The 115,343-nt window shown below is 34.9% G+C and carries 60 protein-coding genes and 1 pseudogene (2 of these 61 cut by a window edge); 17 read left to right on the forward strand and 44 right to left on the reverse strand.

What is annotated here, in order from left to right:
- From ACZ0AH_RS12715 to ACZ0AH_RS12765, 11 genes and pseudogenes are all read right to left on the reverse strand, one after another.
- Positions 1-480, reverse strand: a pseudogene (locus ACZ0AH_RS12715) (TonB-dependent receptor); it reaches 1,895 nt to the left of the window's first position.
- A gap of 72 nt (positions 481-552) precedes the next feature.
- Positions 553-2,178, reverse strand: a complete 1,626-nt coding sequence (locus ACZ0AH_RS12720) for an MBL fold metallo-hydrolase (protein ID WP_463476166.1) — start codon at positions 2,176-2,178, stop codon at positions 553-555.
- A gap of 42 nt (positions 2,179-2,220) precedes the next feature.
- Positions 2,221-6,807 (reverse strand): amino acid adenylation domain-containing protein, encoded by a 4,587-nt coding sequence (locus tag ACZ0AH_RS12725; RefSeq protein ID WP_463476167.1) that lies wholly within the window; start codon positions 6,805-6,807, stop codon positions 2,221-2,223.
- A gap of 90 nt (positions 6,808-6,897) precedes the next feature.
- Positions 6,898-9,960: a type I polyketide synthase gene (locus ACZ0AH_RS12730; protein ID WP_463476168.1), complete on the reverse strand. Its 3,063-nt coding sequence runs from the start codon at positions 9,958-9,960 to the stop codon at positions 6,898-6,900.
- Positions 9,961-9,980: 20 nt separating this feature from the next.
- Entirely contained in the window at positions 9,981-16,247 is a 6,267-nt protein-coding gene (locus tag ACZ0AH_RS12735) for an amino acid adenylation domain-containing protein (protein ID WP_463476169.1), read from the reverse strand.
- 735 nt (positions 16,248-16,982) lie between these two features.
- Complete coding sequence (locus tag ACZ0AH_RS12740) at positions 16,983-17,975, reverse strand: TauD/TfdA family dioxygenase (RefSeq protein WP_463476170.1); 993 nt, start codon at positions 17,973-17,975, stop codon at positions 16,983-16,985.
- 76 nt (positions 17,976-18,051) lie between these two features.
- Positions 18,052-22,833, reverse strand: a complete 4,782-nt coding sequence (locus ACZ0AH_RS12745; protein WP_463476171.1) for an amino acid adenylation domain-containing protein — start codon at positions 22,831-22,833, stop codon at positions 18,052-18,054.
- A 381-nt stretch (positions 22,834-23,214) separates the two neighbouring features.
- The gene (locus tag ACZ0AH_RS12750; RefSeq protein WP_463476172.1) at positions 23,215-24,477 is read right to left on the reverse strand and encodes a condensation domain-containing protein; all 1,263 of its coding nucleotides are present in this window, start codon (positions 24,475-24,477) and stop codon (positions 23,215-23,217) included.
- Positions 24,478-24,529: 52 nt separating this feature from the next.
- On the reverse strand, positions 24,530-35,629 hold the full coding sequence (locus tag ACZ0AH_RS12755) for a non-ribosomal peptide synthetase (RefSeq protein ID WP_463476173.1): 11,100 nt from the start codon (positions 35,627-35,629) through the stop codon (positions 24,530-24,532).
- Positions 35,630-35,719: 90 nt separating this feature from the next.
- Positions 35,720-35,857 carry a hypothetical protein gene (locus ACZ0AH_RS12760; protein WP_463476174.1) on the reverse strand — a complete coding sequence of 46 codons (138 nt, stop codon included), beginning with the start codon at positions 35,855-35,857 and terminating at the stop codon, positions 35,720-35,722.
- Between the two features lie 279 nt (positions 35,858-36,136).
- A complete protein-coding gene (locus tag ACZ0AH_RS12765; protein ID WP_463476175.1) occupies positions 36,137-36,823 on the reverse strand; it encodes a hypothetical protein in 687 nt (228 codons plus the stop codon).
- Between the two features lie 253 nt (positions 36,824-37,076).
- Here ACZ0AH_RS12765 and ACZ0AH_RS12770 point away from each other — a divergent pair, with 253 nt between their 5' ends.
- Complete coding sequence (locus tag ACZ0AH_RS12770) at positions 37,077-37,835, forward strand: response regulator transcription factor (RefSeq protein WP_463476176.1); 759 nt, start codon at positions 37,077-37,079, stop codon at positions 37,833-37,835.
- Positions 37,836-37,921: 86 nt separating this feature from the next.
- Here ACZ0AH_RS12770 and ACZ0AH_RS12775 read toward each other — a convergent pair whose 3' ends face one another.
- From ACZ0AH_RS12775 to ACZ0AH_RS12795, 5 genes are all read right to left on the reverse strand, one after another.
- On the reverse strand, positions 37,922-38,683 hold the full coding sequence (locus ACZ0AH_RS12775) for a ThiF family adenylyltransferase (RefSeq protein ID WP_463476177.1): 762 nt from the start codon (positions 38,681-38,683) through the stop codon (positions 37,922-37,924).
- Positions 38,684-39,346: 663 nt separating this feature from the next.
- Positions 39,347-45,757, reverse strand: a complete 6,411-nt coding sequence (locus ACZ0AH_RS12780) for an amino acid adenylation domain-containing protein (protein ID WP_463476178.1) — start codon at positions 45,755-45,757, stop codon at positions 39,347-39,349.
- 186 nt (positions 45,758-45,943) lie between these two features.
- On the reverse strand, positions 45,944-55,276 hold the full coding sequence (locus tag ACZ0AH_RS12785) for a non-ribosomal peptide synthetase (RefSeq protein WP_463476179.1): 9,333 nt from the start codon (positions 55,274-55,276) through the stop codon (positions 45,944-45,946).
- 108 nt (positions 55,277-55,384) lie between these two features.
- On the reverse strand, positions 55,385-55,918 hold the full coding sequence (locus ACZ0AH_RS12790) for a UpxY family transcription antiterminator (RefSeq protein ID WP_463476180.1): 534 nt from the start codon (positions 55,916-55,918) through the stop codon (positions 55,385-55,387).
- 204 nt (positions 55,919-56,122) lie between these two features.
- A complete protein-coding gene (locus ACZ0AH_RS12795) occupies positions 56,123-56,809 on the reverse strand; it encodes a hypothetical protein (RefSeq protein WP_463476181.1) in 687 nt (228 codons plus the stop codon).
- A gap of 253 nt (positions 56,810-57,062) precedes the next feature.
- Here ACZ0AH_RS12795 and ACZ0AH_RS12800 point away from each other — a divergent pair, with 253 nt between their 5' ends.
- A complete protein-coding gene (locus tag ACZ0AH_RS12800) occupies positions 57,063-57,821 on the forward strand; it encodes a response regulator transcription factor (protein ID WP_463476176.1) in 759 nt (252 codons plus the stop codon).
- A gap of 81 nt (positions 57,822-57,902) precedes the next feature.
- Entirely contained in the window at positions 57,903-58,880 is a 978-nt protein-coding gene (locus tag ACZ0AH_RS12805) for an alpha/beta fold hydrolase (protein ID WP_463476182.1), read from the forward strand.
- A gap of 90 nt (positions 58,881-58,970) precedes the next feature.
- Here ACZ0AH_RS12805 and ACZ0AH_RS12810 read toward each other — a convergent pair whose 3' ends face one another.
- From ACZ0AH_RS12810 to ACZ0AH_RS12845, 8 genes are all read right to left on the reverse strand, one after another.
- Positions 58,971-60,113, reverse strand: a complete 1,143-nt coding sequence (locus ACZ0AH_RS12810) for a tail fiber domain-containing protein (protein ID WP_463476183.1) — start codon at positions 60,111-60,113, stop codon at positions 58,971-58,973.
- Between the two features lie 87 nt (positions 60,114-60,200).
- Positions 60,201-60,434: a hypothetical protein gene (locus ACZ0AH_RS12815; RefSeq protein ID WP_463476184.1), complete on the reverse strand. Its 234-nt coding sequence runs from the start codon at positions 60,432-60,434 to the stop codon at positions 60,201-60,203.
- Positions 60,435-60,459: 25 nt separating this feature from the next.
- Positions 60,460-62,490 (reverse strand): hypothetical protein, encoded by a 2,031-nt coding sequence (locus ACZ0AH_RS12820; RefSeq protein WP_463476185.1) that lies wholly within the window; start codon positions 62,488-62,490, stop codon positions 60,460-60,462.
- 325 nt (positions 62,491-62,815) lie between these two features.
- Positions 62,816-64,327: a hypothetical protein gene (locus tag ACZ0AH_RS12825; RefSeq protein ID WP_463476186.1), complete on the reverse strand. Its 1,512-nt coding sequence runs from the start codon at positions 64,325-64,327 to the stop codon at positions 62,816-62,818.
- Positions 64,328-64,348: 21 nt separating this feature from the next.
- Positions 64,349-67,900, reverse strand: coding sequence for a hypothetical protein (locus ACZ0AH_RS12830; RefSeq protein WP_463476187.1), 3,552 nt, complete (start codon positions 67,898-67,900; stop codon positions 64,349-64,351).
- Positions 67,897-70,104, reverse strand: coding sequence for a hypothetical protein (locus ACZ0AH_RS12835; RefSeq protein ID WP_463476188.1), 2,208 nt, complete (start codon positions 70,102-70,104; stop codon positions 67,897-67,899). Before ACZ0AH_RS12835 ends, ACZ0AH_RS12830 begins: the two co-directional genes overlap by 4 nt.
- 20 nt (positions 70,105-70,124) lie before the next feature.
- A complete protein-coding gene (locus ACZ0AH_RS12840; RefSeq protein ID WP_463476189.1) occupies positions 70,125-73,391 on the reverse strand; it encodes a DUF6603 domain-containing protein in 3,267 nt (1,088 codons plus the stop codon).
- Positions 73,392-73,493: 102 nt separating this feature from the next.
- Positions 73,494-74,270 carry a hypothetical protein gene (locus ACZ0AH_RS12845; RefSeq protein ID WP_463476190.1) on the reverse strand — a complete coding sequence of 259 codons (777 nt, stop codon included), beginning with the start codon at positions 74,268-74,270 and terminating at the stop codon, positions 73,494-73,496.
- Positions 74,271-74,853: 583 nt separating this feature from the next.
- Between ACZ0AH_RS12845 and ACZ0AH_RS12850 the strand changes: the two genes are divergently transcribed.
- Both ACZ0AH_RS12850 and ACZ0AH_RS12855 read left to right on the forward strand, forming a co-directional pair.
- Positions 74,854-75,699, forward strand: coding sequence for an oxidoreductase (locus tag ACZ0AH_RS12850; RefSeq protein ID WP_463476191.1), 846 nt, complete (start codon positions 74,854-74,856; stop codon positions 75,697-75,699).
- 175 nt (positions 75,700-75,874) lie between these two features.
- A complete protein-coding gene (locus ACZ0AH_RS12855; RefSeq protein WP_463476192.1) occupies positions 75,875-77,482 on the forward strand; it encodes a class I SAM-dependent methyltransferase in 1,608 nt (535 codons plus the stop codon).
- Between the two features lie 370 nt (positions 77,483-77,852).
- Here ACZ0AH_RS12855 and ACZ0AH_RS12860 read toward each other — a convergent pair whose 3' ends face one another.
- Positions 77,853-80,795, reverse strand: a complete 2,943-nt coding sequence (locus ACZ0AH_RS12860; RefSeq protein ID WP_463476193.1) for an Ig-like domain-containing protein — start codon at positions 80,793-80,795, stop codon at positions 77,853-77,855.
- Between the two features lie 517 nt (positions 80,796-81,312).
- Between ACZ0AH_RS12860 and ACZ0AH_RS12865 the strand changes: the two genes are divergently transcribed.
- Entirely contained in the window at positions 81,313-82,188 is an 876-nt protein-coding gene (locus ACZ0AH_RS12865; RefSeq protein WP_463476194.1) for a cupin-like domain-containing protein, read from the forward strand.
- Between the two features lie 72 nt (positions 82,189-82,260).
- On the opposite strand, the gene ACZ0AH_RS12870 is transcribed toward ACZ0AH_RS12865, so the two are convergent.
- The 5 genes from ACZ0AH_RS12870 to ACZ0AH_RS12890 form a co-directional block, all read right to left on the reverse strand.
- A complete protein-coding gene (locus ACZ0AH_RS12870) occupies positions 82,261-83,427 on the reverse strand; it encodes a hypothetical protein (RefSeq protein ID WP_463476195.1) in 1,167 nt (388 codons plus the stop codon).
- Positions 83,428-83,820: 393 nt separating this feature from the next.
- On the reverse strand, positions 83,821-85,257 hold the full coding sequence (locus ACZ0AH_RS12875; RefSeq protein ID WP_463476196.1) for an FGGY-family carbohydrate kinase: 1,437 nt from the start codon (positions 85,255-85,257) through the stop codon (positions 83,821-83,823).
- Positions 85,258-85,268: 11 nt separating this feature from the next.
- Positions 85,269-86,045, reverse strand: a complete 777-nt coding sequence (locus ACZ0AH_RS12880; protein ID WP_463476197.1) for an SDR family oxidoreductase — start codon at positions 86,043-86,045, stop codon at positions 85,269-85,271.
- A gap of 205 nt (positions 86,046-86,250) precedes the next feature.
- The gene (locus ACZ0AH_RS12885) at positions 86,251-87,519 is read right to left on the reverse strand and encodes an MFS transporter (protein ID WP_463476198.1); all 1,269 of its coding nucleotides are present in this window, start codon (positions 87,517-87,519) and stop codon (positions 86,251-86,253) included.
- Positions 87,520-87,542: 23 nt separating this feature from the next.
- Positions 87,543-89,054 (reverse strand): FAD-binding oxidoreductase, encoded by a 1,512-nt coding sequence (locus ACZ0AH_RS12890; protein WP_463476199.1) that lies wholly within the window; start codon positions 89,052-89,054, stop codon positions 87,543-87,545.
- Positions 89,055-89,448: 394 nt separating this feature from the next.
- On the opposite strand from ACZ0AH_RS12890, the gene ACZ0AH_RS12895 reads away from it, so the two are divergent.
- Entirely contained in the window at positions 89,449-90,195 is a 747-nt protein-coding gene (locus tag ACZ0AH_RS12895; protein ID WP_463476200.1) for a MurR/RpiR family transcriptional regulator, read from the forward strand.
- 128 nt (positions 90,196-90,323) lie between these two features.
- Positions 90,324-90,593 carry a hypothetical protein gene (locus ACZ0AH_RS12900; protein ID WP_463476201.1) on the forward strand — a complete coding sequence of 90 codons (270 nt, stop codon included), beginning with the start codon at positions 90,324-90,326 and terminating at the stop codon, positions 90,591-90,593.
- Between the two features lie 125 nt (positions 90,594-90,718).
- Here the strand turns inward: ACZ0AH_RS12900 and ACZ0AH_RS12905 are convergent, their stop codons facing one another.
- Both ACZ0AH_RS12905 and ACZ0AH_RS12910 read right to left on the reverse strand, forming a co-directional pair.
- Entirely contained in the window at positions 90,719-91,168 is a 450-nt protein-coding gene (locus tag ACZ0AH_RS12905; RefSeq protein WP_463476202.1) for a hypothetical protein, read from the reverse strand.
- A 198-nt stretch (positions 91,169-91,366) separates the two neighbouring features.
- On the reverse strand, positions 91,367-92,104 hold the full coding sequence (locus tag ACZ0AH_RS12910) for a hypothetical protein (protein ID WP_463476203.1): 738 nt from the start codon (positions 92,102-92,104) through the stop codon (positions 91,367-91,369).
- Positions 92,105-92,354: 250 nt separating this feature from the next.
- On the opposite strand from ACZ0AH_RS12910, the gene ACZ0AH_RS12915 reads away from it, so the two are divergent.
- The 4 genes from ACZ0AH_RS12915 (at position 92,355) to ACZ0AH_RS12930 (ending at position 95,244) form a co-directional block, all read left to right on the forward strand.
- Complete coding sequence (locus ACZ0AH_RS12915; RefSeq protein ID WP_463476204.1) at positions 92,355-92,816, forward strand: hypothetical protein; 462 nt, start codon at positions 92,355-92,357, stop codon at positions 92,814-92,816.
- 52 nt (positions 92,817-92,868) lie between these two features.
- Complete coding sequence (locus ACZ0AH_RS12920) at positions 92,869-93,729, forward strand: AraC family transcriptional regulator (RefSeq protein ID WP_463476205.1); 861 nt, start codon at positions 92,869-92,871, stop codon at positions 93,727-93,729.
- An 80-nt stretch (positions 93,730-93,809) separates the two neighbouring features.
- On the forward strand, positions 93,810-94,616 hold the full coding sequence (locus ACZ0AH_RS12925) for an inositol monophosphatase family protein (RefSeq protein ID WP_463476206.1): 807 nt from the start codon (positions 93,810-93,812) through the stop codon (positions 94,614-94,616).
- A 1-nt stretch (position 94,617) separates the two neighbouring features.
- Positions 94,618-95,244, forward strand: coding sequence for an NAD(P)-dependent oxidoreductase (locus tag ACZ0AH_RS12930; protein WP_463476207.1), 627 nt, complete (start codon positions 94,618-94,620; stop codon positions 95,242-95,244).
- A gap of 92 nt (positions 95,245-95,336) precedes the next feature.
- Here the strand turns inward: ACZ0AH_RS12930 and ACZ0AH_RS12935 are convergent, their stop codons facing one another.
- The 5 genes from ACZ0AH_RS12935 to ACZ0AH_RS12955 all read right to left on the reverse strand — a co-directional run bounded on the left by ACZ0AH_RS12935 (position 95,337) and on the right by ACZ0AH_RS12955 (position 100,530).
- Positions 95,337-96,176 (reverse strand): DUF4249 domain-containing protein, encoded by an 840-nt coding sequence (locus ACZ0AH_RS12935; RefSeq protein WP_463476208.1) that lies wholly within the window; start codon positions 96,174-96,176, stop codon positions 95,337-95,339.
- 5 nt (positions 96,177-96,181) lie between these two features.
- Positions 96,182-98,797, reverse strand: coding sequence for a TonB-dependent receptor (locus ACZ0AH_RS12940; RefSeq protein WP_463476209.1), 2,616 nt, complete (start codon positions 98,795-98,797; stop codon positions 96,182-96,184).
- Between the two features lie 101 nt (positions 98,798-98,898).
- On the reverse strand, positions 98,899-99,768 hold the full coding sequence (locus tag ACZ0AH_RS12945; protein WP_463476210.1) for a FecR family protein: 870 nt from the start codon (positions 99,766-99,768) through the stop codon (positions 98,899-98,901).
- On the reverse strand, positions 99,753-99,959 hold the full coding sequence (locus ACZ0AH_RS12950; RefSeq protein ID WP_463476211.1) for a hypothetical protein: 207 nt from the start codon (positions 99,957-99,959) through the stop codon (positions 99,753-99,755). The genes ACZ0AH_RS12945 and ACZ0AH_RS12950 overlap by 16 nt, the downstream gene beginning before the upstream one ends.
- A 46-nt stretch (positions 99,960-100,005) precedes the next feature.
- Positions 100,006-100,530, reverse strand: coding sequence for an RNA polymerase sigma factor (locus ACZ0AH_RS12955; protein WP_463476212.1), 525 nt, complete (start codon positions 100,528-100,530; stop codon positions 100,006-100,008).
- Positions 100,531-100,795: 265 nt separating this feature from the next.
- Between ACZ0AH_RS12955 and ACZ0AH_RS12960 the strand changes: the two genes are divergently transcribed.
- Positions 100,796-101,377: a TetR/AcrR family transcriptional regulator gene (locus ACZ0AH_RS12960; RefSeq protein ID WP_463476213.1), complete on the forward strand. Its 582-nt coding sequence runs from the start codon at positions 100,796-100,798 to the stop codon at positions 101,375-101,377.
- Positions 101,378-101,429: 52 nt separating this feature from the next.
- Positions 101,430-101,918 (forward strand): acyl-CoA thioesterase, encoded by a 489-nt coding sequence (locus ACZ0AH_RS12965; RefSeq protein ID WP_463476214.1) that lies wholly within the window; start codon positions 101,430-101,432, stop codon positions 101,916-101,918.
- Between the two features lie 1,060 nt (positions 101,919-102,978).
- Here ACZ0AH_RS12965 and ACZ0AH_RS12970 read toward each other — a convergent pair.
- The 4 genes from ACZ0AH_RS12970 to ACZ0AH_RS12985 form a co-directional block, all read right to left on the reverse strand.
- Positions 102,979-104,373: an aldehyde dehydrogenase family protein gene (locus tag ACZ0AH_RS12970; protein ID WP_463476215.1), complete on the reverse strand. Its 1,395-nt coding sequence runs from the start codon at positions 104,371-104,373 to the stop codon at positions 102,979-102,981.
- A gap of 140 nt (positions 104,374-104,513) precedes the next feature.
- Positions 104,514-104,822: a putative quinol monooxygenase gene (locus ACZ0AH_RS12975; protein WP_463476216.1), complete on the reverse strand. Its 309-nt coding sequence runs from the start codon at positions 104,820-104,822 to the stop codon at positions 104,514-104,516.
- A 325-nt stretch (positions 104,823-105,147) separates the two neighbouring features.
- On the reverse strand, positions 105,148-105,951 hold the full coding sequence (locus ACZ0AH_RS12980) for a type 1 glutamine amidotransferase domain-containing protein (protein ID WP_463476217.1): 804 nt from the start codon (positions 105,949-105,951) through the stop codon (positions 105,148-105,150).
- A 127-nt stretch (positions 105,952-106,078) separates the two neighbouring features.
- Positions 106,079-106,648: a Crp/Fnr family transcriptional regulator gene (locus tag ACZ0AH_RS12985; RefSeq protein ID WP_463476218.1), complete on the reverse strand. Its 570-nt coding sequence runs from the start codon at positions 106,646-106,648 to the stop codon at positions 106,079-106,081.
- A gap of 157 nt (positions 106,649-106,805) precedes the next feature.
- Between ACZ0AH_RS12985 and ACZ0AH_RS12990 the strand changes: the two genes are divergently transcribed.
- Positions 106,806-108,263 carry an FAD-dependent oxidoreductase gene (locus ACZ0AH_RS12990; RefSeq protein WP_463476219.1) on the forward strand — a complete coding sequence of 486 codons (1,458 nt, stop codon included), beginning with the start codon at positions 106,806-106,808 and terminating at the stop codon, positions 108,261-108,263.
- Between the two features lie 33 nt (positions 108,264-108,296).
- On the opposite strand, the gene ACZ0AH_RS12995 is transcribed toward ACZ0AH_RS12990, so the two are convergent.
- From ACZ0AH_RS12995 to ACZ0AH_RS13005, 3 genes are all read right to left on the reverse strand, one after another.
- Positions 108,297-108,767 carry a response regulator gene (locus ACZ0AH_RS12995; protein ID WP_463476220.1) on the reverse strand — a complete coding sequence of 157 codons (471 nt, stop codon included), beginning with the start codon at positions 108,765-108,767 and terminating at the stop codon, positions 108,297-108,299.
- Positions 108,757-111,822 (reverse strand): PAS domain-containing protein, encoded by a 3,066-nt coding sequence (locus ACZ0AH_RS13000; protein WP_463476221.1) that lies wholly within the window; start codon positions 111,820-111,822, stop codon positions 108,757-108,759. Before ACZ0AH_RS13000 ends, ACZ0AH_RS12995 begins: the two co-directional genes overlap by 11 nt.
- Positions 111,823-112,190: 368 nt before the next feature.
- On the reverse strand, positions 112,191-113,825 hold the full coding sequence (locus ACZ0AH_RS13005) for an NADP-dependent glyceraldehyde-3-phosphate dehydrogenase (protein WP_463476222.1): 1,635 nt from the start codon (positions 113,823-113,825) through the stop codon (positions 112,191-112,193).
- Positions 113,826-114,283: 458 nt separating this feature from the next.
- Here ACZ0AH_RS13005 and ACZ0AH_RS13010 point away from each other — a divergent pair, with 458 nt between their 5' ends.
- Together ACZ0AH_RS13010 and ACZ0AH_RS13015 are read left to right on the forward strand one after the other, a co-directional pair.
- Complete coding sequence (locus tag ACZ0AH_RS13010) at positions 114,284-115,093, forward strand: mechanosensitive ion channel family protein (protein WP_463476223.1); 810 nt, start codon at positions 114,284-114,286, stop codon at positions 115,091-115,093.
- Positions 115,094-115,182: 89 nt separating this feature from the next.
- Positions 115,183-115,343, forward strand: the beginning of a protein-coding gene (locus tag ACZ0AH_RS13015) for an MFS transporter (RefSeq protein WP_463476224.1). It continues 1,246 nt past the right edge of the window; 161 of the gene's 1,407 nt are visible here — the first part of the coding sequence; its start codon is at positions 115,183-115,185; its stop codon lies beyond the right edge, outside the window.

The following is a 115,343-nucleotide window of genomic DNA, read 5'->3' on the forward strand; positions in this document are numbered from 1 at the left end:
TTCTACTCTTACGGCAGGAACATTATCCAAAACTTGTGTTGCAGATCCTCCTTTTGAGATTAAATCTTTGCCGACATCAAAAACTTTTTTATCGAGTTTTAAAGATACCTGAGAAGTTTCTGAGGTTACAACAACTTCATTAAGAGACGTTACATCCGATTTTAACCGAACGGTTCCAAGATTAATTTTTGGTTTGGAACCATCAATTGTTAATGGAATGATTGAAGGCTGAAAACCTATAAATTGAAATTCAACGGTGTATTTACCGGCTTTAATACCTTCAATGCTAAAGTCTCCCTTATCATTGGTGATCACAGTTTCTACAACCAATGACTCCTGCTTTAGGATTACAGAAGCATATCCTAACTTTTCGTTTGGATCCTCGGCAGAAAGTGTTCCGGATATTTGAGTCAAGGTCTGGGCGGATAGGGATGACATACATAGCAATATTAATGCATACAGGGATATATATTTTAACATGATAGCTTAATTAATTATTAACAGTTATTTGATTTGATATTAGGTCTTTACAATGATGATTCAATATTTACTTTATGCAAGGACAAGTTCATTTTTGTACTCAACAATTTTTTCTCCGAATAATCTTTCCGGCGTTATATTATTAGCTAAACAATATTCTAAAAGCTTGTTTGACTCTACAATCGGAATAGATTCGTCTGTGTATTTTATAGAGCTGATGTATTTAAGCCAAGGCTCCATACCCATAGCATATACAAAGACTTCGCTTGGTTTAAACACATCTACAAGTGCTTTTGCCTGTGCAAAATTACATCCGGCCAATCGTCTTGATTCGTCTTTGTCCCTTGCCAAATTCTCCGGCATTAATGGTCCGTATAACCAGGTTAATGGCGCTCCTTCACATTCCATACCTAAGAAAATAATGTTTATATCGCCCACAACTTTATGAATACGTTCGTATAATTTTGGAGATACATTGCAGGAATCTGCGGCAAAAAGCACTTTTAATCCGTCCTGATACGCAACGTGGTGACATAATTTACTACGCACATCAAGATCACAATGTTCGCCTACGAATGGTAATCCTGTGATGGAACAATCATCAAAATGGATCGTTTCCATTTCTCCCAGTTCTATGATGTTTTTAAAACCTATTCTTTCGAACATTAATTTAAGGTTTGGATCCTGAAGAAAACCGCCGTTACTTTTAGGAACAATGATGTTTTTAATCTTGCGTCTTAATCGCAATAAAGTTTCAAAAAGAATATGATCCTGATGATTGTGCGTTACCAAAACATAATCTATAGATTCAGGCAAATCATCATAAGAATATCTTGAAATATCAGACTCATAACCGTAACTAACTAAAGGATCGGCAAGTATTGTTGTGTTTTTGGTTTCGGTAAGAATACAAGCGTGTCCAAAATATCTTGTAAGTACGCCATCGCCAGAATATCTCTCGTATTTTTTAGCTTTTTCTGTTGTAAAAAAGGATTTAAATAACGGAATATCTTCGTCTTCGATTTCAAATATTTCGGCGATTTCCCTGAATGTTTTTGGATGATCTTCCATTTCGAATAATTGGTCAATCTTTTCACTTTTAAAAGGCAAATTGATTCTTAAAATATCATCTCCGGGTAATTTTGGCGTACTCAATACAAATGATCTTGAATCATCATCATGTACTAAAAATAAATTGAAACTCTGAAGCGATTCTTTATAAAATTCTGTTTCATATAACAACGATTCAAAAAAGCGGAAAGAAGGATTATTATTGATATCATAAACCAATTCTACAAGTCCTTGCAAACTCTCCGGAATTTTGTTGTATAAATCTGTAAGTGCATATCCTTTGGCTTCTTTTTTAAGAAGATCGTTAAGGGCGAATATATCTTCTCTAAATTCAAAAAGATTAGCACATTGCTCATTTGTATTGTCAATAAGTCCTTTGATTTCATCGACTCTTTTTCCGTCATAATCGATAAAAGGCCCGCCTAACATTTTTGGTGTTTTTACCGCTGCAGCGTGAATCATAGGATTTTGAACATACGATGTCATGATTTTCAAATGACGGTCTTTAATATTCATCGCAGCTGTTGCAGGCGAGATTAAGTGAGGCCAGGCGTACCAGTTGTCTACTAAAGGTTCTATGGCTAAATTTCTTTTAATGTATACTAAATCATTATTTTGTATTTCCATCTTTTTTAAATTTTCTGGTTATTTATTAAATATTATTGTTTTCTAGATTAATTCTTTTGAAAGTTGAAACAGGTATTTTTTAAGGTCAAAATCGTTAGAAAATGATGCATTGTATTGTTCCAAAGAGCAGGATATACTAACCTCAAAACCATTTGAATACACATTACAAACTAAATCGATACCTTCAGTAAAGTCGTTTTTGTAATAAATTGTTTTGTCTGCTGTAACCGGGGCTGCAAATTGTTTTTCTTTTTCATTATGAATAAAATTTACAAGCCCTCCTATTTCACTTTTTACCGAAACCCCGAACTTTTGTTTCAGGTCTTCGCAGATAATTTCATAAGGGATTTGCTGGTGCAAAAGCGCATCCATATAAGTACCGAATACTGTTTTTGCGTACGTTTCATTTCCTTTATCCGAAGATTTTAAAACCGGCAAAGGCAAAAAGTTATTGACAACGCCCAGTATTTTATGACTTTCTAAAATATCTGTTTTTAATTCGCGGGCTTTTACTAAAACCAGTTGCAATGCTTTATCACTGTGTTTGTTAAGCATTAATTGATGCAGTGCGATAAAAAATGCTGACGGCGTTAAACCTGCTGTGCCAATTATTTTCGAAAAATCTTTAAAGTCATCACCCGAGATCCAGCTTGTTTGCTGTACGCAATCCTGTAATCCAGTTAAATTGTTGTCTTTTTTATCTTTTGTGATAACATTTTTCAAGGTTTCCTGCCAGTAATTTCGATCAGCATTTCCTTCTGCCGATTGTAAAAAGGAGTCTTGCCAGACGGCGAAATCAAAATAGTTTACATAATTGGTTGCTACAGATTCTCCGTTAAAATACGCTCTCAGGTTTTTAAGCAAAATTGCATTTGTCGATGCATCTGTTACGGCGTGATGAATACTGATATATAAATAAGAATTTTGATTTTGAATTTTTTCATCCTGAATTAGAAGTACTCTGATCAAAGCTCCATCCATTACATCAAAAGGTTTTGAAAGTAAAGCTGTAAGCTGTTCTTCTATTATTGCTGATTCCTGATAAACATCGATTTTAACTTCTGATGCAGCTACAATACGCTGTTTTACAAGTTCATTTTCTTTATAAAATTGAGTTCTTAAAACCGGGAACATGTCTGTAAACGATTTCAACTTGTTTAAAAGTTCTTGTTTGGATGAAAATTTAGCTGTAACAATTGGACCAATAATACCTTGTGACATTGTTTTGCCCAGAATAAAAAGCTGGTTTGCCGTTACCTGAAAATCAGTAGCTGTATTGTTTTTTAAATACCCATTTTCAATATCACGATCTACGGCTATATCCAGTTGATTTTTAATTTCATCGTTCTTTTGTAAAAACGGAATCAAGTCTTCCAATTTAGGGTTCAGGATAATATCTCTTACACGAAGTGCGTAACCATTTTGTCTCAATTTCGAAAAGACTTGTATTGATTTTATAGAATCGCCTCCCAAACTGAAAAAATCATCTGTAATACCAATGTTTTCTATTCCCAGAACTTCTTCCCAAATCGAAACTAATTTCTTTTCTATTGCTGTTTTTGGCGCAACATATTCGTTTTTGATAAGATCTGCAGTATTCAAACCTGGCAGCATTTTTCTGTCTACTTTTCCGGTTGCGGTTAACGAAAACTTTTCGATTTGCACATAATAAGACGGCACCATATAATCCGGAAGAAACTTCTTCAAATTATCACGTAATTCTTTTTTGTCTAATGCTGCATCACTTGTGAAATAAGCGATTAAGGAGATATTTCCTTCTATGTTTTTGGCCTGAACTACTGCTCTTTCCACAAGAGAATTCGTTTCGATTACCGTTTCAATTTCGCCTAATTCTACACGATGTCCGTTTATTTTGATCTGGTCATCTTTTCGTCCGGCGCATTCTACCGTACCATCAGGAAGCCATCTTCCTAAATCTCCAGTTCTGTAGATTCTTCCTGCTCCAAACGGATTTTTTATGAATTTTTCTGCTGTTAATTCCGGACGGTTTAAATAACCGCGCGCTAATCCGTCGCCGCCAATGCAAATCTCGCCTACAACTCCTATTGGCTGCAACGCTAAAGAATCTGAAAGGATATAAATGCTTTCGTTGTGTAATGGTTTTCCAATGCTTAAACGATCGCTCTTTTTAATATCTAAACTGGTACTCCAGATTGTAGTTTCCGTTGGTCCGTAAACATTCACAATATCTACATTTTGATAAGATGAAATATTGTCAAAAATCTTTTTAGGAAAAGCTTCTCCGCCAATTAATAATTGTTTTACAGAAAGCAAATCAGTAATAGGTAAAAAATTAAAGATCTGGTTGAATCTTGAAGGTGTAATTTGTAAAACTTCTACTTTATTTTTGTTTAAGTTTTCTGCAAATAAATCCGGAAACATTAATTCTTCCAACGATAAAAACACCAGTTTTCTGCCGCTGCACAAAGTTCCGAATATTTCTAAAAATGAAATATCAAATACCACATTTGTTGTTCCGGCAATTACGTTATAATCCTTAAAACTTAAACCGTGATCTGTATTTTCTAAAAATGAAACGGCGTTTTTGTGCGTGATCATTACCCCTTTCGGATTCCCTGTAGATCCCGAAGTATAAATAACATAGATCAGATTATCTGCACCTAAATTTACTTCCGGAAGTTCACTTGAATACGAAGCAGAATTCGTTTTAAAATCTTCAATTAAATTTTCATCGATCGTAATTTTGCATTTACTGTCCTGGTTTAAATACGCAATTCTTTCTTCCGGATACGTAGGATCTATTGGCAAATAAGCGCCTCCGGTTTTTAATACGGCTAATAAGGATACGATCAGCCATTCGCTTCTTTCTAATTGTACGGCAAGTAAATCTTCTGTTTCAATTCTATATTCTGAAAGTAAATAATTTGCTAATTTATTTGATAAAACATCTAATTCTTTATATGTAAACTCTTTATTTTCAAATACTAAAGCGATATTATTTGGTGTAAGATTAACATTTTCCTGAAACAAATCTACTATCGTACTTTTTTGTGGATATGCTGCCTGAGTATCATTAAAATCAAATAATAATTGTTCTTTTTCTGCTCTGGACAAATAATCAATTTCCTGAATTGGCGCATCTGGATTAGAAACAATTTCTTCTGTTAATTGTCTAAAATGGGTCAATAATCCTGTCGCATATTCAGGTTCAAAAACATCTGTATTGTAGACCAGATTGCAGCATAAATGATCTCCTTCTTCAACAAAATTAATGTCTAAATCTGTTAATACAGAGGTTTCTCCTACTGGTTTTATGTTTTTAATCTGCGTTTCATCGACATCATAATGCTGACTGTTATCGATCGCATTCTGAAGCAAAATCATCACATCAAAAAGCGGAGATCTCGTCATGTCAATTTTATAATCAATCAGTTTTAATAAATGGTTGAAAGGATAAAACTGACAGTCTAAAGCATTTAAAGTATTTTCTTTTACAGTATCAAAAAAAGTATTGAAAGATTGCTCCGGATTAATTTGATTGCGCAACGGTATGGAGTTGATATAACAGCCAATCTGCTCTTTCAAATCAGCGTGATCACGGCCTGCAACCGCGGTTCCTACAATGATATCTGTGCTGTTTGTGTATTTATAAAAAAGTACATTCCAAACCGCCAGTAATCCCATAAAAAGGCTTCCTTTTTTATCCGAACAAAGTTTTTTAAAGCTCGCTGTCGTTTCTTTAGAAAGATGAATTTTAAGTGCAAACCCGCTTACGGTTCTCACAGCTGGTCTGGTTTTGCTGGTTGTAAAGTTAATTACCGGCAATTCTCCCGAAAATGTATCTTTAAAATACGCTTCCTGACTTTTAAAAAGTCCTTTCGAAAGCTGTTCATTTTGCCAGACTGCATAATCTTTATAATGGATATTTAATTCCGGACGATCATTTGGCACGGCAAATTCAAAAGAGGCGTAGAAGGCAAAAATGTCTTTAAATAATACATCAAGAGACCAGGAATCGCTAATTACGTGGTGAATATTGCAATAAAAGATGAATTCGCGATCGTCTAATTGAAACAAATTCACTCGTATTAAAGGACCGTTTCCAATATCAAAAGGCTTTTTTATATCGCCTTTTGTAATCGTTTGTATAATTTCTTTTGCTTTCTCTAAAGTTCTTAAGTCAAAAAAATCTATTTTAAAATTGATTGCATCTTTATCTAAAATATATTGTCTTATCTGACCTTCTTCATTGATTTTAAATACGGTACGCAATGATTCGTGTCTTTCTACAGTACTATAAATGGCACGTTTAAAATTCTCAATATTGATTTCCTGTTTCAGGTGAATCGAATTAGGAACCGCATAATTAAAGCCTTTTGAATCTGCATCTGTAAATATCGAAGACAGCATTCTAAGCTGGCTTGACGACACTTCGTAACTATTTTGTACCTCAACTCTTGGAATATTATTTTGTCCTTTTGAAGACGAATATTTTGTTAGATAAGAAACAATTTCCTCTTTATTTTCTTTGATTTTTGAGATCAAAACCTGATCTATAACATCATCTTTAAAACCAAGTTTAAGATTTGTGCCATCCAATGATATTGTAATATTATTTTCTTGTATTTCGTTTAATAATTCGACCATTGTATTTTGTTTTTGGGTTTACAAGACAGTTTGCCTACAAATAATATTTTGTTTTTTTTCCGCTTTAAGCGAAAAAGAAAATGCTGTTTTTTAGATTGTCATGACAGATTTATAACTGTTTTCTTCCTGAATATCTGCCAGTTTTAATCGGATATCGATTTCTGCAGCCAATTCTTTTATGGTAGATTTTTGATAAAACTCTTTGATTTTAATATCGATATCAAATCTTTTCTGAATCAGTTTTAGCATCGTAACTCCTTTTAGGGAATTGCCGCCTAAAGCAAAAAAGTCATCTAAAATCCCAACCTCATCTTTACTGAAAAAGGTTTGCCACATTTCGGCTAGTTTTTCTTCTGTTTCGTTTGTTGGCGCTACATAATTGAATAATGGTCCCGCGTTTTCGTCCAGATCTTCCTGAAATGCCTCATTATCATCAAAATGTTCTAAGGCAAAAGCTGTTGCTGTGGCTGGTTTATCGGCTCCTGAAAGGTTAAAAAGTTCAAAAGGATTTACTTTTACAGGAAGTTTTGTTTTATTAAATGCATAACCCGGCATTGAAATTCTCGAAGGTTTTTGCGCTCCGTAATACGTTTCCCAGTCGATATCCAGTCCGTTGATCCATAATTCTCCTATTTTTTTCAGAAGATGTTCCTGATCGTTTATTTCCTGTTTTGGATGTCTGATCAGATTTACGGCTGTATTATTTGAACCTGAATTGTGTTTTTGCTGTTGGAAAAGTGTCGTTAATGTATTTCCCGGGCCAACTTCTATAAAAATGGTATTCGAATCTTTTAATAATGTCGCTAATCCATCAGAAAATCTTACTGTATTACGCAAATGATCGATCCAGTATTGCAATGATTTCGCTTCTTCCGTAGTAATTAATTCTCCTGTAAGGTTTGATACGAAAGGAATTTTAAGATCTGAGAATTCAACTTTTTCTAATTCCTCTCTGAATTCTTCCAAAACCGAATCCATTAAAAAGGAATGTCCACCTAGTGAAATTTTCAATTTGGAACATGAAATTTCTTCTGTTTCAAATATTTCCATAAGTCCGTCAATCGCATCTTCCAAACCTGATAAAACACAAGATTCCGGAGAATTAACAACTGCCAGAGCGATGTTTTCGTTTAAATATGCTTTTACTTTTTCTTCAGAAAGAGAAACACTCAACATGCTTCCTTTACGGGATTTATTCATTAATAAGGCACGTTTTGCAACTAATCTGAGTCCGGTTTCAAAAGAGAAAACTTCGCTTAAACACGCGGCAACATATTCGCCTGTACTATGTCCGATTAATTTATCAGGATGAATGCCCCAATGCATCATTAATTTCGCTAAAGCGTATTCAAAAACAAATACGATTGGCTGTGTAAACTCATTTTTGTTGATATCAAAACTTTTTTCAAGATCTGTATTTTCTTTATACAGGATTTTTGAAACATCGACTCCTGTCAATTCTTTAATGATCGAAAAACCTTCGTCCATAAGCTTTTTAAAATATGGCTCATTTTCATAAAGATCTCTTCCCATGTTCAGGTATTGCGCGCCTGAACCGGTACACATAAAGACTATTTTGCGTTTTTGTTCCAGTTTTCCTGAAAAAACTGCTGTACTAAATGGATCTTTTAAAATCTCAAGTGCTTTTTCTTTAGAATCGCTTACTAAAAATCTGTTGTACTTAAACTGATTTCTTCCAACCTGAAGCGAATATGCCATATCCTTGAAATTATCGCTTTCGTTATTTTCAAGAAATGAAATTAATTTTTCCTGATATGCATTTAAGGATCCTGCAGATTGTGCCGAAAAACGCAATAATTTATACGATGAATCTTCTGTTGTTTTGTTTTTTACCGGAGCTTCTTCTAAAACCACGTGGGCATTATTGCCGCCAATTCCAAAACTGCTTACACCCGCTCTTAAAGGCTGATTGTTAACCGAATCCCATTTTGATAATTCGGTTTGCACTTTAAAAGGACCGGATTTAAAATTAATTTCCGGATTTGGGTTTTTAAAATGCAAGGATGGCAGCAGCATTTTATTTTTTAAGGATAATGTCGTCTTGATAAATCCTGTAATTCCTGCCGCAGCATCAAGATGCCCCATATTTGTTTTTACAGATCCTAAAGCACATTGATGATTGGTATTGTAACCAAAAGATTTATTAAGCGCTTCAACCTCAATAGGATCGCCAAGTTTTGTTCCGGTTCCGTGCGCTTCGATATACGTGATCGATTCCGGTGTAACATCTGCAATTTGATGTGCTTGTTTGATGCACTCATATTGTCCGTTTATACTTGGCGCTGTGTACCCCACTTTTCTGTTTCCGTCATTATTAACAACCGAAGATCTGATTACCGCATAAATTTGATCGTTGTCTTTAATGGCATCTTCAAATCTTTTTAAAACCACAACTCCTGCTCCTTCTCCGGAAACAATTCCTGATGAATCTTCGTCGAAAGCTTTGCAGTGACCGTCTTTAGAATTTGTCATTCCTTCCTGATACAAATGTCCTTTGTAAGGTTTTGAATATATTCTGACACCGCCGGCAACTGCCATAGAACATTCTCTCATAAGCAAAGAACGGCTCGCCTGGTGAATGCCGACTAAAGAACTTGAACAGGCAGTATCTACATAATAACTTGGCCCTCTCAGGTTTAAATTATAAGAGATCAATGTGCTTATGAAATTTTTATTAGAGATTTGATTCAGAAAAAATGAATTTACGTTATCATTATTCGAAATCATCGTATACGCTCTCCAATTCATATTATCCGAAGCCGACAAATAAAGTCCAATTTTGTCTTTATATGTTTTTGGATTATATCCTGCATCTTCCAGACCCAGCCAAACTTGTTCGTGCATCATACGAATTTGAGGATCCATAGACATGGCTTCTTGTTTTGTATATCCAAAAAAAGAATAATCGAAACTATTGGGATCTTCCAGAAAGGCTTGTGCTTTTATTAAACCTGGGTTTGCAAGCTCCTGCTCGCTCATTCCTACGGCTTTTAATTCTTCATCGGAATAAAAATGAACTAATTCGTCTCCGTTCTTCAAATGTTCCCAGAATTCATTAATAGTAGTCGATTTAGGATATCTGCCTGAAATTCCAACAATAGCAATATCTTTTTTTCTATTATTATTTTCCATCGTAATTATGTTAGGTGGTATTACATTAAGTTTATAAATTCATCAAAAGCTTCAGAGATATCTTCCGGTTCATCGATACTGTTTTCCTGCGGAAATTCGACTGTGTTTAAATACGCAACAAACTCCTCAACATTTGGATTTTCGAATAGCGAAACTACTCTGACATCTACACCCAATTGTTTATTGATTTCAGTCTGTATTTTGACGATTTTTATAGAGTTTGCGCCCAGATCAAAGAAATTATCGAGTATACTTATTCTGCTTGCTTCGATCTTTAACTCGTTTGCGATAATCTGTATGATTATTTTCTCTTTTTGAGTTTCTGGCGCTACGTATTCTTTTTCGCTGGTAATTTTAATTCCGTCTGCGTTTCCTAATTCTTTTTTATCAATTTTTCCGTTTATGGTAATCGGCAATTGTTTTAAAGCAATAAATGTTGAAGGAATGCTGTAATGCGGAATTATATTTTTAAGAAATGTTCTTAACTGCTCCAGCGATACTGTATCTGTTGTAACGATATACCCTATTAAACTTTTGATATTGAACTCATTTATATCTACTAGTACAACAGCTTCATTAATTTGATTATGCGTTAGTAAAGCTTGTTCTACTTCTCCAAGTTCTATTCGATATCCGGAAACTTTAACCTGATCGTCTTTTCGTCCCAAAAACTCGATATTACCATCCGGAAGCCATTTTCCGGTATCGCCGGTTTTATATAGACGTTCTCCTTTTTTATACGGATGTTCTATAAATTTTTCTGCGGTAAGTTCTGGTCGGTTTAAATATCCTTTGGCTAATCCGGCGCCTCCTACACATATTTCGCCGATAATTCCAACTGGCACAATTTTGTGATCCTTGTCCAGAATAAAAGTTTGCGTATTGGCAATTGGTTTCCCTATTGGGATATTTCCTGACGGAAGTTCTTCGCCTTTAAGCAAACCATACATTGCAGAACAAATACTGGTTTCTGTAGGACCGTAAGCGTTGTAATAATTGCCTAATTTCAGGTATTCTTTCACTTTATTGTAAACCGGAGGTTCTCCTGCTGTAATTAAAGTTTTAAGTCGGCTTACTGCTTTTAAATCCATCAGGCTCAAATAAGAAGGCGGAATCGTAGCGATATCAATTTCCTGCTCAACAATGTATTTTTCTAACATTTTAGGATCTTCTCTGTGTTCTTTATCGATTACACATAAACAAGCGCCGGATAAAAGAGCGGTAAAGATTTCTGATATTGAAGCATCAAATGAAAATGAAGCAAATTGTAACCCGTTGTTTTCAGCATTAATATCAAAAAGGTCAATTTGGGCAAAAATGGTGTTTACAATTCCTTTATGTTCAATCATTACACCTTTCGGATTTCCAGTTGAACCAGAAGTATAAATAATATAAGCTAAATCGTTGGGCGTAAGATTTACATCTTCAGATTTTTCATTATAAATTGATGGATTAAAATCATTTATATCGAATAAAACGCCGCTATAATCGTCCTGAACAGTTTGATCCGTAATTAGTAATTTAATCTTGGTATCTTCATAAATATAAGATTTGCGGGATTCAGGATATGCGGTATCTATCGGAATATAAACAGCACCGGCTTTCATGATTCCTAAAATAGCTATGATTACTGCAGCATCTCTTTCTAATTGTACGCCTATAAAATCTCCTTTTGCAACGTTATATTCATTTCGCAAACAATTGGCTAATTGGCTGGAAATAATATCCAGTTCCTGATAGGTATAATTTTGATTTTTGAATGATAATGCTTTATTGCCCGGAGTTTTTAAAACCTGAGAAGCAAACAAATCAACCAATGTTATATCGGTAGTATATGCTTCTGAATTTCCATTAAAATCAAACAGAAGTTCCTGTGTTTCTTCTTTAGAGATATACTCGATATCTTTTATTTTTTCATCCGGATTTTCTAAAACGATTTCCAATAGTTGTTTGTAATGTTTTATAATTCGGGATACTGATTCTTCCGAATAAATATCCGTGTTATAAGTAATGCTGAAGGACAAATAATCTCCTTGTTCCTGAAAAGCAATATCCATATCGAACTTAGAAACTTTATATCCTTTATTTTCGATTGCAGAAAAAGCGTTTGGATCAAGATTCGCATTTTCGGCAACATCTCTCATGTTCTGCAACATCAGCATGACATCAAATATGGCGCTTCTGCTGGTATCGTTTCGAATATCAAGATCGTCTACCAGAGAATCAAAAGGATACATTTGGTGCTCATAAGACAGGATTGTGTTTTCTTTTACAGTGTTGTAAAAAGACTCAAAGCTTTCCTCAGCCTGAATTGTATTTCGTAACGGAAGCGTATTGATATAAAAACCAATCTGATCGTTTAAATCTGCGTGGTCACGTCCGGCAATTGGCGTTCCGATAATAATATCATTTTCTGATGTGTATTTATGAAACAAGATATTCCAGACAGCCAATAATCCGATAAATAAACTACCGCCCTGATTTTGTCCGTATTTTTTAAGACGGTTCGTAATTTCCGGCGAAATGTAGGTTTTAAGGCTATTTCCGGTATAGGTTTTAATAGCCGGTCTCGCTTTTTGATACGGTAAATCTAAAGTAGGAAGTTCTCCCGCCAGGCTTTTTAACCAATAGTCTTTATGGCTGTTATTTTGTTCCTGCTGCAATTGATTTTGCTGCCATGCAGCATAATCCTTATACTGGATTTTTAATGCCGGCAATTCGCTTGGTTTGCCTTCTAAATAATACTCATATAAAGCAAATACATCTTTTGCAAGAATATCGATCGATGAACCATCGCAAATAATGTGGTGCATATTATAATAGAACACATAATCAGTAGCTGAAAGCTGTAAAATACTAACGCGTACTAATGGTCCGTTTTGCAGATCAAATGGCGCATAAGAATCTTCTTTTATGTACGAAGCTACATTTTCGTCCTGATGCAGATCTGAGCTGTAATCGATATAATTTACGGCGAAACCCAGTTCTTTGGTCGTTTTTATAACTTGTCTTACTTCTCCTTCGTTATTTACTTTAAATACGGTTCTTAAAGCTTCGTGTCTGTCTATGGCAGCTTCTATAGCTTTAGAAAAACACGCAACATCGTACGTTCCTTTTAAAGTTATTTGGGAAGGCATATTATAAACCGAAGTATTTCCGGTAATCTGACTTAAAACCCATAATCTGCGTTGTCCTGCCGAAGCCGGATAATCTGCCGCATCCTGAACTTTTTCTATCGAAGTATGTTTGGTTATTGCTGCATTTTTAATCAAATTGGCGTGTGCGCTTATTGTCGTGTTGGCAAATACTTCTTTTAAGCCCAGTTTTACATCAAACGCTTTATGATATTGATTAATAAGCTGGATTGCTTTCAGGCTGTGACCGCCTAATTCAAGAAAATCATCTTGAGTTCCTATGTTGTCTAATTGCAGAATTTCTTCCCAAATTGTGGTAATTTGTTTTTCAAAATCATTGGAAGGCGCAACATACGCAGCACGCGATAATGTTCCTGTATTTAACGTAAGCAAATATTTTTTATCGACTTTTCCGTTTACCGTTAACGGAATCGTATCTACAGTAATAATTACCGAAGGAATCATATATTCCGGCAATGTATGCGCCAGATATCTTTTTATTTCCTTTTGATCTTCTTTTTGAGAAGAAACGATATAAGCAACAAGCTCTTTTTTGTCCGCATTTCTGGCATCAACCAAAGCAACAGCCTGATTGATATTGTTGTGAAGTACAAGTTGTTCTTCTATTTCGCTTAATTCGATTCTATATCCTCTTATTTTGACCTGATCGTCTTTTCTTTCCTTGTAAATAATTTCTCCATTGTCCATCCATCTGGCTACATCTCCGGTTTTGTACGATGGCCCATTTTGTGTGGTAATAAATCGTTCGCTGTTAAGTTCTGGACGGTTTAAATATCCTTTTGCAACTCCGGCGCCAGAAATTATAATTTCTCCGTATCTTCCAATATCGCAAGGATTTCCCTGAGCATCTACAATAGAGATAACGGTATTGGCAATTGGTTTCCCAATACGAACCTGAGATTGCGTTGCCGTCATTTCCTGAATTATACAGCCAACTGTGGTTTCCGTTGGTCCGTATTCATTAATGATGCGGATGCTGCTATCGATATTCCACACGTTTTGCAATTGATTTTGCGTAAGCTGTTCGCCGCCGCAGATAATTATTTTTACGTTTGTTTTTTCGATCGTCAATTCTTTCAATAAAGAAAGATGCGACGGTGTTAATTTTAAAGTATCAATTTCAGGGTTTGTAAAACTTTCCGTTAGCAATTCATTAATAGGTTTTGCATCAGATCCTATCCATAATTTTTTGCCTCTTGTTAAACTTGTAAAAAGGGACGTAATCGTAAGATCAAACGAAACCGACGTAATTAATCCCCAATTTCCTGTTTCTGTATCGCCAAAATAATACTCATTTGACCATTGGATATAGTTTAAAAGATTGGCATTTGTGATCAGGCAGCCTTTAGGTTTTCCGGTAGATCCGGATGTATAAATGCAATACGCGATATCTTCCGGATATGTTTTGTTGAAAGTTGAAATATCCGCTTTTGTTTGAAATATGTCGCCTTTTGAAGGATCAAGAACAGTTACATTCGAAAATGCTTCATCTGCTGTAATCGCCGGTGTACTTACTAATATTTTACAAGAAGCATCTTCCAGAATAAATTGTATACGATCTTTTGGATAAGCGGTATCCATCGGAATATAATAGGCTCCGGCTTTCATAATTCCCAAAACACTAATTACAAAATCTGGTGAACGATCGAGTAAAACGGCAACAGGGTTTCCTTTTTGAATGCCACATTCGTGGATTAAATAATGTGCAAATTGATTTGATTTTTCGTCTAATTCCGAATACGAAATTGAAATATCATGATAAGATAATGCTGTATTTGTTGTTTGTAATAATACCTGTTGCTCAAAAATTGCTGTAACGGAATTAAAAAGTTCATAGTTTTTTAAGGTGTTATTTGAAGCATCTATAATATCCTGACCTGCCAAAATATTTTGATTTGTAAACGTCGCTTTAAGCTGTGCCGCAATTAAATTTATGGCTGTAGCCGAATATGAAGCCGAATCATAATACAAATCCAGTACTATTTTATCGCCATAATCTACTGCTGTTAGTTTTAGTCCGAAAACATCTGTAACGCTGTATAAATCTTTTATTTTTAAAGTATCAGACGAATCTTTTACTTCTAAAAATTCATATACATAGTTGAAAATTGTGGCATCGCTGACTGCTTTGTCGTGAATTCTGTTTACATAAAAATAATCCGACCACATTCCGATTTCTTCTACTGATTTTTGAAGAAATGCTGCAACTTCTTTTTCGGATAATCCTGCTAATTCTTTTACATGAATTGGAAGCGTTTTTGAAACTAATCCAAACGTGTTTTCTAATTCCGTATAATATCTTTTGTATGGAAGATATCCAAGTGTAAATGAATCTTCATCGAATCGTGACAAATAAGTCGCAAACTGAGATAAAACCAAATTTTCTACTGAAGAATCTTCCTGAACAGCTTTCGTTTTTAAATCGTTATACGCATCACCATCAATAACACAAACTGATTTTCTTTTTGGAACAAAAGCATTGTTTGTTTTGTTTTTAAAAGGCACAACATCTTTGGTTAAATCTATGCTGTAATTTTTCCAGAAATTAACGCCTTCTTCTTCCGGATCACTGAATAATTGCTGTTGCCAGGCCGAAAAATCCTGATATTCTACAACTTCTCTTTCTTCTTTTTCATACGAAGCTTCATCCAAAATCGCTTTTGAAAGTTCATTGCACAAAAAAGCAGTGCTGTAACTATCTGCCCAAAGCGCAAATAAACGTATTACCAATACTTGCTTTCCGTTTAAATCTTTAAGCAAACGAAAGCGAATAGCATCATTTTGCAAAGGATCATAATCATATCCTAAAGATTCCTGGGCAATTTTTGCAATATTAGTTTCATCCAGCGTCTGAACTGTGCGTTCGATTATTTCTGTTTCCTTCGCCTCAGATACCATTTGTAGTGGAAAAACAGCATTTGATGCGGCGCTCATTTTAAACAATAAGGTTTCATTTTTACGTATTACAAGTGCTAATCCGCGTTGTAACTTTTCTTTGGTTACATCACTTCCCAAATCAATAACAACCTGATTGTAATAATCCTGCATGTTTGCTCTGGCTACACTCCATAAGTTCATTTGATTGATCGATAGCTGATACGCTTCAACGTTATTTATGACTTCTTTTTCCATTATGATAGTATCTGATTAATTAGGTATTTTACTGTCCGGATATGGTTTGAACAGCATTCTGGTTTGGTCTGTATTAAAATAAATTTGTTGGGTAATCAATGCACATGGTATAATCCCTACGGGATATTTTATCAGGCGGAATTTTATATTTGCTACCAACATTTAAATCCTAACGGATTATCGTATTGGAAACTTTTGGTATTTGCTACCAGTATTTAAATCCTAACGGATTATCGTATTGGAACTTTTGTTATTACTACCAACATTTAAAATCCTAACAGATTTTCGTATTGGAACTTTTGTTATTTGCTGCCAATATTTAAATCCTAACGGATTAATCTTATTGGAATCTTTTGTTACGTAAATTCTAAAAGACTATCTCGTAGAGATTATATGTTGGTAGCAAAAAACAATTACAAAGCCCAATATTGTCCCGTAGGGACTACATCTGATAGACAAGGAATTAATCAATCCAATTTGTATAAACGGGATATTTTATCAGGCGGAATTCTATTTTGCTATGCCGAATAAATTCCTCGAAAAAGGCCAAAATCGAAGGTTTTGTCATTTCGACGAAGGAAAAATCTCCACAAGTAATTCCGTAACGAAAATCCAATCTTTGTCGAGCTTCTCACGGAGATTTCTCCTTCGTCGAAATGACAATATTGTGTTTATACTTTGCTGTTTTATGAAATAATTTTATTTCTAAAAACTTAACTTAATACACCCAACCGGTTAAAACAACGACGCTATAATTTGTCTGCTTCCTTCGTACGGGCTTCTTCCGTGGGACATCAGCATATTATCCAGGAATAATACATCACCTTTTTCCCAAGGAAATAAAACGGTTGCTTTTTGATACGCTGCTCTTATTTCTTCTATTTCTTCTTTAGAAATTTCGGTTCCGTCTCCAAAAAAAGTATTATTTGGAAGTTCGTCTTCGGTTTTAACCAAATCAAAAAATGAAGCTTCAAGAGCATATTTATTAAAGAAATAAGCGTGATTAAACCATATTTGATCTCCTGTATTCGGATGTTCCCAAATGGCTTTTTTATTCCATGTCAAAACTAAATTGGTGTCGCTTTTCCACTCATACGAAATTCCCTGTTCGTCGCAAGTAGCTTCTACGTCTTTTTTGTTTTCAGTCTGAAAAACTTCTTTCCACGATAAACCGTATGCTTCGTTGAGGTTTCTTACATATCTCACTCCTTTTTCCAGGAATTTATTTCTTGTTTTTTCGCTTAAAAACTGCAATACTTTTTTATTATCCGCTATTGGGGTTTCACCTTGTTTTTCGGTAGGAACGATACAGCAAAAAACAATATTACGAGGATGAACCGGCGCATAGGAGCTTTCGCTATGCATTTCGATATGATATTCCTTTGGATATGTTGTCGTGTGGTATACATTTTTACCAACCGCATATCTTGGCGATGATCTCAGGTTATATTCCAGCGGTGTATCGGCATATATTTTGCTGAAATCTTCAAATTTTTCGACCGTATTAATATGAAATCCTCTAAAAAGTAAAGCGCCGTATTGATTCACTTTTTCTTCAAATTCGGCTCTGTTTTGCGAAACCCAGTCGTTTAATTGCATGCCTACTGTTGCAGGTTTTACAACTAACGGAAATCCTAATTCTCCGGGTAAAACTGAATATTCAACAGTTGCTTTATTTGTTACCGTCTGAGCTTTGATATTTTTTAATTTTTGTATGCTATTTATCATGATTTTATTTTATTAAATACAGTTTTCAGGACTGTTGTTAGAAATATTTTTAAATACAAGATGCGTCTGAATTAGTCTATTTTTTAACCAGTTTAAATTTGTTGACATTCAGGTTTCGCAAGTTTTGTTTTGTTTCTTTCTGGAAATCGATATCACTTATTTTTTCCTGACTATTGTCTAACAATTGCGACAATAGATATTTGAAACTATTCATCAAACCTTTCATACAGCTCTGATTGTAAACATCTGTGTTGTAATTAATATCGAAATATAAATAGTTTCCGATTTCTTTGAAGTTAATCAGCATATCCAGTTTTGCCCCTCTTTCGTCCTGAACAATAATTTCATCTGTTTCGTCTTGCGTAAACTGAAATTTGCCGTTGTTTTCACCCGTATTATGATACGAAAGCATCACATCATACAGCGGATTACGGCTTGTATCGCCTTTTACTTTTAAGTCATCCAGTAAATTGTCAAAAGGATACATTTGATGTTTCGTGCTTTCGAACATTACATCTCTTACTTTTTCGAATGTCTGATCAAAATTTTCTTCGGAATTCATGGTGTTGCGAATCACCATATTGTTGAAATAAAGTCCAATTTGGTTTTCAAGATCAACGTGATCTCTTCCGGCAATTGGCGATCCTATCAGGATATCTTTTTGGTTGGTATATCTGTAGAATAAAATATTCCAAACCGTTAATACGCCCGTAAATAGGGTTCCTTTATTGGCTTTGCAATACGCTGCAAGTCGGCTTGTATCTGTGTCCGAAATTAAGGTTCTTAAAGTCTGACCGTTATTTGTTTTTACTTTAGGTCTTAATTTCTGACTCGGTAAGTCTAATAAAGCTCTGTCACCGGAAAGTGTCTGCAGCCAATATTGTTTATGATTGTCAAAAGCACCGTTTTCTAATTGCTGAATTTGCCATGCAGCAAAATCCTTGTATTGAATACCCAATGCCGGAAGCGAAGCCGTACTATTGTTTTTATACGCATTATAGAAAGCCAAAACATCACGTTTTAAGATGTTTTTGGAAACACCGTCACCAATAATATGGTGCATATTATAATAGAAGATATAATCCTTGTCTGAAACTTGCAACAATGCAATTCGCAACAACGGTCCTTCATCTAGGCGAAATGGCTGTAATGCATCTTGCGCCATATAAGCTGCTGCTGCGTTTTCGATATTTTCAGCGCCTCTAAAATCGTGTTCCTGAATTTTAAAATCAATTTCTGCAGCAGTGCGGATCCATTGTCTGACTTCTGAATTATCAGCGGCTTTAAATACGGTTCTTAATGTTTCATGACGTTCGATAACGGCGTTAATAGCTTGCTTTAAAAGCGGAATATCATATCCTTCCAAAACAAGATGCGCCGGCATGTTGTACGAAACATTACTTTCTTCTGACTGGCTTAAAACCCACATACGATATTGACCGCTCGAAAGTGCGTAATGATCCTGTTTTGCTACCGGTTCGATTTTTTCGATTTTAGTTTCAGCAGCGGCATCAAATAATAAAGTGCAATGCTCTTCGATTGTTTTATTGATGAATAAATCTCTTAGTTCTAATTTGATTCCGTATTCTTTATGATATCTCGTAATAAGTCTTGTAAGTTTAAGGCTGTGTCCGCCAAACTCAAAGAAATTATCCAAAACCCCAATGCGTTCCCTGTCCAGAATTTCTTTCCAGATCGTTACCAATTGCTCTTCGTTGCTGTTGCGCGGTGCAACATATCCGTTTGCATCTGTTCCTTGTGAGGCTACTTTTGGTAAAGCTTTTTTGTTCACTTTTCCGTTAGAAGTAAGCGGCATTTCATCAAGGGTGATGAATATGGTAGGGATCATATACTGCGGAAGGCTTTCTGAAAGATATTCTTTGAAATTATCTAATGTATATCCTTCTTTCAAAACCACATATCCTACCAATTCTTTGGTATAATATTGATCTTCGTTTACAATAACCGCTGCGTGATTGGCGTACGGGCAAACGTTTAAAGCAGCTTCTACTTCGCCAAGCTCGATTCTGAATCCTCTGATTTTGATTTGTTTATCGTTTCTTCCTAAATATTCAATATCTCCGCTAACAAGGCGTTTTGCAACGTCTCCGGTTTTATAAAGTCTTTCTTCAGGATTAAACGGATTGGTCATAAAACGTTCTTTCGAAAGTTCCGGACGGTTTAAATATCCTCTGGCAACTCCTGCTCCGGAAACGAATAATTCGCCGGCAACTCCCATCGGAACTAAATCAAAATTTTCATCGAGAATATAACAGCTCATGGTTGGAATTGGTTTTCCGATATCACTTACATTAAGGCTGATTTCGCGCGCTCCAATTTTTTTGAATGTTACGTGTACCGTAGTTTCTGTAATACCGTACATGTTGATCAGACTGCAATTTGGATATTGATTTGCCCATGGTTTAAGAACTCCGGGCGTCAGGGCTTCTCCTCCAAATATGACATAACGAACATCCAAAGGTTGATTTTTATCGGTTACTTCTTCCTGTAAAGCATTAAATGCAGAAGGTGTCTGGTTTAATACCGTTACTTTTTCATCGGATAATAATTGTGCAAATGCTTTGGTATCTTTTGCTACAAGTTCCGGAACAATTACTAATCTTCCGCCGTATAATAAGGCTCCGAATATTTCCCAAACCGAAAAATCAAAAGAATAAGAATGGAATACGCACCATACATCTTTTTCATTAAAATCATATAAAGGCTGATCTGTAAAGAAAAGTCTCACTACATTTTCGTGTTCGATCATAACTCCTTTTGGAACTCCTGTTGTTCCTGAAGTATAAATTACATAAGCCAGGTTTGATAATGGTAAATCTAACGCCAGGTTTGCAGTAGGATAATCCGAAAATAAAGTGTCGGCATCGTCTAAATTTATTTGCTGAATATGATCTTCTAATTTTACCGTTTCGCTGCTTTTTGTACTTACCAATACCATTTTTGAATCGATATCGTTCAGAATAAAATTGATACGATCAGCAGGATATTCGGGATCAATTGGCACGTATGCGCCTCCGGCTTTTAAGATTCCGAAGATTCCAACAATCATTTCAAAAGAACGATTGATACACATTCCCACCATACTTTCAGGACCTACGCCTTTTGCTGCTAAATATCCTGCTAACTGGTTTGCTTTTTCATTTAATACCTGATACGTCATTTGTTTTCCGTCAAGCGTCAAAGCAATCGCATTTGGAGTTACTGCGACTTTTTCTTCAAAAATGTCTACAATATTTTTATCAGATGGATATCCTACTTCAGAAGCATTGTATGTTTTTGTAAGCGCTTTTATTTCTTCTGCTTCAAGCATATTAAAATCGCCAATTGTAGTAAATTTTTCGTCTACCATTTCGCAGATTGCGGTTCTAAAATGCTCGGTAATCATTTGCACGAATGCCGCATCCATAATAGAACTGTTGAAGGTAAAATCGATAACAAGCTTGTCTTTTAATACCGGCTGAATGGAAAGCAAATAGTTGTTATTCTCTTTTACATTTACGCTTTCTATCTCTAAAACAGGTTTTTGTTTGCCATCGCCGCTTTTTGACGGATAGTTGGTAAAGGATAATAAAGAGTCGAAACAATCGCCTTTAATTTCATTCCATTGCTGGATTTTACTAAGCGATGTATGCTGAAAATTTCTTGCCGCTACAGCTGTTTTTTGAAGCATTCCTAAAAAATCTGCAATGGTCTGGCTGTTGTCTATTTTAGCCCTTAACGGAATTGTGTTGATATACAATCCTACTTTGCTGTCATAATTTAATTCTGCCGGACGTCCTGAAACTGTAACTCCGTACACAATATCTTTAAGACCTGTATATTTTGACAATAAAATTGCCCAGACGGCTTGTGTTAATGTATTTGGCGTAACATGATTTGATTTTGAGAAATCATTGATTTTTTGTGTTAACGGTCCATCAAAATCAATGGTAATACGTTCGTATTTTCCTTTTCCCTTATTGCGTTCATGCGAGGCTTTACAGAAAGGCAGCAAGGATGGCTCACTAAAATCCTGCATATAAGACTGCCAGAATTCTTTTTCTTCAAAAGCATCTATAGCTTTAATATGGTTGATAAAATCTTCGTATTTGTCTTCTTCCTGTGCTTCAAGTGCAGTGCCGTATATTAAGTTGGTGTAGGCTTTTATAACTTCCTGAATAATAACCTGTCCGGACCAGCCATCCCATAAAACGTGGTGTTTTGTCCAGATCATTTTAAAATCATTTTCACCAAACTTAGCAATCGTAATACGCATCAATGGCGGATTTGTAAAGCTGAAATCTTCAAATCGGTCTTCGTCTTTAAGTGTTTTGAATTTTACTGCTTTTTCTGCATCTGTGCTGTTTGTTAAATCAATGAAACGCAATGGAACTGCTACTTCTTTATTTACAAATTGAATGGGAATATTTACTTTATCATAAATAAATCCGGTTCTAAGGATCGTATGATTATTGATAACATATTGCCAGGCTTTTTTGAACAGTTCTATATTTAAATCAGAAGAAAAACTAACGTCAAATTGCGTGTGATACGTCGTGTTTTCTTTTGATCCGGTATTGTATAAATACGTGCTGTGAAACAAAATACCTTCCTGAACTGGGCTTAACCCATACATTGAAGAAATATTTTTTCTGTCTAGTTTAAAATCTTCTTTCTTTAAATAAGTAATAATATCTGCCTTATTTTCTTTGATAAAAGAAGTAATATCAGGGCGTTCTGTAATGGTTTTAATGTCTGAAGGTGTCAATTTTCCTTCTTTTCCTAATAAGATTAAATCCTGCCCATTAATTTTAAGCTGAAATCCAAGGCTGTTTAAGTTTTTAATGAATTTTTCCATGATTTTAAAAATATTTCCAGTAGTAGCGTAAGCACTCTTTAATGGTTAATTATTAATGGTTAATTGTAAATTGTGAATGGTTAATTTTAAACTGTTGACTGTAAACTATTGACTGCAAACCGTTTACTGTAATTAATTAAGTTGTTATGTGCCATTAGGCACTAAATATTGGTAGAACATTAGGTTAAAAGATCTGGAGCGTGCCGTAGGTACGCAACAAAACGATTTCTATTGCGTACCTACGGCACACTAAATCAACTTGTATTTCTGATTTTCTATCAATATTTAGTGCCTAACGGCATTTTTAACTTTGTGCATTTTAAATAAGTGAAATGCTTTTTTAGGTAGAAAATCTATATTTCTATGTGTTTAAAACAATTATCAGAATACTGCGATGCCTATTAAAGTATCTTCATGTTCTGTAGCTGTTTGAAGAATATCTTCTATACTTTCTAAGAAAGTTTTAATAGTCTCAGGCTTGAAATAGAGATTATTATAAGTCAGTATAAAATCAAATGTGGTTTCTTTTTCCTGTACCAAAAGATTAAGGTCATATTTTCCTAATCCCTGATTTTTGTATTCGAAAGGTTCATCCTGATTTTTTTCTCCATCATATTTATCATAGAGATATAAAACATCAAATAATGCCGTTCTGCTCATATCCTTTTTCGGATTGATTTCTACAACCAGTTTATCAAAAGGGATTTCTTTATTATTCGAAGCTGTTTCCCAGGTATTGGCTACAACTTCGCAAGCATCTGCAAGTGATATATTTTCTTCAAGAATAGATTGTAATACGACTAAGTTTTCTATCGCTCCAACAGTTGATTCGGTTAGATCGCTACGCATATTCATCAATGTTCCGATCACGATATCTGTAAGTCCTGAAAATTTAGCCAAAGCCATTTTATAAACCGCCAAAGTCACTATTTGTGATGTTGTGCCATTGATCGCAGCAAAAGATTGTAAACGGTCTTTGCTGAAAGAAAAAGCGCTTGTTGCGGCTTCGTAAACGTGAACCGGAATTCTTTCTGTATCTGTAGGAACATATAATACCTGAATGTTATCGAGTTTTTTTCTCCAATATGCAACAAGTGTTTCTGTTTCGAAAGGATCAACCGCCTGCTCCCATTCTGAAAATTCTTTGTATTGCATCGTAAATCCCAATGAAGCTTCCGGATTGTTTATAAAACTTAAAAAATCTTCTTCAATAATGCCAAGACTATAACGGTCTACAATTGCATGGTGAAAAATAAACAGGATTCTTGTATGGTTTTTCGTGCGTTCAAAAAAGGCTTTTACCAGTAATCCGTTTTCAAAATCAAAAGATACTTTGCGCAGTTCTTCCTGATTTTCCCTAAGATCAGCACTTTCGTTAAGAAGTTCGTTAATTGCAGTTTCTTCAGGATTAGTAATCAATTGAAAAATCTGATCGCCTTCTCTTATGATTTTGGTTCTCAAGATATCATGACGGTTGAGCAATTGTGTAAAAGCACGATAAATGGCTTCGGTACTCACCTCTTTTTCTATGGTTAAACTCAACGGAATATTGTGATAGACAGGTCCTCCTTCATAGAGGTAATCTCTTTCGAAATGATCTATAAACCACATTCTTTGCTGGTGATATGACACTGGTAATTTCATATAATTTATGGTATTTGGTAATTAATATTGTAAGATTTATAAACTCGAATACTTAGAATCTCAGCACATCTTCTGAATCTGTGACTTGTGATTCAAATAAAGCATCGAATTCTTTAAAGTCTAATGCGTCACTTAATCCAAAATCCGAAGGTGTAACTTCTCTGTCTTCTTTATGGATACAGTGTTCTATCAGCTGCGTTAAATTTTCTATGAATTTATTTGCCAGCTTTTTAACCGTTTCGGCACGGTATAATTCTTCAGAATAATCCCAGGAAATTCTAAGTTCATTGCCTACAATAATTGCTTTTACAATAAACTTTTCTTCTAATAATGCAGCAGGACTTATGTGTGCTCCGGAGTTTTCCGGTGCCGATGCAAAATTGGTAGTCTGGTTCAGTACATTATCGATCTGTCCCAAATAATTGAATACCACATCCCAGCCGCAATCTTTTAAGGAATGACGGATTTCTTTAAAAGAATGCAGATAACGCAGGCATCCATATCCCATTCCTTTAGTCGGAATTTTGCGTAATGCTTCTTTTACCGATTTAATAATATCACCTTCTTTTTTTGCTCCGTCCCTGGATAAAATCACCGGATATTTATTAGTAAACCATCCTGTAGTTCCGGCAAGATCAATGTCTGTGAATATATTTTCTCTTCCGTGGCCTTCAAAACCTAATGCGAGTCTTTGAGTATCAAAAACATCTTCAAAAGTCATTTGCAAGGCACTTAACATCAAATCATTAATTTCTGTGCTATAAGCGGCATTTGCTTCTTTTAATAAATAATTGGTGTACTCCTGATTCAGGATTCCTTCAAGGGTTTTCTTGGTTTCCCTGGTTGGTTTATTGGCTGAAAAATCAGTTGGAAGCGGCGTATATTCATAATTAATCTGCTGCCAATATTCTAATTGAGATTCAATTTCTTCAGTTTCTGCAAAGTTTTTCAACTTGTTGATCCAATCTCTGAACGAATTGTTTTTATTTTCTAAATAAAGCGCTTCATCAACGGTTTCTTCGGCTAATAGAGTTTCTAAATCATCGATGATAAATCTCCACGAAACACCATCAATTGCTAAGTGATGCGCTACCATAAAGAATCTGTTATATTCTTCAGAATCCGGTGTTTCAATAAGAACAAAACGGGTTAAATCGCCTTTTTCTATGTCAAAAGATTCCTGGTATTTCTCGCAAATTGCGGTAATGTTTTTTGCAATATCTTTTCCTTCTTCGATCGTTTCTGTTCTGTAAAGATTTACAGATTCTCCGTAAAACTGTTTCCATTCTTCTTGTTGCTGTACGATTTCTTTTGTGTATCTAAATCGAAGCGAATCGTGACGTTTGGCAATTAAGTCTACGGTTTTTTCTAATTTTTCTTTAGTAACTTTTTTATCTATGCTTAAAAGAATCGCCTGATTGAAATGTGATAATGCTTCTCCGCGTTCAAAAAACCAATGCTGAATTGGAGACAAAGGCACTTCGCCTTCTAAAAATCCCTGTTCGGCAGTATTTAGTTTTTTGCTGTTTTGATCTACAGCAACAGCCAATTCTGCAATCGTTTGATAATCAAACAAATCCTGAACCTGAATTTGATATCCTTTTTTCTTGGCTCGGCTTACTACCTGAATTACAATAATAGAATCACCTCCCAGTTCAAAGAAATTATCAGTTACTCCTATTTGCTCTACATTTAATAGATTTTGCCAGATCGTAACCAAAGTTTCTTCCACTTTCGTGCCTGGCGCAACATATTCGCGCTGGTTGCTGATTTCTGGGTCCGGCAACAGTTTTCTGTCTATTTTTCCGTTTGAAGTCAAAGGCATTTGGTCTAAAACAACATACGCCTGAGGAACCATATAATCCGGAAGAAGTCCTGAAAGGTAAGATTTCAAATCAGATTCTGAAAAATGGTCTTTCGTAACTACGTAGCTCACTAATCTTTTGATTCCTGCTGTATCTTCCTTAAATAAAACCTCGCTTTGGATAATACCGGAATATCCTTGTATTACGCGGCTGATTTCTTTTAATTCCACACGGTAACCACGAATTTTAACCTGATCGTCTACACGTCCTAAAAATTCTATTTCTCCCAATGCATTTCTGCGTACCAAATCTCCGGTTCTGTATAAAACCGAACTTCTTCCCGCAAACGGATTGGCGATAAATTTCTCTTTTGTTAAATCTTCTCGGTTTAAATATCCTTTTGAAATTCCAGCTCCGCCCAATAATAATTCTCCGGGAACGCCTAACGGACAAAGCGACATATCGCCACTTACAATAAAGGCTTCACTGTTTGAGAATAACTTCCCAACCGGAATCGTAACATAATCAAAATCAGGATTTACTTTATGTAATAATTTCCCAATTGTACTTTCGGTTGGACCATAATGGTTCACAATTGCTACATTTGGATCCTGCGCTGCAATGTCTTTTACAAATGAAATTGGCAATACATCGCCTCCAAATATGATGGTGCGTTTTGGCAATAATAATTCGGTATCGATGCGAAGTGCCTGCCAATGGCTTGGTACTATTTTGATGCAATCAATATCATGGGTTTTAAAATATGCCTGCAATTTTACGCCATCCATCAAGGTTTCTTTGCTGAATAAGTGTAAAGTTCCGCCGCTCAATAAAGAACCGTATAAAACCGTGTTTCCTAAATCGGCAGAAAGCGAAGACATTAATCCGAAGCTTTTATTTTCACTAATTGAAATTTTAGCGTCTAATCCTTCGTAATAATCTACCAGGTTTTTATGGCATACCTGAACTCCTTTTGGATGTCCGGTTGTTCCTGATGTATACACTACATAAGCGGTAGTTTCTTCAGTTGCTAATGTTGAAAAAGTAACGCCTTGCGGAATTTCTGATACATCTGAATATTGAATATCAATTGAAAACACCGGAACTGAAAATTCGATTACATCAAATAAACTGCTGGATTCTATAAGCAGGCATTTTACTTTTGCTTCTTCAAGCATGTATTGCTGACGCTCTTTTGGCAATGCAGGATCAATTGGCACATAACCTGCGCCTGATTTTAGAATTGATAAAATTCCCAAAAATGACCAATTTGAAGTATCCATCATGATACCGATCAAATCATTTTGCTTTAAGTCATAAGTTTGCTGGTAATAATAAGCCAATTTGGTTGAAGCCTCGTCCAATTCCTGATATGTCATACGGCTGTCATTATAAACAAACGCAACCGCGTCCGGAGTTTTTGATACCTGTTCTTCAAAAAGGGACAATACGGTTCCTTCTCCTTTTAAGGAATAATCAATTGTATTATAATCTGTTATTAGTTTTTGTTCTTCTTCTGCGTTAAGCATTGCCAGATTTCCTATTGATGAAGTGCTGTTTGTTAAAATAGTCGTTAACAGATTTTCGTAATGTGATCTTAATCCCGCTATTGTGTTAGAAGCAAATAAATCACTGCAATAGTTAAACGAAAATGAAATTCCTTCGGCGCTGTCTTCTGCAAAAATGGTCAAATCAAACTTCGAAATATCATGATCCATTGGCATGGATTCAATAGTAATATCGCTGAATTCGGCAACTTTAGCATCGGGATTATTATTTAAAACAAACAAAACCTGAAATAAGGAACTTCTGCTTTTGTCTCTAGTTTTCTCTACGCGGTCCACTACTTTTTCAAACGGAACTGCGATGTGATCGTAAGCCTCTAAAGTGGTTTGTTTAACCGATTTCAAAACATCTTCAAAAGATGGATTTCCCGATAAATCGCTTCGAAGCGCCAAGGTATTGACAAAGAAACCAATCATGGATTCCAATTCCTGCTGTGGGCGGTTGGCAACCGTAGTTCCGATACAAATATCGGACTGGCCGCTGTAACGGTACAACAATACTTTATAAACACTTAGCAATAACATGAATAAGGTTACGCCTTCTTCTTTGGCGTAAGCGCGCAAAGCTTCGCTTCGATCGTTGTCTAATTTAAAACTGATAAAATCCCCACGGCTGCTTTGAACCAATGGTCTTGGATAATCCGTAGGAAGTGCCGATGGTGCAACGCCTGATAATTTAGTTTCCCAGTAATCTAATTTGTCTGATAAATAAGCTCCTGTAATTTGGGAACGCTGCCAAACCGAATAATCGGTATATTGAAAATTAAGAACCGGTAAATCAGCTTCTGTTCCTGATTTATATGATGCATATAACGCTTTAAATTCATTGACAATAAGCGATGATGACCAGCCATCAGTAGCAATATGATGACGTACCAATACTAAAATGTGTTCAACATCTGAGATTTTAATAACTGTCGCACGAAGCATATAATCTTTAGAAAGATCAAAAGATTTGCTTACTTCTTTTGTTACGAACGCTTCGTAATTATCTACGGAAGAAAGAATAGTAAGTTCCCAATTATCCGAAGATTGAACTTCCTGATACGCAACTCCGTCTTTTTCTATATATACGGTACGAAGCGCTTCATGACGTTCCACAATTGTTTTTAAGGCTTTTGATAAATATGCTGTATTAAGATTTCCTTTTAGGTTTAATAATACAGGTACATGATAATGCTGGCTTCCTTTTAGTTTATCGATAAACCACAAACGTTCCTGTGCATACGACAATGGAATATCCGTTGGTAAATCTTGTTTGGTAATTAAAGGAAGTACCGAAGTATTATCCTGGCTTTCTATAAAAGTAGCTAAAGCCGAAATATTAGTATGATCGAATATGTCTGTAATTGTAACGGCAACATTCATGGCACTTTTAATAGCTGATAACAAACGAACTGCCAATAAAGAGTGACCGCCTAATTCGAAGAAATCATCTGTAACCCCAATTTGTTCCAGATTTAGTAAATCTTTCCAGATCGTAACCAAAGTTTCTTCTACTTTTGTGCCTGGCGCAACATATTCGCGCTGGTTGCTGATTTCTGGGTCCGGCAACAGTTTTCTGTCTATTTTTCCGTTTGAAGTCAAAGGCATTTGGTCTAAAACAACATATGCCTGAGGAACCATATAATCCGGAAGAAGTCCTGAAAGGTAAGATTTCAAATCAGATTCTGAAAAATGGTCTTCCGTAACTACGTAACTCACTAATCTTTTGATTCCTGCTGTATCTTCCTTAAATAAAACTTCGCTTTGTACAATCCCGGAATATCCTTGTATTACGCGGCTTATTTCTTTTAATTCTACTCGGTAACCGCGAATTTTAACCTGATCGTCTACACGTCCCAAAAATTCTATTTCTCCCAATGCATTTCTGCGTACCAAATCTCCGGTTCTGTATAAAACCGAACTTCTTCCCGCAAACGGATTGGCGATAAATTTCTCCTTTGTTAAATCTTCGCGGTTTAAATATCCTTTTGAAATTCCTGCTCCGCCCAATAATAATTCCCCTGGAACGCCTAACGGGCAAAGCGACATATCGCTGCTTACAATAAAGGCTTCGCTGTTTGAGAATAATTTTCCAACCGGAATCGTAACATAATCAAAATCAGGTTCTACTTTATGTAATAATTTCCCAATCGTACTTTCGGTTGGACCGTAATGGTTTACAATTGCTACATTTGGATCCTGCGCTGCAATGTCTTTTACAAATGAAATTGGCAATACATCGCCTCCAAATATGATGGTGCGTTTTGGCAATAATAATTCGGTATCGATGCGAAGTGCCTGCCAGTGGCTTGGTACTATTTTGATGCAATGAATATCATGGGTTTTAAAATATGCCTGTAATTTTACGCCATCCATCAAGGTTTCTTTGCTGAATAAGTGTAAAGTTCCGCCGCTCAATAAAGAACCGTATAAAACCGTATTTCCTAAATCCGCAGAAAGCGAAGACATTAATCCGAAGCTTTTATTGCTGCTAATTGAAATTTTAGCGTCTAATCCTTCATAATAATCTACCAGGTTTTTATGGCTAACCTGAACGCCTTTTGGATGTCCGGTTGTTCCTGATGTATACACTACATAAGCGGTAGTTTCTTCAGTTGCTAATGTTGAAAAAGGAACGCCTTGCGGAATTTCTGCTACATCTGAATATTGAATGTCAATAGAAAACACCGGAACTGAAAATTCGATTACATCAAATAAACTGCTGGATTCTATAAGCAGACATTTTACTTTTGCTTCTTCCAACATATATTGCTGACGCTCTTTTGGCAATGCAGGATCAATTGGCACATAACCTGCGCCTGATTTTAAAATGGATAAAATTCCAAGAAATGACCAATTTGAAGTATCCATCATGATACCGATTAAATCATTTTGCTTTAAATCATAAGTTTGCTGGTAATAATAAGCCAATTTGGTTGAAGCTTCATCCAATTCCTGATACGTCATACGGCTGTCATTATAGACAAACGCAACTGCATCCGGAGTTTTTGATACCTGTTCTTCAAAAAGGGATAAAACCGTTCCTTCTCCTTTTAAGGAATAATCAATTGTATTATAGTCTGTTATTAGTTTTTGTTCTTCTTCTGCATTAAGCATCGCCAGATTTCCTATTGATGAAGAACTGTTTGTTAAAATAGTCGTTAACAGATTTTCGTAATGTGATCTTAATCCCGCTATTGTGTTAGAAGCAAATAAATCACTGCAATAGTTAAACGAAAATGAAATTCCCTCGGCGCTGTCTTCTGCAAAAATGGTCAAATCAAACTTCGAAATATCATGATCCATTGGCATGGATTCAATAGTAATGTCACTGAATTCGGCAACTTTAGCATCCGGATTATTATTTAAAACAAACAAAACCTGAAATAAGGAACTTCTGCTTTTGTCTCTAGTTTTCTCTACGCGGTCCACTACTTTTTCAAACGGAACTGCGATGTGATCGTAAGCCTCTAAAGTGGTTTGTTTAATCGATTTCAAAACATCTTCAAAAGACGGATTTCCCGATAAATCGCTGCGAAGTGCCAAGGTATTGACAAAGAAACCAATCATGGATTCCAATTCCTGCTGTGGGCGATTGGCAACCGTAGTCCCAATGCAAATATCGGACTGGCCGCTGTAACGGTATAACAAAACTTTATAAACACTTAACAATAACATGAATAAAGTCACGCCTTCTTCTTTGGCGTAAGCGCGCAAAGCTTCGCTTCGATCGTTGTCTAATTTAAAACTGATAAAATCCCCACGGCTGCTTTGAACCAATGGTCTTGGATAATCCGTAGGAAGTGCCGATGGTGAAACACCTGATAATTTATTTTCCCAGTAATTTAATTTGTCTGATAAATAAGTTCCTGTAATTTGGGAACGCTGCCAAACCGAATAATCGGTATATTGAAAATTAAGAACCGGTAAATCAGCTTCTGTTCCTGATTTATATGACGCATATAACGCTTTAAATTCATTCACAATAAGTGATGATGACCAGCCATCTGTAGCAATATGATGACGCACCAATACTAAAATATGTTCAACATCTGAGATTTTGATTACCGTGGCACGAAGCATATAATCTTTAGAAAGATCAAAAGATTTGCTGACTTCTTTTGTTACGAATGCTTCATAATTATCTACGGAAGAAAGAATAGTAAGTTCCCAATTATCTGAAGATTTTACTTGCTGATACGCAACTCCGTCTTTTTCTATATATACGGTACGAAGCGCTTCATGACGTTCCACAATTGTTTTTAAGGCTTTTGAAAGAAACTCTGTGTTTAGATTTCCTTTTAGGTTTAATAAAGTTGGCATATGATAATGCTCGCTTCCTTTTAGTTTATCGATAAACCACAAACGTTCCTGTGCATACGACAACGGAATATCCGCTGGTAAATCTTGTTTGGTAATTAAAGGAATTACGGCAGTATTATCTTGTGTTTTGATGAATAAAGCCAAATCTGAAATTGTTGGATTACTAAATACATTTGTAATCGTAATGGCAACATTCATGGTATTTTTTATGGCAGAAATCAATCGGATTGCTAATAAGGAATGACCGCCAAGATCAAAGAAATTATCCGTTACGCCAACTTGTTCTACATTTAGTAAATTTTGCCAGATGGTAACTAATTTTTCCTCTAAATCTGTACTTGGGGCAACATATTCATATTCTCTGTTAAAAACAGGATCCGGTAATGCTTTTCTATTCACTTTTCCGCTTGATGTCAGTGGCATTTCATCTAGTTCGACCATAATTCCGGGAATCATATACGCCGGAATATGTTCTTTTAAGTATGCAATAACATTGTCTTTTGTCTGACCTTCATTAAGGACGATATACGCCACTAATTCATTTACTCCGTAAGCATCTTCTCTGGCAATAACAACTCCCTGATGTATTGACGGACAACTGTTTATAACTGTATCTAATTCACCTAATTCAATTCTGTAACCTCTTATTTTTACCTGGCTGTCTTCTCTTCCCAGATATTCGATATTTCCATCCTGAAGCCATTTTGCATTGTCTCCGGTTCTGTATAATTTTCCTTCTCCAAAAGGATTATTTACAAATCTAAAAGCATTAAGTTCAGGAAGATTGATATATCCTCTGGCAACCTGAATTCCGCCTAAATATAATTCTCCGGTAACGCCTTTTGGCTGAATATTCATATCCTCATCCAGAATATAAATCTGGGTATTTGCAACCGGAGCACCAATTGGCACGCGTTTTAAATCTGTTGCTTTAAAAGGCACAATCCAGCTTGTTACGTCGATTGCAGCTTCTGTTGGCCCGTATAAATTACTTAAAATAACCTCAGGCAATACTTTTTGAAAATCTTCTGCCTGACTTATTTTCAAAGCTTCTCCGCTACAAACCACATTTTTTAAACTCGTACATCTCGAAACACCTTCATTCAATAAAAATGTGCTTAACATAGAAGGCACAAAATGAATCATTGTAACCTGATGAATCGCAATTAATTCTGTTAGATAATCCGTATCCTTATGCCCTTCCGGTTTCGGAATTACCAATTTACAGCCTGTTATCAGCGGAAGGAAAAACTCCCATACGGAAACATCAAAACAAAAAGTAGTTTTCTGAATTAATACATCTTTATTTGTCAAATTATAGTATTCTCTTGCCCATAATAAACGGTTCACAATCCCGCGCTGCTCGTTTACAACTCCTTTCGGATTTCCTGTAGATCCGGAAGTATAAATGACATATGCCGCGTTTGAAGGCGCTATATCTACATTAAGATTCGCTTTTGACTGATTTGAAAATAAGGTGTCAAATGCATCAAGATTAAGTGTTGTAACAGATTCCGGAAAAGTAACGACATTTAAACTATTGGTATGTGTAAGTACAACCGCTGCGTTTGTGTCTTCGATCATAAAATCGATTCTTTCACCTGGATATTGCGGATCAATTGGCACATAAGCACCGCCGGATTTCATAATTCCCAACATCCCAATAACCATTTCGAAAGAACGTTCCATACAAAGTCCAACCAAAGATTCTGTTGTAACTCCTATATTGCGTAAATAATGGGCAACCTGATTTGCTTTTTCATTCAAAACTGCATACGTCATTTCGGCTCCTTCATAAGCAAGAGCGATTCCGTTTGGATTATTAACAACCTGTGATTCAATTAAATCTATTAGTGTAATATCTGTAGGATAATCGGTTTGTGTAGCATTAAAATCCTGTAGCAATTCCTTTTCTTCAGTTTTACTGATGTATGTTAATTTGCCTATCGGAGTTTCCGGCTGCGCCAATACACCTTCTAAAATTTGTTTATAATGTCCCAATAATCCTTCGATCATATGGTTTTCATAGACTTCTGTATTATACGTAATATCCAAAATCAGATTTCCTCCTGCTTCCTGAAAATTAAGTTCCAGATCAAATTTTGAAACTGTTTCTCCTAAATCAAGAATGGTATCTGTTTTTGATGCTGATAATTCTGCAGAATCATTATTACCAGTGTTTTGAAGAATTAACATCACATCAAATACACTGCTTCTCCCTGCATCTCTTTTGATATTTAAGTTTTCTATTAAACTATCAAAAGGATACATTTGATGATTAAACGATTCCAAAGTCTGCTCTTTGATTCGTTTGTAGATTGTTGTAAAATTTTCCTCAGAATTTACCGTATTACGCAAAGCCAGCGTATTGATATAAAAACCAATCTGATCTGCCAAATCTGCGTGATCACGGCCTGCAACAGGACTTCCTATAATAATATCTGTATCTGCGGTATATTTATGAAAAAGAATATTGATCGTCGTCAATAAACTTATAAAAGTACTGCTGTTGTTTTCTTGCGTAAAACGCTGAAGTAATGCTGTTGTTTCGTTAGAAATATAGGTTCTTAAACTACGGCCTCTGTGTGTTTTTACAGAAGGTCGGCGTTTTTCTGAAGGAAGATCCAATACAGGTAATTCTCCCGAAAGATTTTCTAACCAATACGCTTTATCTTTTGTTGCTGTAATTGTTTTTGCTTGTAACGATTGCCAGTTTGCATAATCTTTATATTGAATAGCAAGAGGCGCAAGTTCAGCATTTGTACCGTTTACAAAGGATTCATAAAATGTAAATACATCTTTTGACAATACATTCATAGACCATCCATCGCTTATAATATGATGCATATTATAATAGAAAACATAAGTCTCATCATCAATTTGTAATAAGCTTACGCGGAATAAAGGTCCGTTTTCCAGATCAAATGGCACAAAAGAATCTTCTGTAATATAATGAGCAATACTAGCTTTTTCATCGCTATCATTTCTGAAATCAAGATACGTTAGCTTAAAATCTACAGCGGTTTCCGACTGTATATATTGTCTTACATCACCATTTTCATCCATTTTGAATGTGGTGCGCAAAATTTCATGACGATTTATAGTTGCTCTGATCGCTTTTTGAAAACTATCAATATCATAATTGCCTTTTAGCGTCATATGCATAGGCATATTATATACGACAGAACCTCCGTCAAACTGACTTAAAGTCCATAGACGGCGCTGTCCTGCAGACAATTCATAACTTTCTGATGCCGGAACAGGCAAAATCACCTCAAAGTTAGATTCCAAATTGCTTTTACTGCTTTTAAGTAAGGCAATAAGGCGATCCTTATTTGTTGAAATATTGATTTTATCTTCTTCTGTAAGAGCTGCTGTATTTCCTACTACTCTCAAATTTTCTGCTGTGTCATCCAGGAAAATTTGTACTTCTTTATTGGATAAACCCGTAATTATTGACTTGATATCTTTCATCGTAAATGTTTTCTTAAATGCTGGAAATTTGAATTAATAACTATATGATTTGTTTAAAAAGGATTTGTTTTGAAAATGAAAACCTAAAAATTATGCCTGGGCAAAAGAGTTTCCGTTGGGATTACGCAAATAAGACAAAGGAATTATTGCTGCTATATTCTCGCGTACCGAATTTATTCTTACACTAATGATGTGCTTCTTATCGATTGTAAATACTTTTATTTCCATAATTTTAAGTTTTTTTGAACACCGGATATAGCTGCGCTGTAACCAGTCACATGGTTAATTTTTTTAAGAAATGTTTTTGGGTAACTTAATTTTTGAAATGCTTTTACTTAAAAAGTAAACTGGCGGATAATTTTGATGTAATTCTCAGAAGAAATATATTTTACACATTTGAAAATTTAATTCTCGTTCTGAGCTCAATCGAAAATCAGGAAATTAAAACTCAACAACCTGACTTCCTTTTTACTGGAGTAAACTTACAATACAGCAGCAGATATCTTACTACACCAAAGTGTAGTTATTTGATTCTGTGTTAAATACTACCTTATTGGGTAGTTTATAATTTTGACCTGAAATTCCCAAAGCTTCCTTTGGTGCAACCAAATTTTTGTTCTCATTATAGAAATCGATCAGTCCGCTATAAGACATGCTTACCGGAATCGTTTCTGATCCTAAATATTCAATAGATTTACCAACCACTTTTGCTTTGATGCCCATTAATTGCAACACACGAAGCAGTTTGGCATCGATTTCTGCAAAAGCAATATTGTCTTTGTGGGCACAAACCGGTCCAATAGCACAAACCAGTAATTTTTTAAGAAGGTTGATATCACGAACGCCTTTTTTGATGGCAAAACGTCCAATGTGCCAGATTTCATTGATATCATTTCCATCGGTACAGAAAAAAGGATTGATCCCAAACATTTTCTGGATGGGAAGCGTGCTTATGAAATCCCATTTCAACAAACGGATCGTGCCTATCAATTCGCCAAGATCACTTTTGAAAGCGAAAATTTTTGAATGCTCCAAAAATCCCATTTCCTCGCGGTAAACTGAATCGATATCTTTTTGATACGTAGCTGAGATTTTATTTTCATGGTGGTTGCAATTTTCTGTCACAACGAATTTTGACATGTTGAAAATCTCATTTTGGCTTACTGCAGATCGGTGGTTGTTTTTGGATATCATAGCGTTTTATTTTTACCAAAACTATCACCAGAATTTACGCCTAATATTACACAAAATGCTAGTTTTCAGAATTATAGCCAAATACTACCCTTTAGTGTAGGTAAGAAAAAGCTTAATTGTTAAAAAAATACCCATTATAAAGCATATTTGATGTTAATGTTGAATTGACGTTAAATTCGTATAGAAATAAAAAAAATTTAACAGCATATCTCCAATTTTTCCTATATTCACAGCGTATTAAAAAAATAGTGATATGGTAATTGAAAACGACTTTTTTTCCTCTAACAATACGGTTCAAAAAATTTCTGAGGACGAAACACTTAAACTTGCAAATTATCTCGAACTGGTAAAGGCATTTGCGAGAACCACCTACAGCAGTATCTACATTATAGATTACGAAAAAAAAGGGTTTGAATATGTGTCTGAAAATCCATTATTTCTCTGCGATCATACGGCGCAGGAAGTTCAGGAACTCGGCTATGCCTTTTATTTTAAATACGTCGTAAAAGAGGATTTGGATCTGCTTTTGAAGATCAATACCATAGGATTTGATTTTTACCAGAATATCCCTGTTGAGGAGCGGATTCACCATACGATTTCATATGACTTTCGTTTAAGAAACCCCAGCGGGAAGACTTTTTTGGTAAACCAGAAACTGACTCCCGTTTTTTTGACCAATGACGGTAAAATCTGGAAATCGATCTGTATTATTTCACTTTCCTCGGAACTGCAGTCCGGGAACATCAAAATCTATAAAAAAGGGGAAAACAAGATCTTCAGCTATGATCTCGAAGGCGATTTCTGGAAGACGCTGAAAAAAATAGAACTTACCAGCCGCGAAAAAGAAGTTTTGCAGTATTCCATACGCGGATTTACCATCGCCAATATGGCCGAAAGTATGTTTGTTTCTGCAGATACGATCAAATTTCACAAAAGAAAACTTTTTACAAAACTGGGCGTAGGAAATATTGCCGAAGCAATTGCGTATGCAACGAGCAATAAATTGATTTAGTAAAATCAATTAGATATTATTCCTAACACATAAAAACATAGTTTTTATAAGTAAAAAATCTATGTTTTTATGTGTTAGAGGAAAATTTAATCCAGTTCGTCTATAATGGATGACAAATAGAATTCAGGGAATTTTTTAAACTTTTTGCCTGTAGCTATGTTGTAAAGCAAATGCGTACATACGGCAGCTACCGACCATGATGCTATAGACAATTGTGGTGGTGGCAAATGTTCTTTTTCATTTCTATATTTTTCGATAATACCATCGATCCAACTTTGCGGATTTCCCCAAAATCTCATATAACTCGAAGCATATTCTACCATTGTTACTTCATTAAATTGCTCGTCAGGATTTGCTAATGCATTCAATAACAAACCATCTTTGGCGATTACGGTAACCAGGCTTCCCCACCCTATATTATAAGGATGCAAAATTGGAATATCCAGTTTTTGGCATGCTGTATCGAATATCAACGGAACCGGAGACGAAAAATCCAGTGCATTAATTGCAGCTTTATGACCTTTAATATGATCGCCTACATTTTCAACAGTCAGGAAAAAATCAAGACAATTGATTTCTGCATTTTTATTGATTGATTTCAATCGTCTGGCGATAGCATCTACTTTGTTTGTATCGACATCATCTTCAGTATAATTCTGTCTGTTTAAATTAGACCGTTCTACCTGATCACCATCTACAATGGTAATTTTTTCAAAGCCAAAACGCAGCGCACATTCAGCAATCACGCTGCCAATACCACTTCCCGCTAACAAAATTGGAAAGTTTTTTATTATCTCTTGCTCTTCTTCAGTGAGATAAAGTCTATTTCTTGAATAACGATCTTCCATAAGTAGTTTTTAATCAAAAGTAAACATAAACAGTTGGTATTTCTTTACCCAAAAGGGTAGTTTTTATCGGTTTAAACCGCAGAATCATTACGGGAAACCACATTTTGAAATGTATTTTTTCGGCTTGTAATTTAAACTAAATGAAAAAAAGTGATATTAAAAAATGATTTGCAATGTTTTACTATAAAAAATAATATTTATCGTTATAAATTACAATATTTGATTCTGAAAATCACGTCATTTTGCCAAAAATAAAATAAATTAACAAAATCTATAAAACAAAAAAACAGTTACAGGAATGCTCCCGTAACTGTTTAATTTTAGGTTATTTGACTGATAATTTCTAAGCTGTTAATGGTATTGGTGAATAAATCTCTCGCTGTTCCGAAATTTCGGGAACGAAGTTGTAACGTTTTTTTTGTTTCACGCAGATTTGGCAGATTGAGCAGATTACAAAACTGAATAAAAAGTTACGCAGATTTATAATAAAACCGTAATCAATTTAAATCTGCTCAATCTGCCAAATCTGCGTGAAAATTTAATTTTAAAACTTTGACAAAAAAATATTTTTTAATCTCTCAGAGATGCCAAGTTGCAAATTAATAACATTACGCTTCGGGATTATTTGTTAAATACAACCTTTACAAAGGTCAGTTTTCTGTTTTAAAAAACCAATTCTTCGCCAACAACAGAAGAAATCAACTGCTGATTGTTTATAATTCGCACCGATTCTATGTAGTGCGCCAAATAAGTAATAGTAGGTTCAGAATACAATTCCTTAAGTTCAATTTTGATATTGAATTCTTTCTGAATTTTAGAAATCACCTGAATTGCTTTTAAACTGTGTCCGCCAAGTGCAAAGAAACTATCCTCGACACCTATTTTATCTTTTTGAAGCACTTCTTCCCATATTGTGACAAGCTTTTTCTCGAGATCATTTGTCGGAGCAACATATTTTGCTGCTTCACTAAATTGTATGTCGTTTGTATCGGGAAGTGCTTTTAAATCTACTTTTCCGTTTGCCGTTAATGGCATGACATCCAGATAAATAAAATAAGTTGGCACCATATAATCTGCTAATGTCCTGTTTAATTTCTTTTTAAGGATACTGCGCTGTATTACTGTTTCAGAAACAATATAAGCCGTTATGTATTTTTCGTTTTGAATTTCTTTTATAACCACAACCGCTTCTTTTATTCCGTCTATTTCCTGAAGGGCAATTTCTATTTCGCCCAGTTCAATGCGATATCCCCTTAGTTTAACCTGATTGTCTGCACGACCCATAAACTGGACATTTCCGTCAGGAAGCCACTTCGCCAGATCGCCGGTTTTATACAGTTTTCCTTTCGTTACCAACGGATGCGTTATAAATTTTTCCTGAGTTAAAACAGGACTGTTCAAATAACCTCTGGCAAGACTCGCTCCGGCCAAACACAATTCGCCTGTAACTCCCGGAGGTACTAGATTTCCGTTTTTATCGAGAATAAAAATCTGTACGTTTCCTACCGGTTTTCCTATAGGTACTAATCCGGTGGTTTCCTGAGTTACTTTATAATAGGTACTTACGACCGTATTTTCTGTTGGTCCGTAATTATTATAAATTTCAAGCTGCTCGTGAATATCGGTTACGATAAGTGCTTCGCCTCCTACCAAAAGTTTTAAAGGCTGTTTTAATGCTACACTATTTTGTATCATATCCTTATACAATACCGTTGGTAAAAAGGCCTGCGTAATTTTATGCGTATTGAAAAAAGTGACCAATTCATCTGTTTTTAAACGAATTTCTTCCGGAATAGGATATACGCAACCTCCTCCTAATAATGTCGGAAACAATTCCCAGGTAGAAGCATCAAAACCTATACTTGCATATAAGGTACATTTGCTGTTTGCCGCAAGATCATATGTTTTTTGATGCCAATGACACAAATTGCTTAATGATTTGTGCTCGATCATAACCCCTTTTGGTTTTCCGGTAGATCCTGATGTATATATAACGTAAGCCATATTAGACGATTGCAATGCGACATCTTTGTAATTTGATACGATTGTCTCCTTTTTAAACTTTTTTATAAAAGTATCATCGATCGTCAGGACACATTTGCTGTCGCTTTGTATGTATGCAATACGATCTGCAGGATAATTGGGATCGATAGGCACATATGCAGCACCGCTTTTAAGTATGGCAAGCAGTGCAATTACATACCATTCGCTTTTTTCTAATTTTACACATATAAGATCTTCGGGATTTATGTCCTGCGTATCTCTTATATACTGTGACATGTCATTTGACAATGAATCTAATTGCGCATATGTAATTTCTGTTTCTCCATAAACTATTGCCAAAGCAGCTGGCGTTTTTGCTGCTTGCTGTTGAAATAATGTTACAATTGTTGCTTCTTTCGGATATTCAATCTTATAATCATTAAAGGTATTAATCAACTGAAATCCCTCTTCTTTTGAGAGATATTCAAGATCATTAATTACCTGATTTGGATGTTCTAAAATCGTATTCCACAATTGTTTATAATGGTTCATAAGCCCTTGTATCATAACCTCATCATAAACATTGGTGTTGTAGGTTATATCAAATAATAAACAATTCCCTATTTCTTCAAAACTTAATTCCAGATCAAATTTTGCAACAGCTTCTCCTCTATTTTCAATCGAAATAATAGTTTCTTTTGGAATAAAATTTTCCGGTTTATCGGCTGTTTCATTCTGTAAAGAAAGTATAACGTCAAAAACGGCATTTCGCGATGTTTGATGCTGAATATTTAAGTCGTCTATCAACTGATCAAAAGGATACATTTGGTGGTTGTATGCTTTTAAGGTTTGTTCTTTTATTTTGTTATAAAAAGAGACAAAAGACAATTCCGGACTAACTTCGTTTCTAAGTGCAATTGTATTGACATAAAACCCAATCTGGTCCAGAAGATCGATATGATTTCTTCCTGCAATTGGCGTTCCCACAATTATATCAGATTCGCCGGTATACTTATGAAATAATATATTCCAGGCCGTAAGCAGCGCTATAAATAAACTTCCGCCATGTTCGTGGGTAATTCCCTTTATTGCTGTGGTTTGTTCTGCCGAAAAATAAGTTCTAAAACGCTGTCCTTGTGAAGTTTTTACCGTTGGCCTCATTTTTTGAGAAGGCAAATCCAGCACCGGCAAAGTGCCTTTAAGATGTTCTTTCCAAAACTCTTTTTCTAACTGACTTGAAGCTTCCTGCAATTGCAATTCCTGCCAGCTTGCATAGTCTTTGTATTGAATTTTAAGCGGTTTTAACGAAACTGCTGTATTGTTTTTAAAAGCATCATAAAAAGCAAATACATCTTTGGATAAAACTTCCATCGACCAGCCATCACTTATAATATGATGCATGCTGTAATGAAACGCATATTTTTGATCTTCCAACTGAAATAATGAAGCTCTTACCAAAGGACCTTGCGCTAAATCAAACGGACGAAGTTTATCTTCTTTCCAATAGTTTTCTATTTGAAGTTCTTTATCATTTTCATGCTGAATATTTAGAAAAGGAATATCAAGTTTAAATACATCAGCAGCGATAATGTGCTGACGAAGTTCGCCTGAATGATCTACTTTAAAAACGGTGCGTAAGATCTCATGACGTTTTATTGTGGCATCAATCGCTTGTTTAAGAATGTTGATATCATAATCGCCCTTTAGAATGGTATGAAATGACATGTTATACATCGCCGATCCAGATTCCAATTGACTTAATGTCCATAATCTTTTCTGACCTGCAGAAAGTGCATAACTTGTATTCGTTTCAATAACCGGTATTGCCTGATATTCAGAATAATTGCTTTCTTCGATAAGGGGAACATGTTCTTTTAATATTGGATGTAAAAAAATAGCTTCTAAATTAAGTTTAACTTTGAAAGCACTGCGATATTCTTCTATTAATCGGGCTACTTTAAGACTATTTCCGCCTAATTCGAAAAAATTATCTGTAATACCAATTTTTTCCAATCCAAATATATTTTGCCAAATAACAACAAGCTTTTCTTCAATTTCATTAGAAGGCGCTATATATTCCAGTTGAATAATATCATTGGTATTTACCGGAGGCAACGCTTTTTTATCAATTTTTCCATTCGGCGTAAGCGGTAACTCATCCAGAAAAACGTAATAAGTCGGTAACATATATTCCGGTAATTCACGTTTTAATGACAATCGAAGTTCTTGTTTGTCTATAACTTCCGAACTAACCAAATAACTGACAATTACATCATCGCCATTTATCGTTGAAGCTACAACTACGCATTGATCAATACCATTTTGGGATTCCAAAACATGTTCAATTTCGCCAAGTTCTACACGATGTCCCCTGATTTTTACCTGACTGTCTTTTCTGCCTATGCAAAGTACATTTCCGTCCGGCAGCCATTTGCCTAAATCTCCGGTTCTGTATAATTTTCCGTTTTCACTGAAAGGATTTTCGATGAATTTTTCTGCCGTTAATTCCGGCTGGTATAAATAACCTCTTGATAATCCGTCACCTGAAATGCAGATTTCACCAATTACGCCAACTGGCTGTAAAGCCAAATCATCTGAAAGGATATAAAACTGCGTATTGTCTATGGCTTTCCCCACAGGAACCGAACTTTCGTACGCTCCTTCAACGCGGTAATAACTGCTATAAGTCGTATCTTCTGATGGTCCGTATAAATTTCTAAGCGCAATTCCCGAATCTTTGAAATGATTGGCAATACTTACCGGAAAAGCTTCTCCCGCAAGGTTTATTCCAACAGCATTTTCAAAAGAAATTCCTTTGTCAATAAGCGTATGAATAACGGAAGGAACGGTATTGATTAATACATTTTTATCATTATCCAAATAATCGGCTATTGATAATCCGTTATTTAAAAGCCTGATTTTTTTTCCGATGCTTAACGGATAGAAAAATTCATATACCGATAAATCAAAACAATGGGAAGTTACGGCATATAACATATCAAAATTGGTATCGCTAAATTCCCTTTGCGACCAATGCAGCATATAAGCAGCATTTTTATGCGTGATCATAACGCCTTTTGGTTTCCCTGTAGATCCCGAAGTATAAATGATATACGCCAGATTATCCGAATTAAAAGCTACCTGCGGAAGTGATTTCGAAATAGACTCTGATTTTCTAAAAGCATTTATAACCGTTTCGTCTATTGTTACTTTGCATTTACTGTCGTTTTCAATGTATTCCACACGCTGTGCAGGATAATTAGGATCGATAGGCACATAAGCGCATCCGGCTTTTAGAACGGCTAATAATGAAATCAGAAGCCATTCGGTTCTATCTAATTTTACGCCAACTAAATCTTCTGTATCCAAACTGTAATTGCTCAATAAATAATGAGAAAGTTCATTTGATATTTCATTCAGTTCTTTATAAGTGAATTTTTTAGTATCGGTTATGAGTGCTATATTTTCGGGAGTTTTTTCCGCCTGAGCGACAAATAAACCTACCATTGTCATATCGGGATATTCGACTGTTGTATCGTTAAAATCATATAATAATTGCGATTGCTCTGCAACGCCTAAATAATTAATCGTGGCTACTTTTTGATCCGGATTTTGGATTGCTTCTGCTAAAAAGGTATCAAAATGTGAAGCCAGGCGTTCAACAAAATCCAACTCATAAATATCGGTGTTGTATTCGATATGTAATGCTAATTGTCCTTGTTTTTCGGAAAAAATAAAGCTTAAATCAAACTTGCTGAATGACTTTTTCAGATGTTGATATGGCGAAATTTCAATTCCGTTTAAGGTTAAACCTTCAGAAACCAATAATTCTTCCTGATTTTGAAAAACAACCAAAGCATCAAATAAAACGGATCTGCTTAAATCTCTTTTTATATTCAGTTCTTCAACCAAACTATCAAAAGGATATTCCTGATGCGAATAAGCGTTTAATAAGGTTTCTTTTTGTGTTGCCAATAAGGCTTCAAAAGTGGCTGTTTCTCCAAAATTGGTTCGAATCGCTAACGTATTTAGATATAATCCAACCTGATTTTCTAAATCACTATTTTCTCTTCCTGCAACGGGCGTACCTAAAATAATATCCCTGTTATTGGTATATCTGGAAAGTAATCCGTTGATTCCTGCCATTAAAAGCATAAAAAGTGTCACTCCATTTTGTTGTGCATATGCATTCAGTTGTGCTGTATTTGCTTTAGAAAATGAATATTCTAATCCGGAACCATTATAGGTTTTAAGTTTTGGTCTTGTTTTATTAGACGGTAATTCGAGAATAGGCAGATTTCCGGAAAAGGTATTTAACCAAAATGTTTTTGCTTTTTCCAAAACAGATTGTCTGGCTTCGCTATTTTGCCATTCTGAATAATCTTTATACTGAATCGTCAAATCCGGCAATACAACTTCCTGTCCTGTAGACAGTCCGTTATAAATCGCCATAAATTCTTTGCTTAATACGCCCATAGACCAGCCATCGCCAATAATATGGTGCATATTTAGCATCAGAATATTTCTGTCTGGCGATACTTTTACAATATCACCTATAAAAAGTGGTCCTTTTTCTAAATCAAAAGCATGTTTTTGAATTGTTTCTGCGTGATTTATCAAGATTTGCTCACTAGCATTATTTAAATCTGCAAGCTGTAAAGCTCCCGTATATTGGGCAACAGGAACTATATATTGGCCTAATTTTCCTTGTTTATCTTCTTTAAAAACGGTTCGCAGACTCTCATGTCGGTTTGTTAAGATGTTAAAGGTTTTGGCTAATTTATCAAAATCCAATACGCCTTTAAATTCTATTGCTTCAAATATATTATAGGCAGAATTACCGGTTTCAAACTGGCTTAATGTCCACAATCGATGTTGGGACGAAGTAAGTCCATAATACTCTTTGGTTGCTGCTTTAGGAATAGATTCTGAAGAAGAAAGCAGTGCGATAAGTTCCTTTTTCTGCGCTTTAATAGCATCAATAATTTCTGGAGTCAAAGCACCTTTTGGCGCATTAATCTTAAGGTTTCCGTTTTCTATCTGAATACCGATTTTTAAGGACTGTAGCGTATGTATTAAATTTTCTATCACAATATGATTTTTTAAGTGAATTTGAAATGTCTTTATAGTTTTTAGAATTGTAATATGATTACGATTCTGCTGGATAACAAGGGAAGTATTTAAAATGAATGCATGTATAGTGCAAAAAAACATGGCTATATAAATATAGCCATGCTCAAAAAAAACCAACCAACTTCAATAAAAAGTAAAATAAAATTATATCATTATCTCATCAAGATCATCAGCTGTTTCCAGCGCCAATTGATTTTGAAAAGCTATAAAATTTAGTTTTTTTGAAACTCCAATTATCTCCTGGGTTTCGTATAAATCCTGAATGGAGAATCGGGTGTCAAAAGTTCTGTTTATTCTGTTTATCAAAACAGTAGCTTTAAGACTATTTCCGCCTAATTCGAAAAAATTATCTGTAATACCAATTTTTTCTAATCCCAGAATGTCCTGCCAAATAGCAGCTAATTGTTCTTCTATTTCATTAGAAGGCACTATATATTCCAGTTGAATAACATCTTCTGTACGTACCGGAGGCAACGATTTTTTATCGATTTTTCCATTCGGCGTAAGCGGTAATTCATCCAGAAATACATAATAAGTAGGCAGCATATATTCCGGCAATTCACGTTTTAAGGACAATCGAAGTTCTTGTTTGTCTATAACTTCCGAACTAACCAAATAACTTACAATTACATTATCGCCATTTATCGTTGAAGCTACAACTACGCATTGGTCAATACCGTTTTGGGATTCCAAAACATGTTCAATTTCGCCAAGTTCTACACGATGTCCCCTGATTTTTACCTGACTGTCTTTTCTGCCTATGCAAAGTACATTTCCGTCCGGCAGCCATTTTCCTAAATCTCCCGTTCTGTATAATTTTCCGTTTTCACTAAAAGGATTTTCAATGAATTTTTCTGCTGTTAATTCGGGCTGGTATAAATAACCTCTTGATAATCCGTCACCAGAAATACAGATTTCACCAATTACGCCAACAGGCTGTAGAGCCAAGTCGTCTGAAAGGATATAAAACTGCGTATTATCTATGGCTTTCCCAACAGGAACCGAACTTTCGTACGCTCCTTCAACGCGGTAATAACTGCTATAAGTCGTATCTTCTGATGGTCCGTATAAATTTCTAAGCGCAATTCCGGAACCGTTAAAATAATTGGCAATACTTACCGGAAAAGCTTCTCCGGCGAGGTTTATTCCAACAGCATTTTCAAAAGAAATTCCTTTGTCAATAAGCGTATGGATTACCGAAGGAACAGTATTTATTAGTACATTTTTATCATTGTCTAAATAATCGGCTATGGATAATCCGTTATTTAAAAGCCTGATTTGTTTTCCGATGCTTAACGGATAGAAAAATTCATATACCGATAAATCAAAACAATGAGAAGTTACGGCATACAACATATCAAAATTAGTATCGCTAAATTCCCTTTGCGACCAATGCAGCATATAAGCAGCATTTTTATGCGTGATCATAACGCCTTTTGGTTTTCCTGTAGATCCCGAAGTATAAATAATATACGCCAGATTATCCGAATTGAAAGAAACCTTTGGAAGTGATTTCGAAATAGACTCTGATTTTCTAAAAGTATTTATAACGGATTCATCTATTGTTACTTTGCATTTACTGTCGTTTTCAATGTATTCCACACGCTGTGCCGGATAATTAGGATCTATAGGCACATAAGCGCATCCCGCTTTTAGAACGGCTAATAATGAAATTAGAAGCCATTCGGTTCTATCTAATTTTACGCCAATTAAATCTTCTGTATCCAAACTGTAATTACTCAATAAATAATGAGAAAGTTCATTTGATATTTCGTTCAGTTCTTTATAAGTGAATTTTTTAGTATCGGTTATGAGTGCTATATTTTCGGGAGTTTTTTCCGCCTGAGCGACAAATAAACCTACCATTGTCGTCTCGGGATATTCGACCGTTGTATCATTAAAATCATATAACAATTGCGATTGTTCTGCAACGCCTAAATAATTAATCGTGGCTACTTTTTGATCCGGATTTTGGATTGCTTCTGCTAAAAAGATCTCAAAATGTGACGCCAGGCGTTCAACAAAATCCAACTCATAAATATCGGTGTTGTATTCGATATGTAACGCTAATTGTCCTTGTTTTTCGGAAAAAATAAAGCTTAAATCAAATTGACTCACTTTTCTTTCATATCCGTTATAGGGTTTTAAAGTCAGACCTTCTATTTCTAAAGTATCCGATGCAAATAAATCCTGCTGGTTTTGCAATACAACCAGAACATCAAAAAGAGCAGATCGGCTTGTATCCCGGCCTAAGCCCAATTCTTCTACCAAATTATCAAGCGGATATTCCTGATGCGAATAGGCGTTTAATAAGGTTTCTTTTTGTGTTGCCAATAACGCTTCAAAAGTCGCTGTTTCTTCAAAAGTGGTGCGTATTGCCAGCGTATTTAAATAAAGACCAATTTGATTTTCTAAATCACCGTGTTCTCTTCCGGCGATTGGCGTACCTAAAATAATATCCCTGTTGTTGGTGTATCTCGAAAGTAATCCGTTGATTCCCGCCATTAAAATCATAAAGAGGGTTGCGTTTTGCTTTTCTGAAAACAATTTCAGATTTGCACTTGCTTCTTTTGAGAATTCATAGGTAACCGAATCGCCGTTATAGGTTTTGACTTTTGGTCTGGTTTTATGGGTTGGAAGTTCCAATACCGGCAAATCTCCGCTAAATACATTCAGCCAATATTCCTCTGCTATTTTTAATTTAGAAGTTTGATTTTCGCTTCTCATCCAGGAAGCATAATCTTTATATTGTATTGTAAGTTCCGGTAAATCGACGTTTTTATCATGAACCAGACTATCATAAATCGTGATTAATTCTTTGGTTAAAATCCCCATTGACCAGCCATCGCTGATTATATGATGTATATTAAAAAGCAATACATGTTTGTTTTCTGATAATTTTACGAGATCTAAACGAACCAAAGGCGCTTCTCCTAAATCAAATTGATGTTTATAGCTTTTGATAATTCTGTTTTCTAAAACTGTTTGCTGATCTTCAGCTTGGCTATAATCAAAACACTCTATTTTAAAATCAATTTCCGAAGCATCGACAACAAACTGACGCACTTCTCCTTCATCATTTCGTTTAAAAAATGTTCTTAAGATTTCGTGTCTGGCAATAACCGTTTGAAAGGCATTTGTTAAGTTTTCAACATCCACAATTCCTTGCAGTTCAAACGACCCCGGAATATTATAAGCTTCATTTCCGCCTTCGAACTGACTTAAAATCCATAAGCGATGCTGAGACGATGTCAAAATATAATTTTCCTGATTTTCTATTTTAGGAATAGCGGTAAAATCTGCAGTTTCTAATTTGGAAATAATCCCCGAAATTGTTGGGTTTAAAAACACATCTTTTACGCTGATTTGATAGCCTAAACGGTTGATCTTATTGGTTAATAAAATAACTTTTAAACTATGTCCGCCTAATTCATAAAAATTGTCTGTTACTCCAATGGTTTTTATTCCTAAAATTTCTTCCCATATCACTGCTAATTCTTTTTCTAAAGCTGTTGTTGGAGCTACATGTTTTTGCTGAACAAGATCATTTAAACCAACAGGCGGCAATCCTTTTTTATCTACTTTACCATGAGATGTTAACGGAATCGATTCTAGTTGTACATAATAACCCGGCAGCATATAATCCGGCAAATTATTGCTTAATGCTGAACGAAGTTCTTGTTTGTCTAGCGTTTTTTCTCCAACTAAATAGGCCACAATTACCTGATCGTTCTCAATATTTTGTACCGCCACAACGCATTGGCTGATGTTTTCCTGAGCTGATATGGCGTGTTCGATTTCGCCCAATTCTATACGATGTCCTCTTACTTTTACCTGATCGTCCTTACGTCCGGAAAATTCGATAGTTCCATCTGAAAGCCATCTTCCTAAATCGCCTGTTTTGTATAATTTAGCGCCCTCTTTGAATGGATTAGCAACAAATTTTTCGGCTGTTAAATCCTCATTGTTTAAATATCCTCTCGAAAGTCCGTCACCTGAAATGCATATTTCTCCAAAAACGCCAATTGGTTTAAGTTCAAGATCGTCTGATAAAATATACAATTCTGAATTCTTCAATGGTCTTCCGATAGAAACAAAATTTCTTTCAAAATGATTTTTATTCACTTTAGACATTGTCGCACTTATCGTGGCTTCTGTAGGTCCGTATTTATTGTAGAAATCAGCAATCTTAATCATTTTTTGAGCCAGACTTTTTGGACAGATTTCTCCGGCTGCAACCACTCTTTTTAATGATTTGCATAACGAAAGATTATTTAAATACGATAAATATCCAGGCGTTGCATGCAGGTGCGTTATGGCATATTCCTGCAGCACATTTACAAAATCAACAGGATCAATAATGCGCTCTTTTGATACGCCAATAAGCGTTGCTCCGTTTAACAAAGCCAAAAAGATTTGTTCCATAGAAGCATCAAAAGCGTTGTTTGAAAATTGTATGACACGTTCTGAATGATCAAATCCAAATACTTTTGTCTGGTTTGCAATATAATTTACCAAACTATGGTGTTCAATCATTACGCCTTTTGGTTTTCCTGTTGACCCTGAAGTATATATAACATACATCAGATTATTTGGTGCAAGGCAAATTTCAGGCAATGTAATCTCGTAATCATCCTGATTCGTGATAAAATCCATTATCAGATTATCGTCAATTACAACTTTACAATTACTGTCTTGTTCGATGTAAGTGATTCTTTGTTGCGGATAACCAGGATCAATTGGCACATATGCGCCTCCGGTTTTTAATACGGCTAATAATGCGATATAAATCCACTCGCTGCGATCTAATTTTACGGTTATTAAATCTTCAATTTTAATATCGAAGTTGCTTATTAAATAATGTGCGAATTGATTCGAAATACCACTCAATTCTTTATAAGTCAAACTTCTGTTTTCGAATACCAAAGCAATAGCATCCGGCGTTTTTGAAGCTTGTTCCTCAAACACACTTACGGCTGTTTTATCTAACGGAATATCTCCTTTTTTTGGATTAAAATCATGCAGAATAATCGCTTTTTCAGATTCGGCTATGTAATCAAATGAGGCTAAAGATTGTGCAGGGTTTTCAACAAGTGCGTCCAGAACTTTTAGATATACTTTTAAAATGCGGTCCATAGTTGCAGGCTTAAAAATAGCTGCATTATAATCCCATTCAACCGAAATTCTTCTGTCCGGTTTGTTTTCTGTTAAATAATCGGTTTGTTCATACACTGTATTTACAACCACGCTTATATCAAAACGAGATGCTTTATTATGTCCTTTCAAAATTTCGATATCGGCGTCAAGCAGCGACATCGTTTGTATGGGAACATTCACAAAACTAAACATGTATTGAAATAACGGATGCTGGTGTAAACCTCTTTCGGGATTTATTCTTTCGACTACTTTCCCAAATGGTGTATCATCATAAGCATACGAATCCAGACAGGTTTCTTTGACTTCGTGAAGAACATCTATGAGGGAATTATCGCTGCTAAATGTTGTTCGTAAAGCGATTGTGTTTACAATCATTCCCAAAACTTCCTGAAATTCTTTGTAACGGCGGTTTGCAACGGCAGTTCCAACGCAAACATCGGTTTGATTGCTAAATTTATATAAGGCAATTTTAAAAGCTGTAAGCATGGTAATAAACAACGAAACATCTTGTTTTTCAGAAAAATGTCGCAATTTTTCAGAGAAATCCAATGAAAAAATATGTTCGATAGTCCCTCCTTTTTTTATGGATGTTTCCGGTCTTTCATAATCTAAAGGCACTAAAACTTCATTTGAAAAACCTTCGAATTTGTTTTCCCAAAAATCTAATTTCTCACTTAGAACGCTGTCGCTAAAGTTGTTTTTTTCCCAATAGGCATAATCTTTAAAGGTAACTTTGGGTTTCTTTACCTCAAAAACCGGGTTTGTTTTTAATTCGTTGTAGATATCTACAAAATCCCTGAATAAAATTCCCTGAGTCCATCCGTCTAAAATTAAATGATGTTCACAGAATATAAGAACACTTTCCTGGTCTGAAAATTTTAATAATTCTACTCTAAAAAGCGGTCCTTGTTCTATATCAAAAGCATTGCCTTCTACTCTTTCCAGACAATCTGAAATTACTTTTTCTTTTCTCTCTTCTCTGATACCTGTATAATCGATAACCGGAATGGTATACGAATATGGAGCCAATATTTTTTGAAATGGTTTACCGTTGTGATTTACAAAAACGGTTCTCAAAATCTCATGTTTATCTATCAGTTTAGAAAACGTTTCTTCGAGCGTAGCAACGGCTACAGAACCGGTTAATTTCATCGCTCTTGATACATGATAAGATGTATCGGTATGGTCTAACTGATTTAGAAACCACAATCTGTCCTGCGAAAAAGACAACGGATATAATTCCTGATTTGGAGCTATAATATTCTGGATTTTTTTCTTGCCCAATGTAGGCACTAACTCGCTTATTTCTTTAATTGTGGGAGATTTATAGAAATCTCTTAACGGTAATTCAATTCCTTTTTGATCTCTTAAACTGCTAATAAACTGATTTGCTAATAAAGAATGTCCGCCTAATTCAAAAAAACTAACCGTAACATCAACATTATCAAGTTTTAATAATTCCTGCCAGATTGCGGCAATTTCTTTTTCCTGATCTGTTGTTGGCAATTGAACAACTTCGTTAATGTTTATGGTTTTGGGTTCCGGTAAACTTTTTATATCAATTTTACCATTTGAAATTAACGGAATTGCATCAATAATTACAAAATGCGTTGGAATCATAAATTCCGGTAAACAGCTTTTTAAATCAATTACTAATGACGAAATATTGATAAAAGATTCATTTGCCACTAAATAAGCAATTAAAATAGGCATTCCGCCAACTTCGTTTATACATACATAACTATCTACAACGTAAGCATTTACTTTTTGAATGGCTTGTTCTATTTCTCCTACTTCAATACGATATCCTTTATAACTTAACTGGCTGTCTTTTCTGCCATAAAAAATTAAGTTATTGTCGATTGTCCATTTTCCTAAATCTCCGGTTTTATAGATACGTTCGCCGTTTATGTTTACAAAAGCATTATCTGTTAATTCTTTTTTATTGAGATAAGAAACTGCCAGACCAATACCGGAAAGTCCAATTTCTCCAATCGCACCTTTTGGCAATATTTTGGTTCCATCCAAAAGATAAACGCCTCGGTTTGTAATTGGTTTTCCTATCGGAAACACAGTATCCTCTTTATCAACCTTATAATAGGTTGCACAAACCGTACTTTCTGTAGGTCCGTATGTATTATAAACATCAAAAGTGTCTAAAAGCTGATCTACCTGATGCGGTTTTAACGTATCTCCTCCGCTAATAAGTGTTTTAAAACTTAAATCGTAGTTTTTGTAATTATCATTAAGATATTGCAAAACAAAAGGATTTGTACTTAATAAGGTCACGCCAAATTGCTCACAATCTTTAAATAATTCATTAAAATCTTTTGTATCAGAAGCAATTACCAGGTTTCCTCCAACGGATAAAACAGGAAAAATCTCTTCTACAGATGTATCAAAAGCAGTAGAAGCCTGCTGCAAAACAATATCTTTTTCGGTAAGGTTAAAATAAGCACCAAATGTCAGGATATAATCATATAAAGATCTGTGATTGATAACCACACCTTTAGGATCTCCAGTTGAACCGGAAGTGTAAATAATATACGCTTCATCTTCTGGCTGGAGCGTTACGGGATTATAGTTTTCTAATAAAATGTCGTCTTTGAGAATAATATCGATATTGCATTCTTTTTCTGCTGAAACAGAATGAGAAAACGAATCTGTTAAGATAAAATCTAATGCAGCATCTTTTATAATATAGTGCTTTCTTTCGTCCGGATAGGCATTGTCAATTGGCACATAAACAGCGCCTGTTTTTAATGCGGCAAGAATACCAACGATACTTTTCTCTGATCTGGAAAGCATTACGCCTACTTTATCGCCTTTTTTAACACCTTGAATTTGTAAATATGAAGCTATTTTGTTTGCTGAGGTTTCAAGAGTTTCATAAGTTAAAAAATTACCTTGATAAGAAACCGCTTTTTTTGCAGCATAATTTATTACCGATGTATTCCAAAGATTCAAAAATGTTTCTTCCGGTCTTTGAATGGCAGGTCCGTTTGAGATTATTTCGATTTCCTGTAATTGCGCTTTACTCGCAATTTGAATCTCGGAAATAACCGTATTTTTTGTTTCTTTTAATTGCGTTAATACTTTTATAAAAGAAGCTATAAGCTGATTGGCTTCAAATTTTGAAATATATCTTTCGTTGATATCAAACCTAAAACTAATTTGCCCGTTTATATCTTCAAAAACATGTATCGAAACCGGATCTTCCTCGCTATCATTTGATAAGGGATGAATGGTTGCTTTATTTCCCGCAAATTCAGATTCGTATTGCATGCGCTCATACGACAATCGTACATCATACAATTTTGAAGTTGCCTGCGGAAGATTTCGCAATATATCCGCCTGCTGAAAACGCTGATGTCTGTAGCAGGTAAAAAGTGTGCTTTTAATTTCGTTTATAAAATCACCTAAAGTTGAGGTGGTTTCTAACGTCAGTTTTAAAGGCAATAAACTCAGAAATGGCCCCAAAGTACGTTTTTCAACGGCGCTTTTTCGGTTTAAAACCGGCATTCCCAGATTCACTTCTTTTCTGTTGTAATATTTTGATAATACTATGGAAAAACATCCTATTAATAAATGGAAAATCCCCATTCTTTCTGTTTTTGCAAACTCCCATAAGGCTTCATTTTCAAGTTCTGTAAGTGCTATTTCTATATTGCAGTGACCTGTTGCTTTATTTGTGCCCGTATATATTAAGGAAGGCAGATCGTTATAACGCTCTAACCAAAAGTTTTTATCTGCCAAAAAATCATCCGAAGCTCTGTATTCGTTGTCTAACGCTATAAAAGATTCGTATGATATTGTATTTTTTTCGATACACAAATCATCATATACAACGTCTGTCGATAATTGTTCGTAAATTCTGTTGACTTTGTTGTACAGCAACTGAAACGAAAAACCATCGGATATAATATGATGCAATTTTGAATACCAGATATACGATTCAGGCGCTACTTTTATCAGCCACATTTTATAAAGCTGTTTATCGTTCTCGATATCAAACGGAATTATAAAATCTTCCGCAATCCTTTGAATCGCTTTTGAGGCATCTGATTCTTCGATATACGTTAAAGCCAAATCTCTATCGGCTTCCTGAAGTGTATATACAGGAAAACCGCTCTTTTCTTCAAAAACAAAAGAAAAAATGGTATTCTCTTTAATCAGAATATCAAATGCTGTTTTAAAACGTTCAACATCAATGCTTCCGTTAATAAATGCGTAGCCGCCAATGTTATATTTTGGAGACTCATTTTCGAGTATCTGATCCAACCAGATATATTTTTGCACGCTTGTGACATTATTTTTCATCAGTCTGCTTTTTATAATTTAAACACATAGCGTTGCTAAACAATCCACTATGCTGTTTTTGATATTTTTTTTTGAAATGATTTTTTTTGAAAAGGGAAAACCTAAAAACTATGCGTTCGCAAAAGTGTTTCCGTTAGGATTCGATAAATAAGACAAAGGAACAATTGCCGATATATTCTGGCGTAACGAACTTAAACGTACACTAATTCTGTGTTGATTATCGATTCTAAACACTTCGCATTCCAGACCTGATAATTCGCCGTATTCGATGGTATGTTTATCGCCAATTCTTGGAAGTTCCTGGCCAATCTGAACATCGGTTATATCTTTTCCGTCGACAAGAAGTTTTATTTGTTGGATTTCTTTTTCTGAAACCCTTCCGTATTCACCTCCAAAAGACAAATAAGAACAGCCGCTGTCTACGGTTAAAACATCATGGAAATCCTTATTTGATCTGATATTTACAAACACATAACTCGGAAATAACGGAATTTGGATTTTTTTGGTCCTGTCGCTCCATTTGCGTATGCTTGTAGCCATAGGAAGAAAAGCCTCTAAGTTCTTTTCCATTAATTCTTTATAAACTTTACTTTCATGTCTGTACTTTACGTAAAGAACATGCCAACCTTCTTTTCTTTCCATAATTTCAAGTTTTTTTGAGTGCCGGATATAGCTGCGCTGTAACCAGTCACATGGTTATTTTTTTTTTAAGAGATGTTTTTGGATAATTTAATTTTTGAAATGCTTTTACTTAAAAGGAAACCTGACGGATAATTTTGATATGCGAAAGGAAAATGCATTTCCTTTTTACTGGAGTAAACTTACAATACAGCAGCAGATGTCTTACTACACCAAAGTGTAGTTATTTGATTCTGTGTTAAATACTACCTTATTGGGTAGTTTATAATTTTGACCTGAAATTCCCAAAGCTTCCTTTGGTGCAACCAAATTCTTGTTCTCATTATAAAAATCGATCAGTCCGCTATAAGACATGCTTACCGGAATGGTTTCTGATCCTAAATATTCAATAGATTTACCAACCACTTTTGCTTTGATGCCCATTAATTGCAACACACGAAGCAGTTTGGCATCGATTTCTGCAAAAGCAATATTGTCTTTGTGGGCACAAACCGGTCCAATAGCACAAACCAGTAATTTTTTAAGAAGGTTGATATCACGAACGCCTTTTTTGATGGCAAAACGTCCAATGTGCCAGATTTCATTGATATCATTTCCATCGGTACAGAAAAAAGGATTGATCCCAAACATTTTCTGGATGGGAAGCGTGCTTATGAAATCCCATTTCAACAAACGGATCGTGCCTATCAATTCGCCAAGATCACTTTTGAAAGCGAAAATTTTTGAATGCTCCAAAAATCCCATTTCTTCTTTATAAACTGAATCGATATCTTTTTGATACGTAGCTGAGATTTTATTTTCATGGTGGTTGCAATTTTCTGTCACAACGAATTTTGACATGTTGAAAATCTCATTTTGGCTTACTGCAGATCGGTGGTTGTTTTTGGATATCATAGCGTTTTATTTTTACCAAAACTATCACCAGAATTTACGCCTAATATTACACAAAATGCTAGTTTTCAGAATTATAGACAAATACTACCCTTTAGTGTAGGTAAGAAAAAGCTTAATTGTTAAAAAAATACCCATTATAAAGCATATTTGATGTTAATGTTGAATTGACGTTAAATTCGTATAGAAATAAAAAATATTTAACAGCATATCTCCAATTTTTCCTATATTCACAGCGTATTAAAAAAATAGTGATATGGTAATTGAAAACGACTTTTTTTCCTCTAACAATACGGTTCAAAAAATTTCTGAGGACGAAACACTTAAACTTGCAAATTATCTCGAACTGGTAAAGGCATTTGCGAGAACCACCTACAGCAGTATCTACATTATAGATTACGAAAAAAAAGGGTTTGAATATGTGTCTGAAAATCCGCTGTTTCTATGCGACCATACGGCGCAGGAAGTTCAGGAACTCGGCTATGCCTTTTATTTTAAATACGTCGTAAAAGAGGATTTGGATCTGCTTTTGAAGATCAACACCATAGGATTTGATTTTTACCAGAATATCCCTGTTGAGGAGCGGATTCACCATACGATTTCATATGACTTTCGTTTAAGGAACCCCAGCGGGAAGACTTTTTTGGTAAACCAGAAACTGACTCCCGTTTTTTTGACCAATGACGGTAAAATCTGGAAATCGATCTGTATTATTTCACTTTCCTCAGAACTCCAGTCCGGGAACATCAAAATCTATAAAAAAGGGGAAAACAAAATCTTCAGCTATGACCTGGAAGGTGATTTCTGGAAGACGCTGAAAAAAATAGAACTTACCAGCCGCGAAAAAGAAGTTTTGCAGTATTCCATACGCGGATTTACCATCGCCAATATGGCCGAAAGCATGTTTGTTTCTGCAGATACGATCAAATTTCACAAAAGAAAACTCTTTACAAAACTGGGCGTAGGAAATATTGCCGAAGCAATTGCGTATGCAACGAGCAATAAATTGATTTAGCAGAAAACTAATAATTTACTGTATTTAAGCATTTTAACATCCATAAAAAGCTGTGCATAATTTTGCATGGACAAAAAATCTATGATAAAAACACATCCATTATTAGTTGTATCAATCCTTTTATTTTCACTTTATGGATGCCATATCCCAAATAACAAAAAATTGAATCACGGAACTGTTTCAGTCAAAATTGACACTCTTTTGACACCTGAAATTGGCGGAATTAAACAAGCCATTCAAATTAAAACAGACGACTCGAATAAACCTATATTGCTCTTTTTAAGTGGTGGTCCCGGAAGTTCGATGATGAGTAATAATGCTCCTTATACGAACCTTTTAAAGGATAAATTTACGATTGTGCAATGGGATCAAAGAGATGTCGAAAAAACATTAGCGTTAAATCCTTCGCCAATTCAGCCGTCTGTCGGGCAAATGGAAAAAGATACTTATCAGGTTATAAAATTCATTACAAAGGAGTTAAAGCAGAAAAAAATATATTTATTAGGCAGTTCCTGGGGAAATGTTTTAGGCTTTTATATTGTTCAGAAACATCCTGAATTATTGCATTCTTATTTTGCTGTAAATCCTGTAATCAGCCAATTGGAAAGTGAAAAAGAATTGCTGCAGACTTTGAAGATTTATTTTAAAGATAATGATCTTGCCACTGCTGAATTAGCGAGCGTAAATATTCCTTTTACGACAGACAATGATGTATTTTATTTAAGAAAATGGCTTTTTTATAAAGATGGCAATAAAAAGGCAACCAGTAATGCTTTCAAAATAGATTTTCTTAAATGGTCAAAAACCTGGACACCAGTCTGGAATGAAGTTATGAAAATCGATTTGCCAAAAACTTTAAAAAAGGTTGATTGCCCTGTTTACTTTTTCGTTGGAAAAAACGATATTCAAACCTCATCTAAAATCACAAAAGAATATTTCATGGCATTAAAAGCGCCAAAGAAGGACTTATTTTTATTTGAAAATTCCGGACATCAAATTCATCAGGATGAACCTGAAAAGTTTCAAAACACCATAATCAAAATCGTAAATAACGATTAAATTCGAGAAGTAAAATTATTTTATAATCATAAAAAAACCGGTAAATTGACTTTACCGGCTTTAAATACTATTCTAAAAATACCTGTTAATTTATTCGTTTTCTGCAACTGCAGGAAGCAATAACGCTTCGATTTTTTGCAGGCGTTTTTGTGTTTGCGCCTCACTCTTTTTTAATTCTTGTATGGTACTAACAGAAGCTGCATCTTTAGCTTCTAATATTTCAATACGTTTTAGCAAAGCCTGAGTTGCACTTACATTAAGCATCGAAATTGCCTCATAATCTACAGTACGAAAATCGTTTACCTGTTTTCCGTAAACAAAAACATCTCCTTCTTTTTCGCAGTTTACTTTGATTTTTCCTTTGCCTATTTCGAGTACATCAACTATTATTTGTTCTTTGCTAAAAACAAGTTTTATTTTGTCGCCCGCAATAAGATCTTTTGTATTAAGGTCTATCCAGCCCTTATTAATCGCACTTAATTGATAAATATTAGGGATCACATCAGTCAGATTTTTATTAACTGCAGCTGGATATACTTTTTCTACCTGTTGTGCGATTACTTTTTTATAAAGCTGGTTTCCTTTTGCAATTGTATCGATCATTTTATAATTTGTAATTTCAATTTTCGATAAAATTTTAAGGTCATTCTCATTGTTGCTTACCCCTATTATATTTTTTATACGCTGATCAGAAAAAGCGTTAAACTCTGTTGCTGCAACCCTGTCTGAAGCATATATAGAACATGGGGATATGCCCGCATACTGTCCTGTTATAGCAACATTTGCTTTTTTTGTCAAATAAGAATAAGCTAATTCTGTACTTACACTTCCAAATACAACCAATTTTGCCTGTGACGGATCTTCAGTTCCTATCCCTACATTACCATCTCCTCTTATCATAAAAGGCTGGTAATTACCACCTATATCCCTTACCTTAAAATAAGTGCTTTTTATAGCATTTTCTCTTGTACTAAATGACTTTACATTTACTGTCATACCATTAATAGGACTAGTACTTGCTGCAGCTTCAGTAGTAATAGTGCCATCACCCAGTACTGTAAAAGGCTCACTCTTTTTATCTAAATCTCTTATCTTAAAAAAGGCACTCTTTTTAGCATTTTCAGAGGTGCTAAAACCAGCAACATCTACTAATAATGCATCAACCGGATTTGGAGTAACCGCAATATCGACATGAATGTTGCCGCCTACAATAAGTCTGTCGCTTTGAGGCAATTTCCCTATTCCAACATTTCCATCACCGCGTATCGTAAATGGCTGGCTAAATCCTGCTATATCTTTTACCTTAAAAAAAGTACTTCTTTAAGCATTTGTTATATTATTAAAAGCCTTAACATCTATTGTCATGGCATCAATTTGATCATTGCTGGCTGGTGCATCAATATGAATGTTACCGCCTACTATAAGCTTATCATTTTGAGGCTCTGTACCAATCCCAACATTTCCGTTTGAAAGAATTTTTAATGCGTCTTGTGCTTCCACCTGATGGGAAATTAAAATAATAAGAATCAGTACCAGTTTATATATTGTTTTCATTTTATAAATTTTTAAAATTATGAAGTTAAAATCCTGTTTTGCAAGTTAGTTGTGCACCTTTTGTAACAATGAATCCCGGTTTGAAGGAAATGCTTCCGCCTGAATTAAGAATGGTATTTACCGAAGCCGCTACGTTAAATCCTTCAACAATTATAGCATCAGAGGCTCTATAAGTGGTATCGGTATTTAAATCTGATCTATTAATAGTTGTTGTCTTTGCTGCAACGTTAAAAGGCGTTACACTAATTAAATTAGTGGCTGTTGCGGTATAAAGTGTACCGTCCGGGGCAAGAACTATATTTTTTCTCGGGTTTCCGAATTTACCATCAATATCAATTGAAAAAGTATCAGGGCTATTTACATCGTTTTTAAAACCCATTATTTTTTTTGGGGTATTATACGGATCGATAGCATAGATATTTGATGAAGCATCTGCAATCAATATGGATGCATTGTCTAAAACTGCTGATTTTTGAAAAACGTCTGCTTTATTGCCCGAAGCATTATATTTTGCCAAATCTCTATTATAAACAAAAAAAACATTTGACTGTGCATCAATAACAGGTTGCGAAATGCCTGTATTAACTGTGTTTCCTGCTGATATGTTTTGCGTTGTGATACTTTTAGTTTTTTCATCAACATCAAAAACAAAAAGTTTATTGCTGTTATCAAAACCGTCAAGCACAAAAACCCTCGAATTATTCTGAACAACCGGAGGCGGAATATTGTAATTTTCCCCATCAGCGTATCCTCCTAAAACATAGCCGGATGCAGCAATTAAACTTCCGTCAAGATTATCCAATACAACGAGTCGGCTCATTTTATTATTTTTGTCTACATTGATAAAAAAGGCCTTACTTTCGTCCGGACTGATAGAAACCGGACCATTTATCTCATTTGCCTTTTGTTCATATTTCCATCTTACTTTAAGTTCTGGAAATCCCGAAACCGCAAATATGCCTTTATCTGATGGTACATAAAGCATTCCGTCATATCCCAGAGTAATCTTATTATTTATTGTGGCACCAGCAATTGCATAAAACGGCCTGATTAACAAGCTATTTCCCTGATTATTCAGGTCCAGAATTGTTATATATCCTTTTTTGGATATATAGTACATCTTTCCTTTTTCATCGATTAGCGGACTGCATCTTGCTGCATCATCAACTGCTTTGCTCCATAGGACATTTCCTTTGGAATTGAGCTGTTTTACATAAAAAACCGAAGATCCTGAAGCTGCCTGTGTAAATACAACTGGCTGGTTTTTATAAATTAAAATACCTACATCCTGAATGTTTTCATTCGGGATATCCGGTAATTTTCTAGCTTGTGCTGAAGTCGCATACGTGTTAAATTTCCAGTCCAGAAGACTGTTGTGCTGCGCATTTGCAAATGGCTGTGCCCAGTCTTGCCTAAACGGATAAGAAGCTATTTCATACGTTACGATCAATTTAGGTTTCTTCGAAAAGTCAGCACTTTTTTCTGATGTTTCAGTAGAGAAAAATTTTGTATCCTTACTCTTGTTAGGAGAACGCGCTGCCAGCGAAAGAATACCGTCCGGCAAAAAATGAGGAACCAATTTTAATGAGTCGGAAATATTAAGTTTTGCCGTTACCGATTCTGAGCTTTGATTTACTACTGTAGTTCCAATAGCTTTAGGATTTTTTTTGATATCAGCCCAGTCTAATTTTGAATCAGTCAGGCTCGTTTCATTTCCCGTCCAATCATTATTGCCTTTTAAAATAGTTATCGTATGCACTGAAAAATTAGACTTTTCACCATTTGGCCTCACATACAATTTTAGATTTACTAACCCAACTTTTGCGCTGGTGGGCAGATTTTTAAAATCAAATTTAAAGAATGACTTCGTTGTTTCAGTTTTATTTGCATCTGCCGATATTCGCAGATCTTTATCGCTTTGGTCAGGTATGGCTTTATCTATTATCGGCTGCAAAACTGTAAATCTTGACTGCGAAAACAACATTTGTGATTGCACTGTCAGCAACAGAAAATAGGCAGTATAGATAAAACATTTCCTTTTAAGTATTGTACTCATAATGTATTGTTTTTAAATTTTGAAAACTACGTTAAGATTAAAGTATATTCACCTAGAACCGGTATCCAGTAAACTAATTCAGAATATGTAATTCCTTTATCTCCTTGATCGGTATGGACCATATACCACATGCATCCTTTAAAAAAACCGGTAATTATTTTTGAATCTCTATTTGTTGTCAAAACTTTCGGAATAGCAGAATCGACCACTTTGACACTATATTTACCGTCTTGCAGTATTATTTTATCAAAATATGTTGTCGTGGTATTTTTTGACTCATATCCTCCCAATAAATAAAAACCGGTACTTTCAATAGTATCTTTGCCTAAAAAAAGAGTCCGGAAGACAAATAAGAAGACAAATAAAATTCGTTAATGGCCAAAGGCTTTAGTTGTTCCCAATGATTTTTGTCCCATTTCCATATATCCGGAGTTTCACTGCCTCCTATTTCTGAAAAACCGCCGCCAATCAAAAGATTTTTCACGAAACCCAAATCATCTAACCCAACAGCAACACTGGCTAAACATCTTTTATCCCATGGCATTTTTGCAGGTTTATTCTTATTTTGATTTACACTTCCGTTTGCCTGAATATTTTCCCATACTTTTCCATCACCTGATACCCAAACATCATTTAATGCAGAACCCCATTCGTCAACGCCTCCTATTAGCCAGATTTTATCCTGATCTCCGTGAGGAAAAAGAGCGCAGGAATGCCCCATTCGTGATGACCACGGCAAATTATCTATAATTGATAACCTTGAACCAAAATCTGCATCTAAATTGACAATAGCAACTGACTTACTGGAATTCATCGCTTTTACAGAACTGCCTCCTATAAAAAATAAACGACCGTATAATTCCCCCGGGGCTTTCATGTGTAATAATGGAGAATCTGCAAAAGGCCTTAATTTTTCTTTTTCATTTTCTGAAAATTCAATTCTTGGCCAGTTTCCTGAAAAACCATCATTGGTGTAACTATATCCTATATGGTCCAGGGTTGTTTTTTCGTATTTAGTTGCTTTATTTTCTGTTATCAGCATTAAGCTAAATAAAGACGAAGAATCCTGACTTACACAAAAATTGGCAATAGTAAACGTATCATCGAAAGGATTAGAACTGCTGTAAAACCTGGATTCGTTTACAGCACGTACCAGTATTGTTTTGGTTATAGAAGCATTTCCCTGCTGTACTTCAAGCGTATACGTATGGTCACCATTTGAAATCTTTTGAATTTCATATTCGCCTTTTTTTGTTTCTAACTCCCTATTTCCTTCTCTTAAAATGAATTTGTCCCCTTTTATTGCCCACGATAACTTAACCGTTTTACCAACGGCTACAACAGTTTTATCAGACAAAAACGCCTTTATTTCAGGTTTTGCTTCTTCAGCAATAACTGTAAAATCAATATGATTTATCTCTTTAGGGTTTTTATCTTTTTTATTGTTGAAAGAAATACCAATATTTTGAGATAATCCATCGATCGTGCACTTTTTTGCTGTTATATTTACTATTAAATAAGCAAATTCATCAGCATAATACCTTGGAAAAATATAAGACCTCTTCCCCTTATTATTAGGATCATACAGAAGTTCACAAATTAATACCGGAAAAGTTTCATCTGTTGCACTCTTTAATTTTCCAAATAATTTACATTTTAGCGTACTCAATTCTTCATCTGCTGCGATAGCATCCATATTTTCTACAGAGAAAACACCCATTGGTATAATAGAATCTGTTGGATCATCTTCTGACGGAACTTTCGAAATCACTATTTTCAGTTCTAAAGGACTCCCATTGAGAACCGAATTACTACTGCCTGTTGTTACGTAACTCATATATTATTTTTTCAAATTATATTAATTATTTGTTTTCAAATTATTCAGTCTCAGCCATCCTTCATATACTTGCTGCTTTTTGAAACCTGAAATCTGTTTTGTTTTTCCTTCTGCTATATCTGCATCATTTTGCCAGGTTGTAACATCTGATTTATGCGTCCATTTCCAATCTGCATTTATACTTCCGGGAATCGGAATTCCGGGATCTGTTTTATCTGCAATGAATGGCGCAACCATAAAACTGATGTTTAATCCTGAAAGTAATTTGGCCGAATTATGATGGAATAATTCCACAAGCTTTGTTGGCAAAATTCCCGTTGATAAATGCACTCCTGACGAAGGATCCATTAATAAAGTCACTTTTATGGATTCCTGATTGAGTGCAATTTTTAATGTATTATCTTTTTTGAAAAATGATTCGCTTTTGCTGAATTTAAAATCCGGAGCTTTGATAGTGGTGTAAAAAGAATCGTTATCCGTATCTGTAAAATAACCGAGTAACCCGTCTTTTTCGAGTGTATAATTGCCTAAACTCAGCGGAAATTTTACGGTTTCGATATTTCCGGTATCTTCTTTTCCTGATTTATCCCAACGCTGATTAAAATAAGGAAGTCCCAAAGATTCTAATTTTATCGAACAGCGCACAACTGCTATCGGCTGTCCGCATAACAATGCTGCTGTATTATTCTGCAAGGCATTCCCGCCGGTTATGTTTAAATTTATCTTATAAGCCAGATCCATGATTCCTGTGGCTATACTTCCGTTATTGATGTTATCCAGTATCTTTTGTAATTGCGGATTATCTACAAGCTCTGGAATTGCATTTCTGCCCGGGAAAGGTCTTTTTAATAACTTAAGTCCTTTTTCTTTTGTGATATCTACAATAATCTGAAATATTATAACTTCATTTCCTGCTCCGTCATAAACCATGATACTATTATCCAAATAATTAGGAACAAGCCATCCTAAAATAGGACTGTCCATTTTTCCTGCATCCTGATAAATGATTTCGTCTTTGGCATTTAGCCAATTAAATTGTAATCTTGAAGGCTGTATTATTCTTGGAGGAAGCGGAATACTATTTTGATCACCTTTTTTTTCATCCCCACTTAATGTGATGGAACAAGTTACTTTTGAGTTTGCTTTATCAGTATCAATTATTACCCTTTTTGCCTGACCAAAAGCATCTACAATCGAAAGATTTTTTATTTTGAGTACGCCAGATCGTAACGGATTAAAAATATTGGCCTCTTTACCATTTTTATTTCCGGGATTACTCCCTAATAAATAACCGTCTTCGCCAATCCTATTCAATTCTTCCTGATCGATTAAATATTCGCTCTCAAAATTATAAATGGCGTCGCTGGTGTATTTAAAAGGCGGCAGCTGAATATCCGGTCTCTGCATCAATAAATATTTATGCAAACCGCTCAACGATTGTGCGATAAGATTCAATTCTCCATACTTATCAGCAATAGAATCCGGCACCATTCTTTTCAGGTTCGCAGAAACTGAATTTGAAAGCGGACTTATTCCCTGAATTGAAATATTTTGTCCTGTTCCTTTTACCGATTGATTTTTAAAATATAAACCATCTTCTAATTTCCATTTTGCTGTATTTTCGAGAACATCCATATTTTTTATGTCCGGATCGTGTGGCGTATATACCACATCCCAAACCATAAATAACGGCGTCCATGCCTGTTTCCATTTGGTTTTTGCAAATTCTTCAGGTAATACACCTTCATGTCCTACAGGATTTAACTGTGCTTCGATTACAGTCTTCGAAAATTCGATTATAATACTGCTATCCTTATCTTTTCCTTTTCCCTGTTGTGCCAGATTATAGGCTTCCAGAGCAATATCCAAGGCCAAAGAAGGATCCAGAAGCAACGTTTCATAGACCAGTTTCTTTATTTCATTAAACGGAATTTTTTCATTTTCCAATTTATTCACTTTCGAAACCGTAAAGGCTGTTGACAAAATATCGACAGGAATAAAAATAGCATTATAAGGAACTTTCAAAGGAAACTTCTTTACGATTTGATTTTCTACCCTGCAGTTAATTTCTTTATTGGCAGTTTGAAAAATAGGTTTATCTATATTTCCAACTCCGGTTCCGCAAAGCAATAAAACAGGATCATTTGGCTCCCAAAAACGATCTTCTAGTTTTTCTTTAAGTTCAAATTCGGGATCTGTACCGGACAATTCCTTATAGAGTTTTAAGTTATTGGTATGTCTTTTAATTTCTGTTACAGACAAATCTCTTTCTACTTTTGCCTCAACAATTTTGTCCAGTATTATTTTTCTGGAGTTTTCATAATCAAAACCCGGAACCTCATAATTATTAACGGTTTTGTTTGCTTCTTTATACCACAAAAAATAATATTCCTGCTGCAGGCTTAAAATTTCATATTCTTTACCATTTTTATCAATCTGCTCTTTATTAAGCTCTTTTAAATCTTTTAGAAGAGCAGGATTTTCAGGAAAATGAGGTCGTTCATCCTGTTTTTCTTCTAAATGTTTGTCACTTGCTTCAATTCTTGTAATTTCCCAAAATGAATTTCTATTTTTTGGAGAAAAACCCATTTTATGAATTTCTTTCTGAATGGATGCTAAACCCGGTTCATTTTCTTTATCCTCTAAAAGTTGGTATTGCAGCGCATTCAACAGTTCTTCTACTCCTGATTTTTCAATATTGTTGCTTTTTATGATTTGCGCACTCAATGATTCTATAGCCGTATTTCCGGCGTAAACCTGAACGGCTTCATCGGGAACACCACTTTTTAACTGGTCATTCCATTTAATGCTCATGATAGAAGAATGCAGCAGACAGGATTCAGGATATTCTCCGTCATATTTCCATTGCGTTTTAAACCATTCTAATTTCTTATTCTGATCAATTTGTTCTGCCGTTTTAGCTTCACCTTTAAAATTCAGCGGCGCAAGAGGATCTTGCTCAGGATCGCTATACCAGCCGTTTACAACATACGTTACCGTACAATCTGAATTGATATCTTTCATGTCATCATGAAAACCGAAAACATTTTTACAGCTTGGATAAAAAGAAGCAAAATAAGGATCTGCTGCCCCAACGCCTGTTAAAACGGGTTCAGTTATTTTATCCTCATAAGTATCAACCCATTCAAAAGCTTGTCCTAAATTTTTGAATGTAAGTTTATTATCTTTTAAAACAACCCAGTTAGGCGCCAGATTGTTACTTTGAAAATCATTATTTTCATCGCTTTTTATAATCCACATTCGCGAAGGCATATCTTTCGTTCCTTTATCGGTGCGAATGCGAACAATCATCCATCTGTTAGGAGCATACGGAAATTTAGTTTCGCCTTTTTCTGCTATAAACGAATGTTTCAGGGCTTTTGGCAAGGACCAATGCAGATGAATCCCTTTTTTCAGATTTAAGGAACGGCTGTTATTTGGCTGTAATACATTCCCCAAAATACTCTGAGTGTAATTCTCCCATTGCGGGCTTAAATTCATGCCATCATTTTTGTCATTGGGCAACGCCAAAGCCTCCATATACATGGGAACTAAAAGTTTAGAATTACTCATGATTTCTGAGTATTTACGTTAACCAAAATCGTTCTTTTTACCGGACTGTCTACCATTTGATACGCAAATTCAGCAGATGTAAAATATTTGCCTTTACTTTTACCTTCCGTATTCATCCATTTTTTTTCTGTTAATTTTTTCTGCATTACAGAGGCCAATCCAGCTATATCAATAATATTATCTTTTATAAGTTTGCTGTTTAATTCGGTATTTACATCGGCAGTACCGTCAATAATTTCCTGATTCGTGCCGTCTTCATTTTTTAAATTTTTCCTGTACCCTTTTTTATCTGTTTTAATTCCAAATTGCAATCCTTCATAAGGCTGTTTTACGGTAATTGTACTGATGTTTCCGTTAAAAATACCCAGAAAAATATCCGAATCAATTCTCTCAAAACGCAAGGCTGGAAGCAATTCTCCTCCTTCATTAAAAGCCTGGATTTCTATTCCTCTCCAACCCGAAATTAGATCCGACCGAAACAGAAAACCTGTAGTATTGAGCCTTCTTTCCTCCTTATTTTTATTTCCTTTTTTATTTCCATCCAAAATTTCTCCTGATTGTGGCGTGTAACCTTCTATAAATCCTCCGCTTACGGCCAAATCCAGCAGTGTTTCATTTTTATCTGTACGTCCAATACTTAAAGCGCCGTCCAGCAATGCTTCAATCCAGTTAGGATCTACATAAAAAAAGGAAATTGTTCCGGAATACTCTTCATTGTTTTTCTGATGCTTTTTTTCTAAAAAATATCCGTGTGGCACGAGATACGAAAACGGAACTCCGTTTAGTTTGTATAATTCTCCTAAAAAGTGTTTTACTTCCTTGGGAACAGCTGTTGATGGATCTTCTTCTTTTTCAGCAATAGTGGCTATTTTTACGTTATGCAAGGCGCCCAGATAATTGATTACTTTATCTTTCAGGTCTATTTTATTGGTATCTTCTAAAATGGTGCTAATCATATCTTTTCTTGATGTAGCGCTTTCAAGCTGAGATTGGGCAAGACGCCAATTGAGCATTGTTTTCGAAAATTCCTGATTTTGCAGCGCCAATATTCGCCCCAATTGCCACGCAGCTGCAAAAGAAATATCAAATAAACCAGTGGTTTTATCGTATCGTAAAGCAGCATCTGAAGAAGAAAACGAAATGCTTTTTGCCGTCACAGGAAACATTTTTGGTACAAAAGGACCGTGATACCAGGAAATTGTTTTGGCTCCTGTGCGCGTTAAATGTTCCAAAGGCGCATAACCCGACTCGAAATAAGGTACTAATTCAGCCGCTTCTTTCTGTCTCTCGATTTTCATGCTTTTTGTTTCGACTCCATTTATCAGTTCTAAAAAACTCGAACTGCCGGAGTCTGCAAAATTCCAACTGGCAAGTACAACAAGTCTGGCTTTATTTCCTGACGGAATTGTTTTAGCGGAATTTGTATCTTTTAAATAATCGGTATATCCTTCCAGAGAAACCAATATTGCGGTATGATTTTTTCCGTTTGCCGGTAAGCGATTGCCTACTATAACCGAAAAAACGCCTGAACCATTATCATTTATATCTGTAATTCCCTCTTTATCCTTATGTTCAATACTTACTTCTTTTGCATGCGCCAATAAGGAAAGGCTTTTTGTCGATGGAATATTTTTTTCGAATTGTTCTTTCGTGAGATCAATGGTAAAACAGCCATCAGTTGTTTTCTCCCAATCCATCAGCGTTAGTACATTTTTTGCTGGTGTTCCTGATTTATAAATTTCAGGTCTTATAATGCCGTCTGCAAGATTTGGCTGGATAACATTGCCAATCGTATTTTTATTAATTTGAAGATCTGTCATTTCTTCTTCGGTAAAAAGAAGTAATGCCATCCAGGGAACTGGCGGAGAATCCTGCGGATTACGTTTGTTTTCGGCTGTTTCTTCTCTTTGAAATACCGGAATTTTTCCGTCTAAAGTACGTTCCCACGGCAATGTTCTTCTTGTAAATACCATGTGTGGCAACGATTTTGAATAATTCCCTGATTTATTCGCAGGAGGAAAAACCGAATAAATATCGTTTGGACTTAAGCTAAATCTGGCTGCATCTACTCCAAAATCAAAGGTTTTTGTAATATCCTGAAGTTTTTTTTCATCTTTTATTACACGCTGATTTACTTGCGCTAAATATTTACCCGCAATCATCGGAGGCAAAAAACATTGCACTATTTTAGTATTCTCACTCATTTTAGTTGCTTGCTAAGATGTTATACGACATCTGTACTATATTGTGGTATCTGTCCTATCTCGCATATCACGGGAATTCCATTAAAATAATCGTTTTCATTTGTCATGTTTTTATGGATGTCTTTTTCGTCAATTTCGAAGAAACTTTCATCAAAACTGTCCTGAAGAAGAGAAAATATTTTTTCGCGTTTATCTCTTACCGTATTGTATGTTTTTTCAAGTATACCTTCAATTTTAACTTTATTTTTTTCATCATAATAGCCTAAAACTTCAGTAGCATGATAGGCTTCTCCTGATTTTGCCAGTTCAAATTTCCATTCAAAAGTTTGTCCGGAAGCATCAACTAATTGCGAAAAATCAAATGTCCTGATTTGTGAAACCTGAGGCAAAACGGGCGGCTGTAATACTAAACCGCTCAAAACATTGGTAATTACTTTTGATGTACCCGGATTCGAATTGTCTTTTTTAGATTCTTCCCCGCTCCACAAAGCTTCTGCGACACCTTTTCCTAAACAGGAAATTGACATAGCCATTTTAGAGTCATTCATCGAAATTTCAACATTCATTTCAAATGATACTGTTCCTGCTGTAAAACCACAAGGCGCAATTCCTATATTTTGTTCTCTTTTTTCATAGGTAGTATTACCAGTTTCAGATTTCATTAAAGTAGTTCCGGAAATTTCTTGTCCGTTGATTTTTAATGTGGAAACCGGAATAAAAGAATCAACCGTAATAGCCAGCTGAGAAGGGTTTATTACCGGAAATTTAGCTTCGCCTTTTACTTCAATAAGACCGTTACTGATGGTTATATTTGTGGGTTCCGGATTTGAAACCGGTTTTGCATTTGATTCTTTTTTATCTGAATTGCCAATATTCTTTTTCTGTGGAATAAAACCAATTGAAAACTCGTCCCAGGTGAGTTTTGCAGGTATTTTTTTAGAATGATCGCCAAACGGAATTGTGAATGAAAATATCGTCCAGTCTACATAAGCTTCTCCTGCAAACGGAGGTCCCCAAATATGCAGTTCTGCACTCATTTCGAAACTAAAATGAATCCGTACAAATAAGATTTTTATGGTTGCTTCGATTTTGACACGAATTCCAATATCAATATAATATTGATAAGGCGCCCACGAAATAAGCATATCTGCCCAAATCAGAATGGATGCTTTTACGATTGAGCTCGAAAAAAGCACTTCCCATTTTCCTCCCGCCATAATTGCTGATGACGTTAGGGCATAATACATTTCGCCTTTTATGGACAAGGAATTGCTTACTTTCCAGTTTAATGCCAATCGCGGTACGGTTGGATAATGTGCCGGTTTTATAAACTTAGGATGATATCCGCCAAGCGTAATCACAAAGTCACCTTCATGAGGTCCTTTCACCCAAGTGTAAAAAGCAAATCCACCGGATAATTTACACTCTTTTGAAAGCACATACGAATTAGGCGTAATCACCGCTTCGACCGATATAACATCGCTTCCCGGGCCAAAATGTGCCAAAACTGCCAATTCTATATATACAATGGGTTCCGGAGACATCGATTTTTCGGGCCAGCTTAATCGCGAAAGTCCGAGGATTGCAAATTCAAGCTGCGTTCCAAAATTAACCGTCAGCAAAACAAACGATTCGATAAGTTTAAACGAAGTAAATTTGATTCCCACAGCCAGCCAGTAATCCCCAATCGAGATTTCTATGGGTTTCAATCCATTTTTCATTTCTGTTTCCAGAGAAGCCAATATTGGTAATAACCCACTGTTTTTCTCCGGTTTCATGGCTAAAGCTACTAACGGAAAAAGAGCAACTTCATCTATAGAAGGTACATTTACTTTGCGGTTATATCCAAAACCTACGGCTATTCCGGTTACGAAAAAGAAGGCCGGACCACCAATTGGCCCATCAAATACGCCATAAATAAACAAAGAAGTTTTTCCGTTTACCTCGGCATAAGACCCAATGGCAGCAATCGTAAAACGACTTATTTTTATAATCGCCCCACCATTATAAACATCAATCGTTTTACCATCATGAATTGCTGTGCCATGCAGGAATGCTCCTGATATTTCTATTGGCGGTGATTTGTATGAAAGACCAATTCCTTCCAGATAGAAATCAGGCATATTGGGTGGCCATTGCAGTTTGAAACCAAGGCCAAAACCCATAAGCTGAAGTCCCATTCCGGCCATTTCCATAGAAGCATCGAGCAGTAAAACAACTTTACTGTCTTCGTAAGCAAAACCCAGTCGCTGAATCGTTACAGGACCTATTTTTTTATCTAATTTTTTCCATTTTGCTTTTGCTAATATCCCGCCGCCTAAAGGTGCTGCTGTAACACTTTCTTCTTTTTTTTCTTCCTTTTTTGGAGTTTCTTTATGTTCTTCGTTCTGACCACTATTAAGCGCATAATATTCCTCGACACCATTAATTTGCAGTTGGGTCGAAATATTAAATCCGGATACGATATCGACCGGAGGCAAACCTTTAAAAGCAGTAAATTCTGATTTATCAAATGATCCGCTTGCATATATCGCCAGTACTTCTTTAAACGCAAAAGCATTATCCTGAGAGATAATTGGCCCCGCCATAGGAAGGTCTTTTAAGTTTAAATCAAGTCCGGCGCCCATTCCGAAGAATAATCCTGATGTATCGCCTTCTTTTTTGTACAATAAAAAAGCTTTAAATTCTTTGAGAGTAAAAGAAAGATCAGGCATTTTTGCAACGGTTTCTTTTTCAAAGAATTTGGCTGCAATGATTTTTAAATCAATTTTTGTTTCTCCTGATTTTAAGTAATTAGCATATAAATACCAGGCATTTTCAATTTTGGTAAACTGCAACCCAAAATAATGTTCGCCCGTTTTAAGGGTCCCTCCAAAAGAAAAAGAGGTTTTTCCATCTTCCTTCTTATAATTAATAGCAATTCTTGCATCAAGCTGTCTATTATTTATATTGATTTTACAATCAAATTCAATAGTAAATTCAGAAGCATTCACGCCTCCTGTACCGTATGATACTGTAAAACGGTTAAATGCAACACTATTTAAGATTTCAGGAATTTCTTCCTCTTTATAAGCAGCTGTACAGGATTTAATAATATCTTTAATTGAAATACCATTCTCCTTTTCAGCTTTTAGGGAAGCATATAAATAAGATTCTTTTTTATCTTCTTTTGTAATTTTGGTTCTGTAACCAATGGCTATGTCCACAGAAATTGCCGCCAACGGATTTCCCAAATGGAATTCTGTTTGCCCTGTAATTTCTATTAAAAAAGGTTTTTTGTCTGACATAACTCGGAATTACTGATAAAGAAAATTGGCCATAAGCAGTATGTTGTTAAAGCATTTACAACATACTGTTTGCGGCTATCAATAATTTATATGATTACTTTATTAAGCTATTTTCTTTTTAGCGTTAGGCAAAGTTTTAACTGTATTATCTTCTTGTTCTTCTTCCTTTGCTTCTTCAAAAGTTAGTGGAGCATTTGTTACTCTAAAACCAACTTTTTTGATGGTAAAATTCCCAAATTTTATCTCGCTAGGTTTTCCTTCATCATCTTTTTCTTTTGATTCTACATCAAAATCAAAGGTATTTTGGGTGATGTTATAATAGAATTTTTTAAACACAATTTCAAAATTTTTGGGTTGGTCAGCTTCATCAGCACCTTCACTTTCAGGAAAAGCAACTTCTGCATCTTCATCTCCTGATTTATCCTTAATCCATCCTATCAACTCATTTAGTTTAATGCTTGATGGGTCACCTCCATCTACTGTATCACTAAAATCTATAATCCAGTCTGCTTTTTTATTTTGTGCTGATGGAATATTACCAACTCTTACACTTAATGAAACAGCATCTGGTTTCGTTTTTGAACCAATTGATAGTTTTCCATGAATACCAAAACTATATTTAGAAACGTCTAATAGTCCACTGATTGTTGCCTTAGTACCCACTTTTGTATATGTACCTCCAACTGCACGCGTAACTGCTTTTGCTCCTTCACTCCATGTAACCTGAATATTGTGTGTAACTTTCCAGCCATCCGGAACTACAGCATCACCAGTAATTTCTTCTGTATATCCTGTTTGACTGCTAAATTTTGTTAATTCAGCAGCTGCTAAACTATCTTTTAAGGTAAGATTTTTAATTTCTGTAATTTTTACTGCCATGATTTAAGATTTTTAAGGTTATTTTTTAAGGTCTATTAAATCTGGCTATTCAAAACAACTACTTATTCTTATTTTATCAGATGAATTTTTCTTTTCAAAAAGTTAAAATACAACTGAATATAAGGCATCGGAATTAACCCAGATTTTTTCGGAAAATTAGAAATAAAAAACAACGGGGTAAAGCGTATAAATACCTGTTTATCCTGATTTATTGCGCATTCATAATGGCTTATTTCTATTAAGTAAAACTTACTAAAAAGCATTACATCATACTGATATTGTTTTAAGAATCAATAACGTTATTTCGTTAATGTCAGCGATATTTAACTTCTTATTCTTCTTTAAATAAATAATAAAATACTTATAATCAACAACTTAAAACAAAGGCACGAATTTAGTCTGTAAGGTTTCATAACGATTTAAATAAGAAGTAATGAAGAAACAAACTCACTTTAAATCAAGTCTGAAACTATAATATCAATAGCAATAGTGTTATTTGATTCATAAATTTTCACGCTATGAAAAACCTTAATTATTGAAAAAGTACTCCAATAAAACAATGTATAATTTTAAAAAGTAAAACATGGAAAATCAAAACAAAACCTGGTTTATTACAGGAACTTCTCAAGGAATCGGACTTATTTTAGTCAAACAATTATTGTCGCAGGGATTTAATGTTGTGGGTACTGCCAGAAATGCAGCATCGCTTAAAGATGCAGTTGGCAGTACATCTGATCAGTTTTTGCCTTTACAGGTTAATTTAATTAGCGAAGAAAGTGTAAATCAGGCGGTTGCTGCAGCGATAGCACAATTTGGTTCTATAGATTATTTGGTAAATAATGCCGGTTATGGTTTAATTGGCGGCATCGAAGAAAGCTCTGACGCCGAAGTTCGTGCCAATTTTGATGTTAATGTATTTGGTTTGCTTAATGTAACCAGAGCGATATTGCCTCATATGCGAGCGGCAAAATTTGGACATATTATCAATCTTTCGTCTGTTTTTGGTTTAATTGCCGGAGCGGGCTGGGGAATTTATTGCGGAACTAAGTTTGCCGTTGAAGGTCTTTCTGAAGCACTTTCCCAAGAAGTTAAACCTTTCGGAATCCATGTAACGCTTATAGAACCCGGATATGTTCGCACAAATTTTTTAAACAGTACGTCGTTAATTGCAGCCGCGAATCCAATTCATGCTTATACAAGTATTCGTGATGGCGTGCACACACATCAAAACGATCTTCCGGGCAATCAATTGGGCGATCCTGAAAAAGTAGCAGATTTAATTATAAAAGTCACTCAAAATCCGGAACCACCGCTTCGTTTATTAACCGGATCTGATGCTTATGGATTTGCAAACTATAAAATTGATTCCTTAAAAACTGAAATTGAAGCCAATAAAGAACTTACTTTTTCTACAGATTTCAAATCATAATTTTGTGCTTACTATATCATAAATCTAAAAAGGCAAAATAATTACGTTTTGCCTTTTTTTATTTTTTCAGATTAAAAACAAATTCAACAATATCATTATTTTTCTAATGTGATGAAATTGATAGGTTCTCAGTTAAAAAAAATTACTATTTTTAGTAAACATTCAATCTTTTACTATGACCGATAAATCACAACTTCGAAGTTCTATTTTCAGACATCTTGACGGTTTAGCTGTTGCTCCCGTTGCAATTGCGCTCAGGAATAATGAGGTTTTAGAGTTTATCCTGAACAAAAAACAAGTACAATTAAAAGAACTTACAACTGCTTTTAAAGTAAATGAAGGTTATCTGAATGTTGGTTTGAGGATTTTGGCTTCTCAGGGATTTTTAGATTATGAAGTCAATAACCAGACACAGGAAATTACGATCGCTGTAAATGAAAAGACAGCAATAGCATTTTCATTGTTTCATCTTTATGAAGATGTAGTTGATTTGCTTCAGTTTTCGATTCAGTTTCATGCACGTCTTTTTGAAGATGCGCCTTTTGAAAAACTCAATGTTATTTTTGAAAAATACAAACAAAAATACGGACTTGAACCTTCTGATGATATTCTGACAAATAGTATTCAGGAACAGATTTTAAAACATATCGAAGGCTATTTGATTGGCCCAACAATAGTGCGTTTGGCAATGAAAGGCATGTTTCATAAATATTTTATGGAGACTTCTTTTAAACCGGAAGAATTTCATAAATCTCCTGAAAACTTCAAGAAAATATTAGACTTTTTCGTGCATCTTGGTTGGTTTCTGGAAAAAAACGGCAATTATCAATTTACAGAAATGGGTTTATTCTTTGCAAAAAGAGCAAGTGCTTATGGCGTTACCGTTTCTTATTTACCAACATTTGCCAGAATTGAAGAATTGATTTTTCGAGATCCGGCGGTTTTAAGAATGGTAGCCGATGGCGAAAACGAAATTCATGTTGATCGCGAAATGAATGTCTGGGGAAGCGGCGGTGCTCACGACACTTATTTTAAAGTGGTAGATGAGATTATTGTTAAACTTTTTAACCTCCCAATTGAAGAACAGCCAAAAGGAATTCTCGATATGGGCTGCGGTAACGGCGCTTTTTTGCAGCATATTTTTGAAGTAATCGATAGACAAACTTTAAGAGGAAAAATGCTCGATGAACATCCGTTGTTTCTGGTTGGTGCCGATTATAACCAAACTGCCCTAAAAGTAACCAGAGCTAATCTTATAAAAGCAGATATTTGGGCAAAGGTAATTTGGGGAGATATTGGACGTCCGGATGTATTATCGGATGATTTGAAAGAAAACTACAATATCGATCTGAAAGATTTGCTTAACGTAAGGACTTTTCTAGATCACAACAGAATTTGGACAGATCCCATACGCATCCATAACGACAGATTCAGTAAATCTACGGGCGCATTTGCCTACAGAGGAAAAAGAATCAGCAACAATCTGGTCGAAGATAATCTGCTGGAACATTTACAAAAATGGTCGCCATATGTTCGTAAATTTGGTTTGCTTCTGATTGAATTGCATACCATAAACCCTAAACTTGCTGCCAGTAATTTAGGCAAAACTCCCGCAACGGCTTATGACGCCACTCATGGTTTTTCGGACCAATATATTGTTGAAATAGATGTCTTTAATAGTGTTGCTGCAGAAGCCGGATTATTTCCGGACAAATCCATTTTTAAGCGATTCCCGGATGCTGATATCGCAACGGTAAGTATCAATTTATTAAAAGGTAATTAAATAAAAAATGCCAGATTTTTTGATCTGGCATTTTTGCTGTTTTTATTATTTAATTCAAGTTGCTAGTTAATTATGTGTAGTCCCTACGGGACAATATTTCTGCTTTTAATTATTGTTCCTACCAACATGTAATCTCTACGAGATATTTTATGATTTATTTATCAGCAAAAAAGTTTCCAATAAAATAATCCTTTAGGATTTAAATATTGGTAGTTGATACCAATATGGTAATCTCTACGAGATATTTTAGAATTATCTATCAGCAAAAAAAGTTTCCAATAAAATAATCCGTTAGGATTTAAATATTGGTAGCAAGATAGAAATCCACAGATAAAAATATCCCGTAGGGATTATACTTAGATTAGATCAATTATTTCACAATCAGTTTTTTAGAAACATTAAAATCATTAGAATGAATGGTAACAACGTATATTCCTGTTGCTAAATTATGATTGATTTTTGCAGAAGCATTAAGTTTATTTACCAAAACCTTTCTTCCGTTTATATCTGTAACCGTTACTGTTGCGATATCGCCCGCTTTTAATTCCGGCAAATCAATATTAAATTCGTTGTTTATTGACGGGTTTGGATAAACACTTACAGCAGCATTATTTTCGGCTATTACTTCAACTTCATTAATTTTCTTTGATGTAGAAGTGGATTGAAATTGCCATTGTGCACTTTCCCAATTGTTTTGACCTCCAATGTATTGAGCAGAACCATTAAGGTTTTCGATATGAATCATACTTCCAGTTTGCCATCTGTTTTTAATTCTCACCCAGGTACCATCAACATTTTCGTTAGACCATTGTGCACTCCACCAAGTATTTTGCCCAGGCGTACATTGCACTGCTCCAGTTAAATTTTCGATATTCATAATATCTCCGGTACCTACATTTTTTAGTACAAAATAAGTAGCATCAATAGCAACTTTTTCCCATTTGTAATTGTTGTTTGCAACCGTTGCGCCATACCCTACATTTGCACCGGCATCATATAAATAATTATTCGTCCATTTGTTTTTAATGGTAAAATAAGCCCCTGTTGCCGTACTAACTGTAATTGTAGCCGTACTTGTTTTATTGCCATCAGCAGTTGTTACGGTAATCGTTGCAGATCCGTTAGCAATTGCCGTTACCAAACCCGAAGCATTAACTGTTGCAATGCCTGTATTATTAGAACTATAACTAACCGATTTATTAGTTGCATTTGAAGGAAGAACTGTTGGCGTTAATTGTTGTGTTGCACCAACGCTTAAACTAGCAGTTCCCGGACTAAGACTTACACTTGACACCGCCACATTTGATGAATTTACAGTAATTACAGAAGTAGCCGTTTTAGCTCCGTCCTGAGTTGTAACAGTAATTGTTGCTGTTCCCGAAGCAACTGCAGTAATTAAACCTGATCCGTTTACTGTTGCAACGCCCGTATTATTCGAACTATAACTTACTGATTTGTTGGTGGCATTTGCCGGAGCAACAGTTGGTGTTAATTGTTGTGTTCCGCCAACGCTTAAAGCAGCTGTTGCTGGAGAAATTGTAACTCCTGTAACCGGAACTGATGTGCTGGAACAATTGCTGCTTTGTGTCCATGAAAATGTCCCAATTGCACTGATTTCCTGATCTGTAGTAGCACTACCGCCTCTGTTAGAATAATTCATATTGCAATACGTTCCGTTTCCGGCAGGAGAACCCGCAATAAGTACAAAATAACCTCTTCCCCAATTTCTGTTAAGCGCATTATTGTTTGGAAATTCTTTCCCCGTTCCGTTAACTGTAATATCTTTAAAACTAAGATTATAAATACCGTCTCCTGATCTTTTACTGATCGAAATAGCATCATTTCTTGAATCGATAATGTCGATATTATAAAGCTGAACATTTTTAACCTGAGAACCGGCATTAGTAGCACTAAAAATATCCACCGCAGCTACAGGATTATTATACGTATCATTAAAAGTTCCGCAAGCTGTTACCGTAATATCATGTATTTCGTGCAGACCTTCATTGTTAAATGGTGCTCCGGGAAAATTATTACTAACTCTGATCCCTGCTTCAAGATTGTCTTTTATAATCAAATTATACGCTTTGTTGTTTTTTCCGCCATAAATAGCTAAACCACAGGCACGCCAGCAATTTTCTGAAGTGTTGTATCTAAAAGTATTATTGATACATTCCAGTCCGTCCGCAGACCATATCGCCTGATCGTCATCACCATTATTTCTAAAATTGCAATGTTCTACAATTGCATTTGCAGTTCCTTTGCAAAGATTGATTCCATCGGCATAATTATTTCTAAAACGACAATGAGACAGTGTAAATCCATCAGCAATTGCAGGACCTCCAGTATTATATTGTGCAATCCATGCACCACATTCAAAATGCTCCGCCCAAATATTTCTTACTGTCGAAGCAGAAGTAAAAACGCCATTTATAGCTTTATACGAATTACTTCTCGAAGCTGAACTTGTGGTTAAATAAAGATCTGTAAATGAAATACCTGCTGCATTTGCACGCAAGCCACCATTTAAACTGCTTGTGTTGGTAAAATTAATCTGAGTATACCACATTCCGGCTCCTATTAATGAAGTGTTGGCAACACCAAAATACAATTCTCGATTAACGTTATAAACCCCAGCAGGAAGATATATTTTTTTACCGCCGTTTGCATCAATAAAAGTTTGAAGATCACTTCCGTTTCCAGTATAAGTTACGGAACCAGAAGGAGCCGAAACGCTTGTGGCAACTGGTTCCATCTCTGCAAAATCCACATGAACATTACCTGATTCTCTGACTAGTTTTAATGTTCCCGATGCATTAATTTTAGCAGGAAGCTTATAGCGTACTTCGTCAAATCGCATTCTTGGGTTTTGATTTGTAATGCCATTATTATTTGGATTTCCGTTGCTCCACAAATATTCCCAAGACCAGGTTGAAGTCAGCGTAAGCGTTGTAACTTTCGTACTTCCGTTATACACGCCCAAAGTAGCCGTTTGTCCGTCAGGAACACTGTATCGAACCACAAGTCCGTCAGCAGCTTCCGTAAGTGTCCATTGTACAGTGGCATTTGTAGCAGACATATTTACACACTGCTGATCTGAGGCTTCAGATTGAAGATCGGCCTGAATATATGATTTTGAGGTAGTTGCAGCACCATTAGACAATTGTCCTGCATTTGCTTCGTACCTTTTATATGCTGCATCATAATAACCGCGCTGAGCAGATAAATTTGAAGTTAAGAGAAGGAAAAAAATCCATATCATATGGAAATATTTGTCTCCTTTGAAAAAAATAAAATGTAATTGATTCTTCATAATTCTTGGTTTTTTAATTAGTTTGTTTCCTACAAAAAGGATACACCGAAACTAGACTTAAAAAAGAAATTAAAAAAAAGATGAATTAAAAATCAAGACTAATACAACGATTTCGCTACATTAAATAACTGATAATCAAATAAATATATTTTTAAGACAAATAAAAAATCAAGAAGGAATATAGATGAGAAGTTTGTAATTTAAGACCTCAAAAATGAGAATATGAAAAATTTTAACATCATTTATAAAAGAATCTCTCTTTTTTACAACTAATAATAAAAATTACTTTAACAGATATAAAATCAAATAGAATACTTAAACGCAGATTAACTTTCTGAGAAAACTATTTACAAAATACTTATGCCAAAACATTTTGTAAAAAAAGAGTAACCGCTAAAATATTAGAATTGTATTACAATATTTCATATTTTTACTTTAAACACTTGGCTAATATACTCTTATATAATAATTTAATAATGTCAATAGCGTTATTAAATAACTTTAAAATATATTACATATGGCATTTGATAATTATATACAGATAGAAAGAGTTGAAAAACTCACAAAAAAAGAATTTATAGATAATTATTATAAGCCACAAAAGCCCGTTATAATTACCAAACAAATCGAAGACTGGCCTGCCTTTACAAAATGGAATTTTGATTTTCTAAGAGAAGTTGCAGGAAACAAAACGGTGCCTTTGTACGATAGCCGTAAAACTGATTATACTAAGAAAGTCAATGAACCGGACTTTACAATGACTATGTCTGAATATATTGACATCCTCGAAAAAGGCCCAACTGATCTTCGTATCTTTTTGTACAATCTCATGAAAGATGTACCTTCTATGAAGTCTGATATGCATTGGCCTCGTTTAGGAATCCGATTGCTTAAAAGTCTGCCGCTTGTGTTTTTTGGCGGTCAGGATTCAAAAGTGTTCATGCATTATGATATTGATTTTCCAAATATTTTTCACATTCATTTCGAAGGCAAAAAACAATGTGTCCTGGTTGATCCTAAAGAGACAAAATACATGTACCGACTTCCGTATTCATGGTTATGCAATGAGGATATTGATTTTGACAATCCTGATTTTGAACGTTTTCCCGCACTTAAAAATGTAAAACCATACATTACAAATCTTAATCATGGCGAGATGCTTTATATGCCTGAAGGCTGGTGGCATTATATGAAATACCTTTCGCCGGGCTTTTCACTAAGCCTTAGATCACTTCCGGGAAGACCTTCTAATTTATGGAAGGGTTTTGCCAACGTTGCAATTATTCGTTATTATGATAACTGGATGCGCGGGCGAAAAGGCCAGGAATGGCTGGATTACAAGGATGCCGAATCTATCCGCAGGACAAACGCACAATTACAGACAACAGAATAATTTTATACTTAAAAACTAAGAAAAGCATTTGGTTTTCTTTTATCCGGAAAACCAAATTGCATTTTCTTCAAATTAAAAGTAATATCCAATGTTGCATTGAAGACGGGCATGCCATTTATTATCAAACTCATTATATAAACTGGCCTGGCTTCCGCCTAAAAACGGATGGTTATAGCCTGCAACATACTCAACGTAAGTATATATTCCGTCTAAAATCCTTATTAATACACCGTTTGTAAGCATATGAGTTGCATTTAGGTCATACTTTTTTCCTAAATATCCATATTCACTGTAAAATGCTATTTCATTTAATGATTTACCTTTAAAAGGAATACTATATTTTGCAGATAAAGCATAAACATCTGCTTTTGAAACCACCTGATACGTATATCCAAAAGATGCCATGTCTACATATTCTGAATTACCTCCTTTTGGATTAAATTGATATTTATAAACTTCTGCTTTTATTCCCAGATTTTTATAGTCCATATGGTAATGTAATGCAAATGCATTTCGGTTGCCCATTTCGTTTTCTACAAAATTATAAAGCTGCCCGAATTGTCCGGAAACTCCAAGTTTATGCAAAAAATTATTTGTTTTTATTTTATAAACAAGCTGTCCTGAAAGCTGATTGATCTCCTTGTTGTCCCCAACAATACTTGCTGACCATTGATTTTGCCTTTGAGCTGGATCGTTTGTAAAAGTTTCCATTGCATTTTTCATAAAAGCAGCCTGCCAATCCCAGGTATTTCCTTTGTGATTATACTTTGCTCCCATAGCGTATTTTCCTTCGAATCCCAGTGCATATCCTATTCCTAAAAACCAGCTGTATGAATTATAGTCTAAGTTACCAAAGGGATCCTGAACTAAACCGATCTGGAAATCATCTCCATTTTGAAAATCATATCCTGCCCAGCCTTCTTTTAGCATAGTTCCTCCTGATGAAGCGGGCATAAATCTCATATCAGCATATACTTTAAACTTTTTATACGAAGAATTTATGACAAGCCCGAATAAGTCGAAACCAAATTCCCCTCCTTCTTTTTTTCTTGTTTCATTATAAAATTCATCTTTATAGTGCACTCTGAATGCCCCATTTATGGTAAATCTGGGTTTTTCAGAATCCTTGGCCAGCGTATCTGCTTTGCTATTAATATCTGCTGCCTGAGAATAAACAAAATTAGTTATAGAGAATGTGACTAAAATTAAAAGCAATCTATAATACTTATGATTGATCATTTTTATAGTATTTAAATTATAAAATCCAGATTAGTTTCAAGCCTTCAATCAAGAGCATACAAAATGAGGACATGAAATGTACATGGTACATTATGCCTGTTTTGGTTGCAAAAAAATGATTGTATGCTTGAGAAGAAAGCCTCCTAATCTGACAATAGAAGGCCTTTTTTCTCATTTTATGTCATTTCGACGGAGGAGAAATCTTCGTAAGTAACTCCGCAATCAAAGACGCCAATCTTTGTCGAGCTCCTCGTGAATTTCTCCTCCGTCGAAATGAATAGTACGTTTGAGCGTTATATTGTACAAGATTTATCCGTCATAGCATTAGAAGATATTTCCTTAACTTAATGACATTGTCGAACTGGTGGTATTTTTAATAAGTAAGCCGAAGCTTTATTCTGCTTCTAAACTTTGCATTTCTTTTAATGCATTTTCTAACAACAGCGGTAATTTTTGATAAACCTTATCATTGATTCGTTTATACTTTTTATGCGTTTCTAAATTAGGAAGAAACTCATCCTTTTCTTTTACCATATTTTTGACTGCGGTTTCAAAATCAGGATAACATCCTACGGCTACAGCTGTACAAATAGCCGCGCCTAAAGCTGCAGACCCGCTCATTTCGTTTCGGACAACGGGAGTTCCGGTTATATCTGCAAAAATCTGCATAAATAGATCACTGTTAGCACCGCCTCCTGATATGATAATTTTTTCAGGATGGTGACCCAGGGTTTCATTCATCAACTGATAATGATTATTCAATGTCAATGCAATTCCTTCCAGAATAGCACGATAAATATGACCGCGTCCTTGCTGACCACTAAAACCAATCATAACACCTTTTCTATACGACTGATAGGCCGGTGCAAGCCAATCCGGAATAATCATCAAACCGTCAGATCCTGTGGAAACTTTCAACGCTTCTTCTTCTAAAATCTGTTCCGGAGAAACCCCTTTTTCTTTTGCTTTGCTATTTAATTCTTCGCCAATAAGGTCTCTGAACCATGAAATTAGCCACATTCCTCTTCTTACACCACCGCTTTCAAATAAATAGCGATTTGGAATACAGGATAAATTTGTAAAATAATTATCGTGTGCCGGTCTGTTTTCATTGCCTGCAACCATAGATGTAATATAGGTTCCTAAAGAAAACAATCCTCTGGATGAATCTATTAATCCTGCTCCCAAAGCTTCTACGGCTTTATCGTTTGCTGTGGCTACAACAGGTAATCCTTCCGGTAAACCAGTTGCTTTTGCAGCAGCTTTTGTTACAGTTCCTAAAACAGTGCCGGGCATTTGTAATTCCAGCAATTTCTCTTTTGGAATTTTGAAACTATCCAGAACAGCTGTATCTTCTGACCAGTTCCAGGTTTCCATATCTACGGGAAATTGCCACTGAAAAGCATTCGCCGCCGTATCTTTTAATGCTCCTGTAAGACGCTGCGTGATATATCCGGTTGTAGGACACGTGTATGCAATTTCGTCTGAATCTTCAAAAGGCGCATACGATCTTACATCCATCCAGCTCATTACGGGAGCAGCCAGATTACCGTCTTTTTTCATAAATACCCTGCAACAGCGAATGGTACAAAGTCCAACTCCTTTTATAAGGTTTATATCACCTTTGAAGTTTTTCATTAACCGGGTCAGCCCTACTTGTATACTATCCCATAAATCATCGTCAGGATGCTCTACATATCCGGTTTTCCTGAACATCATAGGTTTTAAGGGCTCAATTTCAGAATGTATAACCTCACCTTTTGAATTGATAATATAAACTTTTGTGCTTTGAGACCCATTATCGATCGAAATAAAATATTGTTCTTTCATAACAATTCGTTTTATCTCGTTAAAAATCCGCCGTCAACAGCCAGAATATGTCCGTTTACAAAGTGAGAAGCCTGACTTGCCAAAAATACTGTCGTTCCCATTAAATCGGCCACATCTCCCCAACGACCTTCTGGCGTATGATCTACAATCCATTTATTACGTTCCGGATTATCTATAGATGCCTGCGCCACTTTTGTTTTAAAATAACCCGGAGCAATTCCGTTAACTTGTACATTATACTGCGCTAATTCATCACAATATGCTTTTGTTAAACCTGCCAATCCGTGTTTAGTAGCAGCATAAGCCGGAGACCATTGTCCGCCTAAGAAAGAGAACAGGGAACAAATATTAATGATTTTTCCACTTTTTTGAGGTATGAAAAACTTGGTAACTTCTGCCGACATTTCAAAAGCAGCAGTCAAATTGATGCTTACCATTGGATCCCATTCTTTTCTTGTAAAATTCAGTACATCAGCAATTAAGCAAATTCCTGCACAGTTCACTAAAATATCTATTGATCCTAATGTTGCTACACATTCTTCTACAATTTTTTTTGGTATTCCGTCTTTGGTAATATCTGCTGACATGTATACCGCTTTTCCGCCTTCATTTTCTATCAATTTATTAAATGCAGCGTCGTCCGGCATTATACTCGGCATAAAAACATTAGCGCCTGCTTTTGCTAAAGCCAAAGAAAAAGCCTGTCCTAATCCTGTATTTCCTCCTGTTACAATTGCGTTTTTCCCTTTTAGAGAAAAATAGTCCATTTTAAAATCTGTAATTTCCATTTTATATATTTTTTAATGTTTTAACTTTTGATTAGAATTAATCTTAACACATAGAAACATAGATTTGAACCCTAAAAAAGGCGTTTCACTTGTTTAAAAATGCACATAGCTTCCTATGTGAAAGAAATGAGTTTCTTTTTGCATTCTTTTTTACAACTAATAATTCTATATTTCTATGTGTTAATAGTACACCCAACGAATTGTTTTAATTTATATCTTTTTGACTTTGTTGTTTGAAAACAGTAACGAAACAAATTGCTGCTATTCCCAGAATTGCACTTATTATAAAATAGGCATTGTACCCTCCTTCGGGTCCAAATTTGTTGAAAACGACCGTACTGAAATACGGTATAAAGATATCTGGCAAGTATCCCAAAAGGGAAATAAATCCTACCGCTGTACCCATAATTTTATTATCTATTCTACTGTCTCCCAACAATGACCAATATGTACCACGAATGGCGTAAACAAAGGTTCCTCCTAATATTATCAGAATGTAATAAATGGTGAAACTTGTAGTTTCTGCAGGAAGTAAAGCAACTGCTAATAAAGTAAGAACAGCGCCGCATAAGGCAGAAACCAGTGTTATAGTTTTCCCGAATTTATCTGCTAAAAATCCGCCTAAGATTCCGCCTATTGGTCTCATCCATAACACAATTACCATGATCGTATTGACTGTAACGGGTGTAATTTTAAGATTTTTTTCCATAAAACCTCCGTAATAATACACTACCCAGGTTACAGCATAAGAGCAAAAAATAATGGCTCCCATTAAGTACACGAACTTGTTTTTGATAACAGAATTGACATCTTTAAAATCAAAACCTTTTTTGTCTTCTTCGATGCTTTTTATAACTGGTAATTCATTTTTATTTACTTTAGTCGTATCCTTTTCGACAAACAAAGCGATTAAGATTCCGGCAACAAGCAATACTGCAGAATACATGTAAATCACATATTGAAGTGCCTGAGTTTTATCTGCAAGTGTTTCGCCTTTTTCTAAAATATGAGAAAACATAAACAAGGCGATACTTGCTAATATGGCCTCAACGACACCTCTTCCTCCATCGAGAAAACCAAAGAAACGTCCCTCTTCTTCCGGAGTAGACAATAACTTCACCAACTTCATGTGTGCTCCCCAGAACGTAAATACGGAGAAAACACCCCACAAACAGAATATACCTATGATTGAAGCATAATCTGGAATCTGGGCAAACCAAAATCCTCCGACTGCAGTACCTAACAAGGATAAAACAAGGAGATACTTAGCAGAAAATTTATCACTTAATATACCGCTTGGAAAATATCCTAATATGAATATAAAACCCAAGACTGTATAAATAATATTAAGGTCATCTAAACCTATTTTAAAAACAGCTAAAATGGTTTCCTGATAATTTGTCCTTAAATAAATTAGTGGATAAATTGCCCCGGCAGCGAGCACTATGAGGATAAATTGAATATATCGTTTCATACGCTTAGTTTTTTAAAGGACTATTATTTTTGATATTTTTCACCTTCTGCCTGAGGAAAAATGGTTCCGAAATTCATGATTCCGTTAGGATCAAAAGCTTCTTTTAATTTCTCCAGCATATAGTATGCGCTTCCGTGTTCTTGTTTTGTCCACTCATTTCTGTATTTGCCAATTCCGTGATGATGGCACATAGAACCGCCAAGTTTCAGTGTTTCTTCTACGATAATAGTCTGAATTGGATGGTGATAAAGGCGCATTTCGTCTTGCGGTTCACAATTGATGTTGTAGTTGTATACAAAATACATGTTGGTTCCGTTGATATAACTGTGCGAAGAATGTCCGCCAAGCATCGTAATATCTTTACTTCTTGGAAATTCTTTTCGGATTCTTTCGATTACATTGTAGTATATTCTGGTAACGTTTTCCCAATCTGCAGAAATTTCGGTTGTAAAACCATCGTGCGCATTTTTAGTCACCATATCCTGAATTTCATCTTCAATTCTTTGTTGTGTCCAGTTTAGATGGTTGAACCAGCCTTCGATCAATTTAGAATCTACTTTTTCATTGATTCCTGCTTTAAATTTTTCTACAGCTTCTTCAATTCCGGCAGCAGTAGCTTTTACCATGTTTTCATTTCCTTCTGCCATAAAAATCAAGATACATTGCCCTTTATGAAAATGGCTAAAATGCTGCGCAGCATCTTCTTCTGAATATACTCTCGCTACAGAAGGCCTGTAACCATTTGCCATAACTTCTCTTAAAACACTAACTCCTGTATCAACATCTTTAAGCAGATATCCAAAAAATTGATTGTTTTCAGGGAAATATTTAAATAGCTTAACCGTAACTTCTGTAATGTAACACAAAGCGCCTTCGTTACCAATGGCAATATGTCTAATATCCGGTCCTCCTGCTCTTCTTGGTACATTTTTGATACGCGAAATATGTCCGTCAGGAAAAACACATTCTAATCCTACTACCATATCTTCTATACCGCCGTATAAAGTAGAGAATTGCCCAATACTACGCGTAGAAACCAAACCTCCCATTTGGGCAACTGGTTTAGACTGAGGAGAATGCCCCATTGTTAAACCATGCTTTCTAACTTCGTCTTCCAATTCCTGCAATACAACACCGGATTGCGCGGTAACCTGCATATTATACGGATCTATTTTTATAACTTTTTTTAGTTTTTTTCCATCAACTACTAAAGTTTGTTCTTTCCAGTTTTCCAAACCTCCTTCTGTCGCAGTTCTGCCACTTCTTGGAATAACATTAATGCTGTTTGCATTACAATATCTCAGGATTTCAGAAACCTGCTCTGCAGATTCAGGATAAACAATCGCAATTGGGGCCGGAACATCTAAAACTTTTTTTGCCTTAGCATATTTTTTATATCTGTCTGCCGATGCTTCATATAAATCATCATGATTGATGTTTATCTGATCTTGCTTTAGCATTTTTTCTAAATCTTTTAAAATCATTTTATTTTCTTTCATATCATTTAAGCTTTCTTGATTAAAATTCACTTTCATTTTTAATTTTGGGTTTGCATTCGTATTACAAATATTTTTTACTATATCGATTACGAAAAAACAAACGTAGGAAAAATATTTCAAAATAAACAAATATTTTCCATAAAATTTAATTTTATAAATAATAATGGAAAATAAATAAATTTTTAAACAATAGCTTAAAGGCAGAAATACTAAAAATCACCGTAAAACCGGGATTAAACAGAATAAAACTAAGTTTAAAGAATAAAATAGGAATTAAAAACTTTAATTTTGAATGAAAAATAAAAGCTGTTTATATATTAAAATTGGACTTTTTTTATGCGCATAACTTTTAAATGAAGTGAAAAAAAACAGAAAGAATATCTGTTTTAAATGAAATGTAATACTTTTACTAAAAAATAATCGAGGCAAAATGTATATTGTAAATAAAGATCTGCTTAACTCTTTGGAGAAAAATATTTATTCGATCCTAATCAGGGAAATCAAACAAAACAGTACACTATCTATTACAGACGCGGCATTAATTTGCAATTGCTCACCTTCTAAAATTTCAAAATTTGTACAGAAACTGGGATTCAAAACCTACAAGGAATATTTAGGTTTTATTAGCGGAAAGGCTTTTACTGTAATTGCTGACGAAAACGAACGCCTGAATAAATTCTTAGAAAATTTCAATCCGGAAATTATTGATCAGTTTGCGGCTTATCTTCAAAAATTCGAAAAAATTATTTTGTTTGGTTATGGTCCTTCGTTTATTGCAGGACAGTATTTTGAATATAAACTTCGAAATTTATTAGAAATCCCAATATGGGCCGTTGCGCACGAAACATCCATAAATGATTTGTTGAGCAAAAATAATCTGGTTATTATTTTTTCTGTTACCGGGCAATTTAAATCTTTTGCGGAATTGTATGAAAATATCGTTTCAAAAAACAGCAAAGCAGCGTTTATATTAGAAGAAGGACGAACTGAATTTTTAGAAAAATACGATTATACGATAACTTTAAGCAATTATCTGCAAAATCCGGAATTACTGCCTCACGAAAAAACAAGAACAACTTTTTTTGCTTTCATTGAAGCTGTTATTAAACAATTGGAAAAATCTTCTTTTGAAAACAAGCAGAAATCCGAAAAAAAATCTGGCAATAATCCCGCTTAATAAAATTACATTTCCTTCAAATAATGATAATCATATAATTCGAGTTCCTAATTCTATAAAAGAAGGCATTATTTAATTTCTATTTTTAATTTATAAATAAAAACGGACTCATTAAATAAATAGAATTTATGGAAAATTTACTCAATCAGGAAAATCTTGAAGATATCAGAGAATTAATAGAGGATAAAATTGCTAACGTTCCCACAGAATTGATACTCTTTGGCGCAATTGGCACTTTGTTATTATCAACTTATCTAAATAAGACAGGAAATAAAGAGGCTGCTTCTGTGATAGGAAAATTGTCTATTCCGATAATAGGAATAGGACTTGCGAAATACAAAGATTTTTTAAAATCAGAAATAGAAAATCAGCTGGAAACTGTAGAAGAAGTTATTTAAACTAGTGTTACAGGTCACAATTTAATTCACAAGAAAACAAAAAAAACTCCATTAAAAATAATGGAGTTTTTTTATGGAAATACGTGATTAAAAAACCCGTATAATATTTTTAGCGACAAATAGTACTATTCGTTTAAGTCGTTGAATTCGTGTAATGATTTCAATGTACTTTCGTAGAATAAAATTGCAGCAATAAGATTTCCTTTATCGGAATAAGGCATCATTTTTCTTTGAAAGTCTACTGTAGTATCTAAGAATAATGTAGTTCCTTCAGCTTGACTGTCTAACACTTTTTTGTGCTCAGAATCGTCCGGAATACCTAAATCTGCCATTGTAACACCTGGCTTAGTTACCAAAGCAATGTAAGGAAGAGTTTTAACTAAAACTTTAATACGTTCAATGTATAATTCTAAAAGTTCTCCTTTTTGCATACCACTCAATTCTTTTTGATCATGGTATTTGCGTATTAGAGCTGTTGTACTGATAATACTTCTTGGAGCGTTTTTTGCCTGTGCTGAGATAGCGCCAGTTGTCAAGAAGAAAAGGATACTTAGTAATATAATTTTGCTCTTCATTTTCTTTATGTAATTGGTTGTTAATTAATGACAAAAATATATAAATTAACTTAAATTGCAACTTTATTGATTTCTTTTTTTCAAAATAACATTAATATTATGTTATTCTCTGAGCATTCCTGTTAAATATTATAATTAGTAACTTAAAAGAATCATTTTTATAGCAATTTTAGTTCTTATTTTTATTACAAAAATAATTTATAAATCTGTTTTGGGATTACCCGGCGGAATCGTACTGCCTGAAACCAGTCCGGTATTATTTTGAACTTCGGGAATTATATGGGTATTTTTTATTCCTTCTTCTGACTTGATGATTCTAAAGCGCCCCGGATATTTTATCCAGATGCTTTTTTTGTTTCCGTAATAATCCATGAATTCTTCGCACACAAAAACCGCATGTGCTGTTGACCACGCCACAACTCCGCAAAATTCACTTCCGGATTGTCGTTTTAACTTTTGTATTTGTTTGCCTTTTTTAAATCCTAAATATTTATAAATTGTTGGCGTATATACTGCCCCGCTTTCTAAATCTTCTAACGCTCTGTCAAAAGTAGATTCATGGTCAATAATTTGTTTGTATTTTGCCATTACAGCGTATGTCAATACTGCATAATCAGTTATGGTTTCGCTCTCGCAATTGTCTTTAATAAATATAAAACCGGCAGATTCATTCGCTTTATTTATCTCGTCTGCATTCAGATTAAATGATGCGTTATTTTTTAATGTGATTTTTTGTAAAGTGTCATTTATTTTTTCGGTTACAAAAAGATTGTCTAAACCGTAAATATTCAAAGCTGCTTTTATAAAAGCAATCGAGGAACAATTTGTGCGTTCTCCTTGCTTAAAGCTTTCGAATATTTTATCTGAACTTAATTGCGAGTAAGAATTTGTGCAGACAAACATTAAAAATAAAAATATTGAAGGAACAGATTTCATTGTCTTTGAATTTATAATTGTTTCCAAATTGATTTTTTGGGCATATACAGATTCTACAAATCTATAAAAATCAACTCATAGTTGTTTTTTTACTTGTTAACTTTTTTCAAAAATTATAAAGGTATCTTAATGATAATCTGTTAAGTAGTATTTTACTGACGGAATAAAAACAAGCCTTTTATTTATATTGTAAGCTCATTATAAAAATTTATATTTGCGATGTAAAATTACGCCCCATTAATTTTATTTAATGATCTTAAACCTGCTCTTTCAAATTGTTATTTCCTGGCTGTTTGCCTGTTGTATCCTAAAACTATTCAACAAGGCAGTATCTGCATCCTATGCTGAAGTTTATCGAAAACCAGCACTGCTGACCACATTACTTGCAGCCGTTGCTATAGATTTGTCCCGTAAAGGAGAATTAATCGCCGGAACCATATTACATCACTTCACGGGAGTGTGTTTTGCCACAATTTATTATTTGATTTGGTATAATGAATTTGCTGAAATTTCGTGGACAATAAGCCTCATTATTGGACTTATTATCAGTTTAATTCGGATTATAAGCTGGACTTTTCTGCTTGAAATTATTCCTGCTTCTAACCTTATCAATTTTAAGGGATATTATCTTCAGCTGGTTTTTGTACACAATATTTTTATTATTGTTGCCTTAACTATCTTCAAATTGTTCTTTTTGTTAATTGAGCTCTAAAAGCTTTTATATTTGCAGGTAATAACTTTATTACTTTTATAGACTATCAATCTTGAAAAATCAAAATCCTGTCATTCAGCAATTCGAACTTTCTCCTTCTGCAAAGGCGGGAATTGTTATTGCGAACATGGAAGGAAAAAAAGTCGACGAACATGACATTTCGAAACCACATCGGGATAATCATTGTCAGTTAATGCTGGCTATAAGCGGTGAATTCAAATTAAATATTGATTTTGAAAATATCGAATTTACTGCCCCTGCCTTACTTTGTATTTTTCCGGAAGAAGTACATCATATTATAGAAGTAAAAAATTCTAAAGGATGGATGATCAGTTTTGATGCTTCATTAGTGAACAAAGAAATTTTACAAGTTTTAGAAAATAAAATCAATAATCCGTTTTTGCTTGAAGAAGCATCTGATTTTTATCAGCAAGCTATAATTCTGATGGATTTAATTGAAAAAGTACAATTAGAAAACACGAATACTTATACCCAAAAAACAATTCATTCTTTGCTAAATGCGCTTTTAAGTTTAATTGTTGGAGAATTGGTTGCAAATTTATCACTCTATAAAGAAAAAGAAAATCGCAGCGTTATTATTAAGGAAACTTTCTTAAAACTCACAAAAGAACATTTTAAAATCTGGAAACAGCCTTCGCAATATGCATCGGCACTTTCTATTTCGGTTTCACATTTAAATGATACCGTAAAATCGTTAACCGGAAGTCCCGTGTCTGTTCATATTCAGGAAGCCTCTGTTTTAGAAGCCAAAAGACTGTTGTATTTTACGGATAACAGCGTCAAGGAAATCGCTTATGAAGTTGGTTATGAAGAACCTGTTTATTTTGGAAAACTTTTTAAAAAGATAACAAACCTCACTCCTCTTGCGTTTAGGAAGAAATTCCGTGATTAGGACTATCCTTTCCATTTTTGAAACTACATTAAAAGTTCCTGCCAGAAGTAGATTTGCCTTGTAATTAAAACTATAACAACATGCAAAACGAAATCAATATCCCAATCATACTTGATGCAGTACGAAAAGTGGGGAACGTCTTTTTAAAAAACTACAAGCAAAATGCCATTCCACAATCTATGGAAGAACTTTTGAATCAATTAGAAGATATCGATACTTTGTGCCTCACTTCTTTAAAAGAAGATTTATCTCCCGAATTTCCGAATATTCCGTGGCATATTGGCGACGAATTTGATACCGATTCACAAAGAAATCCAGCTGAAATTGAAGAATACTGGCTTTGTGATGCGATGGACGGCGCTATACAATATCTTCAGCATATTGCGGGATGGACGATAAATCTCGCACTTATACGCAACGGAAAACCTTTCTTTTCGGCCATTTATGATCCTTTTGCCAATGAAATGTTTTGGGCAAAAGATGGCGAAGGTGCTTTTATGAATGGCAAATCTCTTGAACTAAGCCGTAAAACAGATTTGGCTGTTATGCTGGCTGTTTTTGAATACGGACATCAGGATAAATCAAACAACGATTTGTATGATAAAATTGGTTCTAATGTAACAAAATTGCTTAAAAATTTTGGAATCGTTAGAAATTACGGTCCACACGGCCTTCAATTGGCGTATGTGGGTGCAGGAAGAATTGATTTGTTTATTGAGGAAGATCTTGATACGTATAATTGGATTGCGGGATTGCTTATTGCCAAAGAAGCCGGCGCAGAAATCCTGACAACAGATGGAAATCCATGGAAATGGGGAAGCGAAAATTTGCTTGTTGCCCCAAAAAGTATTGCTGAAAAATATTTACAAATTAAATCAACGAACTAAAATGAATATTGCAATTATAGGCGCCGGTGCCGGAATTGGGTTAGAATCCGTAAAACAAGCACTCAAAAATAGACACATCGTCACGGCGCTGTCTACAAATACAGATCAAATTGAGAATCATCCAAATCTCATTAAAATAAACGGTAGCGCTACATCGTCAATAGATTTAAAAAATGCCATAAAAGGTTCTGATGCTGTATTGATAACTGTTGGAACAAAAAATAAAAAAGCCACTACCCTATTTTCTGATATTGCCAAAACACTCATAAAAGTTACTGATGAGTTAAATTTTACTGCACCTGTTTTAGTAATTACTGGTTTTGGAGCGGGAGAAAGTAAAAAATATTTAAGCTTTTTTATGCGAACGGTAATTTCATTATTCCTGAAAGACCAATATAGCAATAAAACTTTAATGGAAGAATTGATTACAAAAAGTGCAATGAAATGGGAAATTATCAGACCGGGAATGCTTACAAACGGAATTGAAACCCAATCTTACAAAGCTTTATCCGGACTTCAAAAAGGAATGAATGTGGGGAAAATTTCAAGAGCAGATGTTGCCCATTTTTTAGTTACTGAAGCCGAAACACAAAAATCGCTTTATCAATATATCTCTTTAACTAACTAGTTGATTTATAAATAATTACTTATAACTAAAACACATCTGACATAAATTTATTTATATGTCAGATGTATAAACAAATCAACCTAAAACTAATTTTATTTAACCAGATAAGAGACTTTATCTGCTTCGCAAAGCCTGAAATAACCAAAAGCGAAATTATTAGAATCGGTCGTATTTATAATATTACCTCTAATATTTCCCGGAGGAACAGAAAACGGATTTCCTCCGTATACTTCTAAAATCAAATTCATATAATTATAGAAATTTTTAGAAATACCGCGATTCGTAATATTAACAGTCTTTCCCGGTTTCATTTTATCTTCGTCTGAAAATCGTGTGTTTATTTCATTTCCGTTAAACAAATCATCATCTGTAAGCTCATATTCAGGATACAGCAAAAAATCGCTTTTATAATCCGTAAGGTAATAATTGACTTCATCCACCGGATCTTTATAATAAAAAGTCAGTTCGATTACATCTTCTCCTCCAAAATCAGGAACTATTTTTTGTTCTACCCTGTCAATTGGTGTTACCGAAGTCAGTTTTTCAACAGCAGTAAAACTTTGTCCTTCTGCGGTTACAAAAAGTTTATAATCCATATTGATAACAGGCACAAAATTGGTACATACATAAGACCCCGGTTCTGTTTCATTAAACGTAAAAACATCGCCATTGCTGTTTTCAACCCTTACCTGCGCTCCTGAAACTTTTGGTGTTGTATTATTATAATAAGGAGCTGTTTTGCTGATTTTAATCGTCTGTTCGTTTCCGGTTGTTCCTTTTAGCCAAATAATTTCTGCGTCTACCACAATTTTTGTTTCACCGGTTTCCAGATCCAGATTTACAACATCTTCACAAGCTGAAAACAACAGCACAAAAAGAATACTCAATAAAGTAAATGCCTTATTTTTGAAATTATATTTTTGAAATTGCATACTCATTAAAATTTAAAATTATAAGAAACACCAGGAACTATTCCAAAAATAGACAGTCTTCTGGTTTCATTTGCGCCCGTATCCTCATTTGTTGTAAAGGTCATCGAAGCCGCATTTTTTCTATTATAGATATTATAAATGCTGAATACCCAATAGCTTTGCCATCCTTTCTTTTTATCCGGTTTTGGCGTATAAGTTGCCGCAACATCCAAGTGATGAAAAAGCGGCAATCTGTTTTCATTTCTCAGGGAATAATTCGGTACATTAATGCCACCAAACTCATAATATCCGTTTGCATACGTAACAGGCTGACCAGATTGCAAAGTAAAATTGGCATTAAAAGACCATTTAGGATTGTATTCGTAACTTCCTACAATACTCAAATTGTGCATTTTATCATATCCTGACAAATACCAGTCGCCATTTGCAACTCCGGGTTCTTCAGGCGTTCTGCCGGGCGTTTTTTGTTCTGCCCTTGACAAAGTATAAGAAACCCATCCTGTAAAATTTCCGGCATTTTTTCTAAATAATAATTCCAAACCGTATGATCTTGCTTTACCGTTCAAAATCACCTGTTCTACATTATTATTGGCCAAAATATCTGCTCCGTCTATATAATCGATACGATTTTGAATATTTTTATAAAATAATTCACCTTCAAACGAATAATCGGCATCTTTAAAATTCCTAAAGTATCCTACCGCATACTGATCCAGAAGCTGTGGTTTTGTAAAAGGTCCGCTTGGTGTCCAGATACTCATAGGCAGCGGAGATTGTGTATTTGACAAAATATGAATGTACTGCGCCATTCTGTTATAACTTGCTTTTACCGATGTATTATCATTAAAAGCGTATGATAATGCAGCACGCGGTTCAAGATTATCAAATTTACTGATTGTTTCGCCGCTTTTATAAGATATAGTTCCTGTTGGGGTTCCTTCTTCATAAATATGATATAAAGGATTAAATACTACAGCCTTACCATCCTCATAAGTACTTATTTCCTCGCTTCCTAAACGATAAAACATACTATAACGAAGTCCATATCTAAAATTTAATTTCTCTGTAATCTGATGTTCGAAATCAAGATAAACAGAAGATTCAAAAGCATGTTTTTTATCCAGCTGTTTGTAATTAAATTGTGATTCAGGACCAGTTGGCTGCACAGTTCCAGGATTAAAATCATAATACTGACCGTCGATTCCGTAATTAAGTTTCAGCTTTTGTGATACAATGTGATTCCAATTGTATTTAAAACCATAACTTTTAATCACATTATTCCATTCAAAACTTTCAGAAGAAATTCCTAAGTTAAATTTATAATCGCTGTAAAAAACCGAAAGATTGGTATTGAGATTGTCCGAAAATTTATGTTTCCAGCTTAATATTCCCATTGTATTTCCGTACGTACTTGAAAAACGCTCGTTGATATCAAAAATATCATTTCCTAAATATCCAGAAAATGCAATCGTATTATTAGCGCCTAAACGATAATTAAATTTGGCATTAATATCATAAAACATAGCCGAGTTTTTATTATCCGACAGCTTTAAAAATAAATGCGCGTAAGAAGCACGTCCTGCAATTAAAAACGAACCAACATCTTTTTTTATCGGACCTTGTACCAAAAGTCGGCTGGAAATAAGACCAATACCTCCGTTTACTTTATAGTCTGTAAAATCTCCCGTTTGCTGGCTTACATCCAAAACAGACGAAACACGGCCTCCAAATTTAGATGGAATTCCGCCTTTATATAAATCTAATCCGCTAACAACATCTGCATTAAAAATGGAGAAAAAACCAAACATATGAGAGTCACCATAAACTGGAGCGCCATCTAAAAGAATCAAATTCTGATCTGCAGCACCTCCGCGAACATTAAAACCTGACGAAGCTTCGCCGGCATTTGTAACGCCCGGCAATGTTAATATTGATTTTAAAGGATCCGGCTCGCCCATAGCAACAGGAATTTTCTTGATTTCCTGCATCGTCATTTTATTGACACTCATTTGCGTATTTCTGACATCAACAGCTTTAGTATTTGTTACAATTACCTGTTCTAATTGCTGGCTATTATCGCCTTCAAAGCTAAAATCAATTTTAACATCGTCTGAAACTGTAATTTGTCTTTCTATATTTTTAAAACCCACATAACTTACTACAACAGTGTAAGTTCCTTTATCCAATTCCAGAGCAAACATTCCGTTTTTATCTGTTGTTGTGCCATTTTGCGTTTCTTTAATAAAAACGTTGGCACCAATAACAGATTCTCTATTGTCATCAAGAATCTGTCCGGTTAACTTACTTTTTTTTTTACTTGTTTTTACCGCTTTTTGCTTTACAAAAATATTGCTTCCAACAACCGAAAACTGAATTAACTTATTCTTGTTCAATTCACTAATAAGCTCTTTTATTTCGATATTGCTATAAGTCGTGCTTTTGGTAAAATACTTTTGAGACGTATCTATTTGATCCGTAAAGGCAAATTTAAAGTCGGTTTGATTTTCAATTTGTTTAAATAATTCTTTTAAGGTTACAGTTTTATCTACAGTTACAGTTATGTTTTGGGCGGACATACACAAACTGAATAAAAAAAAGCACGCTGATATTATATGCTTCATGAAATTTTGGTATTTTTGAATATTATTAAATGGGATAGTTCTATACTACCCTGACTATGGGAAGGATGTTTAGTTTCGCGGCTAGGACATCCTTTTCTTTTCTACTGAAAAGTAATCTGTTTTAAATTTTCATTTACTTCAAAGTTTAGGTTATACATTTCTGATATTAATTGGACAATCGTTTTTAAATCTTCTTTTTTATTGATTCGTACCGTAATTCTCTGGTTTTCATATTCCTGCGGAATTATCACTTTATAACCGTAATTCGATTCGATATAAGTGCTCACAATACTTAGTTTTTCATTCTCAAAATCTATAAATCTGTTAAACTCGGCAACTGCAGCGGTTTTACTTCCATATGTGAATTTTTCTCCGGGTTTCAGAATCCATTTTTTGTTCTGGTTTTTCACACTCATTTCAACACTTCCTTCATAAAGTTCAACCGAAACTTCTTTTTGGGTATATCCTTTTACGATAAAAGAGGTACCTAAAACTGTCGTTGTAGTTTCGTTGCAGGAAACCTGAAAAGGATGTTTTTTATCTTTTTTCACTTTAAAATAGCCTTCTCCGGTAATTTTAAGTTTTCTGTTAGCTGCAAAATTATCGGCATAAACAATTTTAGAATTCGGGCTTAATGCTACTTTTGAACTATCTGGCAGCATTACTGTTTTTAGTACCGAAGTTGTATTTTCGATTGTATTTTCAGCAAGTTCAGCATTGGTAATTAATGGTGAATTGGTAAAGTAAATTCCTGTTCCCAAAAAAACAAAAATCAAAACGGCCGCTGCGGCATAATAACGCCATGAATTGGATTTTTTCTTTTTTGGAGAGAATGCTTTTGAATGAAACTCGTTCCACGAAATTTCTTTTTCACTATCAGAATGCGAAACGGGAGTTTCATCCCATATTTTTTTCAATTCTTCTTCTAATTTCTTTTCGTCCATATCTTTGAGCACTAAAGTTTTTGACAATAAAATCCTTGTTTATTAAAAACACCATACACCATTTCTTTAATATCCCTGTTCGTTTCGATTCTTAGAATATTATTTTCTACCAAATCAAAATTCATGATACAATCAGAAATGATAAACTGCAGAAGCACTACAATAAAGCTTGCATCTTCCTTGGTTGTAACATCTGTTTTATAAGACTCAATATGCATTTTATGTTTCCGTTTATATCTATAACAAACGAGAACACAAAAGTTCCTAATGATCTGCGATTTTTTTTCGAATAAATTTACTGGCGAGGTAGATGTGATTGGCAATTGTCTTTTCAGAAAGCGCTGTAATTGCGGCAATCTCCTTATAACTAAGGTTTTCCAGTTTATGTAAAGTAAATATTTTTTGTTGCTGCTCCGGAAGCTGATTTATAAAAGAATGTAGTTTTTCCTGTCTTTCTTCAAAAATTCCGGTTTCGGTATCTTCTTCTTCGATTTTTTCAAACTGACAAGGATCAAGCTGAATTATTTTATTTTCTCTGTTTAAATGATTAATAATGATGTTCTTGCATATTGTAAACAATTGTTTATCCAATAAAATATCCTCATTAAGCAATTCTCTTTTATTATAAAGTCTTAAAAAAGTTTCCTGAACAAAATCCTGCGGGGTAAGTACGGTAAAATTAAATCGTTTGGCAATGTTTATCAATTTATCATAGTAAGTCAGATAAGCCTGCCTGAAAGAAGCTTCATTACCCTTTTTTAAACTTAATATAAACTTTTTGTTGTCCATAACGCAAATATGATAATAACCCTAAACTCAATGTAGATAATAATATTGTAGTTTCAAGTTGAGAATTTAAGACTTTCTTAATCATTTTTTTAATAAATCTTAAGAAGCAAAGAACAGAAATTTTAATTTAAAACAACAACACGCCAACATTTTCTTAACGCTTTTTTAAAAGAAAAAAATAGCAAAATAAATAGCAATATTTTCATATACCGATCGGTATTTATACTATATTTGCTTTGAATACTATCAATTCACTCATAAAACTATGAATACTTCTGAAATTATATTAAATAAAGTAGCACCTATTTTTAATAAACAAGGTTATGTAGGAACGAGTTTAACCGACATAACAAAAGCTACCGGACTTACAAAAGGTGCCATTTACTGTAATTTTTCTAATAAGGAAGATTTAGCTTTAAAATCGTTTCAGTTAAATGTAAGCTTAGCCATAACGCCTCTGTTTAAACTGGTTGTCAGTAAAGAGGGCAGTATAAATAAACTTCATGCAATAACAGAATATCAACGCAGTTATTATGATTTGGTGAAAGACAGAGGCGGATGCCCGATGCTGCGCGCAGGAGTTGATACCAAATTTATAAACCCGTTATTGTTTAAAGCAGCACAAAACCTATCTCAAAAATTTACTTCGGGTTTAACCTCTATTATTACAGAAGGAGTCATTAATAATGAAATTCAGCAAAATACAGATCCGGCTAAATATGCAAAACTCATTTTATCCTTAATTGAAGGAAGTTCACTTTTGGCATTTACACACAATGATCCCACCTATATCAACACCGCAATGGACTTTATAGACAGCGCTATCATTGAAAACATTCGGAAATAAAATTTTTTAACCCATCAAATACCGATCGGTATCTGATATAATTATTCAATAAATGGAAAAAATATTAAAAACAAAAAGAAAAGTCAGGTTTCAGGATTGTGATCCTTTTAATCATTTAAACAACTCAAAATATCTGGAATATTTTATTAATGTGCGCGAAGACCAAATTGCAGAACATTATGATCTTGATATATTTAAGTATATGAAAACAAAGGGATTAAGCTGGGTTGTCGCCTCTAACCAAATAAGTTATCTAAAACCTGCTTTTACAATGGAAACCGTATTAATTGAGTCTCAGCTTATTCAATATACGGATAATGTTTTATTGGTCGAAATGAAGATGTGGAATGAAGATGAAACGGAATTAAAAGCCATTTTATGGATTAAGTTTATCCATTACAATCTTCAGACAAAAAAAACAGCAAATCATTCTGAAGATCTAATGAAACTATTTGAATCGATTGTTTTACCTGTAGATCAATCTATTTTTGAAAATAGGTATTTGGATATTATCCAAAAATTAAAATCCGTAACACATTAAATTGTGAAAGTTTGATATGACATTATTTGTATGTGCCGTTAGGCACTAAATGTCGGTAGAAAATCAGGTCGAGAAATCCGTAGCGTGCCGTAGGTACGCAACAAGCGATTTATATTACGTACCTACGGCACTCTAAATCTATTTGGAATTCCTGATTTCTACCGACATTTAATGCCTAACGGCATATTTTAAACAATTATAAATTTTTACTTTTAAAAACCGTTAATTTTTCTCGGATCATATCATTTATGGTATACGAAATTCCGCCCATTCCCAAACCAGAAGTTTAATAGGTATTTTTATGTAATTAATTATTTTTATGTGCCATTAGGCACTAAATGTTGGTAGAAAATCAGGTCGAGAAATCCGTAGCGTGCCGTAGGTACGCAACAAGCGATTAATATTACGTACCTACGGCACTCTAAATCTATTTGGAATTCCTGATTTTTACCGACATTTAATGCCTAAAGGCATATTTTAAACAATTATAAATTTTTACTTTTAAAAACCGTTAATTTTCTCGGATCATATCATTTATGGTATACGAAATTCCGCCCATTGCCAAACCAGAAGTTTGATAGGTATTTTTTATGTACTAATTATTGTATTTGCCGTTAGGCACTAAATGTCGGTAGAAAATCAGGTCGAGAAATCCGTAGTGTGCCGTAGGTACGCAACAAACGATTCATATTACGTACCTACGGCACTCTAAATCTATTTGGAATTCCTGATTTCTACCGACATTTAATGCCTAACGGCATATTTTAAACAATTATAAATTTTTACTTTTAAAAACCGTTAATTTTTCTCTCGTCATATCATTTATGGTATACGAAATTCCGCCCATTCCCAAACCAGAAGTTTTATAGGTATTTTTTATGTATTAATTATTTTATATGCCGTTAGGCACTAAATGTCGGTAGAAAATCAGGTCGAGAAATCCGTAGCGTGCCGTAGGTACGCAACAAACGATTTATATTACGTACCTACGGCACGCTAAATCAATTTGGAATTCCTGATTTTTACCGACATTTAATGCCTAACGGCATATTTTAAACAATTATAAATTTTTACTTTTAAAAACCGTTAATTTTTCTCTCGTCATATCATTTATGGTATACGAAATTCCGCCCATTCCTAAACCAGAAGAATCCCTTCCGCCAAATGGCATCCAATCTACTCTAAATGCCGTATTATCATTAATCATAACAGCAGTTGCATTTAGTTTTTTGGCAGTTTCTAAAGCGATATCAATATTTTTTGTAAAAACAGCGGCCTGAAAATGAACCTCCAGGGCATTTGCTTTTTTTATTGCCTCTTCCCTATCTGTAAAAGGATAAATACAAACAACAGGACCAAATATTTCATTAGTCGACACTTTCGAATTTTCCGAAGGATTGAACAAAATTGTCGGCTCAAAACAAGTATCTGAAATTCTTTTCCCGCCCGAAATTAATTTTGCGCCTTCGGCAATAGCCTCATTAACCCATTCCTCGACACGATTAACTTCTTTGGGAGTAATCAGCGAACCAACATCGGTAGTTTTATCAAACGGATTTCCGACAATTAATTTATTGGTCGCTTGCGAAAATTCTTCAATAAAACGATCACAAATTTCCTGATTTACATATACTTTCTGTACCGAAACACAAACCTGGCCTGCGTGATAAAAACCACCTTTTACCAAATCCGGAATCATTTCGCTAAAATTAGCGTCACTTTCAACAATAACCGGCGCTGCTCCGCCATGTTCGAGGGCGCATCTTGTGCCGGGATGCAATTTGCTTTTTAGGTACCAGCCTACTTTTGCCGATCCTATAAAAGAGAAAAAATTAACCCTCGAATCTGTAACCAATAATTCTGCTGTTTCATTATCCGTTAATACAACCTGCAGCCAGCCTTCGGGCAAACCGGATTCTTTTAAAATATCGGCAAGAGCCAAACCAGATAATGGCGTAGTGCTTGCCGGTTTAAAAATTACCGGACAACCCGCAGCAACAGCTGTAGCAATTTGATGCACCGCCAAATTCAGCGGATGATTAAACGCACTTACCGCAACAACAACTCCGATAGGTTCTTTTGACGTAAACGCAATTCTGTTTAAAGACGCTTCCGTAAGTCCCATCGGGATCTGCTCGCCTTTTATTTGTGCGATATGTTCAGCGGCCAATTTTACGCCTTTAATTGCTCTTAAAATTTCAGCTTTTGAGTCCTTATAGGGTTTTCCGCCTTCGCTAATAGCCAAATGTATCAGTTCTTCGCTTCTGTCTTGCATTATAGAAGCTGCTTTTTCTAATATTTCAATTCTTTTATAAGCCGGAATCCAATTTGCCTGATCCAGAAATAAATTGTGCGCTGTATTTAGTATTTTCTCAAGATCATTTTTATTGATCAATGGCAATTCTTTTACTACACTCTGATCGTATGGGAATATAATTTTTGTGGTCTGTTCCATAATTTTTTCTTTAAATATAAGCTTAAAAACCGTGTTGTTTAGTATTTTAAATCTCGGTTTTTCATGATTTGTTCTTTAAATTTAGTCAAATTATCATTAACTATAATCGCCCATTAACACAATATTGAGTATTTACGGTTTTACAAATAATTTATAGGCGTGGTTAAAACAATCTCCCTGTTTTCTAATAAAGGAACAATTTTTCCCAATACTAATTCCTGAAAATAAGCCGAATTTCTATGTTCTGCAACAGCGGCTTCATTTGTATAACCTTCAAATAATAGTAGAGTATTTGAATCCGAATTACTTTGATGAACTTTATAAAACAAATTTCCTTTTTCCTTAATACTTTCGTCATGAACCGTTTTTAGCAAATTTAAAACGTTATCTATCTGACCTTCTTTAACTTTCCATGTAGCAAAAACATGAACCGGAGTTTGATTTTCCATTTTGATTTTTTATTTATTTATATTTTATATACTTGTTTATAATTTTCAGGAGCTAATCCCGCTCCCGAAGCCTCGGGACTATCGGGCTAGGGCACTCATTTTCAAAAGAATATTTTTTTTATTTTATCATCCTGAGCGAAGTCGAAGGAACGCACTCGTTAATCAACAAAGATTGGCGGTTTTTGTTTGCAGAATTCCTTGCAAAAATCCTTCATTTCTCAGGATGACAAAAATGGCTATTCTGAATGTAATGATGGATTAAAATCCATCCCTACAATATGTTTTGTTCCTCCGGAACGCTTTTATAACATTCCATAGGAATGATTTATTTTGTAGCAACGGATTTTAATCCGTTCAAAATAACAATCATTTTCTCCGCAACTCCTTTTGCAGAAGCAGGATTTTGACCTGTAACCAAATTACCATCAGCAATACTGTGAGCCGACCAAACTGCTGCGGCATGAAATTTTGCTCCTTGTTTTGTCAAGGCAGTTTCCAACAAAAACGGAACATCGGCGATAGCGTAACCTCTTTCTTCTTCATCTGTAAATGAGGTGATGTTTTTACCATTTACAAGGTAAGATCCGTTGCTTAATTTTACATTCAATAAAGAAACCGGACCATGACAGACAGCTCCAACAACTGCATTTCGTTCGTAAGTTTCCTTAATTACTTGCTTCAAAAGTTCGTTTTCCGGCATATCGACCATTGGCGCTAATCCTCCGGGAACAAAAACGGCGTCGTATTTACTAACGTCTACATTTGCTAATTTAACTGCTTTTTGCATTTTTTCCCATCCTTTTCCTGTTAGAAAAGTAAGGTTGTCAGGATCATTTGCCAAATTTAGCGCATCTAAATATGGCGTATCGCCTGTTAAACTCGCAAAGTCTATTTCGTAATTTGCTCTGTCGAATTCAGCATAAGGATGTGCAACTTCCGGAAGAAATGTTCCTGTTCTTCTGTCATTTGGCCCAATTGAATTGGCATTTGATACGATAATTAAAATTTTAGTTTTCATAGTGGATTCATTTTTAAGTGTTGCTTGTTTTACTAATGTGTTTTCTTTTTTGTTTTGTGCATTCGAAGAAAAAAAGGCAATTGCCAGGGTTAAAATCATAATTTTTTTCATGTCTGTAATTTTTAGTGGTTAATGATTATTTACAGGACAAATTTATGCCGGCTCTACTCCTCAAAACGAGGAGCAAAGTCACAAAAAAAGTGTGACGAGAATCACACTTTTAAATTATAGTTTTATGTTATTTGTTGTTAGAGTACAGTCTGCTTAGGGTTTCGCGGCTGACACCGAGATATTCTGCAATGTATTTCTTGGGAATTTTTTGCATGAGATTAGGATATAAATCTGCAAATTCTTTATAACGCTGTTGCGGATTATTAGAAAGTAAAGAAATAACCCTTTGCTGAAGCGCCATATAACCTTTGGTAAGTTTAACGCGGAAAAAGTGTTCCATTTTATGAAGTGTTTCAGAAAGTTTTTCCCTTCCGTCAAGTGTCAGGCACAAAACTTCTCCTGCTTCCATACAAACCACGTTCATATTAGCCTGTTTTTGATTGAAATAAGCGATATAATCAGACATCCACCAATTTTCGGTAGCAAATTGTACGATATGTTCTTTTCCGTCTTCATCCAGATAAAAAACCCTGAAAATACCGCTCATAATAATGTATTCATACTTAGCATCATCGCCTTGCTGAATTAAATATTGATTTTTTAAAACCTTTCTTATCGTGAAAAATGATTTGATAGAGTCAAATTCTTCATCACTAACAGGAATAATATCTTCAATATGTTTTCTGAGTTTTTCCATAGTCTGCTTTTACCGTTTCAAAGATAAAAGATTTATTGTAGTTTGTACTGGCAATCTTTTGTCCTAAATTTGCACAGCAAAAATGAGCAGACCCGGCATCAATTTTACAGGCTAATTTCTTCTTATGAGGAAAATCAATTAATTTAAATAAGAGGAAGTGAAAAAAGTGGAAAATGAAGAAACAAGCTGGGCTACTTGCGAAGAATGTCAGGGACGCGGCAAAAAAAGCCGAAGACTGAGCAAAAAAGTGCGGCTTCTTTACCAAATAGAATTGGATCAATTTGAAAAAACAAACGGAGAAGGAACAGCTCCAATTCGTCCAAAAGCGCCTTTATACTCTTGTTTAAAATGTTCAGGATCCGGATTATTGCCTTCTGCAAAACCTCCTGTGGCAGATACCGAAAATTATCCGCATGTTGCTATTATTGGCGGTGGAATTGGCGGAATTGCTCTTGCTGTTGCTTGTTTGCACCGCGGAATCCCTTTTACCCTTTATGAGCGTGATACTAATTTTGATGCCCGATCTCAGGGTTATGGACTTACGTTGCAGCAAGCCAGCAAAGCAATTGAAGGTTTGGGTATATTCTCCTTAAAAGAAGGCGTGATTTCAACAAGACATTTGGTTCATACTACACAAGGAAAAGTAATTGGCGAATGGGGAATCAGAAAGTGGGTGCAATCAGATAAAAAAACGTCGCCAAAACGTACAAATGTGCATATTGCGCGACAATCTTTTCGTTTAGCGTTACTGGAACAACTCGGCGGACATGAAAATGTACAATGGGGACATCAATTAATTGATTTTAAAGACTCTGAATCGGGAAATGTTGATCTGACTTTTCAGGTAAACGATGCAATAAAAAACGTCAAAGCCGATCTTGTGGTTGGAGCTGATGGAATTAGAAGTTCGGTTCGCAGATTGCTGATTGGCGACGATATTACGCCTTTACGTTATCTGGATTGTATTGTAATATTAGGAATTTGCCCTTTGAGTGCTCTTGAAGGCGTTGATAATTCCTTATTAGATTCGGCTACGGTATTTCAAACTGCCAATGGCAATGAACGAATCTATATTATGCCGTTTACATCAGATTCTGTAATGTGGCAGCTTAGTTTTCCAATGTCCGAAAATGAGGCTAAGGAATTAAGTGCTCAGGGACCAAAAGCGCTTAAAAAAGAAGCGTGTCGCAGAACGCAATGGCACAATCCTATTCCTCAAATTTTAGCGGCAACGCTCGAAACCCAAATTTCGGGTTATCCGGTATACGATCGTGAATTACTTTCGGCTGAATTGTTGGAAAAAGCCGGAAAAGTAACTTTAATTGGCGATGCAGCCCATCCGATGAGTCCGTTTAAAGGTCAGGGCGCGAATCAGGCAGTACTCGATGCGCTGACACTTGCCCGCGGAATTTCAAAAGGATGTAAACCTTTATCGCAATGGAGAAATGTTGGAATTAGAGAAAGAGTACTAACTGATTTTGAAGCAGAAATGTTAGAACGCAGCGCTGTTAAAGTAAAAGATTCAGCAGAAGCTGCGCAATTCCTGCATTCTGAAACTGTACTTCATGAAGGCGATGAACCTCGCGGGCGTGTTCTTAAGAAAAAAGATTTATAATTTAATAACAGGTTTTTCTAATGTTTGCTCGCCTTATTTTTCGCTAAAAGCAAAAATATTTTCTGATCTTGATTGTAAATTAAAAATAGCCTCTTTTAAACCAGTTCCAAGATTAGAGGTGATCGTATGCAAAACCTCTTTTAATTCATTAAAATTATTTGGCTTGACAAAATAACAAGTCGCACCAAGGTCCAAAGCAGTCTCGATATCCATTTTGTGTGAAGACGTTGAAATCATAATTACAGGTATATCACTATACTGATCTTCACTTTTTAATACTTTCAGGCATTCCCAGCCATCCATTACAGGCATATTGAGATCCAGAAAAATAAGTTGTGGTTTTTTATCCAGTTTATCAATTATTGCCAACGCATCTTTGCCATTCACTGCGCAATGGCAAATAATATTTTCATTTATATCTTCTAATGCCTCACAAAACATTTCTGTATCGTCTAAGTCATCATCGGCCATAACTATTACTTTTTTATCTGTATTAAATGTCATTTTCTTTTTGTTTTAAAGGTAGTGTTATAGTAAATGTTGCGCCTTGAGCCGGACTTCCGGCTGCGGTGATAGTTCCTTCATGGCGTTCTACAATTTTTTTACAAAGTGATAATCCCAAACCGGTGCCTTCGTAACTATCTTTAGAATTAAGGCGGGCAAAAGTTTCAAATATGCGCTCGGTTTGGTTAGGGTCAAAACCTATTCCGTTATCCTTTAGTATAATTATTGCCAAACTTTTATGGTTTTCAATTACTATTTCAGATGATATGGTTATTTGCGGCGGCACATCGGCTTTAGCAAATTTGATCGAATTATTGATGAGATTGTAAAAAAGCTGATAAAGCAAAACTGCAGCTCCTTCTACCGTTGGCAAATTATGATACTGAATTTTTCCGGCTGTTTTTTGCAAGGAAACTTCCAAATCAGTTTCGATATTTTTAATTACATCGTTCAGGTCAACTAATGTTGGTTTTTGCATATCCGCATTGATTTTAGAATACGCCAATACTCCATCAATCATATTAAACATACGATCTGTAGCAACGTGGATCCTATCAATAAACCTCGTCGCAGATTCATCCAAATTTCCATTAAGATGATCTTCCAGGCGACTGGTAAATGTTTTTATTTTTCGAACCGGTTCTTTTAAATCGTGAGAAGCAACATGGGCAAACTGCTGCAAATCTTCATTCGAACGCTGCAATTCTTTGGTACGATCAGCTACAAGACTTTCTAATTTTTCTGTAATAGTTCTTTGTTCATGGATATCTGTGCAGGTACCAAACCATTTGGTAATTGCGCCTTCTTTGTCTCTTATGGGAACGGCTTTACTCAAAAACCATCGGTATTCATTGGTATTTGCGTTCTTTAGCCTGAATTCGAACTGATAGGAAGTTCCTTTTTTGACACTGTTATACCAAAATTCGAATACACTAGCTACATCATCAGGATGAACTATAGGAATCCAGCTGGCGTCTCCAAATTCATTTTCTTCAAAACCAGTATATTCATACCAGCGTTTGTTATAATAATCAATATAACCGTCCGGCTTTGCTGTCCAGATAATCTGCGGTACAAGATCTGCAAGCTGACGAAATTTTTCTTCGCTTTCCTTAATAATCTGCTGTAATTCTTTTTGCGAAGTAATATCGCTCGCTGCGCCAAACCATTCCAGTATATTATCGTTATCGTCCAGGATAGGAATCGCTCTCGAAAACGTCCATCCCTGTAAACCATTCCCGTTTAAGACCCGGTGTTCGAGCTCAAATATACTTTTGTTTGTAATGGACTCCGCAATACGCGCGACAACTTTATCCCGGTCCTGAGGATGAATATACGTTGCCAGCCAATTAACGATTGGTTCTGAGGTATTCGTTAAGAAACCACGGCCTTCGAGATTACGCATTATGGTCCAGTCAGCATTCATGCGATACACAACATCCGAAGAAGCATTTACCAAAGCCCTGAAACGGTTCTCGCTTTCTTCGAGTTTTTTTCGGGCTATAACCTGCTCCGTAACATCAATCGCTACCTGGATCATACCAGTTATTTTTCCGTCTTCAATTAAAGGGCGGTACGAAAGATTATAATAATATTCTGTTATTACGCCTGTACGGTTGTGCGGAACCAATACTTCGCTTTGATGAAAAGGAATCCCTTTATTATAAACATTCTGAACCTGTTTCCATACATACTGTCCTTTAAGTTCAGGCAAAACATCAATTAATGGCTTACCGATGATTTCGTCTCCACGGCCAATCATTTCGAGCATATGTTTATTAATTTGTTCAATAACCAGATCATCTCCCATAAGCACTAATGTTGGTGCAGGGGTCTGATCGATCATTGATTTTAATCGAGCTTCACTTTCTTCTAATTTTCTTCTGGCCAGCAATTGTTCCGTAACATCTACAGCCATATGCAATACTGCTGCATTATCTTCTGCTTCCTTAATATAATCATACGAAAAATTGAAATAACGGCGTTCCAGTTTACCATTGATTATTAAATCAACAGGCTGGTCATCACCTCTAAAAGGAATACCTGTTTTTTGCACATCAATAACAGTTTGAAGCGCTTGCTGGCCAACAAGTTCCGGCAATGCATCAATCATTCGTTTGCCAAGAATCTCGCTGGCATTTTTTTTGTTCATAAACTCCAGCATGGGTTTATTGGCGCTTTCTATAATTACATCTTCTCCTCGTGACAGCAATAATGCTATCGGTGCCTGTTCGATCATATTTCGAAATCGGGATTCACTTTGCTGTAATTTTTCTTCAGCCTGTTTTATTTCAGTGATATCACGCGTTGTGCCGGCAACAACTTCTACTTCTCCCTGTTCGTTTAAAACCGGGGCAAGAATATAGTCATAAACCCTGCTGCCTAATTCGGCATGCGGGAAAGATACAGTTCCTCTAACTGTTTTTTTGGTAGCCACTACTTCGTCAATTTCCCTTTCGTGCATTGCTGCATGCCATTCTTCATATCCGTTTTCTCTTAAACCAAATCCAATAGCATCTTCTTCAGATTTGCCCCACATAGTCAGCAGCGCTTTATTGGCATAAGTAAATTTATAAGACAAGTCGAACACATAAACCAGATCGGGCGTATTGTTTGTAATGGAATCGTAAAGTCGTTTTTGTTTTTCGGCAGCAGCCAGGGCATCGTTAAGGATTATCTCTGCTTGTTTACTTTCGGTTATATCTTCTGTGGTTACCACTAATAAATCAGCTTGTTTTACGGCGGTAAACCGAAACCAGTATTTCATCTTTTCATCGGTATACCATCTTTCGAATTTAGCAGTAACGCCAGTTTCAGCTACTTCAATAAATCTTTCCAGAATATCGGTTTCTTTTACACCGGGGAAAACAGCACTATAACGTTTGCCTTTATAAGCTATATCACCAATCCAGTTGAGGGTATGTGTATTGAAAAGCAGTATCGAAAAATCTTCTATTTCGTTTTTGTCGTTTAGCACAGATTGCATTACGGCAATACCATTTGAGGCAGAATTAAAAATGGTTTGAAAAAGGTCTTTATTTTCTATTAACTCCATGTATTGTATAAAAAACTTATCGTTATTGGAAATGATTCAACAAAGCTCAACATTGATCTTTGTTCAGGAAGATTTAAGCTAAACTGGTATTCTTATACTAAGATATAAATTATTTATCAGGTCTAATAACTTTTTTAGCAATCGATAATAATAGTATAAATACCAATTTATTTTATTGAAAAATCCATAATAAATTTAAAAATAAAAAAGATGAAAAACTATTTTTCGGCATTTCAAAATCATTATTTTACATTTAATTGGTTATTATTCTTATAAAAATTAGGTTTTATATATTTGGTTTTTTGAAAAAAAATAACCTCTTCGGAACTGATTCCAAAGAGGTTATTTTATTAAGCAGATTTTCTTTATCAGAAGATATAATCTGTACTCAGAAAATTAGAATCATGATCTCTAACAATCGTATTGAATAATTTTTTATTGGCATCTGTAGATTTGGTTGCTACCAAAGATCGGATTGAAAACGAGCGCAAAGCATCTGAAATTGACAAAGTACCTTCTGCGCTGTCTTTTCTTCCTGTAAAAGGAAAAACGTCTGGTCCGCGCTGCGATTGGCAATTAATATTTACACGGCTTACCAGATTTACAAACGGATCGATTAAACTTGCCACTTCATTTGCGTCTTCGCTAAAAATACTCACCTGCATTCCGTGTGATGCATTAATTTGATATTCAATAGGTTCATCGATAGAATCGAATGGTACAATAGGAATTATAGGTCCAAATTGTTCTTCATGATACAGTTTCATTTTATCATTTACCGGATACACAACGGCAGGAAAAACGAATGAATTATTGGTATAACCGCCATTTTCATTGATTATTTTTGCTCCGTTTGCTAAGGCATCATCAAGGCAGGTTTTAAGATAAGCCGGTTTATCAAATTCAGGAAGAGGCGTAATTTTTACGTCTTTATCCCAAGGAAGTCCCGGTTTAAGTGCCGATACAGCTTCGCTGATTTTTTTTACAAATTCGTCTGCTATTTCTTTTTGTACAAAAATTAATTTAAGTGCCGTGCAGCGCTGTCCGTTAAAAGATAATGATCCCAAAAGACATTCACTTACAGCAACATCAAGATCTGCATGTTTGGTAACTATAGCGGCATTTTTTGCATCAAGACTTAATATAGAACGCAATCTGTTGGCTTTTGGATGCAGTTTTTTTAACCCGTTTGCTACTTTGCTTGATCCTATAAATGCCAGAACATTGACTTTTCCGCTTTCCATTAATGGAGAAATAATTTCTGCTCCTCTTCCGTAAAGCGTATTTACGGTTCCTGGAGGAAATGCTTCCTTAAAGGCATTTAACAGCGGATAATGAGCGAGAACACCATGTTTAGGAAGTTTAAACAAAATGGTATTTCCCATTATAAGCGCAGGAATCAAGGTGGTAAAAATTTCATTTAAGGGATAATTAAAAGGTCCCATACTTAGTACAACACCCAATGAAGATCTTCTGATTTGTGCCAGAATCCCTTCTGATTCCTCAAATCTTGACGATTGTCTGTCCAAATCTTTTAAGGCGTCGATTGTCGCGTTGATATATTCAACCGTTCTGTCAAATTCTTTTGTCGAATCCGGAAGGCTTTTTCCAATTTCCCACATTAATAATTTTATTACCAGATCGCGTTGCTGAATCATCAAATACACAAATTTCTGCATGCATTTTATTCTGCCTTCCACACTCATTGTTGGCCATTCTCCTTGCCCGTTATCATATGCGGCAACTGCGGCATCCAAAGATTCTAAAGCTTCTTTGACAGATATATTAGGTATTGTTCCTAGCAATTTGCGTTTTAATCCGTCTTTACCATTTACAAAAATTGGAGAAAGAACTTCAGAAACATTTCCGTTCCAGGGCACTAATTCTCCATTTAATAAATATTCCCTTTGATGAATTTCTGAGATTTTAAACGCATCAGGTATTGCACTTTCTTCCAAAAACAAATTATCAATAGATTTTAAATCCACTTTTATATTTTCCATACGTACATATTTTAGTTTTTAACTATTTAAATTTAAGCAAAAATTCGTTGCGATTCTCAATTGATTCTATAGAGATTTCTAATCCCGTTATAATAGGTAACATTGTAATATGGAATACACAAAATATACCTTTCGAACAAAACATTAGTAATCAACAAGTTGATGCATTTAAATTTTAATAACTTATTTATATTTCGCTATTTCACTGCTGTGAATTCATGAAATATAGAAAACTACACCGCTTTTTTTTTCTTAAATAATTAAATTAAAAATAAACCAAAATGGTAATTGTGAAATATCAAGATTCAATTCTATAAAAATAAAATTCTGATAATAAATTAAATTTGGATTGAAATTTTCAAGCAAACTTACTTTAAATCGTTATTCTTTACTTTTCATTTAAAAAAACATCTGTCGCATGGCAGGTGTTTTTTGCATTCAATTTAAAAATCATTATTATGGAAGATTTTTTGCATGACATTGCCCAACATATCGAAGGATATTATCAAAACCTTGTTGATATTACCCCAAAATTATTACTAGCAATTCTAATTGTTTTAATTTCCTGGTTTATAGCATCACGAATTCGCGGATTTGCTGATAAGAGATTAAAAGTCAAAATGCACGATCCTCTTTTGGCAACTTTTATTGCAAATCTTATCAAAGCGGTACTTATTGTAATAGGATTTCTGTTTATGTTCCGCGTAATCGGACTTACAGGCGTTGCGCAAAGCGTTCTTGCCGGTGCGGGAATTTCGGCATTTATTATTGGTTTTGCCTTAAAAGATATAGGCGAAAATTTTCTGGCAGGTATTTTACTGGCTTTCAAAAGACCATTTTCTGTTGGCGATATTATAGAAAGCAATGGCGTAAAAGGCAAAGTTGTAGCACTTAATCTTCGTGATACACAAATAAAAAGCGATAGTAAAAATATCTATATTCCAAATGCCTTGCTGATTAAAAATACACTGGTCAATTTTAACAGCGGAGGTTATCTTCTTCAGGATTTTACAATTGGTATTGAATATGGATCTGATTACAGAAAAGCGCTCGATCTGATAACTGAAGTTATGAAAGCCGACAGCGATATTGTCGATAAAGGATATTCTAATTCAGCAGTTGTATCAGGTATTACGGCTAATATAGTTCAGATTAATATCAGATATTGGGTAAAAACAGATTTGAAAGTTACGGACGGAAAACATCGATCTGAAATTGTAATTAAAGTCGCTGAAGTACTAAACGCAAACGGGTTTATTTTAAAGTAGTATTTTTCTTTTATTTTATGTAATTTTATAAAAGACAGCCGCTTCAAAAGAAGATTTAAGCAATACAACATTCCTTCAAGCCAAAAAATATGAACGCAAACATTGCCAGTCCCAATACTGAAACAATCAAAAAAGTATTGCCCATTATTTTGGCGACTTCTATTTTTATGCAAATGCTTGATTCTACGATTCTTAATACATCAATTACGGCTATTGCCAGAGATTTGCATGAATCGCCGTTAGAAATGCA

It is taken from the genome of Flavobacterium sp. AC105, from assembly GCF_979258495.1.

Bases quoted from the DNA above. Each gene is read 5' to 3' on its own strand.
- ACZ0AH_RS12720 (WP_463476166.1), bottom strand. From the start codon at position 2,178: ATGGAAATACAAAATAATGATTTAGTATACATTAAAAGAAATTTAGCC.
- ACZ0AH_RS12725 (WP_463476167.1), bottom strand. From the start codon at position 6,807: ATGGTCGAATTATTAAACGAAATACAAGAAAATAATATTACAATATCA.
- ACZ0AH_RS12730 (WP_463476168.1), bottom strand. From the start codon at position 9,960: ATGGAAAATAATAATAGAAAAAAAGATATTGCTATTGTTGGAATTTCA.
- ACZ0AH_RS12735 (WP_463476169.1), bottom strand. From the start codon at position 16,247: ATGGAAAAAGAAGTCATAAATAACGTTGAAGCGTATCAGCTATCGATC.
- ACZ0AH_RS12740 (WP_463476170.1), bottom strand. From the start codon at position 17,975: ATGATAAATAGCATACAAAAATTAAAAAATATCAAAGCTCAGACGGTA.
- ACZ0AH_RS12745 (WP_463476171.1), bottom strand. From the start codon at position 22,833: ATGGAAAAATTCATTAAAAACTTAAACAGCCTTGGATTTCAGCTTAAA.
- ACZ0AH_RS12750 (WP_463476172.1), bottom strand. From the start codon at position 24,477: ATGAAATTACCAGTGTCATATCACCAGCAAAGAATGTGGTTTATAGAT.
- ACZ0AH_RS12755 (WP_463476173.1), bottom strand. From the start codon at position 35,629: ATGAAAGATATCAAGTCAATAATTACGGGTTTATCCAATAAAGAAGTA.
- ACZ0AH_RS12760 (WP_463476174.1), bottom strand. From the start codon at position 35,857: ATGGAAATAAAAGTATTTACAATCGATAAGAAGCACATCATTAGTGTA.
- ACZ0AH_RS12765 (WP_463476175.1), bottom strand. From the start codon at position 36,823: ATGATATCCAAAAACAACCACCGATCTGCAGTAAGCCAAAATGAGATT.
- ACZ0AH_RS12770 (WP_463476176.1), top strand. From the start codon at position 37,077: ATGGTAATTGAAAACGACTTTTTTTCCTCTAACAATACGGTTCAAAAA.
- ACZ0AH_RS12775 (WP_463476177.1), bottom strand. From the start codon at position 38,683: ATGGAAGATCGTTATTCAAGAAATAGACTTTATCTCACTGAAGAAGAG.
- ACZ0AH_RS12785 (WP_463476179.1), bottom strand. From the start codon at position 55,276: ATGAAAAATAATGTCACAAGCGTGCAAAAATATATCTGGTTGGATCAG.
- ACZ0AH_RS12790 (WP_463476180.1), bottom strand. From the start codon at position 55,918: ATGGAAAGAAAAGAAGGTTGGCATGTTCTTTACGTAAAGTACAGACAT.
- ACZ0AH_RS12795 (WP_463476181.1), bottom strand. From the start codon at position 56,809: ATGATATCCAAAAACAACCACCGATCTGCAGTAAGCCAAAATGAGATT.
- ACZ0AH_RS12800 (WP_463476176.1), top strand. From the start codon at position 57,063: ATGGTAATTGAAAACGACTTTTTTTCCTCTAACAATACGGTTCAAAAA.
- ACZ0AH_RS12805 (WP_463476182.1), top strand. From the start codon at position 57,903: ATGATAAAAACACATCCATTATTAGTTGTATCAATCCTTTTATTTTCA.
- ACZ0AH_RS12815 (WP_463476184.1), bottom strand. From the start codon at position 60,434: ATGAAAACAATATATAAACTGGTACTGATTCTTATTATTTTAATTTCC.
- ACZ0AH_RS12820 (WP_463476185.1), bottom strand. From the start codon at position 62,490: ATGAGTACAATACTTAAAAGGAAATGTTTTATCTATACTGCCTATTTT.
- ACZ0AH_RS12825 (WP_463476186.1), bottom strand. From the start codon at position 64,327: ATGAGTTACGTAACAACAGGCAGTAGTAATTCGGTTCTCAATGGGAGT.
- ACZ0AH_RS12830 (WP_463476187.1), bottom strand. From the start codon at position 67,900: ATGAGTAATTCTAAACTTTTAGTTCCCATGTATATGGAGGCTTTGGCG.
- ACZ0AH_RS12835 (WP_463476188.1), bottom strand. From the start codon at position 70,104: ATGAGTGAGAATACTAAAATAGTGCAATGTTTTTTGCCTCCGATGATT.
- ACZ0AH_RS12840 (WP_463476189.1), bottom strand. From the start codon at position 73,391: ATGTCAGACAAAAAACCTTTTTTAATAGAAATTACAGGGCAAACAGAA.
- ACZ0AH_RS12845 (WP_463476190.1), bottom strand. From the start codon at position 74,270: ATGGCAGTAAAAATTACAGAAATTAAAAATCTTACCTTAAAAGATAGT.
- ACZ0AH_RS12850 (WP_463476191.1), top strand. From the start codon at position 74,854: ATGGAAAATCAAAACAAAACCTGGTTTATTACAGGAACTTCTCAAGGA.
- ACZ0AH_RS12855 (WP_463476192.1), top strand. From the start codon at position 75,875: ATGACCGATAAATCACAACTTCGAAGTTCTATTTTCAGACATCTTGAC.
- ACZ0AH_RS12860 (WP_463476193.1), bottom strand. From the start codon at position 80,795: ATGAAGAATCAATTACATTTTATTTTTTTCAAAGGAGACAAATATTTC.
- ACZ0AH_RS12865 (WP_463476194.1), top strand. From the start codon at position 81,313: ATGGCATTTGATAATTATATACAGATAGAAAGAGTTGAAAAACTCACA.
- ACZ0AH_RS12870 (WP_463476195.1), bottom strand. From the start codon at position 83,427: ATGATCAATCATAAGTATTATAGATTGCTTTTAATTTTAGTCACATTC.
- ACZ0AH_RS12875 (WP_463476196.1), bottom strand. From the start codon at position 85,257: ATGAAAGAACAATATTTTATTTCGATCGATAATGGGTCTCAAAGCACA.
- ACZ0AH_RS12880 (WP_463476197.1), bottom strand. From the start codon at position 86,045: ATGGAAATTACAGATTTTAAAATGGACTATTTTTCTCTAAAAGGGAAA.
- ACZ0AH_RS12885 (WP_463476198.1), bottom strand. From the start codon at position 87,519: ATGAAACGATATATTCAATTTATCCTCATAGTGCTCGCTGCCGGGGCA.
- ACZ0AH_RS12890 (WP_463476199.1), bottom strand. From the start codon at position 89,054: ATGAAAGTGAATTTTAATCAAGAAAGCTTAAATGATATGAAAGAAAAT.
- ACZ0AH_RS12895 (WP_463476200.1), top strand. From the start codon at position 89,449: ATGTATATTGTAAATAAAGATCTGCTTAACTCTTTGGAGAAAAATATT.
- ACZ0AH_RS12900 (WP_463476201.1), top strand. From the start codon at position 90,324: ATGGAAAATTTACTCAATCAGGAAAATCTTGAAGATATCAGAGAATTA.
- ACZ0AH_RS12905 (WP_463476202.1), bottom strand. From the start codon at position 91,168: ATGAAGAGCAAAATTATATTACTAAGTATCCTTTTCTTCTTGACAACT.
- ACZ0AH_RS12910 (WP_463476203.1), bottom strand. From the start codon at position 92,104: ATGAAATCTGTTCCTTCAATATTTTTATTTTTAATGTTTGTCTGCACA.
- ACZ0AH_RS12915 (WP_463476204.1), top strand. From the start codon at position 92,355: ATGATCTTAAACCTGCTCTTTCAAATTGTTATTTCCTGGCTGTTTGCC.
- ACZ0AH_RS12925 (WP_463476206.1), top strand. From the start codon at position 93,810: ATGCAAAACGAAATCAATATCCCAATCATACTTGATGCAGTACGAAAA.
- ACZ0AH_RS12930 (WP_463476207.1), top strand. From the start codon at position 94,618: ATGAATATTGCAATTATAGGCGCCGGTGCCGGAATTGGGTTAGAATCC.
- ACZ0AH_RS12935 (WP_463476208.1), bottom strand. From the start codon at position 96,176: ATGCAATTTCAAAAATATAATTTCAAAAATAAGGCATTTACTTTATTG.
- ACZ0AH_RS12940 (WP_463476209.1), bottom strand. From the start codon at position 98,797: ATGAAGCATATAATATCAGCGTGCTTTTTTTTATTCAGTTTGTGTATG.
- ACZ0AH_RS12950 (WP_463476211.1), bottom strand. From the start codon at position 99,959: ATGCATATTGAGTCTTATAAAACAGATGTTACAACCAAGGAAGATGCA.
- ACZ0AH_RS12955 (WP_463476212.1), bottom strand. From the start codon at position 100,530: ATGGACAACAAAAAGTTTATATTAAGTTTAAAAAAGGGTAATGAAGCT.
- ACZ0AH_RS12960 (WP_463476213.1), top strand. From the start codon at position 100,796: ATGAATACTTCTGAAATTATATTAAATAAAGTAGCACCTATTTTTAAT.
- ACZ0AH_RS12965 (WP_463476214.1), top strand. From the start codon at position 101,430: ATGGAAAAAATATTAAAAACAAAAAGAAAAGTCAGGTTTCAGGATTGT.
- ACZ0AH_RS12970 (WP_463476215.1), bottom strand. From the start codon at position 104,373: ATGGAACAGACCACAAAAATTATATTCCCATACGATCAGAGTGTAGTA.
- ACZ0AH_RS12975 (WP_463476216.1), bottom strand. From the start codon at position 104,822: ATGGAAAATCAAACTCCGGTTCATGTTTTTGCTACATGGAAAGTTAAA.
- ACZ0AH_RS12980 (WP_463476217.1), bottom strand. From the start codon at position 105,951: ATGAAAAAAATTATGATTTTAACCCTGGCAATTGCCTTTTTTTCTTCG.
- ACZ0AH_RS12985 (WP_463476218.1), bottom strand. From the start codon at position 106,648: ATGGAAAAACTCAGAAAACATATTGAAGATATTATTCCTGTTAGTGAT.
- ACZ0AH_RS12995 (WP_463476220.1), bottom strand. From the start codon at position 108,767: ATGACATTTAATACAGATAAAAAAGTAATAGTTATGGCCGATGATGAC.
- ACZ0AH_RS13000 (WP_463476221.1), bottom strand. From the start codon at position 111,822: ATGGAGTTAATAGAAAATAAAGACCTTTTTCAAACCATTTTTAATTCT.
- ACZ0AH_RS13005 (WP_463476222.1), bottom strand. From the start codon at position 113,825: ATGGAAAATATAAAAGTGGATTTAAAATCTATTGATAATTTGTTTTTG.
- ACZ0AH_RS13010 (WP_463476223.1), top strand. From the start codon at position 114,284: ATGGAAGATTTTTTGCATGACATTGCCCAACATATCGAAGGATATTAT.